General features: G+C 67.6%; 96 protein-coding genes (2 of these 96 running past the window's edge). 37 read left to right on the top strand and 59 right to left on the bottom strand.

The genetic code is table 11. The features are described 5' to 3' along the window. Positions 1-224: the final stretch of an alpha/beta fold hydrolase gene (locus tag ACAV_RS04665; RefSeq protein ID WP_013593421.1), read on the top strand. The gene continues 697 nt to the left of window position 1, outside the view; the window shows 224 of its 921 coding nt (coding positions 698-921); the start codon falls outside the window, past its left edge; it ends in the stop codon at positions 222-224. 43 nt (positions 225-267) lie between these two features. Here ACAV_RS04665 and ACAV_RS04660 read toward each other — a convergent pair whose 3' ends face one another. Together ACAV_RS04660 and ACAV_RS04655 are read right to left on the bottom strand one after the other, a co-directional pair. Further along, the gene (locus ACAV_RS04660) at positions 268-1,140 is read right to left on the bottom strand and encodes a lysophospholipid acyltransferase family protein (protein WP_013593420.1); all 873 of its coding nucleotides are present in this window, start codon (positions 1,138-1,140) and stop codon (positions 268-270) included. After that, a complete protein-coding gene (locus ACAV_RS04655; RefSeq protein ID WP_013593419.1) occupies positions 1,137-2,000 on the bottom strand; it encodes a lysophospholipid acyltransferase family protein in 864 nt (287 codons plus the stop codon). Before ACAV_RS04655 ends, ACAV_RS04660 begins: the two co-directional genes overlap by 4 nt. Before the next feature lie 155 nt (positions 2,001-2,155). Between ACAV_RS04655 and metK the strand changes: the two genes are divergently transcribed. From metK to ACAV_RS04625, 6 genes are all read left to right on the top strand, one after another. Beyond that, positions 2,156-3,337 (top strand): methionine adenosyltransferase, encoded by a 1,182-nt coding sequence (gene metK, locus ACAV_RS04650; RefSeq protein WP_013593418.1) that lies wholly within the window; start codon positions 2,156-2,158, stop codon positions 3,335-3,337. Between the two features lie 274 nt (positions 3,338-3,611). Beyond that, complete coding sequence (locus ACAV_RS04645; RefSeq protein WP_011794134.1) at positions 3,612-3,797, top strand: DUF1328 domain-containing protein; 186 nt, start codon at positions 3,612-3,614, stop codon at positions 3,795-3,797. Positions 3,798-4,054: 257 nt separating this feature from the next. Next, on the top strand, positions 4,055-4,921 hold the full coding sequence (locus ACAV_RS04640) for a cysteine hydrolase family protein (protein ID WP_013593417.1): 867 nt from the start codon (positions 4,055-4,057) through the stop codon (positions 4,919-4,921). Positions 4,922-4,975: 54 nt separating this feature from the next. Further along, a complete protein-coding gene (gene pncB / locus ACAV_RS04635) occupies positions 4,976-6,172 on the top strand; it encodes a nicotinate phosphoribosyltransferase (protein ID WP_013593416.1) in 1,197 nt (398 codons plus the stop codon). A 48-nt stretch (positions 6,173-6,220) separates the two neighbouring features. Continuing rightward, positions 6,221-7,921: an NAD+ synthase gene (locus ACAV_RS04630; protein WP_013593415.1), complete on the top strand. Its 1,701-nt coding sequence runs from the start codon at positions 6,221-6,223 to the stop codon at positions 7,919-7,921. Positions 7,922-8,010: 89 nt separating this feature from the next. Continuing rightward, positions 8,011-9,057: a bifunctional nicotinamide-nucleotide adenylyltransferase/Nudix hydroxylase gene (locus ACAV_RS04625; RefSeq protein ID WP_013593414.1), complete on the top strand. Its 1,047-nt coding sequence runs from the start codon at positions 8,011-8,013 to the stop codon at positions 9,055-9,057. Positions 9,058-9,079: 22 nt separating this feature from the next. Here the strand turns inward: ACAV_RS04625 and ACAV_RS04620 are convergent, their stop codons facing one another. The 8 genes from ACAV_RS04620 to ACAV_RS04585 form a co-directional block, all read right to left on the bottom strand. After that, on the bottom strand, positions 9,080-9,934 hold the full coding sequence (locus ACAV_RS04620; RefSeq protein ID WP_013593413.1) for a hypothetical protein: 855 nt from the start codon (positions 9,932-9,934) through the stop codon (positions 9,080-9,082). Between the two features lie 124 nt (positions 9,935-10,058). Beyond that, on the bottom strand, positions 10,059-10,586 hold the full coding sequence (locus ACAV_RS04615) for a hypothetical protein (RefSeq protein ID WP_244875522.1): 528 nt from the start codon (positions 10,584-10,586) through the stop codon (positions 10,059-10,061). A 79-nt stretch (positions 10,587-10,665) separates the two neighbouring features. Beyond that, a complete protein-coding gene (locus ACAV_RS04610) occupies positions 10,666-11,736 on the bottom strand; it encodes a peptidoglycan-binding protein (protein ID WP_013593411.1) in 1,071 nt (356 codons plus the stop codon). A 185-nt stretch (positions 11,737-11,921) separates the two neighbouring features. After that, a complete protein-coding gene (locus ACAV_RS04605) occupies positions 11,922-13,181 on the bottom strand; it encodes a Zn-dependent hydrolase (protein ID WP_013593410.1) in 1,260 nt (419 codons plus the stop codon). A gap of 21 nt (positions 13,182-13,202) precedes the next feature. Beyond that, complete coding sequence (hydA, locus tag ACAV_RS04600; protein WP_013593409.1) at positions 13,203-14,666, bottom strand: dihydropyrimidinase; 1,464 nt, start codon at positions 14,664-14,666, stop codon at positions 13,203-13,205. 35 nt (positions 14,667-14,701) lie between these two features. After that, positions 14,702-16,204, bottom strand: a complete 1,503-nt coding sequence (locus ACAV_RS04595; protein WP_013593408.1) for an NCS1 family nucleobase:cation symporter-1 — start codon at positions 16,202-16,204, stop codon at positions 14,702-14,704. 17 nt (positions 16,205-16,221) lie between these two features. After that, positions 16,222-17,571, bottom strand: coding sequence for an NAD-dependent dihydropyrimidine dehydrogenase subunit PreA (gene preA / locus ACAV_RS04590; protein WP_013593407.1), 1,350 nt, complete (start codon positions 17,569-17,571; stop codon positions 16,222-16,224). Positions 17,572-17,621: 50 nt separating this feature from the next. Continuing rightward, the gene (locus ACAV_RS04585; RefSeq protein ID WP_013593406.1) at positions 17,622-18,977 is read right to left on the bottom strand and encodes an NAD(P)-dependent oxidoreductase; all 1,356 of its coding nucleotides are present in this window, start codon (positions 18,975-18,977) and stop codon (positions 17,622-17,624) included. Between the two features lie 347 nt (positions 18,978-19,324). Between ACAV_RS04585 and ACAV_RS04580 the strand changes: the two genes are divergently transcribed. The 3 genes from ACAV_RS04580 (at position 19,325) to ACAV_RS04570 (ending at position 23,990) form a co-directional block, all read left to right on the top strand. Further along, complete coding sequence (locus tag ACAV_RS04580) at positions 19,325-20,005, top strand: TetR/AcrR family transcriptional regulator (protein WP_049791221.1); 681 nt, start codon at positions 19,325-19,327, stop codon at positions 20,003-20,005. A gap of 130 nt (positions 20,006-20,135) precedes the next feature. Further along, entirely contained in the window at positions 20,136-22,139 is a 2,004-nt protein-coding gene (locus ACAV_RS04575) for a tetratricopeptide repeat protein (protein WP_013593404.1), read from the top strand. 81 nt (positions 22,140-22,220) lie between these two features. Beyond that, positions 22,221-23,990 carry a glycosyltransferase gene (locus tag ACAV_RS04570; RefSeq protein ID WP_157768729.1) on the top strand — a complete coding sequence of 590 codons (1,770 nt, stop codon included), beginning with the start codon at positions 22,221-22,223 and terminating at the stop codon, positions 23,988-23,990. A gap of 12 nt (positions 23,991-24,002) precedes the next feature. On the opposite strand, the gene ACAV_RS04565 is transcribed toward ACAV_RS04570, so the two are convergent. From ACAV_RS04565 to ACAV_RS04485, 17 genes are all read right to left on the bottom strand, one after another. After that, positions 24,003-25,094: a glycosyltransferase gene (locus ACAV_RS04565; protein WP_013593402.1), complete on the bottom strand. Its 1,092-nt coding sequence runs from the start codon at positions 25,092-25,094 to the stop codon at positions 24,003-24,005. Continuing rightward, positions 25,085-26,260, bottom strand: a complete 1,176-nt coding sequence (locus tag ACAV_RS04560; protein WP_013593401.1) for an oligosaccharide flippase family protein — start codon at positions 26,258-26,260, stop codon at positions 25,085-25,087. Before ACAV_RS04560 ends, ACAV_RS04565 begins: the two co-directional genes overlap by 10 nt. Then, the gene (locus ACAV_RS04555) at positions 26,261-29,623 is read right to left on the bottom strand and encodes a hypothetical protein (RefSeq protein ID WP_013593400.1); all 3,363 of its coding nucleotides are present in this window, start codon (positions 29,621-29,623) and stop codon (positions 26,261-26,263) included. Continuing rightward, positions 29,620-31,167, bottom strand: a complete 1,548-nt coding sequence (locus ACAV_RS04550) for a DUF2079 domain-containing protein (RefSeq protein ID WP_013593399.1) — start codon at positions 31,165-31,167, stop codon at positions 29,620-29,622. Before ACAV_RS04550 ends, ACAV_RS04555 begins: the two co-directional genes overlap by 4 nt. A gap of 5 nt (positions 31,168-31,172) precedes the next feature. Next, positions 31,173-32,360 (bottom strand): DegT/DnrJ/EryC1/StrS family aminotransferase, encoded by a 1,188-nt coding sequence (locus ACAV_RS04545; RefSeq protein ID WP_013593398.1) that lies wholly within the window; start codon positions 32,358-32,360, stop codon positions 31,173-31,175. 56 nt (positions 32,361-32,416) lie between these two features. Continuing rightward, positions 32,417-33,334 carry an NAD-dependent epimerase/dehydratase family protein gene (locus ACAV_RS04540; RefSeq protein WP_013593397.1) on the bottom strand — a complete coding sequence of 306 codons (918 nt, stop codon included), beginning with the start codon at positions 33,332-33,334 and terminating at the stop codon, positions 32,417-32,419. Between the two features lie 22 nt (positions 33,335-33,356). Then, on the bottom strand, positions 33,357-34,436 hold the full coding sequence (gene gmd / locus ACAV_RS04535; protein WP_013593396.1) for a GDP-mannose 4,6-dehydratase: 1,080 nt from the start codon (positions 34,434-34,436) through the stop codon (positions 33,357-33,359). 30 nt (positions 34,437-34,466) lie between these two features. Further along, the gene (locus tag ACAV_RS04530; RefSeq protein WP_157768728.1) at positions 34,467-35,096 is read right to left on the bottom strand and encodes a hypothetical protein; all 630 of its coding nucleotides are present in this window, start codon (positions 35,094-35,096) and stop codon (positions 34,467-34,469) included. A 142-nt stretch (positions 35,097-35,238) separates the two neighbouring features. After that, positions 35,239-36,543, bottom strand: a complete 1,305-nt coding sequence (locus tag ACAV_RS04525; protein WP_013593394.1) for an oligosaccharide flippase family protein — start codon at positions 36,541-36,543, stop codon at positions 35,239-35,241. After that, the gene (locus tag ACAV_RS04520) at positions 36,543-37,676 is read right to left on the bottom strand and encodes a UDP-N-acetylglucosamine 2-epimerase (protein ID WP_013593393.1); all 1,134 of its coding nucleotides are present in this window, start codon (positions 37,674-37,676) and stop codon (positions 36,543-36,545) included. The genes ACAV_RS04525 and ACAV_RS04520 overlap by 1 nt, the downstream gene beginning before the upstream one ends. Positions 37,677-37,686: 10 nt before the next feature. Continuing rightward, positions 37,687-38,817, bottom strand: coding sequence for a dTDP-4-amino-4,6-dideoxygalactose transaminase (gene rffA, locus ACAV_RS04515; protein WP_013593392.1), 1,131 nt, complete (start codon positions 38,815-38,817; stop codon positions 37,687-37,689). After that, positions 38,818-39,540, bottom strand: a complete 723-nt coding sequence (locus tag ACAV_RS04510) for a GNAT family N-acetyltransferase (protein WP_013593391.1) — start codon at positions 39,538-39,540, stop codon at positions 38,818-38,820. It lies immediately after the preceding gene. Positions 39,541-39,544: 4 nt separating this feature from the next. Continuing rightward, positions 39,545-40,609, bottom strand: a complete 1,065-nt coding sequence (locus ACAV_RS04505) for a glycosyltransferase family 2 protein (protein WP_013593390.1) — start codon at positions 40,607-40,609, stop codon at positions 39,545-39,547. A 35-nt stretch (positions 40,610-40,644) separates the two neighbouring features. Beyond that, positions 40,645-42,393: a hypothetical protein gene (locus ACAV_RS04500; RefSeq protein WP_157768727.1), complete on the bottom strand. Its 1,749-nt coding sequence runs from the start codon at positions 42,391-42,393 to the stop codon at positions 40,645-40,647. Positions 42,394-42,421: 28 nt separating this feature from the next. After that, positions 42,422-43,381: a glycosyltransferase family 2 protein gene (locus ACAV_RS04495; RefSeq protein WP_013593388.1), complete on the bottom strand. Its 960-nt coding sequence runs from the start codon at positions 43,379-43,381 to the stop codon at positions 42,422-42,424. An 88-nt stretch (positions 43,382-43,469) separates the two neighbouring features. Next, the gene (locus ACAV_RS04490) at positions 43,470-44,918 is read right to left on the bottom strand and encodes a mannose-1-phosphate guanylyltransferase/mannose-6-phosphate isomerase (protein WP_013593387.1); all 1,449 of its coding nucleotides are present in this window, start codon (positions 44,916-44,918) and stop codon (positions 43,470-43,472) included. Next, a complete protein-coding gene (locus tag ACAV_RS04485) occupies positions 44,911-45,285 on the bottom strand; it encodes a DUF2304 domain-containing protein (protein ID WP_013593386.1) in 375 nt (124 codons plus the stop codon). The genes ACAV_RS04490 and ACAV_RS04485 overlap by 8 nt, the downstream gene beginning before the upstream one ends. Before the next feature lie 395 nt (positions 45,286-45,680). Here ACAV_RS04485 and ACAV_RS04480 point away from each other — a divergent pair, with 395 nt between their 5' ends. Genes ACAV_RS04480 through ACAV_RS04470 form a run of 3 tightly spaced genes read left to right on the top strand, consistent with a single transcriptional unit; the run spans position 45,681 to position 52,620 of the window. After that, positions 45,681-47,453, top strand: a complete 1,773-nt coding sequence (locus ACAV_RS04480) for a hypothetical protein (RefSeq protein ID WP_013593385.1) — start codon at positions 45,681-45,683, stop codon at positions 47,451-47,453. Next, on the top strand, positions 47,341-49,251 hold the full coding sequence (locus ACAV_RS04475) for a carbamoyltransferase family protein (protein ID WP_081463106.1): 1,911 nt from the start codon (positions 47,341-47,343) through the stop codon (positions 49,249-49,251). Before ACAV_RS04480 ends, ACAV_RS04475 begins: the two co-directional genes overlap by 113 nt. Positions 49,252-49,272: 21 nt before the next feature. After that, positions 49,273-52,620: a hypothetical protein gene (locus tag ACAV_RS04470; RefSeq protein ID WP_157768726.1), complete on the top strand. Its 3,348-nt coding sequence runs from the start codon at positions 49,273-49,275 to the stop codon at positions 52,618-52,620. Between the two features lie 244 nt (positions 52,621-52,864). On the opposite strand, the gene fusA is transcribed toward ACAV_RS04470, so the two are convergent. Next, a complete protein-coding gene (fusA, locus tag ACAV_RS04465) occupies positions 52,865-54,910 on the bottom strand; it encodes an elongation factor G (RefSeq protein WP_013593382.1) in 2,046 nt (681 codons plus the stop codon). Positions 54,911-55,499: 589 nt separating this feature from the next. Between fusA and ACAV_RS04460 the strand changes: the two genes are divergently transcribed. After that, positions 55,500-55,790: a co-chaperone GroES gene (locus ACAV_RS04460; protein WP_013593381.1), complete on the top strand. Its 291-nt coding sequence runs from the start codon at positions 55,500-55,502 to the stop codon at positions 55,788-55,790. Between the two features lie 58 nt (positions 55,791-55,848). Continuing rightward, positions 55,849-57,486 carry a chaperonin GroEL gene (gene groL, locus ACAV_RS04455; RefSeq protein WP_013593380.1) on the top strand — a complete coding sequence of 546 codons (1,638 nt, stop codon included), beginning with the start codon at positions 55,849-55,851 and terminating at the stop codon, positions 57,484-57,486. A gap of 102 nt (positions 57,487-57,588) precedes the next feature. Here groL and xylB read toward each other — a convergent pair whose 3' ends face one another. The 13 genes from xylB to tal form a co-directional block, all read right to left on the bottom strand. Then, the gene (gene xylB, locus ACAV_RS04450; protein WP_013593379.1) at positions 57,589-59,052 is read right to left on the bottom strand and encodes a xylulokinase; all 1,464 of its coding nucleotides are present in this window, start codon (positions 59,050-59,052) and stop codon (positions 57,589-57,591) included. 27 nt (positions 59,053-59,079) lie between these two features. Then, positions 59,080-60,033 carry an AraC family transcriptional regulator gene (locus tag ACAV_RS04445; RefSeq protein ID WP_013593378.1) on the bottom strand — a complete coding sequence of 318 codons (954 nt, stop codon included), beginning with the start codon at positions 60,031-60,033 and terminating at the stop codon, positions 59,080-59,082. Then, positions 60,030-61,025: a carbohydrate kinase family protein gene (locus ACAV_RS04440; protein ID WP_013593377.1), complete on the bottom strand. Its 996-nt coding sequence runs from the start codon at positions 61,023-61,025 to the stop codon at positions 60,030-60,032. Before ACAV_RS04440 ends, ACAV_RS04445 begins: the two co-directional genes overlap by 4 nt. Before the next feature lie 19 nt (positions 61,026-61,044). After that, the gene (locus ACAV_RS04435) at positions 61,045-61,728 is read right to left on the bottom strand and encodes a transaldolase family protein (protein WP_013593376.1); all 684 of its coding nucleotides are present in this window, start codon (positions 61,726-61,728) and stop codon (positions 61,045-61,047) included. Between the two features lie 5 nt (positions 61,729-61,733). Beyond that, positions 61,734-62,528 carry an L-iditol 2-dehydrogenase gene (locus ACAV_RS04430; RefSeq protein WP_013593375.1) on the bottom strand — a complete coding sequence of 265 codons (795 nt, stop codon included), beginning with the start codon at positions 62,526-62,528 and terminating at the stop codon, positions 61,734-61,736. Between the two features lie 6 nt (positions 62,529-62,534). Further along, positions 62,535-63,929, bottom strand: coding sequence for a D-arabinitol 4-dehydrogenase (gene dalD, locus ACAV_RS04425; protein ID WP_013593374.1), 1,395 nt, complete (start codon positions 63,927-63,929; stop codon positions 62,535-62,537). Positions 63,930-64,028: 99 nt separating this feature from the next. Beyond that, positions 64,029-65,072 carry an ABC transporter ATP-binding protein gene (locus ACAV_RS04420; RefSeq protein ID WP_013593373.1) on the bottom strand — a complete coding sequence of 348 codons (1,044 nt, stop codon included), beginning with the start codon at positions 65,070-65,072 and terminating at the stop codon, positions 64,029-64,031. A 52-nt stretch (positions 65,073-65,124) separates the two neighbouring features. Further along, positions 65,125-65,961, bottom strand: coding sequence for a carbohydrate ABC transporter permease (locus ACAV_RS04415; RefSeq protein WP_013593372.1), 837 nt, complete (start codon positions 65,959-65,961; stop codon positions 65,125-65,127). A 17-nt stretch (positions 65,962-65,978) separates the two neighbouring features. Beyond that, the gene (locus ACAV_RS04410; RefSeq protein WP_013593371.1) at positions 65,979-66,836 is read right to left on the bottom strand and encodes a carbohydrate ABC transporter permease; all 858 of its coding nucleotides are present in this window, start codon (positions 66,834-66,836) and stop codon (positions 65,979-65,981) included. 184 nt (positions 66,837-67,020) lie between these two features. Then, entirely contained in the window at positions 67,021-68,337 is a 1,317-nt protein-coding gene (locus ACAV_RS04405; protein WP_013593370.1) for an ABC transporter substrate-binding protein, read from the bottom strand. A gap of 262 nt (positions 68,338-68,599) precedes the next feature. Then, complete coding sequence (locus ACAV_RS04400; RefSeq protein ID WP_013593369.1) at positions 68,600-70,510, bottom strand: methyl-accepting chemotaxis protein; 1,911 nt, start codon at positions 70,508-70,510, stop codon at positions 68,600-68,602. Between the two features lie 273 nt (positions 70,511-70,783). Further along, entirely contained in the window at positions 70,784-72,370 is a 1,587-nt protein-coding gene (gene pgi / locus ACAV_RS04395; protein ID WP_013593368.1) for a glucose-6-phosphate isomerase, read from the bottom strand. Between the two features lie 14 nt (positions 72,371-72,384). Further along, positions 72,385-73,332 (bottom strand): transaldolase, encoded by a 948-nt coding sequence (gene tal, locus ACAV_RS04390; protein WP_013593367.1) that lies wholly within the window; start codon positions 73,330-73,332, stop codon positions 72,385-72,387. Positions 73,333-73,531: 199 nt separating this feature from the next. Here tal and zwf point away from each other — a divergent pair, with 199 nt between their 5' ends. The 3 genes from zwf (at position 73,532) to ACAV_RS04375 (ending at position 76,849) form a co-directional block, all read left to right on the top strand. Continuing rightward, on the top strand, positions 73,532-74,998 hold the full coding sequence (zwf, locus tag ACAV_RS04385; protein ID WP_013593366.1) for a glucose-6-phosphate dehydrogenase: 1,467 nt from the start codon (positions 73,532-73,534) through the stop codon (positions 74,996-74,998). Positions 74,999-75,304: 306 nt separating this feature from the next. Further along, on the top strand, positions 75,305-76,150 hold the full coding sequence (locus ACAV_RS04380; protein WP_013593365.1) for a MurR/RpiR family transcriptional regulator: 846 nt from the start codon (positions 75,305-75,307) through the stop codon (positions 76,148-76,150). 30 nt (positions 76,151-76,180) lie between these two features. Next, positions 76,181-76,849 carry a DUF2268 domain-containing putative Zn-dependent protease gene (locus ACAV_RS04375; protein ID WP_013593364.1) on the top strand — a complete coding sequence of 223 codons (669 nt, stop codon included), beginning with the start codon at positions 76,181-76,183 and terminating at the stop codon, positions 76,847-76,849. A gap of 49 nt (positions 76,850-76,898) precedes the next feature. On the opposite strand, the gene fabF is transcribed toward ACAV_RS04375, so the two are convergent. Further along, complete coding sequence (gene fabF, locus ACAV_RS04370; RefSeq protein WP_041828567.1) at positions 76,899-78,194, bottom strand: beta-ketoacyl-ACP synthase II; 1,296 nt, start codon at positions 78,192-78,194, stop codon at positions 76,899-76,901. A gap of 140 nt (positions 78,195-78,334) precedes the next feature. On the opposite strand from fabF, the gene ACAV_RS04365 reads away from it, so the two are divergent. The 3 genes from ACAV_RS04365 (at position 78,335) to ACAV_RS04355 (ending at position 81,419) form a co-directional block, all read left to right on the top strand. Next, positions 78,335-78,916 carry a TetR/AcrR family transcriptional regulator gene (locus ACAV_RS04365; protein ID WP_013593362.1) on the top strand — a complete coding sequence of 194 codons (582 nt, stop codon included), beginning with the start codon at positions 78,335-78,337 and terminating at the stop codon, positions 78,914-78,916. Positions 78,917-79,090: 174 nt separating this feature from the next. Beyond that, positions 79,091-80,743, top strand: coding sequence for a methyl-accepting chemotaxis protein (locus tag ACAV_RS04360; protein WP_013593361.1), 1,653 nt, complete (start codon positions 79,091-79,093; stop codon positions 80,741-80,743). A gap of 199 nt (positions 80,744-80,942) precedes the next feature. Then, a complete protein-coding gene (locus ACAV_RS04355) occupies positions 80,943-81,419 on the top strand; it encodes a DoxX family protein (RefSeq protein ID WP_013593360.1) in 477 nt (158 codons plus the stop codon). On the opposite strand, the gene ACAV_RS04350 is transcribed toward ACAV_RS04355, so the two are convergent. The 9 genes from ACAV_RS04350 to ACAV_RS04310 form a co-directional block, all read right to left on the bottom strand. After that, positions 81,412-83,499, bottom strand: coding sequence for a hypothetical protein (locus ACAV_RS04350; RefSeq protein WP_157768725.1), 2,088 nt, complete (start codon positions 83,497-83,499; stop codon positions 81,412-81,414). The genes ACAV_RS04355 and ACAV_RS04350 overlap by 8 nt on opposite strands. Before the next feature lie 182 nt (positions 83,500-83,681). Further along, positions 83,682-84,752: an ABC transporter ATP-binding protein gene (locus tag ACAV_RS04345; protein WP_013593358.1), complete on the bottom strand. Its 1,071-nt coding sequence runs from the start codon at positions 84,750-84,752 to the stop codon at positions 83,682-83,684. Further along, positions 84,749-85,747, bottom strand: a complete 999-nt coding sequence (locus ACAV_RS04340) for an ABC transporter ATP-binding protein (RefSeq protein ID WP_013593357.1) — start codon at positions 85,745-85,747, stop codon at positions 84,749-84,751. Before ACAV_RS04340 ends, ACAV_RS04345 begins: the two co-directional genes overlap by 4 nt. 177 nt (positions 85,748-85,924) lie before the next feature. Then, positions 85,925-86,836, bottom strand: a complete 912-nt coding sequence (locus ACAV_RS04335) for an ABC transporter permease (protein ID WP_013593356.1) — start codon at positions 86,834-86,836, stop codon at positions 85,925-85,927. Positions 86,837-86,900: 64 nt separating this feature from the next. Further along, positions 86,901-88,481 (bottom strand): ABC transporter substrate-binding protein, encoded by a 1,581-nt coding sequence (locus ACAV_RS04330; protein WP_013593355.1) that lies wholly within the window; start codon positions 88,479-88,481, stop codon positions 86,901-86,903. Between the two features lie 10 nt (positions 88,482-88,491). Next, on the bottom strand, positions 88,492-89,739 hold the full coding sequence (locus tag ACAV_RS04325; protein WP_013593354.1) for a M20 aminoacylase family protein: 1,248 nt from the start codon (positions 89,737-89,739) through the stop codon (positions 88,492-88,494). A gap of 1 nt (position 89,740) precedes the next feature. Beyond that, the gene (locus ACAV_RS04320) at positions 89,741-90,721 is read right to left on the bottom strand and encodes an ABC transporter permease (protein ID WP_013593353.1); all 981 of its coding nucleotides are present in this window, start codon (positions 90,719-90,721) and stop codon (positions 89,741-89,743) included. A 311-nt stretch (positions 90,722-91,032) separates the two neighbouring features. Beyond that, complete coding sequence (locus ACAV_RS04315; protein ID WP_013593352.1) at positions 91,033-92,157, bottom strand: porin; 1,125 nt, start codon at positions 92,155-92,157, stop codon at positions 91,033-91,035. A 193-nt stretch (positions 92,158-92,350) separates the two neighbouring features. Then, positions 92,351-93,424: a porin gene (locus tag ACAV_RS04310; RefSeq protein ID WP_013593351.1), complete on the bottom strand. Its 1,074-nt coding sequence runs from the start codon at positions 93,422-93,424 to the stop codon at positions 92,351-92,353. Between the two features lie 294 nt (positions 93,425-93,718). On the opposite strand from ACAV_RS04310, the gene coq7 reads away from it, so the two are divergent. Next, a complete protein-coding gene (coq7, locus tag ACAV_RS04305; RefSeq protein WP_013593350.1) occupies positions 93,719-94,336 on the top strand; it encodes a 2-polyprenyl-3-methyl-6-methoxy-1,4-benzoquinone monooxygenase in 618 nt (205 codons plus the stop codon). A gap of 16 nt (positions 94,337-94,352) precedes the next feature. Here the strand turns inward: coq7 and ACAV_RS04300 are convergent, their stop codons facing one another. Further along, complete coding sequence (locus ACAV_RS04300) at positions 94,353-94,802, bottom strand: OsmC family protein (RefSeq protein ID WP_013593349.1); 450 nt, start codon at positions 94,800-94,802, stop codon at positions 94,353-94,355. A gap of 288 nt (positions 94,803-95,090) precedes the next feature. Between ACAV_RS04300 and ilvA the strand changes: the two genes are divergently transcribed. From ilvA to ACAV_RS04285, 3 genes are read left to right on the top strand one after another with little or no spacing between them, the layout of a single operon-like run. Next, positions 95,091-96,674: a threonine ammonia-lyase, biosynthetic gene (gene ilvA, locus ACAV_RS04295; RefSeq protein ID WP_013593348.1), complete on the top strand. Its 1,584-nt coding sequence runs from the start codon at positions 95,091-95,093 to the stop codon at positions 96,672-96,674. 34 nt (positions 96,675-96,708) lie between these two features. Further along, positions 96,709-97,521 (top strand): adenosylcobinamide-GDP ribazoletransferase, encoded by an 813-nt coding sequence (locus tag ACAV_RS04290; RefSeq protein WP_013593347.1) that lies wholly within the window; start codon positions 96,709-96,711, stop codon positions 97,519-97,521. Beyond that, positions 97,518-98,102: a histidine phosphatase family protein gene (locus ACAV_RS04285; protein WP_013593346.1), complete on the top strand. Its 585-nt coding sequence runs from the start codon at positions 97,518-97,520 to the stop codon at positions 98,100-98,102. Before ACAV_RS04290 ends, ACAV_RS04285 begins: the two co-directional genes overlap by 4 nt. A gap of 25 nt (positions 98,103-98,127) precedes the next feature. On the opposite strand, the gene ACAV_RS04280 is transcribed toward ACAV_RS04285, so the two are convergent. Beyond that, on the bottom strand, positions 98,128-98,604 hold the full coding sequence (locus ACAV_RS04280; protein ID WP_013593345.1) for a hypothetical protein: 477 nt from the start codon (positions 98,602-98,604) through the stop codon (positions 98,128-98,130). A 23-nt stretch (positions 98,605-98,627) separates the two neighbouring features. On the opposite strand from ACAV_RS04280, the gene gspG reads away from it, so the two are divergent. The 10 genes from gspG (at position 98,628) to ACAV_RS04230 (ending at position 108,578) form a co-directional block, all read left to right on the top strand. Continuing rightward, positions 98,628-99,116 carry a type II secretion system major pseudopilin GspG gene (gspG, locus tag ACAV_RS04275; protein WP_011794081.1) on the top strand — a complete coding sequence of 163 codons (489 nt, stop codon included), beginning with the start codon at positions 98,628-98,630 and terminating at the stop codon, positions 99,114-99,116. Beyond that, on the top strand, positions 99,091-99,591 hold the full coding sequence (locus ACAV_RS04270; protein WP_013593344.1) for a pilus assembly FimT family protein: 501 nt from the start codon (positions 99,091-99,093) through the stop codon (positions 99,589-99,591). Before gspG ends, ACAV_RS04270 begins: the two co-directional genes overlap by 26 nt. Further along, positions 99,588-99,983, top strand: a complete 396-nt coding sequence (gspI, locus tag ACAV_RS04265) for a type II secretion system minor pseudopilin GspI (protein ID WP_013593343.1) — start codon at positions 99,588-99,590, stop codon at positions 99,981-99,983. The genes ACAV_RS04270 and gspI overlap by 4 nt, the downstream gene beginning before the upstream one ends. A 173-nt stretch (positions 99,984-100,156) precedes the next feature. Further along, positions 100,157-100,846, top strand: a complete 690-nt coding sequence (locus ACAV_RS04260; RefSeq protein ID WP_013593342.1) for a PulJ/GspJ family protein — start codon at positions 100,157-100,159, stop codon at positions 100,844-100,846. A gap of 29 nt (positions 100,847-100,875) precedes the next feature. After that, complete coding sequence (gspK, locus tag ACAV_RS04255) at positions 100,876-101,907, top strand: type II secretion system minor pseudopilin GspK (RefSeq protein ID WP_041828953.1); 1,032 nt, start codon at positions 100,876-100,878, stop codon at positions 101,905-101,907. A 62-nt stretch (positions 101,908-101,969) separates the two neighbouring features. Further along, positions 101,970-103,220: a type II secretion system protein GspL gene (gene gspL, locus ACAV_RS04250; RefSeq protein ID WP_013593340.1), complete on the top strand. Its 1,251-nt coding sequence runs from the start codon at positions 101,970-101,972 to the stop codon at positions 103,218-103,220. After that, entirely contained in the window at positions 103,217-103,873 is a 657-nt protein-coding gene (locus ACAV_RS04245; protein WP_013593339.1) for a type II secretion system protein M, read from the top strand. Before gspL ends, ACAV_RS04245 begins: the two co-directional genes overlap by 4 nt. A gap of 65 nt (positions 103,874-103,938) precedes the next feature. Continuing rightward, a complete protein-coding gene (gene gspN, locus ACAV_RS04240) occupies positions 103,939-104,751 on the top strand; it encodes a type II secretion system protein N (protein ID WP_049791044.1) in 813 nt (270 codons plus the stop codon). Positions 104,752-104,756: 5 nt separating this feature from the next. Next, the gene (gene gspD, locus ACAV_RS04235) at positions 104,757-107,180 is read left to right on the top strand and encodes a type II secretion system secretin GspD (RefSeq protein ID WP_041828563.1); all 2,424 of its coding nucleotides are present in this window, start codon (positions 104,757-104,759) and stop codon (positions 107,178-107,180) included. A 36-nt stretch (positions 107,181-107,216) separates the two neighbouring features. Then, a complete protein-coding gene (locus tag ACAV_RS04230) occupies positions 107,217-108,578 on the top strand; it encodes a GspE/PulE family protein (protein WP_013593336.1) in 1,362 nt (453 codons plus the stop codon). A 24-nt stretch (positions 108,579-108,602) separates the two neighbouring features. On the opposite strand, the gene arsC is transcribed toward ACAV_RS04230, so the two are convergent. After that, entirely contained in the window at positions 108,603-108,980 is a 378-nt protein-coding gene (gene arsC / locus ACAV_RS04225; protein WP_013593335.1) for an arsenate reductase (glutaredoxin), read from the bottom strand. Positions 108,981-109,077: 97 nt separating this feature from the next. Beyond that, a complete protein-coding gene (locus tag ACAV_RS04220; RefSeq protein ID WP_013593334.1) occupies positions 109,078-110,709 on the bottom strand; it encodes an ABC transporter permease in 1,632 nt (543 codons plus the stop codon). Between the two features lie 143 nt (positions 110,710-110,852). Here ACAV_RS04220 and ACAV_RS04215 point away from each other — a divergent pair, with 143 nt between their 5' ends. Beyond that, complete coding sequence (locus tag ACAV_RS04215; protein WP_013593333.1) at positions 110,853-111,917, top strand: ABC transporter ATP-binding protein; 1,065 nt, start codon at positions 110,853-110,855, stop codon at positions 111,915-111,917. A 31-nt stretch (positions 111,918-111,948) separates the two neighbouring features. Here the strand turns inward: ACAV_RS04215 and ACAV_RS04210 are convergent, their stop codons facing one another. Beyond that, positions 111,949-112,863: a LysO family transporter gene (locus ACAV_RS04210; protein WP_013593332.1), complete on the bottom strand. Its 915-nt coding sequence runs from the start codon at positions 112,861-112,863 to the stop codon at positions 111,949-111,951. 3 nt (positions 112,864-112,866) lie between these two features. Next, the gene (locus tag ACAV_RS04205) at positions 112,867-113,631 is read right to left on the bottom strand and encodes a 2OG-Fe dioxygenase family protein (protein WP_013593331.1); all 765 of its coding nucleotides are present in this window, start codon (positions 113,629-113,631) and stop codon (positions 112,867-112,869) included. A 256-nt stretch (positions 113,632-113,887) separates the two neighbouring features. On the opposite strand from ACAV_RS04205, the gene ACAV_RS04200 reads away from it, so the two are divergent. Further along, entirely contained in the window at positions 113,888-114,361 is a 474-nt protein-coding gene (locus ACAV_RS04200) for an Lrp/AsnC family transcriptional regulator (protein WP_013593330.1), read from the top strand. 13 nt (positions 114,362-114,374) lie between these two features. On the opposite strand, the gene ACAV_RS04195 is transcribed toward ACAV_RS04200, so the two are convergent. Both ACAV_RS04195 and ACAV_RS04190 read right to left on the bottom strand, forming a co-directional pair. Continuing rightward, entirely contained in the window at positions 114,375-115,112 is a 738-nt protein-coding gene (locus tag ACAV_RS04195) for a lysophospholipid acyltransferase family protein (RefSeq protein WP_013593329.1), read from the bottom strand. Next, positions 115,112-115,343, bottom strand: partial view of a dihydroorotase gene (locus ACAV_RS04190; RefSeq protein WP_013593328.1) — the 3' end only. It continues 1,064 nt past the right edge of the window; the window shows 232 of its 1,296 coding nt (coding positions 1,065-1,296); its start codon lies off the right edge, out of view; the stop codon is at positions 115,112-115,114. The genes ACAV_RS04195 and ACAV_RS04190 overlap by 1 nt, the downstream gene beginning before the upstream one ends.

Raw genomic sequence — 115,343 nt, 5'->3', positions numbered from 1 at the left:
CGGCCATTGAACTGCCGGACGACATGCTCGGCATCACCCGGCCCACCCTGGTGCTCTGGGGCCTGGAAGACCCGGCGCTGCGCCCCGGCCTGCTCGAGGGCCTCGACCGCTGGGTGCCGGCGCTGCGGCTGCGCACGGTGCCGGGCGCATCGCACTGGCTGGTGCATGAACAGCCGGACCGCGTGGCGAGCGAAATCGGGGATTTCCTGAAGGAGACGCGCTAGCAGCGGCCGCCGCTGCCAGGCACACGGCGGCGGCAGGCCGGCTTCAGCGATAGACCGACGGTTCGCCGGCCGGACGCGACTTGAAGCGCCGGTGCACCCAGTAATACTGCCCCGGCATGGTGTCGATCCACTGCTGCAGTTCGCGGTTCATGCGGGCGGTGTCGGCCTCGATGTCGTCGGTGGGGTAGTTCTGCCAGGCCGGCATCATTTCCGCGCTGTAGCCGCGCGGCGTGATGCGTCCGATGAGCGGCACCACCTTGGCCCGGCCCAGCCGCGCGAAGCGGGACAGCGAAGTGATGGTGGCGGCCGACATGCCGTAGAAGGGCACGAACACCGAATCGTTGGGCCCGAAATCCATGTCCGGCAGCAGGTAGAGCAGCCCGCCCTTGCGCAGCCCGCTCAGGATGGGCTTGACGCCGTCGCCCCGGTTGAGCATGCGTACATTGCCGAAGCGCTGGCGGCCCGCGAACAGCCAGGCATCGATGTCCGGATCGGGATGCGGCGTGAAGATGGAGGTGAAGGCCCTGTCGGTCTGCAGCGTGAGCGCGGTTCCCGCGGCGTCCATGCCCAGGAAATGCGGCGCAAGGATGATCGTGGGCGTGTCGCCATCCAGCTCATCGAGCGCGCCGTGGATCTCCAGGCGCTTTTCCACCACCGACTGCGGCGCCATCCAGAGCCAGCTGCGGTCCAGCCAGGCCTGGCAGAAGCGCACGAAGGTCTCGCGTGCCCACGCCTTCCGCTGCGCGGCGCTGGCCTGTGGAAAGCACAGCTCGAGGTTGCGCAGGGCCACCTTGCGCCGCGGCCTGGCCAGTATGTAGATCACCTGCCCGAGCACCCAGCCCAGGGCCCGCAGCACGGGCAGGGGCAGGCGCGCGAGCACGCGCATGCAGGCGAGATTGAAGCGTCCCGCCGTCATGCGTCCGCTCCCGGCGCGGCTGGCGTCGAGGCTTCGGCCCGCGGATGCTTGTAGCGCCCGTAGCCCCAGAGGTATTGGTCGGGAGAGTGTCGGATGGTGCGTTCCATGGATTGGTTGATCTGCAGCACGGCAGTTTCGAGGGAAGAGGACAGCGGCTCGGCCAGGGGTTCGAAGTGCAGCACGTAGCCCCGCCCACGCGGCAGGCGCTCGCAGCGTGCCAGGATCACCGCGGCGCCGGTCTGCTGCACCAGGCGGGCGGCCAGCGTCATCGTATAGGCCGGCTGGCCGAAGAACGGCGACCACAGGCCCTGTCCCTCGGGTGGCACCTGGTCGGGCAGCAGGCCCACGGCCTCGCCGCGGCGCAGCGCCTTGATCATCTGCCGCACGCCCGAGAGCGCCGTGGGCACCGCCCGGATGCCGGGCCGGTCGCGCGCCGTGCGCATGAGTTCAGCGAGCCAGGCCTGCCGGGCGGGGCGGTAGAGGACGGTGAAGGGACCATGCTCGGAAGACCAGCGCTGCGCCGCGATCTGCACGGACAGCTCGAAGCAGCCGATGTGCGGCGTGAGGAAGACGATGCCCCGGCCGGCTGCCCAGGCCTGCTCCACGTGCGACTCCCCCTCCATGCGGAACGGCGGCGCCCCGGGATGCAGCCACAGGCGCGGCAGTTCGGCCGCCATGCGGCCCGCATGGGCCACCGCGCCGCGCACGCGCGCGAACGGGTAGCCGGCCAGGGAAGCGTTGGCGAGGAAGCGGCGGCGGTAGGTGGGCGACGCGAGGAACGCGATCCAGCCCAGCACGGCGCCCAGGGCGTGGAGCGCAGCCAATGGCCATCGGGCGAAGAAGCGGAACGCAGTGGGCATCGGTGACAGATCCGTGTCGGTAGAATGGGGGAGTCGCTGAGTTAAATGAGCAACTTGCAGGGCGACGTTAAACAACTCTGCTAAAGCGTTCGCCACGGCTCCACAAGGCTGAGGGCAACGCCCCAAAATGCCAAAAAGCACAGGAGTTTATTCAAATGGCGAACGACTTTCTCTTCACGTCGGAATCGGTGTCCGAAGGCCACCCCGACAAGGTGGCGGACCAGATCTCCGACGCCATCCTCGACGCGATCTTCCGCGAAGACCCCCGCAGCCGCGTGGCTGCCGAGACGCTGACCAACACCGGCCTCGTCGTGCTGGCCGGAGAGATCACCACCAACGCCCACGTGGACTACATCCAGGTGGCGCGCGACACCATCAAGCGCATCGGCTACGACAACACCGACTACGGCATCGATTACAAGGGTTGCGCGGTGCTGGTGGCCTACGACAAGCAGAGCAACGACATCGCCCAGGGCGTGGACCACGCCAGCGACGACCACCTGAACACCGGTGCCGGCGACCAGGGCCTGATGTTCGGCTACGCCTGCGACGAGACGCCCGAGCTGATGCCCGCGCCCATCTACTATGCGCACCGCCTCGTCGAGCGCCAGGCACAGTTGCGCAAGGACGGCCGCCTGCCCTTCCTGCGCCCCGACGCCAAAAGCCAGGTGACGATGCGCTACGTGGACGGCAAGCCCCACAGCATCGATACGGTGGTGCTCTCCACCCAGCACCATCCCGACCAGTCCGAGACAGCCACCAGGATGAAGGCCAGCTTCATCGAGGCGGTGATCGAGGAGATCATCAAGCCCGTGCTCCCCAAGGAGTGGCTGCAGGACACGAAGTACCTGATCAACCCCACGGGCCGCTTCGTCATCGGCGGCCCGCAAGGCGACTGTGGCCTCACGGGCCGCAAGATCATCGTGGACACCTACGGCGGCGCCTGCCCCCACGGCGGCGGCGCCTTCAGTGGCAAGGACCCGACGAAGGTGGACCGCTCGGCCGCCTACGCGGCGCGCTACGTGGCCAAGAACATCGTCGCCGCGGGCCTGGCGCGCCAGTGCCAGATCCAGGTGAGCTACGCCATCGGCGTGGCCCGCCCGATCAACGTCACCGTCTATACCGAAGGCACGGGCGTGATCCCCGACGAGAAGATCGCCGCGCTGGTGCAGGAGCATTTCGACCTGCGGCCCAAGGGCATCATCCAGATGCTGGACCTGCTGCGCCCGATCTACGAGAAGACGGCCGCCTACGGCCACTTCGGCCGCGAGGAGCCCGAGTTCACCTGGGAAAAGACGGACAAGGCCGCCGCACTGCGCGCAGCGGCCGGGATGTAAGCCCGGCAACCCGCTCAGCGGGTTCGACGGCCTCGGGGCGAAGTTCATCTCGCGCAGCGATGTGAACGCAGACCACAAGGCCCCGCCATTCACAGCACTCCGCAAAGCCGCCGCCCCGCCAGGGCCGGCGGCTTTTTCGTTGCGCGCGCTCCTACATCCGCAATCACGGCGTGCCGACGGCGCCACGCACGGCCGCTGGCGATGATCGATGCATCCGACGCCGAAAGCGCCCTCACCGGCCCGGCGGCGGCTTCATCGTCAACGGAGCGACACCATGCTGAAGTACGCCATCATTTTCGCCATCATCTCCCTCATCGCCGGCGCGCTCGGCTTCAGCGGCGTGGCCGCGGGCGCGGCAGGCATCGCCAAGATCCTGTTCTTCCTGTTCCTCGTGGTCGCGGTCATCTTCATCGTGCTGGCCGTGCTCGGCGTGGGCGCGGCGCGCAGCGTGATGAAGTAACCGCCCTGGTGCTCCTGTGGCCGCACGGCGGCCCCAGGTCCGGCCAGCCCGGCATGCCCGGTCCGCATGGTCCCTCGCCACATTCGAGGGACAGCGCGGACCGGGCATGCGTGTTTATGACCCAACGTCGTACCGGGACATACGCTCGGAAGGCAGCCGCGCGTTGCACCTGATTACCAATCCGCACGCCAGTTAGTTGCATAAATAAACTAACAAACTAGAATGGCCTCATCGCACCTTCTTCCGAGGACACAGCCATGACCTGCCTCTCCGCCCCGCTGCACCTGCTGGCCATCGATCCGCAGAACGATTTCTGCGACCTGCCCACTGACTGGTGTCCCGCCAATCCGGCCAGCGGCACGCGCCTGGCGCCTTCGCTGCCCGTGGCCGGCGCGCACGCCGACATGCAGCGGCTGGCCGCGTTCGTGCGGCGTGTCGCCAGCCGTCTGGATGCCGTGACCGTCACGCTGGATTCGCACCAGCGCTACGACGTGGCCCATCCGCTCTTCTGGACGGCGCGCGAAGGTGGGGAGGTGCAGCCCTTCACGCCGATCACCGCCGCGCAGGTGCGCGACGGCACCTTCCTGCCGCGCGATGCCGGAGCGTTGCCCCGCGTGCTGGCGTACCTGGACGCGCTGGAGGCCCAGGGCCGATACACCCTCATGGTGTGGCCTGTGCACTGCGAGATCGGAAGCTGGGGCCACGGCGTGCATGCCGAGGTACTGGCGGCCTGCGCACAGTGGCAGGCCGTGCGCGGACAGGCCGTGCACGCCGTGTTCAAGGGCATGAACCCCTGGACAGAACACTACAGCGCGATCGAGGCCGAGGTGCCCGACCCGCAGGACCCGGCGACCGCGCTCAATGTCCCGCTGCTGAAGCGCCTGGGCGCAGCGGAGTGCCTGGTGATCGCCGGTGAGGCCAGCAGCCACTGCGTGCGGGCCACCACCGAGCACATCGTGCGGCACCTGCCGCGCCTGCAGCCGGGCTGGACGCCGGAGCGCGTCGTGCTGCTGACCGACTGCATGAGCCCGGTGCGCGGCTTCGAAAGCCAGCATGGCGCCTTCCTTGAAGCGATGCGCGCACAGGGCGTGCGGCTCGCGGCTTCGGACGACTTCGCGGCTTGACGCGGGCGGCCCGGCCTTTCCATCCCCCCAACCGCATCCCAGGAGCACGCACGCATGGCACCGATCATCCAGAGCCTGCTGGACACCGACCTCTACAAGTTCACGATGTGGCAGGCGCTGCTGCACCGCCATCCGCAAACGCAGGCCGAATACCGCTTCGTCTGCCGCAACGCACCGGCCTTCCCGCTCGCGGAACTGCTTCCGCAGGTCAACGCGGAACTCGACGCCCTGTGTGCCCTGCGCTTCTCCCCGGACGAACTGGCCTACCTCGGCGGGCTGCGCTACATCAAGAGCGACTTCGTGGATTTCCTGCGCATCTTCCAGTTCCAGCGCGCCTTCGTCGAGGCGCGGGCGGAAGGGGAGCAGTTGTCGATCGTAGCGCGCGGGCCGCAGGTCCATGTGATGGGCTTCGAGATCTTCGTGCTGGCCATCGTGAACGAGCTGTATTTCCGCCGGCTCGGCGGCGGGCCGGATGTGCTGCAGGAAGGCCGCCGCCGGCTGGCCGCGAAGATCGCGCGGGTGCAGGCACTGGCAGAGGAGGCGCCGCGCGCCCATCCGTTCGAGATGTTCGACTTCGGCCTGCGCCGGCGCTACAGCGCCGCCTGGCAGCGCGAGGTGGTGCAGACCTTCGCCACGCAGGCATCGCAATGGTTCAAGGGCACGTCGAACGTGCTGCTGGCCCGCGACCTGCAGCTGGTGCCCATCGGCACCATGGCCCATGAATACCTGCAGAGCTACCAGGCCCTGGGCGTGCGGCTGCGCGATTTCCAGAAGGCGGCGCTGGAGGACTGGGTGCAGGAATACCGCGGCGACCTCGGCATAGCGCTCACCGACACCGTCGGCATGGACGCCTTCCTCGCGGATTTCGACCTGTACTTCGCCAAGCTCTTCGACGGCCTGCGGCACGACTCGGGCGATCCGGTCGCATGGGGCGAGAAGGCCCTGACGCACTATGCGCGGCTGCGCATCGACCCGCACGGCAAGCGGCTGGTGTTCTCCGACGGACTCGACGTGGAGCGCGCCCTGGCGCTCCACCGCCACTTCGGCGACCGCGTGCAGCTGGGCTTCGGCATCGGCACGCAGCTCAGCAACGACCTAGGACCGCGCCCGCTCAACATCGTCATGAAGATCGTTCGTGCCAATGGCCAGCCGGTCGCGAAACTGTCCGACAGCCCGGGCAAGACGCTGTGCGACGATGAAACCTACCTCGCCTACCTGCGGCAGGTGTTCAGCCTGCCGCGCGAGCCCTGACCACGCTCGCCCTTTCGCTTTTCCCCCAACAACGTCCAAGGAAACGACATGCTCCGTATCACCCTTGCCCAGCTCAACCTCACCGTGGGCGACATCGAAGGCAACGTGCAGCGGATGACCGACGCGGCCCGGCAGGCGGCGCAGGCAGGCGCCGACCTGGTGGTGTTCACCGAGCTGGCACTGTGCGGCTACTACCCCGGAGACATGCTGGAAGAGTCCGGTTTCATGGAGCGCGTGGATGCCGGCATGGCCGCGCTGCAGGACGCTTCTCGCGCCACGCCAGGGCTCCACTGGGTGGTGGGTACGCCCACGCGTGCGCAGGGCCCCGGCAAGCGCCTGCACAACAGCCTGCTGGTGCTGCAGGACGGGGCGATCCGCCTCACCTACGCCAAGCAGTTGCTGCCCACCTACAACATCTTCGATGAACGCCGCCACTTCGAGCCCGGCCCCGACGTCGCGCGGATACTGCGCATCGGCCAGGCGCAGATCGGCTTCCTGGTCTGCGAGGACGGCTGGAACGACGCCGTGGCCGACTACGCCACCAACCCCTTCCAGCGCCTGGCCGATGCCGCGCCGGACCTGGTGGTGAGCATCAATGCCAGCCCCAGCCACATCGGCAAGCGCGAGGTGCGGCACCAGGTCTTCGGCGACGCCGCGCGGCGCCACGGCCTGCCGGTGGTCTATGTGAACCAGGTGGGCGGCCAGGACCAGATCGTCTATGACGGGGCTTCGTTCGCGGCAGAGCCGGAGGCGGGCGTGGTCTTCGAGGCCCCGCGGTTCGCCGAGGACGTGCGCACCCTGTGCCTGGAGGATGGGCGCTTCCGCTCCGGGGATGGCGGCGCCCTGCCGCCCGTGCCGCGGGAGGGCCTGCCCACGATGGACTTCTACCGCCAGCAGATCGTGCTCGGGCTGCGCGACTACGCGCGGCGCTGCGGCTTCGGGCAGGTGGTGGTCGGCAGTTCGGGCGGCATCGACAGCGCGCTGACCCTGGCGCTCGCCGCCGAGGCGATGGGCGCGGAGAACGTGGTGGCGGTGACCATGCCCTCGCGCTTTTCCTCCAGCGGGTCGGTGGACGACTCGGTGGCGCTCTGCCGCAACCTCGGCGTCCGGCTGCACACCCATCCCATCGCGGACCTCGTGGCGGGCTATGCCGCGCAGTTCGAGGCCAGCTTCGGCCAGCCGCTCGAAGGGCTGCCGCTGGAGAACCTGCAGGCACGCATCCGCGGCACCATCCTGATGGAGTACTCGAACGCCTTCGGGCACCTGCTGCTCACCACGGGCAACAAGTCAGAGATTTCGGTGGGCTACTGCACGCTCTATGGCGACACGAACGGCGGCCTGGGGCTGCTGGGCGACCTCTACAAGACCGAGGTGTTCGAGCTGTCCCGCCACGTCAACGCGCACGCCGGCCGCGAACTGATTCCCCAGGCCATCATCGACAAGGAGCCGTCGGCCGAACTGGCCCCCGGCCAGCGGGACGTGGACAGCCTGCCGCCCTATCCGGTGCTGGACCAGGTGCTCAAGCTCCTGATCGAAGGCGAAGGCCTCTCGCATGCCGAGTATGCCGACGCGCGCGACTTCGCCGCCCGCCTGCAGCACGACGAGGCCGGCCGCGCGCTGGTGAACCGGGTGCGCCGGATGATCGCGCGCAACGAGTACAAGCGCCGCCAGGCGCCGCCCATCCTGCGCGTGCGTGCCAAGGCCTTCGGCAACGGCCGGCAGATGCCGATCGCGGCGAAGTACGTCTGACCGCACCGGCGCGGCTACATTTGCCGCAGTGGTCCCGCAGCCCCGCCGGGCACCTCCCGCCCGCGGGCTCCCTCATCGCATCCGCATCCATGTACGACAACGCCATCCTCATCGGGCGCTTCGAGCCCGTCCACAACGGCCACCTGGCCCTGCTGCGCTGCGCGCTCGACAGTGCCCACCATGCCATCGTCATCATGGGCTCGGCCTGGCAGGCGCGCTCGCCCAAGAATCCGTTCACCTGGCAGGAGCGCGAAGCCATGCTGCGCAATGCCCTGCCCGTGGCCGACCGCGCCCGCCTCACCGTGCTGCCCGTGCGTGACCACTACAACGAACTCGCCTGGGTGGCTGCGGTGCTGCAGGCGGTGGCACGGCATGTGCGGCCCGATGCGCGCATCGGGCTGGTGGGCCACTTCAAGGACGCCACGAGCAGCTACCTGCGGCGCTTCCCGGGCTGGCAGCTCATCGCCGTGGAACGGCAGGGCAGCATCGACGCCACCGCCATCCGCGATGCGTACTTCGGCGCCACGCCGGACACGCTGCTCGCCGCGCTGGGTCCACTCGCCGAGCAGGTGCCGGACAGCACCATCGACTTCCTGCGCGCCTTCGCCCAGGCCCCGCACTACGCGGCCCTTCAGGAGGAATGGCGCATGCTGCGCGGCTACCGCGAAGCCTGGGCGAAAGCGCCCTATCCGCCAGTCTTCGTGACCGTGGATGCCGTACTGCGCTGCCAGGACCACGTGCTGCTCATCCGCCGCGCACATGCGCCGGGCAAGGGGCAACTGGCCGCACCGGGCGGCTTCATCGAGCAGCGCGAAACCGTCTGGCAGTCCTGCCTGCGCGAACTGGCCGAGGAGACCCACTGCACGCTGCCCGAGGCGCGCATGCGCGCCGCATTGCGGGAAGTAGCCGTGTTCGACCACCCGGACCGCAGCCAGCGCGGACGCACCATCACGCACGCGCACTACTTCGACCTGGAGGGGGAGCCCTTTCCCGACGTGCGCGCGGACGACGACGCGGCGCAGGTGGAGTGGTTTCCCATCACGGCGCTGGCCGCACTGGAAGAGGCCTTCTTCGAAGACCACTTCCACATGCTGGACCATTTCCTGGGGCTGACGCGCGAACTGGCGGCCGGCTGACGCGGCACACCCGCCATCCGCCTCAGCGGCCGTTGGCGCGGTACCGTTGGTGCGTGAAGAAGGTGTTGCGCCCCAGCGACCGGAAGGCCCGGTATTCGGAGGAAGGAGCGCCCCGCCCTTCGGTGCGCCAGCCGAAGAGCCCCGTGGGGCTGGGATCCGCCGGCAGCGGCTCGGTCGCGGCCGTGAGCGCCGCATCGTAGAAGGCCGCATACCGGGCATGCCACTGGGCGTTGGTGGCATCGTTGACGATGGCCATGCGGGATTCGATCATCTTCTGCTTGGCGCCGGCGATGTTCGGATAGCTGTCGAAGCCCGCGAACTGCACGCTGCCGCCATCGCTCGCGGTGACGATGCCGCGGATGTCGCGCGCACCCGCGGCCATGAACTCCCGCGTATTCCCGGACTGCAGCCGGTTGACGATCACCCGGCGCATCATGCGCATGATTTCCAGCGCCTCTTCCGGCCCGCCGATGCCTGCGGCCCGCCACTCCTGCGGGGCGGGCACCTCGACGAGAAAAAGGCGTACCAGCAGGCCTTCATCCGAGTCCGGGTCGGGCAGCACCGTTTTGCGCTTCACGGAAATGCTCACCAGCGCGGGAGTGATCGTCAGGACCGGGGCGCCAGCGCCGCGCTGGACCTGCACCGCCAGCTTGGCATTGCCGGCACTGCGTGCGGTCACGGTGAAGGCCCAGGAATCGGCACGCGTATTGTGCTGGGAGGCCGTGACCTCCAGCACGTTCGGAAAATCGCTCACCGCCACCAGCGTGTAGCGCTTTTCGATGGATTCGAGCTTCACGCGCAGTGCATTGCCTTCCACCAGGGTGATGGCTGCGGGCAAGGGGGCGTCGTAGGCGTATTTCAGCAGTGCGTTGGGCATGGTGGCGGGAAAGTGGCGAACGGAGGCGGCATGCCCCGTGCCGGAAGGCACCAGGAACAGGCCATGGCGGATGCAGAAGGAAAGGGAGCACTGCCGGGTGGCAGGCAGGCCTGAGTGCGCAGGCTTACGGCGTGCGCCGCGGCGTGAACGCAGGCACGCGGATCGTCGTGCCCACGCGGCGACACTGGGCTTTCAGGCGCTCGACCCAGGCACGGCTCACCAGGGTCGTGCTGGAGCCGATGTCGGCGTCGGTCGGGACAACGTCGGTCTTGAGATCCACGCTGCCGCTGGAGGACGCCAGCGCACGGCCTTCCCCCACGGAGTCTTCCACCGGCTGATAGCGCTGGCCCGGCCGGACGAGATTGACGAGATAGACGCGCGCGCCTTCATGCCAGAGCATGGACAGCACGCTCGTGCCGTCTTCGGCCGTTTCCGGAGGGGACAGGCGTTGCTGCACGAAGCAGAAGGTGTTCGCGCGGCGCGTCTGCCCCAGCTCCTCCAGAAAAGCCCGCAGCATGGGCCGGTCGGGCAGGCGGACGGGATCGGGCCGCGTGAACGCAGGATCTCCTGACTGCGGCGCTGCAAGGCCGGGGATGGCGGCGAGCGCACCGGCCAGTGCCAGTGCCCCGCGCAACGTGCGGGAGACGCGCATGATGGTGTGTCGCATTGTTCGAAAGCTCCTCCGGGCGCGGAGTGTAGCGCCACGCCCGGGGTAGCCGTTACGCGCCGACTCAGCGCGAGAGCGCGTCGGTCGTGGCGGAGTCCAGGCGGCCCGTCACCGGCAGGCCCTTGTCCTTCTGGAAGGCCCGCAGTCCGTTCGTCGTCTTCGGGCCCATGCCGCCGTCCGGCGCGCCCACGTCGTAGCCCAGCGCATTGAGCCGTGCCTGCGCCTCGCGCACCGACATCGACGCGCCTGCCTTCGTCTGCGACGGCGCCGCGCCGCCATCCACGCCCAGCCGGCCGCCACCGCCCAGGCCCTGACCCTGGACCTTCTGCGCCTTGTAGTTGCGCAGCGCCATGACCATCTGGTTGTACGCGTCCATGAACGCGGCCGTCAGCACCTTGCCCTGCGAGGTGTTCTGGTAGCCGCCCAGCCGGCCGCCCGCGGAACTGCCGAACAGGCTGCCGAAGCCTGCGAAATCGCTCTTGGAAGCGCTGCCTTCCGATACCGACACCTGCACGCCCGAGCGGTTGTCCACCAGCGTCAGCATGGCGCTAGCCTCGCGCGTCTTCAGCGATCCGCCGAGCTGCCCCAGCACCTGCCCGCCCCCGCCGCCGATGAGCGCGCCCAGCGCCCCGCCGATGCCGCCCGCGTCGCTGTTGGAGAAGACGATCTCCGGCGACAGGCCATAGTCCGAAGCCACCATCTGCCCCTGGCCGAAACTGCTGCCGCCGCGCATCTCGCCCGATTGCATCAGCGCGCGCTCACGGTTCATCGCGCCCATGCCGGTCACGCTGCGCTCGACCACCACGAAGCAGTTGGACTGCTGGATCAGCAGGCGCAGCAGGTTGGACGTGGGCGGCAGGCGGTATTCGTTGCGCAGGATGGTGTACCAGCCCGCGTCCTGGTTTTCCACCAGCGACACCGTGCCCAGGGGTGAAGAGCAATGCTCCAGCTGCGTGTTCGCGTTCGCCGACGACTCCCCGGCCGCGGCGCCCGTGGCCACCGTCTTGGATTCCGCGCTGCCCATGCGCATGTTCGTGGTTTCGCAGCCCGCCAGCAGGGTGGCGGCCAGTGCCGCGCAAACCAGGGTGACGGCGCGCAGGGAGAGGAAAGACGGCGAGGTCGAGGACGGATTCATGATGGAGCGAAGAAAAAGGAAATGGCAAAGGGTCGGACGTTATGCGAGCACCCTGCCTTCGCCAACCCGACCACGGCGGGATATATGCAACAAAGTGCATATTTCGCAACCGGCATCCATGCCAGCCGGCCCGGCTCCGAAGCCGGCGCGGGCGGGGCAGCCTCCCCCGTAACCGGATCACCCATCTAGGTGCCGGCCCGCTCCAGCATCGCGTGCAGCAGCACGTTGCAACCCGCGGTGATGTGCTCGGGCTGTGCATCCTCGATCTCGTTGTGGCTGATGCCGTCCTTGCACGGAATGAAGACCATGCCGGCTGGTGCCAGGCGCGCCATGTACACGGCGTCGTGGCCCGCGCCGGACACGGCGGGCATGTGGGAATAGCCCAGTTGCTCCGCCGCGCGGCCCACGGCTTCCACGCACTCGGCATGGAATGGCTGGGCAGGGTAGTTGGAGACCAGATCGATCTGGATGGGCAGCCCCGTCTCCTGCGAGAGCCGGGCGGCCACGGCGCGGATGTCCTGGTCCATGCTGTCGCACTCGGCGTCGGTCGCGTTGCGCAGGTCGATGCTGAACTTCACCTGCCCCGGGATCACGTTGCGGCTGTTGGGGTGCACATGCACCATGCCCACCGTGCCGCGGCCATGCGGCGGATGGCGGTGCGCGCAGGCCACCACCTCCTGCATCAATCGCGTGGCCACCTGCAGGGCATCGCGGCGCAATGCCATGGGCGTCGGGCCGGCATGCGCCTCCATGCCCGTCACGGTGCAGTCGTACCAGCGGATGCCCAGCACCCCCGTCACCACGCCGATCGTCTTATTGTTGTCTTCCAGCACCGGGCCCTGCTCGATGTGGGTCTCGAAGTATGCGCCGATGGGATGGTCGCCGGGCTCCTGGTCGCCGATGTAGCCGATGCGTTCCAGCTCTCCCCTGACGGTCTTGCCCTCGGTATCGGTGGCGGCATAGGCATGCTCCAGCGTGAAGGCCCGGGCGAAGACGCCCGAGCCCATCATCACGGGCACGAAGCGGCTGCCTTCCTCGTTGGTCCAGAACGCCACCTCGATGGGCGCCTCGGTTTCGATGCCGTGGTCGTTGAGCGTGCGCACCACCTCGATGCCGGCCAGCACGCCGTAGTTGCCATCGAACTTCCCACCCGTGGGCTGGGTGTCGATGTGGCTGCCGGTCATGATGGGCGGCAGGCTGTCGTCGCGGCCTGGGCGGCGCATGAAGACGTTGCCGATCTTGTCCACGGTGACGGACATGCCGGCCTCGCGCGCCCAGCGCGTGACGAGGTCGCGGCCCTGCTTGTCCAGGTCGGTGAGCGTGAGGCGGCAGACGCCGCCCTTGGGCGTGGCGCCGATCCGGGCCAGCTCCATGAGCGAGTCCCAGAGGCGCTCGCCGTTGACGCGCAGCTGGCGGATATCGGTCTTGGCGGTCGGTGTATCCATGGAAAGGCTCCTCGTTCGTTCTCAGGTGCGCGCGACGGCGCTGGGGGCCAGGTCCTGCGCACGCTTGTGCACGGCCTGGAAATTGGCACCGAAGGCCGGGCGGTGCACGTAGCGGCCCGCGCCCTGCTCGGCGCGAAGGTCGCCCTGCGCGAACACCACGCGGCCCTGGCTGACGGTGTGGCTGGGAATGCCGCGCACGGTGCGGCCTTCGAAGATGTTGAAGTCGCCCTTGCTGTGCTGGGTCTTCGCCGAGAAGGTCTTGGTGCCCTGCGGGTCCCACAGCACCAGGTCGGCGTCCGCACCCGGGCCCACGAAACCCTTGCGCGGATAGATGTTGAACAGCTTCGCGGCATTGGCGGAGGTGATCGCCACGAACTCGCTGGGCGTGAGGCGGCCGGTGTTCACGCCGCCGTCCCAGATCGCGGCCATGCGCTCTTCCACGCCGCCCGTCCCGTTGGGGATCTTGGCGAAATTGTCGCGCCCCATCGCCTTCTGCGCGGCGCAGAAGGTGCAGTGGTCGGTGGCGGTGGTATGCAGCTGGCCCGACTGCAGGCCGCGCCACAGCGCCTCCTGGTGGCCGCCCGCTCGCGGCCGGAAGGGTGGGCTCATCACGTGGGCGGCGGCGGTGGCGAAGTCCGGATCGCGATAGACGCTGTCGTCCACCAGCAGATGGCCGGCCAGCACCTCGCCGAACACGCGCTGGCCGCGCGCGCGGGCGCGGGCGATGGCCTCGGCCGCCTCGGCGCAGCTCACGTGCACCACGTAGATCGGCACGCCCAGCACGTCGGCGATGGCGATGGCGCGGTTGGCGGCCTCGGCCTCCACCATGGGCGGGCGGGCCAGCGGGTGGCCCTCGGGGCCGGTGATGCCCATCTTGGCCACCTCCTGCTGCAGCAGATAGACCAGTTCGCCGTTCTCTGCATGTACGGTGGGCATGGCGCCCAGCTCCAGCGCGCGCTTGAAGCTGTTCACCAACGTCTCGTCGTCGCACATGATGGCGTTCTTGTAGGCCATGAAATGCTTGAAGCTGTTCACGCCCTCCTCGCGCACCAGCGTACCCATGTCCGCGTGCACCTGGTCACTCCACCAGGTCACGGCCACGTGGAAGGAATAGTCCGCTGCGGATTTCTCGGCCCAGCCGCGCCACTTGCGGTAGGCATCCATCAGCGGCTCCTTCGGATCGGGGATCACGAAGTCGATGATGGTGGTCGTGCCGCCGGCCAGCCCCGCGGCCGTGCCGGTGTAGAAGTCGTCCATCGTCACCGTGCCCATGAAGGGCAGCTGCATGTGCGTATGCGGATCGATGCCGCCCGGCAGCACATACTGGCCGCTGGCGTCCAGGGTCTGCGTACCCGCCGGGGCCTGGCTGGCCGCATCGCCGCCCACTGCCGCGATGCGGCCGTCCACGCAGAGCACGTCGGCGCGCTCCTCGCGGTCGGCATTCACCACGGTGCCGCCGCGGATCAGAAGGGGTGCACTGCTCATCGTCTGTCTCCTTGCAAGAGGGGTTGTGGCCGCGCTCAGGCGCGGCGCAGCGGCGCCGCTGCCGAAGCGGCGGCAGCATGGCCGGACATGCCGATGCGGTAGACCACCGCGGCGATGGCCAGGCCGATGAACCACGCATAGTCGTAGATGTGCCGGAACACCGCGCCCACGTTCGGGAAGCCTGCGGGGAAGGCGGCGTGCAGGAAGCCGGGGATGTTGGGCGCCACGCCGAGCGCGAAGGCCGCCACGGCCACCCAGTTCCAGCCCCGGGTATAGGCGTAGGGGCCGGTGTCGGCATAGAGCGCCGGCACGTCCAGCCGCGTGCGCCGCACGAGGTAGTAGTCCACCATCAGGATGCCCGCCACCGGCCCGAGCAGCGCGGAGTAGCCGATGAGCCAGGTGAAGATGTAGCCCTGGGTGGATTCGAGGATCTTCCACGGCATCATCGCGATGGCGATGCCCACGGTGATGTAGCCGCCCACGCGGTAGCTGATGCGCGCGGGGTTCAGCGCCGAGAAGTCGTAGGCCGGCCCGACCAGGTTGGCGGCCAGGTTCACGCTCACGGTGTCGATCAGCAGGATGATGAGCGCGATCAGCACGGCTGCGCCGGTCATGCGGCTCGCCAGGTCCACCGGGTCCCACAATGCCTTGCCATAGATCACCACCGTGGCGGACGTGACGAACACCGCCAGCGCCGCCAGCAGGCCCATGGGCACCGGCAGGCCGATGGCCTGGCCCACCACCTGGTCGCGCTGCGACTTCGCGAAGCGCGTGAAGTCGGGGATGTTCAGCGCCAGGGTGGCCCAGAAACCCACCATGGCCGTGAGCGACGGCCAGAACACGGCATGGAACTGCCCGGCCTTCGGCCCGCCCGGCGCGAACTGCGACGGCTGGTGCAGGATCGGGCCGAAGCCGCCGGCCTTCTCATAGGCCCACCAGAGCAGCACGAAGCAGATCACGATCTTGATGGGCGCGGTCCAGGTTTCCAGCTTGCGGATCGATTCGATGCCGTGCACCACGAAATAGAACTGGATCGCCCAGAAAACCAGGAAGCACACCAGCTGGCCGAGGTTGATCCCCAGGCCCGCGATCTTCTCGCCCTCCAGCGGATGGCCGATGAGCACGCCGGCCAGCGTGTAGATCATCATGCCGCCGAACCAGGTCTGGATGCCGTACCAGCCGCAGGCCACCAGGGCCCGCAGCAGCGCGGGCAGCTTGGCGCCGCGCGTGCCGAACGAGGCCCGCGCCAGCACGGCGTAGGGAATGCCGTATTTCGCGCCCGCATGCCCGATGAGCAGCATGGGCACCAGCACGATCAGGTTGCCGAGGAACACCGTGCCCACCGCCTGGCTCCACGACATGCCGCCTTCGATCAGGCTCGCTGCCAGGGTGTAGGCGGGAATGCACATCACCATCCCGATCCACAGGGCGGCGAAGTGGTGCCAGCGCCAGGTGCGCTGGTGCGCCTGCGTGGGCGCGAGGTCGTCGTTCCAGAGGTCCTGCGCGGCCCCGGTGGCGGGAGAGGATGATGGCGTCATGGCGGCCTCCCCTGCGGTCATGCGGTGACAGCCGCGCCGGCGGGCGCCTGCGCCGTGGCCGGGGGAGCCACCCGGTTCGGATTGTTCGGGTGCGTGGTCCAGTTGGCATATTCGCCGGTCACCGTGCGGCCCGTGCGCGCGTCCACTTCGCCGGGTGCGAGGCTGCGCAGGGTGATGCACTCGGGCACCGGGCAGATCGAGACGCACAGGTTGCAGCCCACGCACTCGGATTCGTCCACCTCGAAACTGCGCGCCCCGCCCTCCTGGGTGAAGGTGATCGCCTGGTGCGAGGTGTCCTCGCACACCACGTGGCAGCGGCCGCACTGGATGCACGCATCCTGGTTGATCACGGCCTTGTCCACGTGGTTGAGGTCCAGTTCCTTCCAGTCCTTCACCGTGGGCACGGCGCCGCCGCGGAAGTCCTCGATCGTCCGGTAGCCGTGCGCATCCATGAAGTTGGACAGCCCGTCGCACATGTCCTGCACGATCTTGAAACCATAGACCATCGCGGCCGTGCACACCTGCACGGTGCCGCAGCCCAGGGCGATGAACTCCGCCGCGTCGCGCCAGGTGCTCACGCCGCCGATGCCGCTGATGGGCAGGCCCGCCGTCTGCGCGTCGCGTGCGATCTCGGCCACCATGTTGAGCGCGATGGGCTTGACGGCCGGCCCGCAGTAGCCACCGTGCGAGCCCCAGCCCCCGGTGTGGGGGCTCATCGCCATGCGCTCCAGGTCCACGCCCATGATGGAATTGATGGTGTTGATGAGCGACACCGCGTCCGCGCCGCCGGCCCGGGCCGCGCGGGCCGGCTGCCGCACGTCGGTGATGTTGGGCGTGAGCTTCACGATCACCGGCAGGTGCGTGTAGTGCTTGCACCATTGCGTGACCATCTGGATGTACTCGGGCACCTGCCCCACGGCCGCGCCCATGCCGCGCTCGCTCATGCCGTGCGGGCAGCCGAAGTTCAGCTCGATGCCGTCCGCGCCCGTGTCTTCCACCATCGGCAGGATGCGCTTCCAGCTCTCCTCCACGCACGGAACCATGATCGAGACGATCATCGCGCGGTCCGGCCAGGCGCGCTTCACGCGCCGGATTTCCTCCAGGTTCACGGCCAGAGGCCGGTCGGTGATCAGCTCGATGTTGTTGAGGCCGATCACACGCCGGTCCTGCGACATGAGGGTGGAATAGCGCGGTCCGTTCACGTTGACGACGTGCGGGTCCTCGCCCAGGGTCTTCCAGACCACGCCGCCCCAGCCCGCCTCGAAGGCGCGGGTGACGTTCACCTCCTTGTCGGTAGGGGGCGCGGAGGCCAGCCAGAAGGGGTTGGGACTGCGGATGCCGAGGAAATCGCTGCGGATGTCTGCCATGTGCTTCTCCGGTGTCTTGCTCTGGGTTGCGTGGGGGCGGCGGCGCGGCGTCAGGCCGCCAGCAGCGCCTCGTGGATGGACACCGCGGCCACCTTGCCGTGCTCCACGGCTTCCACGGTGAGATCGCGCCCGCCGGCACGGCAGTCGCCGCCCGCCCAGACGCGCGGCACGCTGGTGCGGCCATCGGCATCGGTGGCGATGCGTCCCTGGCTCAGCGCCACCTCGGCGCCCGCGTATTCGGAAAGATAGCTCTGGCCGATGGCCTTGAGCACCATGTCCGCCTCGAGGGTGAAGGCCTCGCCGGTCTCCACCAGGCGCCCGCCCTGCACCGCCGTGGCCGCGAACCGCATGCCGCGCACCGCGCCGCCTTCGCACAGCAGCTCCTTCGGCGCGGCCCAGTACCGCACGGTGACGCCATTCGTCTGCGCCCACTGCTGCTCGACGAGCGAGGCGGACATGCTCTCCTGTCCGCGGCGATAGACCATGGTCACCTCCTCCGCGCCGAGCTTGGCGGCCTGCACGGCGGCGTCCACCGCCGTCATGCCGCCGCCCACCACCACCACGCGGCGGCCGACGGGCAGCATGGAGAGGTCCTGCGCCTGCCGCAGGTCGGCGATGAAGTCCACCGCGTTGCGAAGGCCTTCCGCCTGCGGCTCGGCGATGCCCAGCGCATTCACGCCCGCCAGCCCGAGCCCGAGGAACACCGCGTCATAGGCCTGCAGCAGCCCCGCGAGCGTGATGTCGCGGCCCAGCACCTGTCCGCAGCGCGGCTCGATACCCCCGATGGAGAGCAGCCATTCGATTTCCCTCTGTGCGAATCCGCCCGTGGTCTTGTAGCTCGCCAGCCCGTATTCGTTCAACCCGCCGAGCTTGGGGCGTGCGTCGAACAGCACCACGTCGTGGCCCCGCCGCGCCAGTCCGTGCGCGCAGGCCAGGCCCGCAGGGCCGGCGCCCACCACGGCCACACGCCGCCCCGTGGGCGCGGAGCGCGTGAAGAGCGGCGCGCCCGGCTGCGCGAAATGCGCGTCCGTCGCGTAGCGCTGCAGCGCGCCGATCTCCACCGGCTTGTCCTCGTTCACGTTGCGCACGCAGGCCTGCTCGCACAGCACCTCCGTCGGGCAGACCCGGGCGCACATGCCGCCCAGCGGGTTGGCCTCCAGGATCGCCCGAGCCGCGCCACGCTCGTTGCCCTGCGCGATGCGGTGGATGAAGGACGGCACGTCGATGCCCGTCGGGCAGGCCGTGGCGCACGGCGCTTCGTAGCAGTAATAGCAGCGCTCGGCCTCGATCAGCGCCTGGGCGCGCGTGAGCGGCGGGTGGGCATCGCCGAAATTCCTGGCGTACTGGGCCAGCTCGAGGCGTGCACCATGCACGCCGCAGCCGGTACCGGCGGTCGTCGTTTCCATCGGAGGCTCCTGTGGTGTATGAATCCCCGGGGATCGGGATCAGGAAGGCAGGGAGAAGGCAGCCGCGCGCGCAGGCAGCGCGCGGGGTTCCAGGGCACCCGGACGTAATCCGGGCCGTGATGCCGGTGCGGCGGCGCGCCCGGCGCTCCGGGTCGGCAGGAAAGGCGAAGGGGTCATCGTGGTCCTCGCTCGTGGTGGCGGATGCATGGCCCGCCGTTGTGGCTTGCAATTTACCAACCAGTAAAAACTTACCTATTGGTAAAATCCCGGACAGCAAACGCCATGCCAGAAGGGCCCCACGGGGAAAGACCGTTTCCGGCCCCCTGCTTCGGCCCACAATGGTGCATATGAGCTCCCGCCTGCCGCCGTCCCGCCCAGCCCCCGTGCGTCCACGCACCACCAGTGCTCCGTCCGCAGCGCGCCTGCGCAAGGAGCAGTCCATCCTGGCGGAGGCGGAAAGCCAGTTCGCACAGTTCGGCTTCGAAGGAGCATCGCTGGAGGGCATCGCGGCCTCGGCCGGCATCAGCCGTCACAACCTGCTCTACTATTTCCCGAACAAGGAAGCGCTCTACCGGCGGGTGCTGGACGACGTGCTCACCCAGTGGCTGGACGGCATGGAGGAGATGTCGCACGGCGAAGACCCCTCCGAAGCCCTGCGCCGCTATATCCGAGCCAAGCTCCGGTCGTCGCTGGAGCGCCCGAATGCCGCCAAGGTGTTCGCCAAGGAGGTCATCGCCGGCGCGCCGCGGTACGGCAGCGTGATCGCCGAACGCGTGGGCCCGGTGCTGCGCAACGACGTGCGCACCTTCGAGCGCTGGGCGCGGGAAGGCCGCATCGCCCGCGTGAACTTCACGCACCTGATGTTCATCATCTGGTCGGTCACCCAGGCCTATGCCGACCAGCAGGCCCAGTTCGCCCTGCTGCTGGGCAAGCCGGCCCTGACCGAGCGGGACTACGCGCACGCCGAGGCGCTGATCTGCCACATGGTGCTCGCGGGCCTGGCGCCGGACAGCGCCCCCCCGGCCTGAGGCGCCCGCCGGGCGGAGCGCCCCACGGCAGCGCTCCCGCCCCCATCGCTTAGACTTCCGCGTCCCGCGGTCGCACGGTGCGCCCGCACGCCCTGCGCCGCCCGCCCACTGCCGTCACGCACTCACCGCCATGGCCACCAAACCATCCGTCTCCCTCATCGTCTTCGGTATTGCCGTCGTGGCGGCCGTCCTGGCCATCTACCTGCCCGGCTGGGATCATGCGCTGCTGTTCGACGACCTGGCCCTGACCGACGGCACCATCTTCGGCAGCTACGGGAACCTGCTCGCCTTCAAGCAGCGCCTGCTGTCCTACGGCAGCTTCGTCTGGGTGGACGGCCTGGCCGGCGCCGGATGGTGGAAGCAGCGCCTCGTTAACATCGCCCTGCACCTGGGCACCGTGGCGGCGCTCTATGCCCTCGTGCGCGACCTGCTCACGCACACGCGCTTCCCCGAGGAATTCGAGGCCCAGACGCATTTCAATGCATCCCGGCTCGCCGCCGTGCGCGTGGGCGTGGCGCTCTTCGCCGTCAACCCCATGGCGGTCTATGCGGTGGCCTACCTCGTGCAGCGCTCCATCGTCATGGCCACGTTCTTCGCGGTGCTGGCGTGCTGGTGCTTCGTGCGCGGCCTGTCGGGCCGCGGGGCCGCATGGTATGCAGGCGCCGTCGTGGCCTATGCGGCTGCGGTGCTGTCGAAGGAGCATGCGGTGATGGTGGCGGCCACAGCGGTGCCGCTGTACATCCACGTCAGGCGCCCGGCGTGGCGCACCGTGGCTGCCGTCGCAGGGGTTTCCGCCTTGCTGGTCGCGGTGGCGGCGGCTGTCCTGTTCGGCTTTTATGGCGATCTCCTCGGCAAGGTGTTCGACCAGCGCTCCATCGACCTCACCCGGCAACTGGAACTGCTCAGCCCCGGCATCACCCAGCGCATGTACCCGCTCAGCATCCTGAACGAGGCCGCCCTGTTCTTCGCCTACGGTTTCCTGTGGTTCGTGCCGAACGTGATGTGGATGTCCGTGGATTTGCGCCCCGCCTTCCCCCTTTCGTTCACCGCGTTCCCGCAAGCGCTGGGCCTGCTGGGCTACGCGGCGCTGTGGGTGGCCGCGGCATGGGCCGTGCTGCGCCGCCGCGGCGTGCTCAGCCTCGCGGGCGTGGCGCTGTTCTTCCCCTTGCTGCTCTACGTGACCGAATTCGCCACCGTCTGGGTGCAGGACCCCTTCGTTCTCTATCGCAGCTACCTCTGGGCCATCGGCATGCCCATCCTGGTCGCCATCGCACTCACGGGCTTCAAGCCGCGCGCCATCTACATGGTGGGCGCCATGGTCGGACTGGTGTTCGCCCTGCTGGCCTTCGAGCGCTCGGCCTCGCTGCGCGACGACTACACCGCCTGGAGCGACGCGGCAGAGAAAATCGACCTGAAGGCGCCCGCCAATGCGGTCGGCCGGTGGCGCCCGTTCCTCAACCTTGGCGCCTACCATCTGGACCGAGGATCCGTGGCGGAAGCCCAGAAGGCCTTCGCCACGGCCGAAGCGCTGGGTGCGCTGCGCGGCGCTGCCCGATTCAACATGGGCGTAGCCCTGCAGCAGCAGAAGAAGCACGCTGAAGCCATCGCAGCTTTCGACGATGCGGAGAAGCAGGGCTTCAAGGATCTGCAGCTGTACTACCACCGCGGCGAATCGGAATTCGCCCTCGGACGGTATGCGGAAGCTTATGCTCAATTCGACCAGGGGTTGCGCACAGAGCTGCCGGGCCTCAGCTCCGCCGAAATGGACCGCATCCGCCAGCTCATGCATCTTCGCCGCGCGGAGAGCGCGATCGGCGCAAACCGATTCGATGACGCGATCAAGGATTTCAATGCCCTGCTTCCGGCCAGCCCTTCCAACCCGCGCCTGCTGCTGGGCCTGGGCATGGCGCATGTCGGCAAGGGCGACACGCGGGAGGCCATCGCAATGTTCGACCAGCTGATCGCGCGCGCACCCAATGCCGCAGCCTATTACGGACGCGCAATGGCCTACCGCGGCGCCCGCCAATATGCGGCCAGTCTGAAGGACCTCGACCAAGCCATCCGGCTCGACCCGCGCAACCCGCAATACGCGCAGATCAGGGCCGAAGTGGCTGCTGCCGCCGCCAGGCCATAGGCCCAAAAACACGCACGACAATTCCCCGTGGCCCTGCGCGTTTTGCATGTAGGAAAGTTCTATCCGCCCTACCGCGGTGGCATGGAAGTGTTCCTTTCCGATCTGATCGCCGCCCAGCACGCCCAGGGCATCGAGGCGCACGCGCTCGTGCATGGCGCACCCCAGTCCGACGATCCGCACTGGCTGGAACGGGTACCGGTACAGTTCCAGCTCGTGTATGCACCGTTCGCCCTGGGCTTCCGCGCGGCGCTGGCACGTGCGATACGCCGGTTGCGACCCGATGTGCTGCACCTGCACATGCCCAACAACTCCGCGCTCTGGGCCCTCACGCTTCCCGGCGCACGCCGCATTCCCTGGGTGATCCACTGGCACTCCGATGTCGTGGTGTCGGAAATCAAGCTCTCGGTCGCACTGGCGTACGCCCTGTACCGACCCTTCGAGCATGCGCTGCTGGACGGTGCAGAACGCATCATCGCGACGTCTCCGCCCTATCTGGAGGCCAGCAAGGCCCTGCAATACTGGAGAAGCAAGTGCGTTACGGTCCCGCTGGGCATCGACCTCGGCAGCCTGCCAGCAGCCACATCCAGCGACGCGTGGTCTCCCGGAACGGCATTGAAGTTGCTGTCCATCGGGCGCCTGACTTACTACAAGGGCTTCGAAACCCTCATCCAGGCCGTTGCCGCGCTGCCGGGCGTGGAACTGCTCATCGTCGGCGACGGCGAGCTGCGGGACAGCCTGCAGGCACGCATCCAGGCGGCGCAGTCGCGTCCGGGCCGGGGAAACATCCGGTTGCTGGGCGACGTGGACGACGCACGCAAGCACGCACTGCTCGCCACCTGCGACATTTTCTGCCTCGCTTCCAGGGAGCGCACGGAAGCATTCGGCATCGTGCTCCTGGAAGCGATGTTCCATGCGAAGCCTTGCCTCGTCACCGACCTGCCCGGTTCCGGCATGCCCTGGCTTGTCGCCCATGCGAGGGCAGGCCTGCGCGTTCCCATCGAGGACGTGGACGGCTGGAGGAACGCCATCACGCGCCTTCGCCACGATATACCGCTGCGCCAACGCCTCGGCGCCGCGGGCAGGCAGGCCCTGCTCCGGTCCTTCACCATCCACAGCGGTGCCCTCGCGATCGAACGGGAATACCGGCATGTCACGTCCAAGCGCCGACCAGCAACTGGCACCCGGGGCCCGCTCGTGGTCATTCCGGCATGCAACGATGCGGGCTCCATCGCGTCCCTGGTGCACGCCGTGCGCGAAGCCGGGCTGGGCATTCCCCTGGTGATCGACAACCGGAGCGCAGACGGCACCTGCCTTTTCGCACAAGAGGCCGGCGCCAGGGTGCTGCGTCCTCTCATCCCGATGAGTCGCTGGGGCGCCGTCCAGACCGGAATGCGCCTGGCCCTGGCCGAGGGCCATCGTGGCATCCTCACGGTCATCGCCAGCCAAAGGCCGGCGCCCCGGCTGTGGCAGGAGCTTCTGGAGCAGTCCCCGCACGCGGATGCCGCGGTACTGGGTGCTCCAGGAAACGGATCGCCATGGTGGCGACGTGTCCTGCAGACCTCGCCTGTCCCGGCACACCCCGCGTACTACAGCCGAGCCGCAATGGAGTCCTTCACCTCCACGGAGGCAGCGTTGCTGGATGATGCGGAACTCGGACTGCTGTGGCTCACGCGGCATGCAGGAATGCGCATCGTACGCATCGACCCTGCGGTGCATGCGCCGGAGCCGATTGCCTCCCCCGGAGCACCAGCCCGTCCATGGTGGAGCGGCATCCGCCGGCTCGCCGCAACCGCCCTCTTCCGGTTTGCCACGGCACGCCCTGGGCCCCTGCAGCGTCGCACGGAACCCTGAGGCCGGCTGCTCTCACCCCGCCACGATTTCCCGCATGCGCCTCAGGAAGCGGTCCTTGCTGAACTCCCTGGCGCGGCTCTCGCACGCGGGTCGCATGGCTTCGGCCGCGTCACCAGACAGTGCCGACACCGCCTCGACGATCTGCTCCACAGAAGGCTCCGCCGGAAGAAGCCAGCCGGTTTCCCCATGCACGATGGTCTCGAGCAAGCCACCCTCGGCCACACCGATCACGGGCTTGCCCGCAGCCATGCTCTCCACGGGCGACATGCCGAAATCCTCGTCACGCGGGATGTAGATCGAGGCACGGGCCCCACCCATCATTTCCGCGAGCGCATCATCGCCAAGCCACGAAGTGAACCGGATGTTGGGAGCCTGGGCTGCTTTCGCGCGCAGGGCCTCGAACTGCGAACCGCCGGACACCACTACCAGTTGCTGGGACGGCATGCGCAAAAAGGCATCCACGATCCGGTCCACCCGCTTGAAGTCCTCCAGACGGGCCAGCGAAAGAAAGTAATTTCCCCGATGTCGCCAGCGGAACCGCTCGACGTCGATGGGCGGGTGCACCACCGTGGCGTCCACTCCGAGGTACTGGCGCAGACGGCCGCGCACGTTCTCCGAATTCGCGATCACCATGTCCATCTCGGCCAACGACGACTCGTAGCGCCGCTTCAGGTAGGCCGCGAGCATGGCGAGCGCCGGCCGCAGCGGCGGAGCGAATTTCTGCTGGTAATAGGCGCGCAGGTCATACACAAAGCGCGGCGGCGTATGGCAATAGTAGAGATTGCGCCGCCCCCTGCGATGCCTTACCGCCACCGGGGCGAGCACTCCGCTGAAGATAGCCCAGTCGTATTGGTCCAGGAACTGCGCCTGCGGGCCAGAGAATGCACGCAATACCTTGAGCGTTCGCCAGCCGGGCACCGGTGTAGTGGCCTCCAGGTCATGGCAGGTGATTTCCGCCAGCTCGCTGGCGGGAAAGACCTCCGGCTGCCGGTAGCCGAAGCACAGCTCCGCCCCCTCCAGGCCCCGCACCAGATCCAGCGTGAGGCGCTCGGCACCGCCCTTCGCATGCAGAAAGTCATAGAGCACCACGCCCTTCACAGCCATGAACGCACCCCCCTGTACAAAAGCACCATCAAGACGGCTTCGGTCACGATGCTGGCCCACGCAGCACCCAATGCACCGAAACGCGGAAGCAGCCAGAAATTCAAACCCACGTTGACGGCAGCGGCGATGCAGACGGTCGCCGCATACCAGCGCTCCCGCCCCAGGGCCACCGCTGCCTGCGTCAGCACATAGTTGGGAGCCAGGAACAGGAAAGCGACCAGCAGCCAGGACAGCAATGGCGCTGCGGCGGCATAGGAATCCCCGTATGCCAGTACCAGCAAGGGCTCGGCGAACCAGTGCACCACGGCCGACCCGGCAGCGGCCAGCAGCAGCACGCCGCCGAGGGCTCGGCGCAGCAGGGCCCGGGCTGCATCCCGGTCCTGCCACCGCAGGCGCAACTCCCGGAAGAAAACCGTGGCGGCGGGTGCCAGCAGCAGCACACCTCCCTCGAAGATCCGATAAGCAGCGGCATAACGCCCGATGTCCGCAGGCGCGACGCCCAACTGCTCCATCAGGACGATATCGATGCGGAAATAGACGGTGGTCGCCAGATCGATCAGCATGAAGGCTGCCGCCGTCCGATAGACAACCCCTGGGGGATTCCAGCGCGGAAGGGCCGTGAAGCGCACCACGGCCAGCGCCAGCGCCAGACCGCAGGCCCAGCCCAAGAAAACCGCCGTGCTGTCCGGCCTCCACAGCATCACGCAACCGAGGATGACCATCGCCGTGATGCTGCGCACACCTGCCTGCCACCAGGCATCCCTGGCATATTCCCCCACTCCACGCCACCGCGCGGACAGGATGTTGGCCGTCGCAAGCAAAGCCATCGCCACGATGGCCCAAGCCAGCGCGCCCCGTCGATCCGCCCCTAGCACAGCGGCCAGGCACATCGCCGCCACGCTCACCAACAGGATGTGCCCGAGGGCATAGCGCGTCAGCCCCCCCGCGTCCAGATCCATGCTGCGGTGGGCGGACTCACGCTGCAGAAGGGTCTTGAAACCGCCGTCCTGGAGAATGGCGATCAGGGAGGCCAGGGTCAGTACATAGTTGTACTCCCCGAACCGTTCCGGTCCGAGCAGGCGGCCCAGCGCGAACACCAGAACCATGGAGACCACTGCCACCCACAGGCTGGCGGCGGTCTGATTGACCCATCCACGCAGCCACATCTACGGCGATCTCCGCCGCCAATGGACGGACGCCTGCAGCGCCACGCCAATGCACAGCTGGTAGAAACACAGCGTCACCACATGGGCCGCCATCTGGCTCATGCCAAGCATCAGCAGCGCCACCGAGGCCGCGAGCGCCAGCAGGGAACCGACCAGGAAGGGGCCCCCGCGCTCACCGTACATCCAGCGTGCAAGGCGGGGCTGGCGCCGGACCAGGGCATCCCGTGCGCTGACTGCGGCGAACCACCACGCAGCGATCATCCAGAGTCCGCCCAGCGTGATGAATACATTCTCTCCCCAGCCTACCGTGCTCATGAAGCCGACCCCATAGCAAGCCACTCCGAGCATCAGCATCAGACCCAGCCAGAGGCCGGATCCCCGCCGCATCCACCCCAATGACCGGTGCAGCATGGATGCGGCAGGCCACAGGCATCCCACAACAACCGCCAGCGAAGAAAGCGGCGAAGAAGGCGCCGGATACGCGCCCAGGGCCCAGGCCAGCCATGCGAACCACATGCAGGGCCAGAGATAGACGGCGAAGAACCGGCCCCAGGCCGGCAGCCCGCGCCACAGGTGCAGGGCAGACGTCACCCACAGCGCAACACCCGCCCCCAGCAACCAGGGCGCACCTTCGTCGCCCCTACCGGCCCACAAGAACCACGGCAGCGCGGCAGCCATGCTGGCCAGATGGAACACCCGGCGATGGCGGCCGATACTGACCGCCACGCGCTCGCCCAGCCCCCAAGCAGTCTCAACCGCGAGGCGCCCCTGACCCGCCCAGGCCCGCAGCCGGGCCCGGCCATTGCGCCAATGCGGAGAAAGCAACTGCCACGCGAGCCAAGCTCCTGCGGCGACGGCGAATGCCAGCACCAGCTTCTTGAGCTTTCCCATTCCGGGAGAGGGGGCCGGCGGCCTCAGCATGTCGCGCCACTCCACCACCGCTTCGGATTTTTCGTCCTGATTGCTCACCAGCGTGACATGCCTCAATTCGAAGAGGCCGTCATCCTGCAGCAGCACCGGGGTCATCTCCTGTTTCTGCCCCACCTCCAGAATCCCATAGTCGAGCCACACCGGACGGCGCCCCTGCACCAGGGCATCCCGAAGCGACCCGGGCAGCGCCTCGGGCATGTGGAGTGATCCTTCCACCAGGAGTCCGGCGCCTCGGGACAGCGCGTCCATCACGGAGGGGCGAGCACCCACGCCTGCCTCGGCCAGGAAGCTCAACTGCACGGGTCTGTCCATGTAGAGTGCGGCTTTCCAGCGAATCTCCGTCACGCGTTCGTTCTCGCTGAACCGCTCCCGCAGTTCCGCAGCCATCCCCTCGCGGACATGCCCATCGCGCGGACAGAGCCGCCGCTCCAGCCGGTGTCCATCGCTGCCGAGGATTTCCGCCTGCAGCCAGCAACTGTCCATCTCGGCGCCCCGGACGTCATATTCCAGGCGCAATTCGAGCAGGTCCCTGGCAGGCAGTCCGACGGGCGTGGACCAGCGCAGCGCCGTGGCGCCGGCCGCTTCCGGGCGCGCCCGCAGGATGCCCGCCAGGCGCACGCCGTCACTGCGCCACGCATCACCCGGATCGGTCGCGTCGGCCCGTGGGACCAGAGGCACCACGCCCCAGCCGAACCGGGGTGCCGTGGCGGCCTGGGCAGCGTCCAGCCGATAAGGGCGGAACACCGAGATGTCCTTGACCATCCAGGGCGCAGCCACTTCCAGGGCATCGAAACGCAGGGACAGACTTCGCACCCGCACCCCCTCGGGGATCCTGCGATCGAGCAGCACGGGCTGGCTCGGCATCGCCCTGAAGCGGTAGTCGCGTCCGTCGTCCGTTACGGCGCGCACCTCCACATCCGGCTGGCGGCGGCCCGTGGTCTGGATACCCACATGAAGGCGCTGCCCGGGGCGGACCCGGAAATCCACCTGCCAGTCCATGTCCACCATGGCGCCCGAGGGCAACAGCATGCCTTCGGCCACGCCGCGCTCCTGGACCGCGCCACCACTGGACGCCACGCGCAGCCCCCAGCCCGGGAACTCCACCTCCCCCCCCTGCCCGCGCGGCAATCTGGCATGCACCCGCGCCTCGGCCAACGGCAACTGGGCCGCGAAATCCAGCCACTCCACGCCGTTGCGGTCCTCGGGCCGGACCAGGAAGGGCCCTCCCAGGGACCGGACGCGGGAAGCGGCTTCGTCCAGGAATGCAGGCGTACTGGAGCGCCGCAGCTTGACCAGATGGGCCGATACCAGGTCGGTCTTGCAGCCGGGGTCCCCCGAGACATGCCATTCGGCGGACCGTAGCGGCATGCGGGCCACCCAGCGGCCGGTGACGTCCCTGAGATCCAGCTTGGTGCGCCAGACAGTGGCCGTCAACGGGGCGGTTGTCATGGGAACCTGCAATACACGCTCTCCGTCCGAGGCCCTGCCCGTGCCTGCCAGGCTGTAGATCGTCAGCCGGCGCAAAGGCTGTTCGGCCACCGTCCGCGCCTTCTCCCCGCGGTAGAACACCAGCAGTTCTGCAAGCGACACGGTCTGCCCGCGCTGCCGGTACTCCGCCAGGACGCGGTCCAGGCGGATGCGCAAGCGGGTCCGCTGGCCGTCGTCCTGCACCTCGCTGGTGAAATCCCCGGATGTCAGCAGACGACTGGGGCGATGGTGGTTGCCCACGCTGATGAACAGATTCACGCCATTGAGCCTGGCTCCGGGGGGAAACTCCATCTCGATGGTTTGCGCCCGGTCCAGGGACACCTGCAGGCGCCGCTGAAGCACCGTGGCATCCCCGTCCTGGACATATCGCCATTTGCCATCGTCGCGACTGCCCCACTGGCGGGCGAGCAGATAGAACATGTCCTTGGCGACCCAGGGCATGCGCGCGGGCTGCTCTGAAAAGAGCACGCTGCGCCCTTCCTCCATGCCGATGATGGTGGTGCTGCTCGGACGCCCCTCACGCAATCCCTCATCGGTCTGCAGCGTCAGTTGCGCCGAACACTGCCCGAGCGCGGCATGGTCGATCCAGAGCTCGTCGTAGGCGGAAAGATCCGTGCCGGCAGAAGCATTCAGCCGGATGCCGTGTTCCGGCGCCGCGGCACGGCCGGGTGCGGCCTCAGGCTCCAGCGGCGCGCTGGAGTCCAGTTCCATCGCCGGAACCTGCTTCAATCCCAGCTGGGCCTTCACCTGGAATGTCCCCGGCAACAGAGGATCGCCTGCGGACAGCGGTTGCAGTACCTTGCCCAGATAGCCGGGGACGGGCGGAGGACCGAACGCGACATCGGTCGCCACATCGGCGGCCTGGACGGCCATCGGAATGCACAGCGCAGCAGCGAGCCAGACGCGCCAGCAGCATCGCTCAAGGCGGAAGCCGAACCGCTTCATGGGTTTTCCCTCCGTCGGAGAATGGAGAAGCCGTCGTCTTCGTAAACGACGCTGTAGAGCCTCCTGGCTTCCGCCACCGCGTTACGGTAGCGTGCGGCGGCAGCCGCATCGGAACACTGCCCGTGCAGCCAGAGGCAGCCCTGATCAAGCAGGAACCAGGGGCGGCGTTCGTCCAGCACCACATAGTCGGCATGGCGCGCACGCGGCGGCGCTCCGGCCATGCCCCCCGAAGACCATGCGGGCATGGCCTTGGCGGAGAACACGCCATCGGGAAACGCGAAATACGCCTCGCGCAAGGGCAGGCGGCCCCAGTTCACCGTGTTCTGGGTCGCAACGCTCACCCCCGCGTCGCTGGGAACCCATCGCTCCAGAGCCGCCTGGATACGCCGGGTACGCTCATCCGGCCAATAGGCCCGCCAGCTGTAGCTCCAGACCTTGTCACTCCAGAAAAGGCGCCCCAGCGGAGACGGTGCGAGCAGGACATGGCCGGCCAGGAGCGCGGCGCCCAGCGCGAGGGCTGCCGCTTGCAGCGGCAGCCCAACGCGCCCGCAGAGCCGCCAGAACGCGGGCATTCCATGGGCAAACGCAACGATCGCGGGAGCAATGAGCCCGGCGGTGTAGTGATTGCCATAGCTGTAGTAATTTTCGGACCGGGCCAGCATCGCGATCAGCAAAGGGGGAAGGGCGGGGATGAGCCACGCGGGACTCAGCAGGGGAACGAAGGCCAGCATGCCGAAACAGACGAACAGATAAAGCAGCTTCCCGGGCGTCGCCAGCGCCTCGGTGATCGGCAGCCACGGGTGCGACAGCAGATTCCGCAGCATGCCTCCGATGCCGTGGCCCAGCCATGTGAATGCATCCGCATCCAGCCCCCCGCTCGTTCCGGTGAACCGCGGAATAAGCCACTGGGTCGCCACATAGAACCATGCCACCCCGGCGCAGGCCAGCACCAGGCCGGCTGCAGCCCAGCGGCGCGGCAGGGCATCCGCTCCGCGCAATCTCCAGGCCTGCCACAGCAGGAACAGACCGCAGGCCGTGGTCTGCAATGCAAAAGGCTCCTTCACGCCGGCCAGCAGCAGTGCGCAGGCCATGGCCCAGGCCATGCGCCGACGCTCGAACGCCACGTAGAAGCCCACCAGCAACGGTACGGCAAGATGGTCGAAATGGAAGTCGAACAGGCCGATGGCCCAGAGCGGGTAGTACAGCAGCAGCGCCACCGCAGGCCAGGCGCCGTACTGGCGCCAGACCAGCCAGGCCGGAGCGGTCAACGCCAGCCCCTGCAGCGCCAGCAGGCCGAGCGGACCGGTCCACCGGTACAGATAGGCATATGCCCCCATGAAAGGCTGGGCATGGCCGAAGAACGCATGCCCCGCGCCGCCCTCCTGCCCGACGTAGGCATGGAAGACATTCTCGAACAGCCCCAGGTCGAACCAGTTGCTGGACAGCGCCTGGTACTTGAGCAGCGACATGCCGACCAGCGTCGCCGCCAAGGCCCAGAGGAGCGCCCCGACCCGCCGGTCCTTCACCTCGGCCGCTCCCGACACGGCACTCAGCGCACCAGCGTGCGCAGTGCGTCGCGCAGCAGCTGGAACTCTGCATCCAGCGGGTAGTGGTGGTTGCCGATGAACAGCCCGTGCTGGTCGATCCAGTCGGCATTGACCAGCCGGCCGTGGATCTCATGATCGAACCACGACATCACCTCGTTCTTTGCGAAGTTGCCCGCGACGATGGGGCGGCAGTCGATGCTGTGGGCTTGCAACGCCGCCACCAGTTGCTCGCGCCCGAACGGTGCATCTTCCGCGAGCACCATGCTGAAGCCGAACCAGCTGCTGTCCCCGATCTCCTTCTGTGTTCCCAGCATCGGGAACTCCTCCATCAGGACCTGGAATTTGCGCGCGTTCTCGCGGCGGACCTGCACCATGCCTGGCAGCTTGCGCAGTTGCGCGGAGCCCAGCGCACCACTCATCTCCAGCGGCCGGACGTTGTAGCCGGGCAGCACGAAACGAAAGGACTCCTGGAAGGGATCGTCCGACTTCTCGCCGCAGACATGGTTGAACTTCGGAAGGTTGCGCGTCCAGCCATGCGCTCTCAGGCAGATGAGCAGGTGGTGCAACTCTTCGTCGTCCGTCACCACCAGTCCTCCCTCCATCGTGGAAATGTGGTGGCTGAAGAACGAACTGAACGTGCCCATCAGTCCGTGGGTGCCTGCCTGGCGCCCCTGGAACACGGCGCCCATTGATTCGCAGTTGTCCTCGATCAGGTCGATGTCACGCCCCTCCAGCATCTCGGCGATCCGGTCAAAGGCATTGGGGTTGCCGAGCAGGTTCACAGCCATCACCAGCCGCGTGGCAGGCGTGATGGCGGCTTCCAGCTGCTCCAGGTCGTAGTTCAGCGTCTCCCTGTCGATATCCACGAACTTGAGCCTGAGCCCGTATTGGTAGAGGGGATAGTAGGTCGTGCTCCATGACACGGCCGGCACGATCACCTCGTCGCCCCGGGACAGCCGCCGCCCCTGCTTGCGGTAGAACAGCGCCGCCACCATGATCAGATTGGCCGCGGATCCGGAGCTCACCATCACGGCATGCCGGCTGCCGACGTACTCCGCGAACTCCCGTTCGAAGGCCGCCACACGGGGGCCCATGGTGAACATGCCGGACGCGATCACATCCTGCAGGGAGGCATATTCCTCGTCGTCCCAGGTCGTACTCGCCAGGGGATAGCTGTTTGCTGCTGTCATTTGCTTTCTGTTCGTCTGTGCCGCACCCGGCCACCGGCCTGGTACGCGCTGTTCTTTCAGGAAAGGCCGAGATAGTAGTCGTAGGCCTTGCGCATTCCCTCTTGCAGGGACGTGGACGCATGCCAACCCCACTGCCCGGCCACGGAGGTATCGACGAGCTTGCGCTTCATGCCCACGGGCTTGGTCAGATCGTGCCGGAAGCCGCCCGCATAGCCCACCACCTCCGCGCCCACGCGGTAATAGTCGTTGATGGTGAGATCGGTCCCCAGCCCCACGTTCATCACGGGAGGCAGGCTGTCGAAACGGCGGAGCGCTTCCACCATGCAGTCCGCCAGGTCGCCCGCGTACATGAATTCCCGGCGCGCATTGCCGTCGCCCCATATCTCCACTTCCCGAGCCCCCTCGGACTTGGCCTGGTGGATCTTCTGGAGGATGGCGGGCACCAGATGGGACACATCGGGCGAGAACTTGTCGTGGCGGCCATAGAGGTTGCAGGGAATCAGCGTCTTGTAGGAAAGGCCGCCGGGCTCCCGGCTGACGTAGTCGCACAGCCGGGCCACCAGGATCTTCGCCAGCGCGTAACCCTCGTTGGTGGGTTCGAGCTCGCCGGTCAGCACCATGTCCTCGCGCAACGGCGTATCCCATCCGCGGGGAAACATGCAGGAACTCCCGAGATTGAGCAGCCGGGGCACCCCGGCTGCCCGGGCTGCCATCACGATATTGCGCCCCATGTCCAGGTTGCCCAGCAGGAAGCGCACCGGATCGGCCATGTTGGCCTGGATGCCTCCGACAATGCCCGCTGCGTGCACGACGGCATCTGGCCGGTGCTCGGCGACGAAGCGCTCGACACCGGCGTAGTCCAGCAGGTCCAGCGCATCACGCCCGGGCGCGATGACCTCGAACTCGTGGATGGCGGGATGCTCCAGGAAATTGCGCCCCACCATGCCGGTGGATCCGGTCAGAAGAATACGCATGGAGATGTCCTGACGGGCTGCTTCAAGCCCTGCCGCCGCGCAGGAAACCCTGGTCCCGGCACAGCTGGTCGCGCTCGGCCATCTTGAGGTCCGCCTGGGCCATCTCGCGCACCAGGTCTCCGAACGAAGTGCGAGGCACCCAGCCCAGCGCCTCGCGGGCCTTCGACGGGTCGCCCAGCAGCGTCTCCACCTCCGTGGGCCGGAAATACCTCGGATCCACGCTCACGCGCAGCCGGCCGGCCTCGTCGTAGCCCTTTTCATCGATACCTTCGCCCTGCCAGGACAGCGACATGCCCATTTCCTTCGCAGCGGCATCCACGAAATCGCGCACGCTGTACTGGATGCCGCTGGCAATCACGAAATCTTCCGGACGGTCCTGCTGCAGCATCAGCCACTGGGCTTCCACGTAGTCGCGGGCATGGCCCCAATCGCGCTTGGCATCGAGGTTGCCCAGGAAGAGCTGCTCCTGCATCCCGAGCTTGATCCTTGCCAGCGCACGCGTGATCTTGCGCGTGACGAACGTCTCTCCCCGGATGGGCGACTCATGGTTGAACAGGATGCCGTTGCAGGCATAGATGCCATAGGCCTCACGGTAATTCACCGTGATCCAGTAGGCATAGAGCTTCGCCGCCGCGTAGGGCGAGCGCGGATAGAACGGCGTGCTCTCGCGCTGCGGGATTTCCTGCACCAGGCCATACAGTTCGGAAGTGGATGCCTGGTAGAAGCGGCAGGTCTTCTCCAGCCCCAGGATGCGGATGGCCTCGAGGATCCGCAGCGGGCCGAGCGCATCGGAGTTCGCCGTGTATTCGGGTTCTTCGAACGACACCGCCACGTGGCTCTGCGCTGCCAGGTTGTAGATCTCATCGGGCTGGATCTTCTGGATGATGCGCACCAGCGACAGCGAATCCGTCATGTCGCCATAGTGCAGGATGAACTTCGGGTCGGGTGTGTGCGGGTCCTGGAAAAGGTGGTCGATCCGCTCTGTGTTGATGAGGGAGGTCCTGCGCTTGATCCCGTGGACCGTGTATCCCTTCTCGAGCAGCAGCTCCGCGAGGTAGGCCCCGTCCTGGCCGGTGATTCCGGTGATGAGTGCAGTTTTCATTGGCAATCCATTGGTTTTCTAGAAATACGTTCAGTAGCAGATCAGGGCGCGGCGCAGTTTCTGCATCCATCCCAGGCGCTTCTGCCAGGGGACACGGATCATCCAGCCGAAATACGCCATCTGGAGGGAAGCCAGTACGCCACGCTTGCCGGCAAGGGCCGGACGCCGAGCAACCTCCAGCGCCACGCCCTCCCTCTGCGCCCAGCGCAGCGAGTCGGCGATCCAGTGCCCCTTTTCCACGAGGTTCACGAACTCGAAAAGGGGCTGCTTCATTCCATAGAAGCCGTCGCTATAGGAGGTCCGGTAGGAACCCATGATCTCGAAATTCCAGGGATTCTCGCCGTCCAGCAGCAATCGGAGCAGATATTCGCGGTCCCAGAATGCCGCGACGGTGGCGCGGTAGGGCGCACCGCGCCGCAGCACGCCGAACAGCGGATCGTCCGCATCGGAATCCGTCTTGATGTGGTTCCAGTACTTCAGGTGCATCGCGTCGTGGCGCGCCACGAAATCCACGCAGCGGCGGAACACGTCCGGGTCCACGGGCGTCGCCATCATCAGGTCCTCGAGCAGCACCATGACCTTGCGGGCAGGCACCTGCTGCAGGATGGATCGGAAGCTGGACGACCAGTCCCGGTCCTTGCCCGATAGCACGGAAATCACACCCTCCTCCCGGCAGGCCACTTCATTGCTCCCGAAATAGACGGGATACCCGACCGCGGAGGGAAACTGCCGCCGCAATTGCGACATGAAGGGCGCCCACAGATCGCTGTATTTGTCGCAAGACAGGACGACTATGGCGAAATCATGCATCCGATGAACCCCTGAACATTGAAACCACGGTCCGCCCGATCTTCGAGCGGCCCGCCGCCATCCAGAACACCGCCGCCAGCACCAGGATCGCCACGCCGGTCACCAGCATCACCCACACAAGGTGGATGGGATCGCTCCTGAAATGCCACGCCGCGTAGGCGAGAAAGGGCGCGGCGGAAAACACCAGATAGGCGAAAAGCAGCCGCCCCTGGGCGAGCAGGTAATGCTCCAGCACCATGATCAGCGCCACAGGCACCATCGCCCATCCGTACCAGCGCAGAATGCCCGACGCGCTCCGGTAAGCCTCGCCAAAAAGCAGCACCGTGACCTGCTCCGCGAACAGCCAGTAGAAGACGGCTCCGGCCACCGTCATGACCATGGTCATCCCGATCGCCTTCACCAGCAGGTGGCCCGTCTCGTTCTTCAGGGCCGTTCCGGCCGCAGCCATGGGCAGCAGCGGCACCACCACTGCGGAAGGCAGGTACATCACGGCCTTGCCCAGGGTGGCCGCGGCCGCATAGTACCCGGCCCTTTCCGCATCGAAGAAGGCCTTCGCCAGCAGCACGTCCACCTGGAACAGGAAATTGAAGGACAGGGTTGCCAGCAGCACGGGGAACAACTCCCCGAGCCCCACCCGGTCCACGGGATTGGACAGGCTCAGGGGCACGTCGAGCCTGCGCCAGCAGTAGGCGATGCTGTAGGCGGCGAGGAATCCGCTGGCCAGCGCCAGGCCCAGCGCCGCACCCTGCACGCCCCAGCCGATCGCTACCAGCGCCGCGCTGCCGACCAGCTTGGCGAGCGGCCCCAGCACATTCAGCAGCGCGATGAACCCGAAATGGTGGCGCGCCTGGGCCAGCGCATTGGCCACAGGCAGCAGCAGCATCAGGAACAGGTTCAGCCCGATGAAGACCACGGGCAGCAGGCTCGGAGAGCGAAGCGTTTTCTGCAGGGGCAGCGCCATCAATGCGAAGGCGCCGATTCCGCACAGTCCCAGTCCGAGCAGCCACAACTGGTTCCTCCAGAAGATCGCGCGCACATCGCCGCTCCCGTGGAGCGCCAGATGCCGCGAGAAAAGCCGGGCCATGGCGATGTTCATCGTGGAGACCGGGACGCTGAGAATGGGGACCAGCGCCATCAGCGCGCCGAGCAGGCCATATTCCTGCGGCCCCAGCATCCGTCCCATGGCGACGGAATAGGCATACCCGAGAACCCCGCCCAGAATGGACGTGATGAAAAGATAACCGGATGAACTCAGCAGCTTCCGCCCGAGAGGCGCCTGCTCCGGCGAATCGGCCATCAGCTTTTCTTTCCGAACTCTGCGCCGGCACCCGTTTCCTGGAGTGACAGTCGATTGACGATCACTTCGCTCGCGCTGACCTGCACCGGCGTGGGGACGCGCATGTAGGCCGCAGGATTTTCGAGGAACCGGTCGATGGTGGCTTCATCAAGCTTGCTGAGGACAGCGTTCTCCCCCAGACCTTCCGTCCTCTCGGTCACATTCCTCAGGATGAGGCATGGCTTCCCGAGGTAGTAGCACTCCTCCTGGTTCGAGCCGCCATCGGTCACCACGTATTCCGCGCCGCCCAGAACCTTCATGAAGTCCATGTAGGGCATGCGCCTGGCGAGCCGGATGCGGGGCTCCGCCTTCAACCGGTCGAGAAGCCCCAGGCGCGCCAGAGCCACCTCGGTGAGGTGGTGCAGGATGAAGACACAGGGGGTTTTCCGTGATTGCCGGATGGCCTTCTCGACAAGGCTTCTGACCAGGCGCTCGTTGAACAGGTTTTCCTGCCGGTGCAGCACGAAGACGAAGTACGGCCCTTCCTGCCCCTGGACGGGATTTTCCCGGGAGCCACCGGACGACTGCGCGATCGCCAGCGCATCACGCAGCGTGTTGTCGCCCGTGTCGATCTTCTCCCCGCCCAGCCGGCCGAGGTTGCGCATCGACCAGTCGTTGGGGCAGAAATGGATGTCCGCCAGCCGCGACGTGATCACCCGGTCGATCTCCTCCGGAAACGGATGGAGATAGTTGAACGAACGCAGGCCGGCCTCCACGTGGGCGACGTCCGTCCTGAGCACCTTCGCGAGCAATGCGCCCATGACCGTCGATACCGTGTCTCCATGCACGACGACGACATTCGAACCCGGTAGTTGCCGCATGTGGCGCCGAAGCCGCCCCACCGAGCGCAGGAGCGTCCGGAAGAACCACAGCAGCAGCGAGACCGCGCTCTTGCGGATCTCCCCTTCGAACAGAACGAGATCCGGCGCCTTCTTGCCGACCAGCGCCAGCAGCTCGCTGTGCCGGATATCGTTCTGGCCCGAGGCCACCAGCTGGAACGGAATGCCGCGCCGCCAGCACACCTGCATGACGGGCATCATCTTGATCAGCTCAGCCGTGGTTCCGATGAAGAAATAGATGTTCTTGTAATGCACGTGCGGGGCTTCAGAGATAGAAATCGCGGATCGCGGAAGTGATCCGGGCCACCTGCGCATCTTCCAGTTCGTAGAACAGAGGGAGCCTCAGCAGGGCATCGGTGTAGCGATCGCAATTCGGCAACGGCCGCCCATCGTGGAGGCCTGCGTAATAGGGACTGCTGTGCAGGCTCTGGTAGTGGAATACGGCGTGGATGCCGGCCGACTTCAGGTGCTCGATCAGCCGCGAGCGCTCTTCCAGGCTGCCACACACGATATAGAACATGTGCGCATTGTTGGTGGCATACCCGGGCACGAAAGGCAACGACAGGATGCCCCGCTCCGCCAGGACCTGCAACTGGTCGTGGTACTGCGCCCAGATCGCCAGGCGCCGGTCCTGGATCGTGCGCAATTGCTCGAGCTGCGCGAAAAGGAATGCAGCGGTGACATCCGACGGCAGGAACGACGAGCCGATATCCACCCAGCCGTACTTGTCCACCTCGCCCCGCCAGAAGGCTGAGCGGTTGGTGCCCTTTTCCCACACGATCTCCGCGCGCAGTTCCAGCGCGGCGCTGTTCACGCAAAGCATGCCGCCTTCGCCGGAAATGATGTTCTTCGTTTCGTGGAACGAAAAGGCCCCCAGGTCTCCGATCCCTCCCAGCGGCCGTCCCTTGTAATAGGAATCGATGGCCTGCGCGGCATCCTCCACGATCATCAGATCGTGCCTGCGGGCAAGCTCCAGCAACGGGTCCATGTCGCAGGCGACTCCCGCATAGTGGACGGGAACGATGGCCTTGGTCCGGGGCGTGATCAGCGCCTCGACCGTCGCGCAATCCATGTTGGGCTCCCGCGAGCCGCTGTCGGCGAAGACGACGCGAGCACCACGGAGGACGAACGCATTGGCCGTGGACACGAAGGTGAACGACGGCATGATGACCTCGTCACCCGGCTCGATGTCGCTGAGCAGCGCAGACATTTCCAGGGCGTCGGTGCACGAAGAAGTCAGCAGGGTGCTCCGGAAGCCGAACCGCTCCTTCATGAATGCATGGCACCGGCGCGTGAAACCGCCGTTTCCGGATATCTTGCCGGATGCGACCGCCTGCTGGATGTAATCCAGCTCGCGCCCGGTCATGAACGGTTTGTTGAAGGGGATCGATTCCATTTACTGCGCCTTGATCCAGCAGTGGAACGTATGCACTGCCTTGTAGATGTAAAACCCGTGTCCTGCCACGCCCCGCAAAGCACCGGCATTGCGCAGATGGGTGGAATATTCCATCTGCGCATAGCCGTTTGCGGCCGCCCACGCAAGGGACGCCCGCAGCAAGGCCCCGAAGATTCCGCGCTTCTGGAAACCAGGGTCCACGGCGAAAAGCATCCCGTCGCAACGCGCGTCATCCAGGCGGCGCATGGCCGCGAAACCACAGATGCGGGAAGCCTCGTCCTCGTACACGAGCACGCTGTCGGCGACGCCAGGTTCCTCGACGGCCCTGCGGGCCCAGTCCGGGTAGATCTGGTCGGCAGCATGCCCGTCCAGCCGGGCGTCGGAATGATAATGGCCCACGTACCCGCGAAACGCCCCGCGCGCCACGCCCTCTACGGCTGCAGCATCCGCGACGGAGGCCTGCCGCACGGACCTGGGCGGATCGTCCAGGTTGCCGGCATCGACGGACCGGCGGAGATAGACCAGGGTGTCCATCAACCGGAAGCCCCGCTCTTCCATGGCATGCAATGCGCGGACCGCATCGGCGGGGCACCTCGCGATGAGGAGCTCGAGCTTTTCCGCCTCGGCCGCCGCCAGCGCCGTGTCCGCCTCCTGGGCATCGGAGATATTGGTTTTCCCGATCCTTCTGGAAAACCGTTGGCTGTCGAGCGGTGAGAACAGCATGGCTTCACTTCCTCCCGATGACGGATTTTTCATCGTAGCTCCTCATGGCAGGAATATGGCCGGCGACTTTCAGGGCCATGTAATAGCATATCTTCCAGGCCGTATAGAGCGTCAGCAGCGGATGGGAGAGATAGAGCACCTGGCGGCGGGTGATGGCCAGCCATATTCCGTCGGCCAGCGGCAGCACGACAGAAAACGCATAGGGCAGGAACAGGTACTTGCGCAGCGCAAGGCCGCGCGGCTGGAACGACTGCCGCCCCGTGAAGCCGGCGGCTCCCACGCCGTCCGTGTGGAAGATGTTGTTCTTGATCCTCCAGCGTATCTTGGCCAGGAACTTGGACCATGTATCGCCGGAATAATGGCGCAGCGGATTGTTCCTGGCCACGGCGAAGGACTCTCCTCTGCCATTCAGCAGGAAGAACAGGTGGCAAAGATCCTGCGGCCGCTCGATCAGGCGATGGGCTTTGACGTATTCGATGTCCGTCACCACGCCCGCAGCCAGGTTCTCGATGAACAGGTCCCTGTTGGCCTCCCCTGCCGCAAATACGCAGGCATGCCCGGTCTCCGCGACCATGCGGGCTTTCCTGCGGACCGCCGGCAGGTGGAACCCCATTCCCCTCGACTGCCGGTACATGAAGAACGAGAAAGGCTCCCCGAACTCGTTGATGTACTCGTTGACGAGGGGATATCCGGGCGGATTGATGTATCCCGAACTGTCGATGGTCCGCACCTGCGGAAATTCCCGGAACGTCGCCACGATCTGTTCGAATGCCTCCGGATTGACGATTTCCTCGTCATGGTCCAGATACACCAGATACTTGCCCCGGGCCGCCTGGAATCCAAGGAACTTCGCATGCACGGGTTCCGTCAGCGGATTGTCGATGACCCTGCACCCGAGACTCTGCGCCAGCTCCCTGGTCGCGTCCGTCGATCCGCCATCCACGGCCAGGATCTCGATGCGATCGCCGGGATAGGTCTGCTTGCGCAGTGCCCCGATCACCATCGGCAGGAGCCTGGTGGAGTTGAACGTGGCGATGACCACCGTAATGAGCGGCAGGTTGTCAGTCATGGTGCAGATCCGGTTCGGCAGTGTTCACGGCGGCTTCAATCCTTCCCGGCAGCAGCTCGGGCATGAACACCCTTGATGGCATATATGCTGATGTCCAGGGACCGGCAGAGCAGCGAGTTGCCGCACTCCCGTTCAGGCACGCGGTGCGTGCCCAGGAACTGCAGCCGGGGATCCGCGGCCAGCCCTTCGTTGATGGCGGCGGCATCTTCCAGGATACGGTTGTATATGACGATCCGGTTGATGCCGTTCGCAGCCAGATTTCCCACGGTTTCGGGATCACCGATGTTTCCCAAAATGGGGCGGGCCTCGGAATCCCTGGAGAACAGGCGAAGATCCTTCCCTCCCGCGATGGGCTTGCGGTGCACCACCTGTCCCAGCGCCTCGAAGAGCGGAGCCGTTCCCCAGTTCAGGTTCGAATACACCATGGGGTAGCTCGCCACCGCGCTCGCATCCCCGTCCGCCTCCAGCGACTTGTAAACGCTGGCCACCTGGCTGAAGTCGGTCTTCTGCGTGACGGTGGGCGACCCCGGAAAGACCTCCCACACGTAGAACGCGCAGAAAAGCGCCACCACTGCCGGCAGGTGCCAGGCGGCCCTCCAGCGCACCCCCGCGCAGAGCATCGCGAGCAGCAAACCTGCAAAGAAGGACGCCAGCTGGACGATGCGGGACACGCCGCGGAACATGTCGAAGAAGAAGAAATACGCGTGATTGACGAAGCGCAGCGCAGGAAAATCCGACGAGAGCACCACGGCCAGCAGGAAGCACAGCAGGAACGGCGCCCAGTACCGGTGCCTCCAGCTGTGCCTGGACAGGCAGGCGATGATCAACACGGAGACCAGGGAATATCCGAGGAAGGCCCCCACATCCACGGGCGCCGAGAACGGATAGAGCTTGGAAGCCACACCCGGCACGAGGGGCACGCCCTGCTGGAAGATGGCGCTTTCGAGCCCGCCTGCGGGGCGCACGAGATTGGACTGCACAGGGTTCGTCACGAGGAACCACTGCTGCTGTATGAACTGGATATTCAGCCCGAACAGGAAGACGCCGCTGAGCACGCAATACAGCGCCAGGCGGGATGCGATCTGCCGCAGCGGCCAGGGCTGCATCAGCAGGATGAGGGGCGTGAACAGCCAGCCGTAGAACGCCCAGTAAGGGTTGATGCGGAACTGGACGGCGTTCAGCGCGCACGACACCAGCAAGTACTTCAGGGCACCGCCTTCCAGGTATTTCAGGAAGAACAGGTACACCAGGGGGAGCAGCCAGAAGTGGTTGTTCGACATCGATCCCCGCGACAGCATCAGGAAGTACCCCGAGAACGCGAAGACGGCGGCACCAGCGAAGGCCGCGGCATGCCTGCGCGTCACATGCCAGCACAGCAGGTACATGGCATAGGCCGACAGCGGATAGGCAACGAGCGCCGAAACGTTGATGACGCGGATCAGGTCGCGCCAGGAACCGCCCGAGGCCTGGACGATCCATGCGCGGATGTCGTCCAGCAGGTTGTCGAACGGGAAGGGCGACAGGTCGTAGCCGAACGGATAGCTCAGGTCGTGCGCGACGCCGATACTCGAGAAGATATGCCCGGTATGCACCTTCAGCCAGATGAACCACAGCGTCCCGTCCGTGTCCACATCGGGCATCGAATAGACGGCAGAAGGATCCACCAGAAGCCAGCGATGGGCGAACAACGCAGCGGTGAAGGCGGTGAACAGCACCAGAACCGCCACATGCCATCGCCAGCCCATGGCGTCCGGTACCGGTACCGGTACCGGTGCCGGGGCCATGCGGGCCGCAGGCAGGAGGCCTTCAGCCCTAGCGCTCATCGGCAGACCCGCTCTCGAAATTCAGCCGCTCCCGGATGATGTAGACGGGCCGGTGGATCGCCTCGGTATGGATGGCGCCGATGTAGAGGGACATCAACCCCATCGCCATGAGGACGAGGCCGATGAAGAAAGTGTTCGCCACCACCACGATGGCCAGCGGTGTATAGGCATGCTGCTCGGACAGGAAATAGGACGTCAGCATCCAGGCCAGCAATCCCCCGCTGAGCAGCGTGATGAAAGCACCGATGTATCCGATCAGCCGCAGGGGAAACAGCGAAAACGAGGTGATGCTGGATACCGCCATCTTCATCAGGCGCATGTACGAATAGCCGGGCACGCCGGCCTCGCGCGCGCCGGCATGGAATTCGACGTACACCTTGCGGAAACCCATCCAGTCCATGATTCCCCGGAACATCGGCTGGCGGTCCGTCACGGTCCGGAATGCATCCACCACCTTGCGGTCGAACAGCCGGAAGTCGGTGGTTTGCGACACCATGTCCAGCCCGGAGATCTTGGACATCAGCCAGTAGTAGCCATGCGAGCCGATCCGGCGCAGCAGCGGCTGCTTGTCGATGCCGGTCCGGATCGTGGCGACGATGTCCGCCCCGCTGCTCCGCCAGGTCTCCACCAGTGTGGGAATCAGTTCGGGAGGGTGCTGCAGATCGGCGTCCATGCAGATCACCGCATCCGCATCCGTGGAATGCACCCCGGCCGTGAGCGCCACTTCCTTGCCGAAGTTGCGGGAGAAATCGATCACCTTGATGTTGTCGTGGGCCGCGGCCATTTCCCGAAGGACATCCATGGAACGATCGGAGCTGCCGTCGTTCACGAAGATGAATTCCACCGAGATGTCGGGAATCTTCTCCACCGCACTGGCCGTTCTTCTGTGGAGATTGGCGATGTTCTTTTCCTCGCAGAACACCGGCACCACGATCGCTATTTTTTTCATCATTGCTCCAAACCCCTTCAACCGTTTCCTGCAGGCACCTCTTCGACGCACCCCGATGGCCGGGATCCGCCGTCCCGGAAAGAAAGCCTCAACGGCCGTATGTGTCGTGGAGGCGGACGATGTCGTCCTCCCCCAGGTAGCTGCCCGATTGCACCTCGATGATCTCGAGGGGCACCTTGCCAGGGTTGGCGAGGCGATGCACGTGACCCAGCGGAATGTAGGTGGATTCGTTCTCGCCGAGCAGGAAGGTTTCTTCGCCCTTGGTGACTTCAGCCGTTCCCTTCACCACCACCCAGTGCTCCGCGCGGTGGTGGTGCTTCTGCAGGCTCAGGCTGGCCCCCGGGTTGACGACGATGCGCTTGACCTGGAAACGATCGCCACTGTCGATGGCGTCGTACCACCCCCATGGCCGGTGCATCTTTCGATGGTTGTGCGCAAGGGCATGCCCGTTCTTGCGCAGCAGCGCGACGATCTGCTTGACGTCCTGGGTGCGCCGCTTGTCGGCCACCAGAACTGCATCAGGCGTTTCGATGACCATGATGTTTTCCAGACCCACGCCGGCCACCAGCCGGCTGCTGGACAACAGCAGCGCGCCGCTGCAGTCGTGCGCGACCACGTCCCCCACCCGGGCGTTGCCCTCGCCATCGCGCGAAAGTGTTTCCCATACGGCATCCCATGCGCCGAGATCCGACCATCCCACGCTCATCGGCACCACGCAGGCCGGAATGCCCAGTTGGGGCATGGCGGGAAGGCGCTCCATAACGGCATAGTCGATGGAATCCGAAGGACAGGCATCGAACGCCGTACCGTCCGGCCGCACGAAATCCAGGTCGCGCTGGGCCTTCTCCATCGAGGATTCGCAAGCCACGGCGATGTCGGGCCTGCAATGCCGCATCGCCTTGAGCCAGACGCTGGCGCGCACCATGAACAGGCCGCTGTTCCAAAGATGGCGTCCCCCTTCCATGTATTGCAGCGCCCGCGGAGTGTCGGGTTTCTCGGCGAAGCTCTGCACACGGTCGATGCCGGGCGCATGCGCCGCACCACGCTCGATGTAGCCATAACCCGTCTCGGGACGGCTCGGCACGATGCCGAATGTGACCATGGCCCCGGCACAGGCATGGGGGAAAGCGCAGGCCACGGCGGCCTGGAATGCGGGAAGGTCAGCGATCGCATGGTCTGCGGGCATGGCGAGCATGACCGGATCGCCGCCGTCCGCCAGCGCCTGGAGCGCGGCCAGAGTAAGGGCCGGGGCCGTATTTCGTCCCGAAGATTCGAGAAGGATCCGGGCCTGCCCGATACCTGCGGCCATCAACTGGCTGGCGGCCAGGAAGCGATGCTCCCGATTGCACACCACGATGGGCGCTGGATCCACGGGACAGCCGGCAGGAAGCCCATCAAGCCGCGACGCCGTCTCCTGGAGCATCGTGCGCGCCCCCGCGAGGGAGAGGAATTGCTTGGGATACGTTTCCCGGGACAGCGGCCACAAGCGCGTACCAGAGCCGCCACACAGGATGACGGCAAGCAGTTTGTCATTCATAAAACGAAGAATCGGATGCGGACCCGCGGCGCAGGCTTTCGTTGTCGGCTTCCAGCAGGGCGAGGCGCTGGTTCAGCCTGCGCACATCCCTTTCGATCCTGGTGTTCACCATGTCGGCATGCAATGCCTTCACCAGCAGAACCATGCAGGCGAGCAGAAGGAGCAATGCCGGGGGATAGCTGATGCCCACCACCAGCGCCAGGCGGTCGATGAGCCCCGGCCACGCGCCCAGCAGCGCTGCAGCGCAGGCGACGACGACCCAGAAGAGGCCGTGCATCAGATAGAGATGGTCCCTACGAATCAGGTAGAGAATCAGCGCTGCCAATCCGATGCCCAGCAGAGCGGTAGTTACTTGCAGTGAAGCCATCGGTTTCCGTTGTTTCTTCGAGCGCGAATCCCTGGCTGGCGACCGCGGGCCTGTCAGGCGAGCGCACAGCCGGTCGTTCGCACCGCTGCAACCGCTCCCCGCCGCTCCTTTGGAGGCAGCGATTGTAGTCGCGCAGCACGACAGCCACCCCACGGAGGCGGCCTCTCCCGGTTCGGCCGCGCCGGCAGGCCTGCACACACGCGCTTGTGCCGGACGAAATGGAGACAAAAGCCCCTGCCTACCGGTTGGTGCCAGATCCCGTCGCAAACACAGGATGTTACATTGCATGACTTTGCGCCGGGCACACCCCGGGAGGGGGTGGGAGTTCTGATTTCCACCATGCATTTCCAATGCAGGCAACGCCCCGGGGTCGCCTGCCAGCTGGAGCACCATCGATGGTGCATATCGATAGAGACATGGCGCGACTGGAAAACTATGGCGGGGAGCCTTCCGCGTGGCGGAGGCACGGGACTGCGCTGGTCCTTTTTTCCTGCCTGACCCTGCTGCTTTTCTCACACCGCTGGTGGAGCGTCGATCCCTTTTCCGTGTATTCGATGCCCGACGTGGATACGGACGGAACGCTGTGGTTCATCTGGCTGAAAGCCCACTCGGGCCACCTCTTCACCAGTGTCGAACTGACGTCGCTGCTCACCTACCCCTTCGGCTTCGACCTGAGCCCGTTCCCTTTCGACAACCTGATCGACGATCTGCGCTCCGCCGCGGTCAAGTGGTCCGGGGGCGGCTGGCGCTCTGCGGTATTCGTCATCAACGCGTCTGCGCTGATGGCGTATCCGCTGGCCGCGATGACCATGTACCTGCTCTGCTGGCACATCACCCGGCGGCACCTGTCGGCCCTGGCCGGGGCGGTGGTTTTCGGGTTTTCCGGCTACTTCATCATGCTGTCGCGTGGTTCCATGGCCAACAACCATTTCTGGCTGTTGCCCCTGGTATATCTTTTCTTCATCCGATACTGCGAGAACCGCCGCTGGCGCGAACTGCTTATCTCCTGCATCCTTACCGGACTGCAGTTCCGCATCAATCCGTACTGGTCGTTCTACGGATGGCTTTTCACCCCGGTATTCCTTGCATTCACGCCATATCCATGGAAGACAAAAGTCCTGGATCTTCTCAGGTATTCAGTGCTCAGCGGCCTGTGTCTCTTTCTGCTGAATATCCAGTTCATACAGCAGCAGTGGTACCTGATCACCAATCCGGCCATGGCTGGACTGGTGCGACCGCCGGGTGAGGTACTGTCCGCGATATTCGAGCAAGGCGCGGAGTTCATGCCGGGCATTGCTCCGGCGATCTACCCCTTTTCCGCCCCGATGGACGTCGGGGCATTTCTCGGGTACTCACTGCTGTTGCTGCTCACCCTGGCCTGCTGCAGAAAGGCAGCCTGGAACCATCCGCTCTTCAAGCCGGGCCTTCTGTGCTTCGCCGGGGCCGTCGTCCTATCGAGCTACGTCCCCGCGCTCACTGCCGTGAACTTCCTGTATTTCTCTGTCTTCGACATGTTCCGGGGGGTTTCCAGGGTCGTGCAGCTCGCCGCTTTCTTCGGCGGAATCATCGCGGCCATCTATCTGTCCACGTTCCGAAAGCACTCCGCGCGACTCTGGCTGGGTGTCGCCGCCGTGCTGGCCTGGTACCTGAGCGAGGTATACCCCGGGTCACCCACGCTGCGCCAGAAAACCGATTTCGCGCAGGTAGCCGCCGTCTATGGCAGCCTGGCCCGGGATGACGAGGCAACTGCCGTTGCCAGCTACCCCATGACCTACTACAACCAGAGTTGGGGCACGGCCCCCCTTTTCGAGGTCATCGGACAGGTGGTCCATGAAAAACCCCTGGCCGGCGCCAAGGACCTGCGCCTTTTCGAGAGCGACCCCGAGGCGCGCCCCCTGTTCGGGGACATATCCGATCCCCGGACCATCGAAACACTGGCCCGCCACGGCATCAACCGCATCGTCCTGTACAACCGGCTGATCAACGGAGCGGAGACAGTCCACCAATTGCTGTCCTCGAACCCCAGGGTCGCCTTCATGGGCCGCCACTCCATCGATGAACGCGATTGCGGCATCTCCCTCGTCTGCAAATCGCTCGACATCAGCATCTACCGAATCAATGGCGTTGTTGCACCCGCAAGCGTTCCCTTGCCGGTCGGGCGCCCCTGAAGCACCTGCTTATCGAAAAATGAACAGCAACGCACTCATCCTCGGCATTTCACCCCAGCACACGTCGTCCGTCAGCGTGACAGACATGGAAGGGAAAATCCTTTTCGCGGCATCGGAAGAACGCTTCAACCGGATCAAATGCTACAACTCGATCCCGCTGGACGCACTCTCTCATGTGGCACGGCATTTCGATGTCTCGCGCATCGAAGGCGTGGCGATCGCCGGCGGCCACCGCTTCCGCAAGATCGATTTCCTGCCTTCCGACCAGCAGGAAAAAAGCCTTCGCAACCCGCTGCTGCTTCCCCGCTTTCTTTCCAAGAAGGACGGACGCAGCGAATGGCACGGCGTCCTCAGGGGATTGGGAATAGCGGCTGCCCCGAACTGGTATGACCACCACGAATGCCACGCGGCAAGTGCGTACTACGCATGCGGCATGGATGACGCGCTGGTGGTCACCATCGATGGCGGCGGCGACGGCCTGTCGCTCACCATATCCCATGGGCGCCAGGGCGCCCTGCGCCGCCTGAAGGAATTCAAGGAGGACGCTTCCCTCGGCTTTTTCTACGGTGCCGTCACCAGCGGCCTGGGTTTTCGCATCTTCCGCCACGAAGGCAAGCTCACGGGCCTCGCCGCTTATGGCGACCAGTCCCGGCTGTATTCCGAATTGAGCGATCTCTTCCAGATCAGCACGGAGGGCGGGGACGTGAAAATCCGCTCGGCCCTGGTGGAAGCGATGTTCAAGCCGGATTTCCCCGCGGAGCACCTGTTCCTTGCCAAGACCTATGCCAGTTTCCTGGGCGGCAAGGTCACGCTGCAGCAGTTCAGGGATGCCCTCAACAACTACCGGCCGGGCACCGCGTTCCGGAAGCATTTCGGGGACCGGCAGTACACGCAGGAGGACATGGCCGCTGCAGCGCAGGCCGTGCTCGAGGACAGCGTGCTGAAGCTCGTGCGCCACTATCTCCAGCAAACCGGCTGCACGAATCTGGTGCTGGCGGGCGGGGTGGTAGCCAACGTCAAGCTGAACCAGCGCCTGTTCAACATCGAAGGCGTGCAGAACATCTTCGTGGCCCCCTACATGGGGGATGAAGGTCTGTGCGTCGGTGCGGCCTACCTTCACCTGAAGCAGCACTCTCCGGCCTTCACGGGCAGGACTCTCGACACCATGTACCTCGGTCCCTCCTACGGAATCGATCGAGTGGAGCAGGCACTGCAGCAGGCAGGGGTCCACGGGGTGGAGCGTATCGACGATCCATCGGCCCGGGCCCGCCGCATTGCGGAACTGGTCGCGCAGGACCGGGTGGTGGGATTCTTCAGCGGCGCCATGGAATTCGGGCCGCGCTCCCTGGGCGCCCGGAGCGTTCTGGCTTCCGCCAAGCAGTACGAAATCAATGACACGCTCAACAAGCGCATGAAGCGTTCCGAATTCATGCCCTTCGCTCCGGTATTGCCCCATGAGCGTGCCCGGGATGTCCTGGCAGGCAAGGTGGCCGGCTCGGAATTCGCCGCAGAGTTCATGACCATCACGTATAACGTCCATGAAAAGTACAGGCAGCTCGCCCCGGCCGTGGTGCATGTCGACGGAACAGCGCGCCCCCAGTTGATCAAGAAGGAAAAGCACCCGGTCTATCACGACGTGCTGATCCACTACGAGAAGCTGACCGGCGTTCCGATCCTGGTGAACACCAGCTTCAACATGCACGAGGAACCGATCGTGAACACGCCCGAGGATGCCATCCGGGCCTTCCGGCAAGGCTGCGTGGACACCCTTGCCATCGAGAACTTCGTCGTCTCCTGAATGACGGTCCCGCACACCCGCATGAAGAACTCCCTCAGGGCCCGCGGGCAGCGGGCGGCCAAGGCCCTCCGGGCGGCCGGAGCCCTCCTCGGCCTCGCGGCGGGCATGGCGTGGGCAGCCTCCGGCGACACGACGCTCCCGCAGCGGGAAATCACGTTCGGAGAGCCCCTGGTATCCAGTTACTGGGGGCAGAAAGTCCTGCGGCTCGCTCCTGCAGAGTCGCTGCCGCAGGGCAGCTACCGTGTCAGGGCGGAGATCGTTCCCAGGATGTCCGATGCGGGGAGGCCGGACGACGGAATTCCACTCGTGCCTGCCGGCAGTGCCCGGCCGGACCAGAGTGGCGTGACCATGGAATTCCTGGCACCCAGCGGCACCCAACTGCAGGACTTCACCGAGCTGCTGGCGGAAACCGAGGATCGGCGTGGTTGCCGAGCGGACTGGTCCGTGGAGTTCCAGTCCGCGCAGCCGGGAGAGCCCCGGCGCACCATCCGGCTCGGCGACGACGGGCTGCAGGCCGCAGGCGCAACGGTCATCATGGCAGAGCAGCCGGATCGCCTGGAGTGGGTCAGAAAGGATTTCGGCTATCTCGCCAGGCGGGAGCTCGGACTGGCGCCGGATCAGCGCTGGCGGTATGCCCAGGATGGAGGGTTCACCGTCATCCAGCGGCGCCTGGACATACCGCTGCGGGAAGCCCATACCATCGAACTGGAGTTCCCGGGCGGAACCGTGCTGAGCGGCGTGAACCTGTCGATCTCCAAAGGCCCCGGGCGAAAGGCCCATCAGTTGCTGTCGGGTGGCGAGTTCACCAGCCGCACCGAAGACGACGGAACGCGCACGCGCGTATCGCTGCACCTCGGCAGCGCGCTCGCCGACGAGGCACGATGGGGCGATGCTCCCCATCTCTCGGAAATCCTCATTTCCTATCAGGGCGACGAAGCGGACGTAGCCCGGAACAAGCCCCTGCGCAGCATGCGCGTACTGGGAGAGTCCACGCGAGACAGCGCCACTTCGCCAGCCGCGCGGATCGACCACCTGACAGACGCGGCTTCGGGCAAGCGCCTGCGACGGCGGTACTTCCCCACGGACCGTATCGACAGGACGCCGGGGAATGCAGAGCAGTTCGCGGGCGTGCTCCTGCATGTGCCCCAGGGATGCGACAACGGCATCTTCCACGCCAGCCTGATCAGGCCGGAGAGCGCTCGACCCGAGCTCCTTTTCCTGGCGGGCGTTCGCAGGCAGCTGGAGAAAATGGGCGGCCCCTTCCTAGGGACGAAGTCCGCATCGCGGGAGTGGCTGCAGTACGTGCAATGGCTGCCATTTGCAGAGGCGCAGACCGAAATCCGGCGCCTACCTGGACCGGACTCCGCAGCCGAGCTTCCGGGATGGGGATTGCGCCTGCAATGGAACGGAACCCATCCCAGCCTGACCATTGCCAGGGAAGGACTCGTTGCGTCCGGGCTCCGCACGGTCCGCATGGATTGGGCCTTCCACGCCATTGCAAGGCCGGATCTGCGCATCTATGCCGACATGCCATCGGGAGCCTTGCAGTTCGGTTCTCTCGAGGCGGAACTGCAACTGGAGTCCGGAGCCGTATCCAGGTTCCAGTTCACACCGAACCGGGCTCAGCCGCTGCCGGCAGACATCCCGGCAGGCACCCGTATCCGCGGCCTGTCCGTCACCTTCCAGCCGTCCGGCCCGCAACAAGACTGGACGCTGGCGAGCCTGGGCATCTTCCGCCCCTACCTGGTTCCGCTGGGCGATCTGGCGGGTCAGCCGCGGCCCGGCTGGGCCGTACGGCCCCTGGCGCTCGCTCCGGATGAGGGGGCGCTCCCCGACGGAACCTATCGGTGGACGGCCCATCCGTCCGGCCTCCGGGCAGGCGACCTGCTGCAAGCCCGCATCACGCATACCTTCGGCACCCTGCCGCGGGAGGCGTGCTGGCTGACCCTGGAAGCCACAGGCGAACGGGGCGGCCAGGCGCGCACCACGTTCTGCCCTTCAGCGGCGCAATGGCAAACCGGCCTTTCGGCACTGCGGCAAAGCGGCAGCCTCGCGCCGGACGAGCCGCTGAGCACGCTAACCTGGTCGGCACATCTTTCCGCGCCCCCACAGGCCGGCGGCCTGCAGGTCCAGTTGGGCACAGCTGCGCGGCCCTCGGTGCTGGACACGCTCTCGCGCGGACTGGAACTGCAGCTCGAACGCGGCGCTCCGCCTCTGCGGCCGATCGGCGGTGCGCTGGTCGCCGCTCCCGCCCTGCCAGCCCCGATATGGCTGGACTATGGAATCTGGAGGCCCATGGCAGGGCGCACTCCGGCGGCCCCCCACTGGCAGGATGAAGACCTGTTCGAGTTGCGCCGCGTTACCTGGGTGGCAGACCCCTCGCTCTGGCCGGAGCTGGAGGAGTTGCGCAAGACCCGGCTTCGACAATCGGTGGCAGCCTTTCCCCAGCCCGAGGCGGGGCTTCGCCTGCAAAGTGTCTGGCTGGCACTCTTCATCATGGCAGTCGTGCTGGCCACGGCTCGCAGCCAGTGGCTGCGGCGCCTGGCAGTGCAGTGGTGCCGGCCGTTCCGGGCCTGGGCGGTTGGCATGCAGGGCCGGATCTGCACGTCCGCCATGCCGCAGTCCTTTCCGCCCGGGAAAGCCATGCTCACGGCAACCGCCACAGGGCTTGCACTGCTCTGGATGTGGATGGGCGGGCGCAAAGACACAGAATCCCCGTGGTTCCTCGCTGCGGGCCTGCTCGCGACCTTGACGGTGTGTGTGCGGCTGTGGTCCCCGGCACCTGACTCCCGCCTGCCCAGGCCTTCATTGCGCCCGGTCGCCGCATTGCTCTGGTTCGCGCTTCTGGCGTGGCTGTTGGGACATCTGGGACCTCCGAAACAGCCTCTCGCCTATGTGAGCCTGGTGCTGGCCTGCATGCTCTGGTCCGGGTTTCCCATGTCCGCCGTATCTACGGAGAGCCTGCGGGCCATCGCATTCCATCCAGGCTTCCTGCTGATGCTCTCCAGCCTGGGGCTGTATGCCGCTGGCCTGTCGGCACCCGCCATTGTCCGGAGGGAAAACATCTGGATCACCATGGGCGCCATTGTTCTGGTGGCTGCCTGGTGGCAGGGGGCACGCGGCGTTCTCCCCGTCCTGGAGGCCCTCGCTCCGCGCTCGGCATGCGCGCTGCGGAGCGTGCCTGGAGGGAGTCTGTTTGCGGGTGCCGTGGCTGCGCTGGCACTTTCCTGCGCAGCGCTGTGGCTGGGCCAGAGCGTACTGGCCGCCCACCTGAGCACGCTGTTTTTCTATTTCTGGTGCGCGGGGGCAGCCGTTACAGCGATCGGCGCCTGGGCCGTCCGCGGCAGGCCCGGCAGCGATACGGCTTAGGCGACGGACTCCTTGGGCTCGAAAGCCTGGGGCCATGACGCATGGCACGGTAAATTACCCGCCCGGCCCTGGGCACGTGGACACCGCGCGGATGGCTGCCGATCACGGCGTCCGCGCCGACCCTGGGGCGGCGGTGGCCCATCCTTTGCAGTCCCGCAGACATGCTCCAAAGGCGATCCACCAGGAAAAAGGGGCGCGGACACCGTCCGCGCCCCTGCCAGGGTATCGCCTGGCCTGCGCCAGGTCACCGCGCCAACGCGGCCATCTCCTTCTCCGGCACCACTCCATAGTGGTCCAGCTGCATCGAGTACTGCCCGCGCCCTGACGACAGTGCGCGCAGGCTGCCGATGTAGCCGAACATTTCCTTCAGCGGCACCTGCGCCTCGATCGTGGCGGCGTTGCCGCGCTGGCCCTGGCCCCGGACGACGCCGCGGCGGCGGTTCAGGTCGCCGATGCTGTCACCCAGGTACTCGGCCGGAATGATGACTTCGACGGCCATCACCGGCTCCAGCACCAGAGGTCCCGCCTTGGCAAACGCCTCGCGGAACGCCGCCACGGCCGCCAGTTCGAACGCCAGCGCGGATGAATCGCGCTCGTGGTAGCTGCCATCCACCAGCGTGGCGGCGAAGTCCACGGCGGGAAAGCCTGCCACCACGCTGGAGCGGGCGGCACGGCGGATGCCGGCCTCCACCGCGGGAATGAACTCGCGCGGCACGGTGCCGCCAACGACGCGGCTCTCGAAGCGGATGCCCTCGCCCCGGGGGAGGGGCTCGAACTGCAGCCTTACCTCGGCGAACTGGCCAGGACCACCCGATTGCTTCTTGTGCACATGGTTCACCTCCACACGGCGGGAAATGGTTTCACGATAGGCCACCTGGGGACGTCCGACCGACACATCGACCCCATGGCGCGCGCTCAGCTTCTCGATCGAGACTTCGAGCTGCAGTTCGCCCATGCCGGACAGAATGGTCTGGCCGGAATCGGCATCCTGCTGCAGGCGCAGGCTCGGGTCTTCGCGCAGCAGGGACTGCAGCGCCTTCGACAGGCCCTGCTGGTCAGCGCTTGCCCGGGGCTCGATGGCCACATGGATCACCGGTTCGGGCACGCTGATCTGCTCCAGCACCACAGGATGGTCCGGATCGCTCAGGGTATGGCCGGTGAGCGTGTCCTTGAGGCCGACGACGGCAGCAATATCGCCCGCCACCAGTTCATCGCGCTCGATGTGCTTGTCGGCATGCACCTCGTACAGCCTCGATACACGCTCGGTCCTTCCGGTGACGGTGTTGAGCACCACATCGCCCCGGACCAGCCGGCCGCTGTAAACGCGCACGAACACCTTGGCGCCATGGTCGTCGGCGACGACCTTGAACGCCAGGGCCGAGAACGGATCTGCCGCGGATGCCGGCCTGCCGTCGACGTGGCCCGCGTGCGCGACGTCTTCCGGCGAGGGCAGATAGTCCACCACGGCATCGAGCAGAGGCTCCACGCCGCGGTTCTTGAAGGCCGAGCCCGCCAGCGCGGGAACGAAGGCCCCCGCCAGTACACCCCGGCGCAAGAGCGAGCGCAGCACGTCCACGACAATGGGCTCACCGTTCACGTAGGCCTCCAGGGCAGCTTCATCCTGCTCCACCGCCGCTTCGACCAGGCGGGCGCGCGCATGCGCAGCCTGCTCGGCCAGGTCGGCGGGCACGTCGGCTTCACGATAGGAAGCGCTGGCATCGTCCCTGTCCCAGATAAGGGCACGCAGGCTGAGCAGGTCCACCACGCCGCGGAAGTCGCCTTCCGAACCGATGGGAATCTGCAGCGGCACGACGCGCACGCCCAGGCGCTCGCCCATCATGGCCACTACGCGGCCGAAATCGGCCCCCACGCGGTCGAGCTTGTTGATGAAGGCGATGCGAGGCACACGGTACCTGTCGGCCAGGCGCCAGTTGGTCTCGGTCTGCGGCTCCACGCCGGCCACGCCGTCGAACACGACGACCGCGCCGTCGAGCACGCGCAGCGAGCGGTTCACCTCGATGTTGAAATCGATGTGGCCGGGGGTGTCGATCAGGTTGAGCTGCGTGCCCTTCCAATGCACGGTGACGGCCGCGCTGTGGATGGTGATGCCGCGCTTCTGCTCCTGCGGGTCGAAGTCCATGTGCGCCGTGCCGTCGTGCACTTCGCCGATGCGATGGCTTTCGCCGGTATAGAACAGGATGCGTTCGGTGGTGGTCGTCTTGCCCGCATCGACGTGGGCGATGACACCAATGTTTCGCAGACGGGCGGTATGGTTGCGGGAATTTCTCATGGCGAATCTTTCTTGCGGCTGCACTCGGCTCTGCGAGCAGCTGCCGCCTGGTTGGCTATTCGCCAGCCCGGCGGGAAGATCCGCCTTCGGGCTAGCGTGGAATCGGGGATGTGCTGTCGCCGAAGCCCGGGCGCACGGAACTCAAGCTCCGGCGATCGGGAATCGTGGCGATCAACTTGTCGTAGGTACGCATGGGTGTCGGTGGAAAAGCCTGGAAAACAAAAAACCCCGGAGGTGCGAGCCTGCCGGGGTCCGTGGTGACCGGAAGGCGCGCAGCCCTCCGATACGCGATCAGTGGGCGCAACTAGGTGGCGAAAGAAGCCTTGATCACGTTGGTCAGAATGTCCATGGGGCGAATTATCCTCTTCGGCCATCCAGGGGGCAAGGCCCTTCGCGGCTTGTGCATCGATCGCCGGCGATGCCCTCCTGCTCCGCCCCCTTGAAACGCCGACAAATGCCCGTATCATTAGCACTCGAGGCGGACGAGTGCTAACAACCGTGTGGGACACGGCCGCTGAAGATCCCGACGCCCGCCCTTGGCGGGCGTCCTGTCGATGTCGCAATCCTTATTGAACCAGGAGAGATGCAAATGAACCTTCGCCCCCTGCACGATCGCGTGATCGTCAAGCGCATTGAAAGCGAAACCACGACCGCCTCCGGCATCGTGATCCCCGACAACGCTGCCGAGAAGCCCGATCAAGGCGAAGTCCTGGCCGTGGGCCCTGGCAAGAAGAACGACAAGGGCGAACTCAGCGTGCTGAGCGTCAAGGTCGGCGACCGCGTCCTGTTCGGCAAGTACTCTGGCCAGACCGTCAAGGTCAACGGCGACGAACTGCTGGTGATGAAGGAAGACGACCTGTTCGCAGTCGTCGAGAAGTGATCGCTTCGCGGATCACATCCTCTTCCAACTTCCTGTTGACTGAATCCGGAGAAACAAAATGGCAGCAAAAGACGTAGTTTTCGGCGGCGAAGCCCGCGCTCGCATGGTCGAAGGCGTGAACATCCTCGCCAACGCCGTCAAGGTGACCCTGGGCCCCAAGGGCCGCAACGTGGTGCTCGAGCGCTCCTTCGGCGCCCCCACCGTGACCAAGGACGGCGTGTCCGTGGCCAAGGAAATCGAACTGAAGGACAAGCTGCAGAACATGGGCGCCCAGCTCGTGAAGGAAGTGGCTTCCAAGACCAGCGACAACGCTGGTGACGGCACGACCACCGCCACGGTGCTGGCCCAGGCCATCGTCCGCGAAGGTTCCAAGTACGTGGCCGCCGGCCTGAACCCGATGGACCTCAAGCGCGGCATCGACAAGGCCGTGACGGCCCTGGTCGCCGAACTGAAGAAGGCCTCCAAGGCCACGACGACCTCCAAGGAAATCGCCCAGGTGGGTTCGATCTCCGCCAACTCCGACGAATCCATCGGCAAGATCATCGCCGACGCCATGGACAAGGTCGGCAAGGAAGGCGTGATCACCGTGGAAGACGGCAAGAGCCTGGACAACGAGCTGGATGTCGTGGAAGGCATGCAGTTCGACCGCGGTTACCTGTCGCCCTACTTCATCAACAACCCCGAAAAGCAGGCCGCCCTGCTGGACAACCCCTTCGTGCTGCTGTTCGACAAGAAGATCAGCAACATCCGTGACCTGCTGCCCACGCTGGAACAGGTCGCCAAGGCTGGCCGTCCGCTGCTGATCATCGCCGAGGAAGTCGAGGGCGAAGCCCTGGCGACCCTGGTGGTGAACACCATCCGCGGCATCCTGAAGGTCGTGGCCGTGAAGGCACCTGGCTTCGGCGACCGCCGCAAGGCCATGCTGGAAGACATCGCCATCCTGACGGGCGGCAAGGTGATCGCCGAGGAAGTGGGCCTGACGCTCGAGAAGGTGACCCTGGCCGACCTGGGCCAGGCCAAGCGCATCGAAGTGGGCAAGGAAAACACCACCATCATCGACGGCGCAGGCGCTGCCGCTGACATCGAAGCCCGCGTGAAGCAGATCCGCATCCAGATCGAGGAAGCGACCAGCGACTACGACCGCGAGAAGCTGCAGGAGCGCGTGGCCAAGCTGGCTGGCGGCGTGGCCGTGATCAAGGTCGGCGCTGCCACCGAGGTCGAGATGAAGGAAAAGAAGGCACGCGTGGAAGACGCGCTGCACGCCACCCGCGCTGCCGTGGAAGAAGGCATCGTGGCCGGCGGCGGCGTGGCCCTGCTGCGCGCCAAGCAGGCTGCTGGCGAGATCAAGGGTGACAACCCCGATCAGGACGCCGGCATCAAGCTGATCCTGAAGGCGATCGAAGCGCCCCTGCGCGAGATCGTGGCCAACGCCGGTGGCGAGCCGTCCGTGGTGGTCAATGCCGTGTTGCACGGCAAGGGCAACTATGGCTTCAACGCCGCCAACGACACCTACGGCGACATGCTCGAAATGGGTATCCTGGACCCGACGAAGGTGACCCGCACGGCCCTGCAGAACGCCGCTTCCGTGGCTTCGCTGCTGCTGACGACCGAAGCCATGGTGGCCGAGGCTCCGAAGGACGAAGCGGCTGCTCCCGCGATGCCCGACATGGGCGGCATGGGCGGCATGGGCATGTAATGCCCGGCTGAGCCTCGCTCACCCGACGAAAGGGCCGCGCAAGCGGCCCTTTTTTTCATGGCCCTGCGTCGTGGCTCCGGCACGGCGCCGGAGAGTCCTTGGTCAGAACTGATTGCGCAGCGCCCGGTAGAGTGCCTGGAAGCGCGCATGGCGCGCCGCATGTCCGGCCGCATCCGCCGCCGCGGGATCGAAGCGCTGGCGGGGCTGCGGCAGTGTGCAGACTTCGGCCACGCGGCCCCCCTCGGCCAGCCAGGCCAGCCGTGCGGCGCCCAGGGCACCACCGGTTTCGCTGCCTTCGTAGAGGGTGAGCGGCACCTGCAGGATGTCGGCCAGCAACTGTCCCCACCAGGCGCTGCGCGCGCCGCCGCCGACCAGCGCCATTTCGCGCAGGGGCATGCCTTCAGGCAGGCGCAGGGTGTCCAGGCCGTCGCGCAGGCCGAAGCTCACGCCTTCGACGACGGCATAGGCGATCTCGGCCGGGCCGTGCGCATGGGTCAGGCCGAACAGCACGCCCTGCGCGCCGGCATGGTTGTGCGGCGAGCGTTCGCCGGACAAATAGGGCAGGAACAGCGGGCAGCGGTCGCGCTGCACGTCGGCGACGGTGGCCGCCGCTTCGAGCAGCGCCGCCTCGCTGGCGAACCCGAAGGTCTTGCTGGCCCACTGCACGGCGCTGGCCGCCGACAGCATCACCGACATCTGGTGCCAGCGACCGGGCAGCGCATGGCAGAACGCGTGCATGGCCTGTGCGGGATTGGGCAGGAAGCGGTCGGTGGAAACGAACACCACGCCCGAAGTGCCCAGCGAAACGAAGCCCTGCCCCGGTTCGACCAGTCCCATGCCGACGGCGCTGGCCGCATTGTCGCCCGCACCTCCGGCGATCACGACGCGCTCGCCCAGGCCCCAGCGCGCGGCCAGCTCGGGCAGCAGTTGCGCGGATACCTCGCTGCCCTCGACCAGGCGCGGCATGTGGGCACGGGTGAGCCCCGTCGCTGCCAGCAGTTCATCGGACCAGTCACGCGTGCCCACGTCGAGCCACAGCGTGCCGGCCGCATCCGACATCTCGCCCACCGCCTCGCCGCTCAGCATGAAGCGCAGCCAGTCCTTGGGCAACAGCACGCGGGCCGTGCGGGCGAAGACATCAGGCTCGTGCTCGCGCACCCAGAGCAGCTTGGGTGCGGTGAAGCCGGGCATGGCCAGGTTGCCGCTGATATCGCCCAGATGGGGCACGGCACGCGTGAGCGCCTCGCACTGCGCGGTGCTGCGGCCGTCGTTCCACAGGATGGCCGGGCGCAGCACCTTGCCGGCCGCGTCCAGCAGCGTGGCGCCATGCATCTGGCCCGACAGGCCCAGCGCGCGCACCGCCGCCAGCTCGGCCGGGTGGGCGCTGCGCAGCGCCTGCATCACGGACTCCAGCGCGTCCCACCACTGCTGCGGCGACTGTTCGGACCACAGCGGCTGCGGCCTTTGCACGGTGAGCGGTGCGCGCGCCACGCCCACGATGCGGTGGTCCGGGGCCAGCAGCAGCGCCTTGAGTTCGGAGGTTCCAAGATCGATGCCCAGGTACACGAAAGGCTTCCTTGTGCAGGTTGTGTGTCAGTGCTGCAGCGCGCCGCCGAAGCGGGTGTCGGCCTGCCGGCGGAATTCCGTGGGCGTCATGCCCTTGATCTCCAGGAAGCGCCGGTTGAAATTGGCCACGTTGTTGAAGCCCACCTGGTGGCAGATGTCGGTCACGTAGTGGTCGGTCTGCATCAGCAGGTGGCAGGCGCTGTTGATGCGCACGCGGTTCACGAAGTCGGTGAAGCTGTTGCCGGTGGCACGCCGGAAGAATCGGCTGAAGCGGCTTTCGCTCATGCCCAGCTCGGTGGCCACCTCCTGCATGGAGATGGGCTCAGCGATGTTGCGGGTGATCCGGTCCACGATGCCATTGATCTGGTCCACCTGGGCATCGCCGTCCGCTCCGTGCTGGCCCTGCATCTGCACGCTCGATAGCAGGCGGTAGTCGGTGCAATCCGCCAGGTCGGCGAGGAATTCGCAGAACCGGCCCAGCCGCCGCAGGCCGCGCGCGGCCTTGACGGTATCCCAGTGCGCCAGCGCCTTCTGCGACATGCCGAAAAACTCGATGCCGTGGCGCGCGCGCTCCAGCAGAGGCATGACCTCGCGCAGCTCCGGGATGCCGGCGGCAGCGCGCTCGATGGGCTCGTGGCAGAACTGGATCACCCGGTCCCGGCCAGGAGCCCCGCCCTCGGCGACGTCCAGCGAGATCCAGTTGTGCGGCAGGCGCGGACCGCACAGCACGAGATGGCCGGGCTGGAACGGCCCGATCCAGTCGCCGATGAAAGCTTTGCCCGAGGTCTCGGTGATCAGGTGCAGCTCGTAGTCTTCGTGGAAGTGCCAGCGCACCAGCGGGCTCGGAAACCCATGTGCCAGGCAGCGCACCAGGCCGGCTTCCTCGGGCGTCTCGTAGCCCAGCGAGGGCGAGCGCGCGATGTCGCGCTCCAGCACCGGCTGGCGCTGTCTCGGAGCGGGGCGCTTGCGGGGTGTCGTCATGGTATGCGTGGGCTCGAGGCACTGACCAGGAGGGTTTCACGGACATTGTCCGCGCAGGCGAGCAGGTCCTGGACAGCGGCGAGCGGGGGAGGATCGGCACCTTCGCGCATGCAGTTGAGCGCCGCGGCGGTGGCGGCGAAACGCATGGCCGCGCGCCAGCCGTCGTCGCCCAGTGCAGCCAGTTGCGCGGGCCGTTCGACGCCCTGCGCCAGCAGCGCCACCGAGAGCCCCGCGGTGAAGGTGTCTCCCGCACCGATGGTGTCCGCCACCTGCACGCGGGGCGCACCCACGGCCAGGGGGGCATGGCCCGTGCGCCAGAGCGTGGCGCCGGCCGCCCCCTGGGTGACGACCACGGCGTGGGCGCCGGCGGCCAGGTAACCCGCTGCCAGTTCGCCCGGCGGCAGGCCAGGCGCGAGCAGTTCTGCATCCTCGTCGCTGAGCTTGACCACGTCGGAGAGGCCCGCCCACTGCGCCACCTGCGTGCGGTAGAGCGCCATGTCGCCGATCAGGCTGGGCCGCACGTTCGGGTCCAGCACCACCACGCGGCGGCCGGCCGAGGCGCGCACCATGTCCAGGATGCGGCCCGCCGCCGGCTGCTGCAGCATGGCGATGGAGCCGTAATGCAGGAAGGCGCACTCGGGTGGCAGCTCGGGCAGCGGATCGGGAGCCCAGGTGGCATCGGCGCTGCCCGCGGCATAGAAGGCGTAGCGGTTGGTCTGCGGCGTGCGTTCGACGAAGGCCAGCGTGGATGGCGCTGCGCTGCGCGGCACGAAGCGCGTATCGACCCCGTTGCGCTGCAGGTAGTCCAGGATGCGCTCGCCGAAAAGGTCGGTGGACAGCTGGGTGAGCAGGCCGGTGGGCTGGCCCAGCCGCGCGCAGGCGATGGCCGCGTTGAGCGGCGAGCCGCCCACATGGCCCTCGAAGCCCAGGGCTCCGGCGCCGCCGGAGGAAGTGAAGTCGATCAGGGCCTCGCCCATGAAGGCTATGCGCATCGGCGGTGCTCCCGGTGATTCAGCAGGCGGCCGCGTCGGCCAGGAAGCCGCGCTCGGCCTCCAGCGTGGCGGGGTGGTCCATCAGCTCGGCGAAGAGCTGCGGCGGGATGGTGATGGCGCCCACGCCCAGTTCCAGCAGCGCCAGGTAGGCATCGCGGGAGCGCACGCTGGCCACCAGCAGGCGCGTGCGTGCACGCGCGGCCAGGGCCGGGGCCTGCGCCACCAGTGCCTGCATCTGCGCGATGCGTGCCAGGCCGTCCACGCCGGAATCATTGAGCCGGCCCAGGTAGGGCGCCGCATAGGCCGCGCCCAGTTGCGCCGAGAAGTGCGCCTGTTCCAGCGCATAGACGGCCGTCCAGGTGACGGGCACGCCCTGCGCGATGAGGTGGGCGCCGGCCTGCAGGCCCTGGCGCGTGGCGGGGATCTTCACCACCAGCTGGCCTTCGTCGAAGTGCCGCAGCAGGCCGAGCGCGTCTTCGAGCATGCCGTCCGCCTCCGCGGAATAGACCTGGGCCTGCACCTGGCGGGCGCCGCGTTCGATGCAGCGGGCCAGCAGCCCGGGCACTTCGGCGCGCGCCACGCCGGCACGGCGCAGCAGCGTGGGGTTGGTGGTCACGCCGTGGATGACCGGGTGCGGCAGGCAGGCTTCGATCTGTGCGATGTCGGCGCTGTCGATGTAGAGATGGAAGTCGGTGGCATTCATGCTTTTCAGCTCATGACGTTGCCGCCATCGACGTTGAGCGTCTGGGCGGTGATGTAGCGGGCCTCGTCGCTGGCGAGGAACACGGCGGCGCCGGCCACGTCGCGCGGATCGCCCATGCGGCCCAGCGGCACGGCCAGGCCGACCTGCCGTTTCTTCTCGCCAATGGGCAGCCCCTCGGCCCGGGCGAAGAGGCTGTCCACGTGCGCCCACATGGGCGTGTCGATCACGCCGGGCGAGATGCCGTTGACACGGATACCGTGCGGCGCCATGGCGAGTGCCGCGCTCTGCGTGTAGCTGATGACGGCCGCCTTGGTGGCGCAGTAGTGCGACACCAGCGCCTCGCCGCGCCGGCCGGCCTGCGAGGCCATGTTGATGACCGACGTACCCTGCGTTCCGGCCTCCACCATGTGGCGCAGCACGGCCTGCATCACGAAGAACATGCCCTTGACGTTGACCGCGAACAGCCTGTCGAACGAGGCCTCGTCGCTGTCCAGCAGTGGCGCCAGGTCGAACACCGCGGCGTTGTTGAACAGCGTGTGGACCGGGCCGAAGGCGGCGATGGCCTCGGCCAGCAGGCGGGCGATGGCGCCGGGCTCGGTGATGTCGGCGCCGATATAGGCCAGGCGACCGGGGTGGCGCTGCTGCAGCGCGGCCACTTCGGCGGGCACGGAGGCGCCGCGATCGACGACGCTGCATCGCGCACCTTCGGCCAGGCAGGCCTCTGCCACGGCCAGGCCGATGCCGCCGCCGGCTCCGGTCAGCAGCACGTGGCGGTCTTGCAAACGGGGAGTGGTGGTCATAGTGGTTCAGCTCCTGGATTGAATGAATCGTGCGACGCGCTCGCTGGCGCGGCGCATCGCTTCGATGAGGCGGGCGTCGCCCGCGATGTCGCCCCACAGCCCTGCGTCGGCGCACATCGCCGAGACCGGGTCGGCTGCCTCGCAGATGGCATGCGCCACGGCCTCGTCCATGCCCTGGTCCTGGTAGGTGTAGGGCAGGCGGCCCTGGTGCCAGCGCTGCAGGAAGGCCAGGAACAGCGCGGGCAGCATGGCCACGCTGTCGATGCGCTGGCCGACGGCCAGGCGCTCGCGCACGGTGGGCGCGATGAACCCGGGAATCTTGGAAAAGCCATCCATCGCCACGCGCTGGTTGGTGTCGCGGATGGCCGGGTTGCCGAAGCGGTCCAGCACCACGTCGCGGTAGGCGGGCAGATCGACGGGGCTGGGCTGCCCGGGGCGGCCGAGACACGGGATGGTGTCGTCGGTCACGTAGTCGTAGGCCATCTGGCGGATGGCGGCGTCGTGCGTGCCTTCGTGGATGAAGCTCAAGCCCGCCAGCGTGCCGGCCCAGGCGATGCAGCTGTGGGTGGCGTTCAGCAGGCGGATCTTGGCCTCTTCATAGGGTTGCACGTCTTCGACCATCTCCACACCCACGCGCTCCCACTCGGGCCGGCCGGCCACGAAGCGGTCTTCGATCACCCACTGGATGAAGCGCTCGGCGGTGATGGCGGCGCCGTCATCGCGGCCGGTGGCGGCCTGCACGCGGGCGCGCAGCTCGGCCGGCGCGCGCGGCGTGATGCGGTCCACCATGGCGTTGGGGCAGGCGGTGTGGGCCTGCACCCAGGCCCGCAGGTCGGGATCGCCCGCACGCTCGATGAACTCGAGCAGGCCGGCGCGGAAACGGTCGCCGTTGTGGCGCAGGTTGTCGCAGTTGAGCAGCGTGAGCGGGCCCGCGCCGGCCGCGCGGCGGGCACGCAGGATGGCAGTGACGGCGCCGTAGAGCGTGCCGTTCTCGCCGCTCACCTCGCCACGGCGGGCGCGCTCGATGTCGGCAGCGAGGTCGGCGAAGCCCAGGTCCAGCCGGCCCTGGGCGTCGAGGTAATAGCCCGCCTCGGTCACGGTGAAGGAGACGATGCGCGTGGAGGGCGCGGCGCCGCGCGCCACCACGGCGGCCAACGTGGGACTCCAGGGCAGCACCTCGCGGATGGATTCGATCAGCTCGTAGAAGGTTTCGCCGGACGGCGACACGGTCTCCAGCGTGTAGCGCCCGCCCTGGGCCTGCAGCGCGGCGATGACGTCGGGCATGTCGGGGCGGATGTTGGCACCCGAGAGCGACCAGCGCGCATCGCCCGCCTCGATGAGGCGCTGCAGATAGACGGCCTGGTGCGCCCGGTGGAACGAGCCCAGGCCCAGGTGAAGCATGGTGAACTCCGTGGGAGCCGGAGGAAGGTGCGCGAGGGTCACGGCAATGGTCCGCTTAAGGAATGAATGATGGAACGAACGGGAGGGAAGATGCGGTGCTCAGGCGCGCAGCGCGCGGCCTTCGCGGTCGAAGCAGTGCAGCACGGCAGGATCCAGCTCCACGGCCACGCCGTCGCCGGGCTGCAGCGACGTGCGCTCGTTCTGGCGTGCGACCAGCGGCACGCCGCCCACATCGACGTGGATCAGCGTGTCGGCGCCGAGGGCCTCGATCAGCTCGACGCGGCCCGGCACGCCCGGCCCCTCGGCCGGGCCATCGGTGCGATGGACGCGCAGCCCTTCGGGTCGCACGCCCAGGAAGCCGTCGGCGGGCAGCACGCCGCCCGTGGCCGCCGCGAACGGCGCGATGGCCTGGGCCGCCACCATGTTCATCGACGGCATGCCGATGAACTGCGCGACGAAACGGTTGGCCGGGCGGTCATACAGTTCCAGCGGCGTGCCGACCTGCTCGATGAGCCCGTCCTTGAAGACGACGACGCGGTCGGCCAGGGTCATGGCCTCGACCTGGTCGTGCGTCACGTAGATGGTGGTGGCGCCCAGGGCGCGGTGCAGCTTGTGGATCTCCACGCGGGTGTTGCCGCGCAGGGCTGCGTCCAGGTTGGAGAGCGGCTCGTCGAACAGGAACACCTTGGGCTGGCGCACGATGGCGCGGCCGATGGCCACGCGCTGGCGCTGGCCGCCCGAGAGTTCCTTGGGCGTGCGTTCCAGGTACTGCGTGAGGTTGAGCGTGCGGGCCGCGTGCTCCACCTTGGTCCTGATCTCGTCCTTGGCCACGCCCGCGAGCTTGAGCGCGAAGGACATGTTGTCATACACGCTCATGTGCGGATAGAGGGCGTAGCTCTGGAACACCATCGCCAGGTCGCGCTTGCCCGAGGGCGTGTGGGTAATGTCGCGCCCGTCCAGCATCAGGCTGCCGCTGGTGATGGGCTCCAGCCCGGCGATGAGCCGCAGCAGCGTGGACTTGCCGCAGCCCGAGGGGCCGACGAAGACGATGAATTCGCCCTGCTGGATCTGCAGGTCCACGCCCTTGATGATTTCGGCATCGCCGAAGCGCTTGCGGATGCCCTGGAGTTCGAGGTAGGCCATGGGAGTTGTCTGCCTTTCTTGTGTCTCTTTTTTCTGTTCCGGTGCGCGTGCGTTACTTCACCGCGCCGAAAGTCAGGCCCTGCACCAGTTGCTTCTGGCTGAACCAGCCGAACACCACGATGGGCGCGATGGCCATCAGCGAGGCGGCGGAGAGCTTGGCCCAGAAGAGGCCTTCGGGGCTGGAGTAGGACGCGATCAGCGTGGCCAGCGTGCCGGCCTTGGCGGAGGTGAGGTTGAGCGCCCAGAAGGCCTCGTTCCAGCTCAGCACCAGGCACAAGAGGCCGGTGGAAGCCATGCCGCCCACCGACAGCGGCAGCACGACGTGGCGGAACTCGGTCCACAGGCTGGCGCCGTCCATGCGCGCGGCCTCCAGGATCTCGTGCGGAATGTCCTTGTAGGCGCTGTAGAGCATCCAGACCATGATGGGCAGGTTGGACAGCGTGAACACGATGGTGAGCGCGGTGAGCGAATCCAGCATGCCGGCGGTCTGCGCGAGCACGTAGATGGGCACCAGCGCGCCCACGGCCGGCATCATCTTGGTGGAGAGCATCCACATCAGGATGTCGCGCGTCCTGCGGGTGCGGAAGAAGGCCATCGAATACGCGGCGGGCGCGGCGATCAAGAGGCCCAGCACGGTGGACCCCACGCTGGTGATGAGCGAGTTGCGCGCATACAGCAGGTAGTCGCTGCGCCGCTGCACCTCGCTGAAGTTCTCCAGCGTGGGCTCGAAGACGAAGAGCGGCGGCACGTGGATGGCCTGCAGCTCGGTCTTGAAGGCGGTGAGGAACAGCCAGGCCAGGGGAAAGAACAGCACCAGCGCGGCGCCCCAGGCAGCCACGGTGCGGAGGGAAAGCGCCAGCGAGCCGCCGGCGGAAACTTGGGATTGCATGGTGGTTCCGTACCTTGTCAGTCCAGGTTCTTGCCGACGATGCGGATCAGGAACACCGCCACGATGTTGGCCAGCACGACGGCGAACAGCGCGCCCGCCGAGGCCACGCCCACGTCGAAGTTCATGAGCGCCTGCTTGAAGATCAGGTAGGTCATGTTGGTGCTGGCATTGCCTGGGCCGCCGCTGGTGGTGATGGCGATCTCGGCGAACACGCTCAGCAGGAAGATCATCTCGATCATGATGACCACCGCCATGGGCCGGCCCAGGTGGGGCAGCACCAGGTAGAAGAAGCGCTGGGGCGCGGTGGCGCCGTCCATGCGCGCGGCCTCCATCTGCTCGCGGTCCAGCGACTGCAGCGAGGTGATGAAGATCAGGCAGGCGAAGGGCAGCCATTGCCAGGCCACCATGACGATCACCGACAGCAGCGGGTAGTCGGTCATCCAGTCGATGGGCGTGGCGCCGAAGAAGCGCCACAGGTCGGCCAGGATGCCGTAGATGGGGTTCATCATCATGTGCTTCCACAGCAGCGCATTGACCGCGGGCATGACGAAGAAGGGCGAGATCAGCAGCACGCGCACGATGCCGCGCCCCGGGAAGGGCTCGTTCACCAGCAGGGCCAGCAGAACGCCCAGCACCAGCGTGATGCCGATCACGCTGCCGATGAGCAGCAGCGTATTCCACACCGACGGCCAGAAGTCCGGGTCGGTGATGAAGTATTCGAAGTTGTCCAGGCCCGCGAACGGATGCTCGCCAGGCTGCATGAGGTTGTAGCTGACGAACGAGAAGTACAGCGTCATCAGCAGCGGCACGATCATCCACGCGAACAGCGTGAGCACCGCAGGCGCCATCAGGGCGCGGGGCAGGAGTCTTTTCATGGCAGCCATCCGGCGAACGGGAACAGGGGACGGGCGGTGGGCGAACGCCCCGGGTCGATGGCCCCGGGCCTGGAGCGGATCACGGAACCCGGCGAAGCGGTTCTGGCGAGGCGCCGCATCGCAGGCAGCAGCAGCGCTACGACAAGATGCGGCAACGACGCCAGAAGGGTTCCGTGGGCCGCTCCTACTTGTAGTAGCCGGCCTTCTTCATGTCGCGCTCGGCCAGGGTCTGCGAGGTCTTCAGGGCCTGCTCGACCGTGACCTTGCCGGCCAGCGCGGCGCTCATCTGCTGGCCCACACCCACGCCGATGGCCTGGAACTCGGGGATGGCGGCGTACTGCACGCCGGCATAGGGCGACTTGGGCTGCGTGTTCTCGCCCGGGTTCGGGTTGGCGGATTCGATCGCCTTCAGCTCGGCCGCGGCGAAGGTGGCGACCTTCTGGAACTCGGGGTTGGCATAGGTGGACTTGCGGGTGCCGGTGGGCACGTTGCGCCAGCCCTCTTCCCTGGCCACCAGCTGGATGTACTCCTTGGACGTGGCCCAGCGGATGAACTTCTGCGCCGCCTCATCCTTGGTCGAGCTGGCCGGGATGGCCAGGTTCCACGACCACAGCCAGTTCGCGCCCTTGGCCGTGACGGCGACGGGGGCCTGGGCGAACGCCACCTTGTCGGCCACCTTGGACTGCTTGGGGTCGCTGATGAACGAGGCGGCGATGGTCGCATCCACCCAGGCCGCGCACTTGCCTTCGCTGAAGAGGGCCAGGTTCTCGTTGAAGCTGTTGGCCGACGCGCCGGGCGGGCCGTCCTTCTTCATCAGATCGACGTAGAAGCCGATGGCCTCCTTCCAGGGCTGGGTGTCGATCTGCGGCTTCCAGGCCATGTCGAACCACTGGCCGCCGTAGGTGTTGACCAGCGTGGACAGGAAGGCCATGTTGTCGCCCCAGCCCGGCTTGCCGCGCAGGCACATGCCATAGACGCCCGCCTTGGGATCGCCCGCCTTGTCAGCGAAGGCCTTCACCTCGGCCCAGGTCGGACGCTCGCCGAACTTCACGCCGGCCTTGTCGGCCAGATCCTTGCGGTACATGAGCATGGAGCTTTCGCCGTAGAAGGGGGCGGCGTAGAGCTTGCCCTCATGCGACAGTCCGCTGCGGATGGCGGGCAGCAGGTCGTCCACGTCGTAGGCCGCGTCGGTGGCGATGGGCTTGAGCCAGCCCTTCTTCGACCAGATCGGCGCCTCGTAAAGGCCGATGGTCATCACGTCGAACTGGCCGCCCTTGGTGGCGATGTCGGTGGTCACGCGCTGGCGCAGCGTGCCCTCTTCCAGGGTGACCCACTTGACCTTGATGTCGGGGTTGGCCTTCTCGAAGAAGGGGGTGAGCTTCTGCATCTCGATCATGTGGCCGTTGTTGACGGTCGCGATCACGAGTTCGGTGGCGGCATGGGACACGCCGGCTGCACCGGCCACGGCCAGGGCGAGGCCCGCTTTCAGAAAACGCTTCATGTTGTCTCCTTGGGTGAGCGACGCCCGCCTTCATGTCGAACAGGTCGCCGTGGAGTGGAATTCTGTCCAAGCCGCGTCGTCCCTGCTGGTACTCGCTTCACCCGGGCCGGTACTTTTTTGCACAGACTGCCTGGGATATTCCCTAATCCATGCAATACAGCATGGAAAACACCGCGCGGCGGCCGAAAGCAGACAGCCCGCATGGAGCGGGCTGTCGTGCTGGATGCAGGAGAAAAGGGAACGGCGCCGGGCCGCCGGCGCGTCAGACCTTGAACGCTCCCACCACCTGGATCAGCAGGCTGGTCTGCTCCTGCATCGAGCGCGCGGCCGCCGATACCTCTTCGACCAGCGCGGCGTTCTGCTGCGTGGTGGTGTCCAGCTGCGCGATCGCCTGGTTCACACGGTCGATGCCTTTGCTCTGCTCCACGCTGGCCGCCATGATCTCGCCCATGATCGCGGCCATGTTGGTGTTGGTGGCGATGATCTCCTGCATGGTCGTGCCGGCCTGCACCACGAGCGCGCTGCCGGATTCGACCTTGGCGACCGAATCCGCGATCAGGTGCTTGATGTCCTTGGCCGCCTCCGCACTGCGCTGTGCCAGGCTGCGCACTTCGCTGGCCACCACGGCGAAGCCCCGGCCCTGCTCACCCGCGCGGGCGGCTTCCACCGCGGCGTTCAGCGCCAGGATGTTGGTCTGGAACGCGATGCCGTCGATCACGCCGATGATGTCCACCACCTTTTTCGACGAGGCGCTGATCGAGTCCATGGTCTCGACCACGTTGCCGATCACCTGGCCGCCGCGCGTCGCCACCTGGAAGGCGTCCGTTGCCAGCCGGTTGGCCTGGTTGGCACTGTCGGCGTTCTGCTTGACGGTGCTGGTGATCTGGTCCATCGAACCGGCCGTCTCCTGCAGGAACGCGGCCTGTTCTTCGGTGCGTACGGACAGATCCTGGTTGCCGCTGGAGATCTCGCTGGACGCCGCCGCGATCGACGAGGCGCCATTCACCACCTGGCCCACCACGCCCTGCAGCCGCGCGATGAAGGCGTTGAAGCTCTGCGCGACCTCGCTGAATTCGGTGCCGCCCGTTTCGGGCAGCCGGCGCGTCAGGTCGGCTTCGCCGGCGGACAGTGCGTCGATGTTGGCCTTCAGCACGCTCAGGCGCCGCATGAAGAGGCGGATGCCCAGCACCATCAGCGCCAGCAGCACGATCGCCATGGGCACCTGCACGGCCGCCAGCTTGGTCAGGATGCGCTGGCTGTTCACCGCCAGCAGCGAGGCCGGAATGCTGGTGGCGATCAGCCACGGGCTGCCGGGAATCGGCTTCAGGAACAGCATCTGCGCGCCACCGTCCCCCTGGTAGGCCTGCTCCACCATGGCGCCGCCCTGCACCTGGGGCATCAGGCGCAGGATCTCTGCCGCCATGGGCGAGGTGGATGCGATCTCGGACAGGTTCTTCAGCACGATGTTGCCCTGGATGCGGCTGCTGTTGCTGACGATCTTGCCGTCGGCCTCCACGATCAGGATCTGGCCCTGGATCCTGGCCTCCATGTCGGCCACCAGCCGGTTGAAGAAGCCCAGCGTCACATCGATGGTGGACACGCCCCACAGCGTGTCGCCCTTGTAGATGGGCATGGCGCAATTGGTGCGCGGCTGCGGGCTGGCGGCGTCCTGGTAGGCCTTGGCCCACTTGCACTGGCCCTTGGGCGCCGTCTTGCCGTTCTCGTACCAGGGCTGCTCCCAGTACTTCAGCGACTCGGGCGAGTTCCAGTGGGTGTTCACGACCAGCTTGTTGCTGCCGTCGCGCGCGAAGAAAGTGCTGAACTTGTCGCGTCCCTGTTCGCGCTGGTTGGGCAGCGGCCAGATGCCGCCGCCGAACACGTTCGGGTCGCCGTACTGGTCCACCAGCCCGGGCTGCAGCACGTCGATCTGGTCGCTGGACAGCAACGCCACCGTCTGGGTGATGCTGCGCGACTGGGCCTCCACCTGCCGTAACTGCTCGCTGATGCGCACAGAAATCTGGTCCACGTTGGCGGCGGCAACCTTGCCCTCCAGCGCGGACAGGTCGGGTTTCACCGATAGCTGGATCACGGCAAACGTGCCGAGCAGCAGCAGAAAGAAGAACACGCAAATGAGGACGGAGAACCGTCGCTGGGTGGAGGCTGTGCGGAACATGGGCGGCTTGGGTGAGTGAAGCGAAAGTGGCGAGCCGAAGCTCAACAGTCGTTATCAACCAAGACTAAATGTTTCCAAAGGTGAAAAACCCGGACGCCGCCGATTTTTACTGTCCAGCCCGTGTAAAGACGGCGTTCTGTCTATTACCCGCCACGCCATCGGGCCCGGCAGCCCGTGCCCGGCACTTCGCCAGGCATTGCACCTGGACGCAATCACAGCGGGGAGCGAACGGCTGTGTGCCGTTTACCCTCCCTTGGCCTTGGCGCCGTGCGGCTATCGCAGGCGAGCCAGCAATCCAGCCGTCGAGCCGTCCAGCCCCTCGCCATCGCCCGAGGCCAGCCGTGGCTCCAGGTCCTTCGCCAGCACCTTGCCCAGTTCCACGCCCCACTGGTCGAAGCTGTTGATGCCCCACAGCGCGCCGCTCACGAAGACGCGGTGCTCGTAGAGCGCGATCAGCGCGCCCAGCGACGGGGGATCCAGCCGGTCCAGCACCAGGAAGGTGCTGGGCCGGTTGCCCGTGAAGCGGCGATGGCCGTCGTCGCTGGCCTTGCCCTGCATCAGCGCCTTGGCCTGCGCCAGGGCGTTGGCCACGAGGCGGGGATGCTGCTCCGGCAGGTCGCGGCCCGGTTCGCGCAGCACGATGAACTCCACCGGCAGGATGTCCGGTCCCTGGTGGATCATCTGGAAGAAAGCGTGCTGGCCGTTGGTGCCGGGTTCTCCCCAGACCACGGGCGAGGTGGCGAAGGGCAGCGTCTCCCCTTGCGCATCCACGCCCTTGCCGTTGCTCTCCATCTCCAGTTGCTGCAGGTAGGCCGGCAGCCGGCGCAGTGCGTGGCTGTAGGGCGCCACGCTGCGCGTCGCGAAGCCGTGGAAGTTGCGGTACCAGACATCCAGAAGGCCGAGTCGCACCGGCAGGTTGCGCTCCAGCGGCGCGGTGCGGAAGTGCGCGTCCATCGCGTGCGCGCCTGCCAGCAGGCCACGGAAGCCGTCGGCGCCCACGGCGATCGCGATGGGCAAACCGATGGCGGACCAGAGCGAATACCGCCCGCCCACCCAGTCCCAGAACCCGAACGTGGTCTGGATGCCGAAGGCGGCCGCGGCCTCCACGTTCGTGGTCAGCGCGGCGAAGTGGCGCTGCAATCCCTCTTCGCTGCCGCCCTGGGCCAGGAACCAGGCCCGCGCGGCATGCGCGTTGGTCATCGTCTCGGCGGTGGTGAAAGTCTTGGAGGCGACCAGGAACAGCGTGCTTTCCGGGCGCAGCGTGCGCAGCACGCCGCCCAGTTCCGCGCCGTCCACGTTGGAGACGAAATGCAGGCGCTTTCCCGGATGGCACAGGTCGTCCAGCGCCTTGGTCACCATCGACGGGCCCAGGTCGGAGCCGCCGATGCCGATGTTCACGATGTCGGTGGTGGCACCGTCGGCCCGAACGCGCTCGGCGAAGTCCAGCATGGCCTGCAGGGTGGCATGCACGTCGCGCAGGCCGGCGGCCACCACGCCGGATGCTTCATTCCCGGCGGGCTGCGCGGCCGGCGCCGGCTCACGCAGCAGCCAGTGCATCACCGCGCGCTGCTCCGTGTGGTTGATCGCCTCGCCCGCGAACATCGCGTCGCGCCAGCCCTCCAGGCCGCATTCGCGGGCCAGTTGCAGCAGCAGGGCTTCGGTGTCGGCGCCAATGCGGTTCTTGGACAGGTCGGCGAAGACGTACGGCGCTTCCTGGCTGAAGCGCCCGAAACGCTGCGGATCCGCCGCGAAGGCATCGCGGATGTCGAACCCACGGCCCGCGGCATCGTAATGGGCCTGCAGCGCGGCCCAGGCGGCGGTGCGGTCGCAGCGCACGCGTCCGGCAGCTTGGAGAGTCATCGCGGCGTCCCTCCTCAAGCGGCGAGAACCATCTGCTCGAGCCTGGCGGCGTCGGCAGCGAAGGCACGGATGCCCTCGGCCAGCTTCTCGGTCGCCATGGCATCGGCATTGAGCGCGTAGCGGAAGCCGGGCTCGTCGTACTGCACCGGCTGCAGCTCCAGGCTGCGTGCGGCGTCCGGGTCGAGCGCACGGGTGAGCGGCGCATCCGACGCGGCCAGTTGCGCCAGCAGTTCCGGCGCGATGGTCAGCAGGTCGCAGCCCGCCAGCGCGGTGATCTGCCCCACGTTGCGGAAGCTCGCGCCCATGACCTCGGTGCGGATGCCGAAATGCTTGTAGTACTGGTAGATCTGGCGCACCGACTGCACGCCGGGGTCGTTGGCACCGGACATCGCCGCCTCGTCCCACTGCGCGCCGGCCTGCTTCTTGTACCAGTCGTAGATGCGGCCCACGAAGGGCGAGATCAGCTGCACCTTTGCCGCGCCGCAGGCCACGGCCTGCACGGGCGAGAACAGCAGCGTGAGGTTGGTGTGGATGCCGCGCTGCTCCAGGATGCGTGCGGCCTCGATGCCTTCCCAGGTGGAGGCGATCTTGATCAGCACGCGGGAGGTGTCCACGCCCTCGGCCCGGTACAGGTCGATGATGCGCTCGCCGCGCGTCACCGTGGCCATGGTGTCGAACGAGAGGCGGGCGTCCACTTCGGTGGAGACGCGCCCGGGAATCAGCGACAGGATCTCGCAGCCGAAGCGCACGATCAGCCGGTCCATGATCTCGTCGAGCGGCCGTCCGCGCCAGCGCTCGACGGATTCCTGCAGCAGGGGGGCGTACTCGGCCTTCTGCACCGCCTTGAGGATCAGCGAGGGATTGGTGGTCGCATCCTGCGGCTGGTAGGCGCCGAGCTGTCGGAAATCGCCCGTGTCGGCCACCACCGTGGTGACCTGCTTGAGGGCGTCGAGTTGGTTCATGCAATCCTCCGGGGTTGGGTGGGGCGGGGGTGCGATGTCCCCGCTGCGCCACCCGCGAGTGTAGGCCCGTTGTAACCGGAGTTCCTGTCAGCCGGCACCTCAAGGTGAAACTCGGTAACATCGCACCATGGACCGCGGCTTGTCCCGCCGTCCCGGTTTCCTCACTCCAACCACCTCAGACATCGGGAGCGCAGCAGCAATGAGTTTCGATCTGGTCCTGTTCGGCGGCACGGGCGACCTGGCATGGCGCAAGCTGCTGCCGGCCCTTTTCCAGGCGTTCCGGCACGGATCGCTGCCGGAGGAAGGCCGCATCATCGGCGTGGCGCGGGACGACCTGAGCGATGCGGCCTACCGCGAACTCATCGCCAGCCGGTTCGCCGCGGTGGAAGGCGACAAGCGCCCCAACGCCGAGGAGTTCGAGCGCTTCGCCGCCCTGCTCCACTACCAGCGCATGGACCTGTCCAAGCCCGCCGACTACGCCGCGCTCGGGGCGCGCCTCGCCGAGCGGCAGGCCGACACCGTGGTGATGTACCTCGCGACCGCCCCGGGCCTGTTCACCACCGCCTGCGAGCAGCTCGGCGCCGCGGGGCTCGCCACGCCGCACACGCGCGTGGTGCTGGAAAAGCCCCTGGGCCACGACCTGGCCTCCAACCGCGCCATCAATGCCGCCGTGCGCCGCGTGTTCGACGAAGAGCAGATCTTCCGCATCGACCACTACCTGGGCAAGCCGTCGGTGCAGAACCTGCTGGCGCTGCGCTTCGGCAACGCCCTGTTCGAGCCGCTCTGGCGCCGCGAGACCGTGGCCAGCATCGAGATCACCATGGCCGAGAAGCTCGGCGTGGAAAAGCGCGGAGCCTTCTACGACGGCACGGGCGCGCTGCGCGACATGGTGCAGAACCACGCGCTGCAGCTGCTCTGCGCCATCGGCATGGAGCCGCCCATCAACGCCCATGCCGACGCCATCCGCGACGAAAAGCTCAAGGTGCTGCGCTCTCTGGTTCCCTGGACCCCCGCCACGCTGTCGCGGGACGTGGTGCGCGGCCAGTACACCGCCGGCTCGCTGGGCGGCGAGCGCGTGCGCGGCTATGCCGAGGAAGACGGCGTTCCCTCGGACAGCCGCACGGAAACCTTCGTGGCGCTGCGCACCGAGATCGCCAACTGGCGCTGGGCGGGCGTGCCGTTCTACGTCCGCACCGGCAAGCGGCTGGCCTCGCACGAGGCACATATCGCCATCAACTTCCGGCCCACGCCGCACGCGATCTACCGCACGCCGCTGGGCAGCGCCAACCGCCTGGTGATCCACCTGCAGCCGCGCGACGGCGTGGCGCTGCACCTCTTCGCCGCAGGCCAGGAAAAGCGCGGCATGCGCATCTCCGAAGTGCAGGCCCTGGCCCCCGTCCACCTGGACCTGGACTTCGAGCAGCGCTTCGGCACCGAGCGGGTGGGCGCCTACGAGCGCCTGCTGCTCGACGTGATCGCCGGGCGGCTGAACCTCTTCGTGCGCGCCGACGAGCAGGAAGCGGCATGGCGCTGGGTTGAGCCCATCATGCAATCCTGGCGCGATTCGGAAGACGGCCCACGGCCCTACGCCGCCGGCAGCTGGGGGCCCAGTGCCGCGAGCGCCATGGTGGCGCGCGAGGGGCATAGCTGGATGGAGGAGTCTTGAAACACCCCCCTGAGCGGCTGCGCCGCTTCCCCCCGCTCTCGCCGTGCGTCGCACGGCGGGCAGGGGGACGACGCCAGTGGCCCGGCGAAGCCGGTTCCACGGCGTCTGCTGGGGTGGCCTGCTCCGCGGCCATCGGAGCGGTGACACCGCGCCAGTTTCACGGGCTGTGGGCAGTGGCGCTCATTGTTCGAAACCAATGCGATGGACGGCATTCATGTCGACTCCAACGATCCACTGCCCCTCAATGGGCTCGGCCGACACGGTGGCAGGCGCATTGCCCTCCAGCCTTCGCGGGGGGCTGCTGACATGCTCGAGCGCATCACCGCCTCACTGCCTTCGCTGGCCCCCGCCGAACAGCGGGTGGGCCAGCTGGTGCTGCAGGACGCGCGTGCGTTCGCGCGTCTGCCGGTGCGGGAGCTGGCGGCGCGGGCGGGGGTGAGCAAGCCCACGGTGGTGCGGTTTTGCCGCAGCATGGGGTATGACGGGCTGGCAGATTTCAAGTTGAAGCTCGCCGGCAGCGTGAGCGAGGGCGTGCCGTTCATCCACCGCAGCGTGGACGCGGACGACAAGACCGGCGACGTGCTCGTGAAGGTCGTGGACAACGCCGTCGCCGCCTTCCTGCAGTACCGCAACGCGGCGAGCACCAAGGCCATCGAGCAGGCCGCGCAGGCGATCGCAGCCACCTGGCAGACGGGCCGGCGGATCGAGTTCTACGGCGCGGGCAATTCGGGCATCGTGGCGCAGGACGCGCAGCACAAGTTCTTCCGGCTGGGCGTGACCAGTCTTTCGACCAGCGACGGCCACATGCAGGTCATGAGCGCCACCCTGCTGGGGCCGGGCGACTGCGTGGTGATCGTCTCCAACTCCGGCCGCACGCGCGACCTGATGGACGCAGCCGATATCGCCCGCAAGAACGGCGCCACCACCATCGCCATCACCGCCAGCGGCTCGCCCCTCGCCAGCGCCTGCCACATCCACCTGGCGGCCGACCATCCGGAGGGCTACGACCGCTACAGCCCGATGGTTTCGCGCCTGCTGCACCTGCTCATCATCGACGTGCTCGCCACCTGCGTGGCACTGCGCATCGGCGAGCCGCTACAGCCGCGCCTGCAGCAGATGAAGGACAACCTCCGGGCCAAGCGCTATACGTGAAGCCCTCCCGCCCTCTCCCGGAACCACGCGATGCCACCGACCCCTGTCGTTGCGATCCACGTGCTGAACGCAGGCAATGAACTGGGCAACCACGTGGACGCCCTGCGCGCGGCACTGGAGCCCGTGACGGCATCCGTGGTGCCGCGGCTGCCGCTGCAGGGCGTCGATGTGGTGGTCTATCACGATCCCGCTTCCACCATTGCGGAACTGGGCGCAGGCGGGTACACGCCATCCGCTCACCGCGTGTTCCTGCCCATCGACGTGCGTCGCCACGAGGCCGACCCCACGGCGTTCGGCCACGCCCTGCGCAGCCTGCTGGCCCACGAGCTGCACCACTGCGCACGCTGGGGCGGCCCGGGCTACGGGAACACGCTGGGGGAAGCCCTGGTCAGCGAAGGGCTGGCGTGCCTGTTCGAATCGGAATTCGGGAGCAGCGGTCCGCCGTTTTATGCGCATTCGCTGTCACCGGCCCGGCTCGAGACGATCGTTCCACTCGCCCGCGCGCACCGGGACCGGACGGACTATGGACATGCGCAGTGGTTCTACGGGACCCAGCCGGACACGCTTCCGCGCCATGCAGGCTATGCGCTCGGATATGCCATGGCGGTGCGGCACGCCCGCCGGACCGGCCTTTCGGCTTCGGAACTGGTCCATGTTCCGGCTGCGGCGTTCTTCACAGAGCTGGATGGCGAGGAGTGAGCCCCTGCCTCGCCCATGTCCACCAGCGCCGCGGCGAAAGCCCCCGGCATCAGGAATCCCCGGGCGCCCAGCGTCCGAGCACCAGAGAGGCGTTCACACCGCCGAAGCCGAACCCGTTGACCAGGGCGTGTTGCAGCGGCATCGGACGTGCGCTTCCGGCCACCAGGTCGAGGCCCTCGGCGAGCGCATCGGGTTGCACGAGGTTGCGTGTCGCGGGCACCACCTGGTCGCGCAGCGCCAGCGCCGTGAAGATGGCGGCCACCGCCCCGGCAGCACCCAGCAGGTGACCCGTGGCAGCCTTGGTCGAGCTGATCGCGACCGTTCCTCCGAGCCCGAACAGGCTGCGGACCGCGGCCAGTTCCCCTCGGTCGCCCACGTAGGTGGAGGTGGCGTGGGCGTTCAGGTACTGCACCTGCTCCGGCGCCAGCCCCGCCTGTGCCAGGGCCAGCGCCATGGCGCGCCGCGCGCCGTCGCCGTCCTCCGGCCCGGAGGTGATGTGGTGTGCGTCGGCGGACGTGCCGTAACCCACCACCTCGGCCAGCGGCACCGCGCCGCGCGCGAGCGCGTGGTCCAGCGATTCGAGCACCAAAACGCCGGCCCCCTCCCCCATCACGAACCCGTCGCGCGCGGCATCGAAGGGCCGGGAGGCCTGGTCCGGCCGGTCCGCGAACGCGGTGGACAGGGCTTTCGCTGCGGCGAATCCACCCAGGCTGACGCGGTCGATGGCAGCTTCCGTGCCACCGCAGACGGCCACGTCGGCCTCCCCGGCCCGGATCATCCGGGCTCCGTCGCCCAGCGCCTGCACGCCCGCGGCGCAGGCCGTCACGGGTGCGCCCAGCGGGCCCTGGAAACCGTGGCGGATCGACACATGGCCAGCAGCCAGGTTGACGAGAAAAGACGGCACCGTGAAAGGCGAAAGGCGCTGAGGACCGCGCCCATCGGTGGTGCGCACGGCCTCGGCGATGGCCCCGAAGCCGCCGATACCTGAGGCGATCACGGTGGCAGTTCGCTCCCTGGAACGCGGGTCCGCCGGAGCCCAGGCGGCCTGCGCAAGCGCCTGCCGTGCCGCCTCCAGGGCCATGGGAATGAAACGATCCATCTTGCGCAGGTCTTTGGCGGACGCCGTCACGCCGGGCTCCCAGCCCCCTTCGGCATCTTCCGCCGGGGTCGGCACCGTGCCGCCGACTGCCGCATCCAGACCTTCCACCACGGCATCAGGCAGGCGCCGCAGGCCCGAACGGCCCTCCAGAAGCCGCCGCCACGCCAGTTCTGCCCCGCAACCCAGCGGGCATACCAGGCCCATGCCGGTGATGACCACGCGAGGCCTGCCCGGATGACCCGCCATGGGAGGGGAATGGTGGCCGCTGTCGCCGATGGCGGGAGTGGATGCAGAAAACATGGAAGATCGTGCCAATTAAGATGATATCCATCATCATAATCCGGCGCGGCCACATTGCGTACAAACGTCATCAATAAGGAGTTTCCATGAAAGTGTCCAAGGCGCAGTCCTCCGCAAACCGCAGGAACATCCTGGAGACGGCTGCACGCCTGTACCGGGAGCATGGATTGGAAGGCGTGGGGGTGGCAGAGATCACCCGCGGCGCAGGCCTCACCCACGGTGGCCTGTACCGGCATTTCGAGAGCAAGGATGCACTGGTGCGCGAAGCCTGCGCTCTCGCTTTCGAATGGTCGATTTCAAACGACCAGCCTGCAGGCCTGGCAGCCCGGGTGGCGAGCTACCTGTCGCCAGAGCACCGCGACCATCCTGGCGAAGGCTGCCCGGTCGCGGCGCTGGCAGTGGACGCCGCGCGTGCGGGCGGCGAACTTTCCGAGGTGTTCGCCCAGGGCATAGAGCGCAACATCGAACGATTTGCCCGGGTGGCCGAAGGACTGGGACCATCCGCGGAACCCAGCGCCGAGGGCCGTGCGCGTGCCATGCAGATGCTGGCCACCATGGTCGGCGGCATGGTGCTGGCGCGGGCCACGGCGTCCGGGCGCCCGGCGCTCTCGGACGAGATCCTGGCTGTGCTGAGGGAACATCTGATCTCGGAAATCCCGCAAAAATGATTTTAAGAAATACAACCAACATCATCAAGCATGATGATGAACTAGCGAAGACCAGCCGTTCACTGACGAGTTGGATTTCGACACGTTCGGAAAAATGACAAAAACAATGGCCTTCCGTAAGATTGCATTAAGTTTGATAAATATGATTAAAATTGCAAACCAAGGGAGTCCTCCATGCAAATCCTTCGACAAGTCAAGATCGGTACGCGACTGGCACTGGGCTTCGGCACCCTGCTGGCCCTTCTGCTCGGCCTGGGACTGTTCGGCATCGTCCAGATCCGGACGATCAACTACCACGCCAACGAACTCGGTACCAACTGGCTGCCCAGCGTCCGGGCCATCGGTGAAGTTCGTGCCGTGCTGAACAGCGCCCGGCGGGCCAGCCTGCGACGCCTGCTCGAAGCCACCGCCGAAGGTCGCCAGCGCCAGTTGGCAACCCAGAAGACACTGATGGACGAGCAATTGCCACGTGGCCTGGCCGCCTATGAAAAGCTGATTTCTTCGCCCGAAGAACAGAAACTCTACGACGTCTTCCGCGCGCAGCTGGACAATTACCGCATCCTCGAGCGCCGCCTCGTGACGCTGCTGGACGAGGGCGGTGCTTCCATAGCCGCGGCCAGCACCCTCGCGACCGGGGACTCCGCAAAGTTGTTCTCCGACTTGGCCGAAACGCTGGCGCAACTGGTGAAGCTGAACGAAGACGGCGGTGCCACCGCTGCTGCCGCCGCGAGCGCCGGATACGACCGCGCCATCCTGGTCTTCAGCGTCCTCATTGCCTTCTCGCTCGTCTGCGGCCTGGCATTGGCCGTCGTGGTGACGCGTTCCATCACCCAGCCACTGGCCACCGGAGTGGCCGTCGCGTCGGCCGTGGCCCAGGGTGACCTCACGTCCTCGTTCCACATCCAGGGCAGGGACGAACCCGCGGCACTGCTGCAGGCCCTGCAGCACATGAACGGCCAGCTGGTGTCCATGGTCGGCCAGGTGCGCGACAGCAGCGAGAGCATCGCCACCGGTGCGGCCGAGATCGCGATGGGCAATGCGGACCTGAGCCAGCGCACCGAACAGCAGGCCAGCAGCCTGGAGGAAACCGCGGCCTCCATGGAGGAGCTGAGCAGCACCGTGAAGACCAATTCCGACACCGCGCGGGAAGCCAACCAGCTCGCCGCCCGCGCGACCCAGGCGGCGGAACAGGGCGGCACCATCGTCGGCGGCGTGGTCGAGACCATGCAAGCCATCGCGGCTTCGTCGAACAGGATCGCGGACATCACCAGCGTCATCGATTCCATCGCCTTCCAGACCAACATCCTGGCGCTGAATGCGGCCGTGGAGGCTGCGCGGGCCGGCGAGCAGGGCCGGGGCTTCGCCGTGGTGGCGAGCGAGGTGCGCACGCTGGCGCAGCGCTCCTCCCAGGCCGCCAAGGAGATCAAGGAGCTCATCACGGACAGCGTGGCGAAGGTGGGCAACGGCAGCCAGCTGGTCGGCGAAGCCGGCCGCAGCATGGACGACATCGTCGCGCAGGTCCGCCAGGTCGGCATTCTGATCAGCGAGATCGCCAACGCCTCGGCCGAGCAGAGCAGCGGCATCGGCCAGGTGGGCGAAGCAGTGAACCACCTGGACCAGGTGACGCAGCAGAACGCCGCGCTGGTGGAGCAAAGCGCCGCCGCGGCCGCCAGCCTGCGGTCGCAATCCGAACAGCTCAACACGCTGGTGGCGGTCTTCAAGCTCCAGGCCCAGGCAGCCCCTGCGGCAACGGAACGGCGTTCCCACGGTCCGGCCAGGGCGGCGGCCTTGCCGCACGCGTACCGCCCGGCACTGGCATCCGCCTGAGGGGCCGGCACTGCGGCAAGGGTCGGTCAGCGGAGGGGGCCAATGCTGTCGTCCACGGCCGGGCCAGTGGCGCGGCGCCTTCCGACACGCTCCGGGAGACATCGCGGGGACAGTGTGCGAAAACGCACCGACACCCCCCGGCGGCGGCGCGCACACTGCGGGCATCGATGACTCACCCCCTATTGCCAGGAGCACTGCCATGACCCTCTCGACCGCATCCCACCGGCCCGTCCACCCCCTGCGCCCCGGTTCCGCAGCCACCCAGGCCGCGGCCCCAGCCCTGGACGACGCAGGCAAGCTCGTGCTGCGCCTCGCGCTGGGCGTGCTGATCCTGCTGCACGGCCTCTTCAAGCTGCAGAACGGCGCCGGCTTCATCACCGGCATGCTGGAAAAGGCAGGCCTGCCGGGCGCCCTCGGCTACCTCGTGTACGTCGGTGAAATCCTGGCGCCCCTGATGGTCATCGCCGGCATCGCCACCCGCGCGGGCGCAGCCATCATCTTCGTCAACATGGTGGTGGCCATCGGCCTCGTCCACATGGGCCAGCTGTTCACGATGACGCAGCAGGGCGGCTGGGCTCTGGAGCTGCAGGGCATGTACCTGTTCGGCGCCCTCGCCGTGATGCTGCTCGGGGCCGGCCGCTACGGCCTGGGCGGGGCGCACGGCCGCTTCAACTGACGCCCGCGCCCGGTCCATCCTCCGCATCGCCCGGCAACCGCGACAGGGCCCGCAGCCTGCGGCGCGTGGCGTCGGTGCCGTCGCGCACCGCGGGGTGCGGCGTGACATCCTCGAACACGTCGAGGCCGGCCTGGAGCAGGGCATGGTCTTCTTTCCTGTCCCAGACATTGGTCATCATGAGTTCGAACTCGAAGGCGGCGCCGATCTCCCGCTGCGTGGCCTCCGGCAAGGATCCGACGGTCGCCTGGAGCGCGCCGGCATCCATGTGGGACAGGCCGTGCACCAGGGCTTTCAGGAATTCCCGTGGGTGGTTCACCCCGCCCTCCATCGGAAAACCCGGCACCCAGGGACTGGGGTCCTGGATGCCCGCGGCGTGCAAGAGGTCCTGGCGATGCTGCGGCGAGAGCCTGGCGAATCCGGGCGACCTGAGCACCACCGGGACCTGGCCTGGCCCATCCAGCCCCGCGAGCAAGGCCTGCACGAGTCGCGCTTCGCCGGCCTGCGGAATCCGCGCCCCGGCCTGCGCGAGGACGTGGGCGATGCCGGCAGCCTTGTCCTGCGAAGATTCGCCCGCCACCAACAGGCCGATCGTGTTCCCGCGGGAGCCGGCACCGAGATGATGGAACCGCGAAGCCAGGGCGCGCAGCAGGTGGCCGCGGGCCTCGCCCCCTCCGGCGGCCTGGATGTCCGCAAAGCCCATTCGGGCCAGCCGTTCGCGCTGCGGCGGCGGAAGATGCCCGAATCCCGCACCTTCCGCACCTTCCGCGATGGCCGCCGCGGTTCCGGCGGCACGGGCGACTCCCGGCGGATGCGCCTCCAGGCCCGACAGCAGCGCTTCGCGCAGGATGGCCGGCACGCGCGCATCGACACCGCCCAGCAGCAAGCCCTGCATCTTCGTCTGCCGGGCGGTGTCGCCATCCGCCATGACCCGCTGCACGAACTCCGCCTGTTTCGCGTCGGAAAATTCGCCCAGCTGCAGCGCCAAGCGCTCCAGGGCCTCCCGCTGAGGCCGCGTCCCTGAAGGCGACAGCGCAGGCACCACGGCGTCGAACAGCCGCTCCTTGCGGACCGTATCGAGGGCATGGAGATGCCCGGCCAGGGCACGCAGGCCCGCGTGCTTCGCGACATCGTCCGGGCCTTCCATGAAGCGGTCGAAAACCGTATTCCGGCTCCGGAAGAACAGGAGGGGAAATTGGCGCTCGACGAGTTCCATCGCGGTCAGTCTTTCCCGCGTGTACGTGGCCTCGCCGGACAGCAGAGGCTCGAGGCGCGCGGCCTCCTCGTGCAGGATCTCGGTGCGCTTTTCCTCGATCCGGCGGCTCCATTGCTGCATCTCCGCCGGCCCGGCCATCTCGAGCACTGCCGCCAGGAGCCGCTGCGCACTGCGACGGTCCTGCGCATCCGGAATGTGGAGCATGCGCTCCACCACATCCATGCGCTGGCGGCCATCCAGCGCGCCGAACATCTGGATCCGCTCTTCGATGTCCTGCAGTGTGCCGCGGAATGGTGCCCCGCCGGACCGGGGCACGCCGAGCATCCAGCGCCAATCCCTGGCAGGCAGCGGCTTCATGTCCGAGAAAGCCTGTTCACGATGCCATGCGGTCACCGGCTCCCTCGCCTTGTCGTGCATCTGCCGGATGCTTTCGATCATGCGATCGACACTGCCGAAATGGAACTGGATGGTGCGTTCCGCCATGAACGATTTGGCGCGGGGCTCGATGATGGCCGGGGCGAGCCGTACTTCGTCATAGACCTCCTTGCGGATCGCGGCCACCGTCAGCATCGTCCGGGCCCGGATGTGTCCATGGGACTGTGACGCCAGCCGGCCGACGATGTCGCGGACGACATCAGGGGGCAGGTCCCGGCCCTGCGGAAGCGGCGCCCGCCGGGTATCGGCCGATGCCGGGGCGCCCGGCGCATCCGCTTCGGTGCGCCTGCGGACATTCCGCGGCAGGTCCGTGTATGCGCGCGTGCCGGGCATCGGGCTGCTGGTGCGAACGGGCGCTGGTGCATGGCCGGAGTCGCCGGGGCCGGCCGCCCGGTCCGGCAAGGCCGCGGATATGCGCGAGGGAGGAATCATGGAGGGAGCAACGAAGCCGCACGTGCCAGGCCCGCCAGTGTGGGCAGCCTCGTACGGTTCCGTGCCGCATCGGGCGAAACCGCCTCCACCAAAGCGAAGCCCCCCCCGGCGCATGGATCGCGCCTGCTTATCCGCAGCAACGCAGGCCAGGCGCCTGCCCGGCCGCCGCCGGCAGCGATCCGTCAGGCCAGGGCGGCAGCCGCCATGCCGCCGGCCGCCACCCGCGGAATCCGTCCTTCTTCGATACCGTGGCAGGCCACGCGCACGCCGCCGTCGTCGATGAGCTGCGGCCGCTCGGTGCGGCAGCGGTCGTTGGCATGGGGGCAGCGCGGATTGAAGGCGCAGCCGGACGGCGGATTGAGCGGATTCGGCACCTCGCCCTGCACGGGCGTGCGGGCGCGGCCCGTGTCGTGCATCTTCGGGATCGCATCCAGCAGCATGCGGGTGTAGGGATGGCGCGGCGCGGCGAAGAGTTCGCGCTTGTCCGCCAGCTCCACGAGGCGCCCCAGGTACATCACTCCCACCTGGTCGCTCACGTGGCGCACCACGGCGAGGTTGTGGCTGATGAACAGGTACGTCAGGTGCCGCTCGCGCTGCAGGTCCTTCATGATGTTGAGCACCTGCGCCTGCACGGACACGTCCAGCGCCGACGTGGGCTCGTCGCACACCAGGAACTCCGGCTCGGTCGCCAGCGCCCGCGCGATCGATATGCGCTGCCGCTGCCCGCCCGAGAACTGGTGCGGGTACTTGGCCATGTCCAGCGGCGAGAGGCCGACGGACTGCAGCAGTTCGCCCACGCGCTGCCGCAGCTGGGCCTTGTCGGTGATCAGACCATGCTCGCGCAGCGGCTCGCCGATGATGTCCTCCACGATCCAGCGCGGGTTCAGGCTCGCGTACGGGTCCTGGAAGATCATCTGGATGCGCTGGCGCATGGCGCGCGCGTCCCTGCCCTTGAAGGCCGCATGGGCGTCCTGCCCGTCGAAGGTGAGGCCGCCGCGCGTGGGTTCGTACAAACCCACGAGCAGGCGCGCCACCGTGCTCTTGCCGCAGCCGGACTCGCCGACGAGCGCAAGCGTCTTGCCCTTCTCGATGGTGAAGCTCACGCCGTCCACCGCATGCAGCAGCGTGCGAGGCTTGCGCTCCAGCACGCGGTTGAGCCACGGCGCGGAGACATCGAAGGTCTTGGCCAGGTCATGCGCCTGCACCAGCGGAGCGCCGGCGTTGTTCTTCGGGGTGGGCATCGCGTTGCTCATGACACGGCTTCCTGGATGGCTGCGGAGGCGTTCGGCGTGACGGCATGCAGCCAGCACGCGGCGCGCGTGGGTCCGGCAGGCAGCAGTTCCGGCCGCTCCACGCGGCAGCGGTCGAAGGCATGGGGACAGCGCGGATTGAAGGCGCAGCCCGGTGGAATGGCGTTGAGCCGCGGCATCGCGCCGTCGATCTGGTTCAGGCGCTCGCGGTCCTGCGCCATGTCGGGAATCGACGCCATCAGCCCCGCCGTGTAGGGATGGGCCGGGTGGTTGATCACCTCGTGCACCGGCCCGATCTCCGCCACGCGGCCGGCATAGAGCACGGCCACGCGGTCGCAGGTCTCGGCGATCACCCCCATGTCGTGGGTGATGAGCATCACGGCCGCGCCGCGCGACTTGCAGATGTTCTTCAACAACTGGATGATCTGTGCCTGGATCGACACGTCCAGCGCGGTGGTGGGCTCGTCGGCCACGATGAGCTGGGGCTCGGCCGCCAGCGCCAGCGCGATCACCACCCGCTGCCGCATGCCGCCCGAGAACTGGTGGGGATAGTGGTCCACGCGCTGCTCCGCCGCGGGAATGCCCGTGTCCTTGAGCAACTGGATCGCCCTGCGGCGCGCTTCCGCGGCATTCACCGGCAGATGCGCCTGGATCGTCTCCACCAGTTGCCGGCCGACCGTGTAGAGCGGGTTCAGCGAGGTCAGCGGATCCTGGAAGATGGCACCGATGCGCCGCCCGCGCACATGGCGCATCTTCTGCGGCGGCAGGTTGTCGATGCGCTCGCCCTGCAGCAGGATCCGCCCGCCCGCCACGCGGCCCGGCGGCTCCAGCAGCCCGATGATGGCCGCGCCGGTCAGCGACTTGCCCGCCCCCGACTCGCCCACCACGCCCAGGATCTCGCCCGGCGCGATCGAAAAGGAAATATCGTCCAGCGCCCGCAGCGTGCCGCGGCGGCCCGGAAATTCGACGACGAGATTCTCGACTTCAAGAAGGGACATGGCAGGCCATCCATCCGTTATCCGTTGCATTCGGCACGGCGCGTGCCATCGGCGCGGCCCAGGCCAGGGCCGCCGCGCAAGGGCCGCCCCGCCGCGCTGGCGGCGTCCCCATTCCCGTCGCGCAGCGACGAGAGAAGGGGGAAGCGGCGCAGCCGCTCAGGGGGTTGTGCTCCATGTCTAGCGCAGCCGAGGATTCAGCGCATCGCGCAGCCAGTCACCCAGCAGGTTCACGGAGAGCGCGATCAGCACCAGCATCACGCCCGGGAACACCGTGATCCACCATTCGCCCGAGAAAAGGTAATCGTTGCCGATGCGGATCAGCGTGCCGAGCGAGGGCGACGTGGGCGGCGCACCCACGCCCAGGAAGGACAGGGTCGCCTCGGTGATGATCGCCGTGGCCACCTGGATGGTGGCCAGCACCATCACCGGCCCGAGCACGTTGGGCAGCACGTGGCGCCTCATGATGCGCGAGGACGACACGCCCGTCACCCGGGCAGCCTGCACGTATTCCTTGTTGCGCTCCACCAGCGTGGAACCGCGCACCGTACGCGCGTACTGCACCCAGCCCGTGAGCGAGATGGACAGGATCAGCACGCCGAAGGCCAGCGACTCGTGCGCGTTGGGAAACACCGCACGGCCTACCCCGGCGATCAGCAGGGCCACCAGGATCGCTGGAAAGGACAGCATCACATCGCACAGGCGCATGAGCACCGCATCGATCCAGCCGCCCTTGAAGCCCGCCAGCAGCCCCAGGGCCACACCCACCACCACCGACAGCGCCACCGATGCCAGGCCGACGACGAGCGAAATGCGCGCGCCGTAGATCAACGCCGAAAGGATGTCGCGCCCCTGGTCGTCCGTGCCGAACGGATACTTCCAGGATCCCCCGTCGCTCCAGGCCGGCGGCAACCGGGCGTCGCTCAGTTCGAGCGTGGTGAGGTCGAACGGGTTGTGCGGCGCCACCCAGCCCGCGAACAGCGAGCAGAACACGCACACCACCGCGATCGCCGCGGCGCCGATGGCGACGGGCGAGGTGCGAAAGCTGTAGCCGACATCGCTGTCGAGCCATCGGGAGAGCGTTTTTTTCATCGTGGGATTCGGAAAAGGCGTGGAGCACAGCGGCATATCCACGCGAACGGAACGGATCAGCGCGTCATTTCGCGAGGCTCATCCACTTGAACGGCATGAAGTTGTCGGCCATCTGCACCAGCGCCACCTTGCGCGACACGCCCCAGGCCAGCGCCTGCTGGTGCAGCGGGATGTGGCCCACGTCGGCCGCATGGATCTCGAAGGCCTGGCGGATCATCGCGTCGCGCCGGGACTTGTCGGTCTCCGATTGCACCTGCCGCGTGAGTTCATCCACCTTGGGATTGCAGTACCCGCCCAGGTTGAACTGCCCGGCGCCCTTGTCGTCCACGCAGGCCATCAGCGCATTCATCGCGTTGTGCGCGTCGTAGGTGGCGGGCATCCAGCCCAGCATGTAGAAACTGGTGTCCCGCCGCAGCACCTTGGGGAAATACGTGCCCTTGGTCTCCGCCTGCAGGTTCACCTTCACGCCGATGCGCGCCAGGTTGGCGGCCACGGCCTGGCAGATGCGCGCATCGTTCACGTAACGGTCGTTCGGACAATTCATGCCCACCTCGAACCCGTTCGGATAGCCGGCGTCGGCGAGCAGCTTGCGCGCCGCATCGGCATCGTAGGGCAGCCGCTTGATGTCGGGCTGGAAGCCGTTGACGCCCGGGCCGACCAGCAGCGCCGAAGGATTGGATGCTCCGCGCATCACCGTCTTGCGGATGCCCTCGATGTCGATGGCCTGGTAGAAGGCCTGGCGCACGCGCTTGTCCTTGAACGGGTTCTTGCCCTTCACGCTCGAATACAGCAGCTCGTCGCGCTTCTGGTCCATGCCCAGGAAAATGGTGCGCAACTCGGGCCCGGTCACGGCGCGCGTGAGAGGGCTCGTGTTCACGCGCTCGATGTCCTGCACGGGCACGGGCTCCATGACATCCACCTGGCCCGACAGCAGCGCCGCGACACGCGTGGCGTCGTTGCCGATGGGGGTGAAGACCACCTCGGCCACGTTGCCCTCGATCGCGCCCCAGTACTGCGCGTTGCGCGTGAACACTGTGCGCACGCCGGGCTGGCGCTCGCGCAGCCGGAACGGCCCCGTGCCGTTGGCCCGGAACGATGCCGCGTTCTCCACGCCCTTGCGCCGGTCCACCGGCTCGACGGCCTGGTTCGCCTCGCACCACTTGCGGGACATCATGTACACCAGCGTGAGGACGTCGGGCAGGATGGGATACGGGGACTTGGTCTCGATCTCGACCGTGTAGTCGTCCACCTTGCGCACTTCCTTGAAGTCGTTGGTGTACGTCTTCATGTCAGAACTGCCGGCCTGCGTGCGCGCCAGCGAGAACAGCACGTCGTCGGCAGTGAACGGGCTGCCGTCGTGGAAGCGCACGCCCCGGCGCAACTCGAACCGCCACACCGTGGGCGAGGTCTGCGTCCAGCGCGTCGCCAGTGCCGGCGCCAGGCTCAGGTCCTTGTTGCGGCCCACGAGCGGTTCATAGACATTGCCGGTCACGCTGAGCTGCAGGCTCTCGTTCAGGGAATACGGGTCCATCGACAGCGCGTCGCCCTGGTTGGCGACGCGGATGGTCTGCGCCCCGGCCGCACAGGCCGCCGCGACCAGGGAAGCGCCGATGGTGGCGCGCAATGCCGTGCGTGAGAAATTCATCGTCATACCCTCAGACCGCTGCCAGCGGCATCGCCTGCTCGACCAGGCCCGCATGCAGCGCGGCGCCCAGGGGCAGGATTTCGTCATTGAAGTCGTACCGGCTGTTGTGCAGCGCGCTGTGGCCGGGCCCGGTGCCCTGCCCGATGCGCAGGTAGGCGCCCGGCTTGCTCTGCAGCATGAAGGAGAAATCCTCCGCGCCCATGCTGGGCTCGAGGTCGCGCACCACGTTCTCGGCACCGACGATCGACACCGCCACGTCCCCCGCGAACTGCGCGTCGCTCTCGGTATTGATGGTCGCGGGATAGATGCGCTCGTAGCGTACGGTGGCCGTGGCACCGAAGCCCAGCGCCACCGCACTGCACAGGTCCTTGAGGCGCTGCTCGATCATCTCCTGCACAGCGGGCGAAAATGTGCGCACCGTGCCCACCAGCGTGGCCGTGCCGGGCAGCACGCTGAAGGCACCCAGGTCGCCCGCCTGCATCGCGCACAGGCTGATCACCGCGCTGTCGAGCGGGCGCACGTTGCGCGAGACGATGCCTTGCACCGCAGTGATGATGTGGGCGGCCACCAGCACCACGTCCACGGTCTGGTAGGGGTGGGCGCCATGGCCTCCGCGGCCCGTGATCTCGATGGTGATGCGGTCGGCAGAAGCCATCATCGCCCCGGAATTGAGGCCGATGGTGCCCGGCCGCATGGCCGGCCAGTTGTGCATGGCATAGACCGACTGCACGGGAAAGCGGTCGAACAGGCCGTCCTCGATCATCACGCGCGCACCGCCGAAGCCCTCCTCGCCGGGCTGAAAGATGAGCACGGCCGTGCCGTCGAAATGGCGCGTGGCGGCAAGGTAGCGCGCGGCCCCCACGAGCATGGCCGTATGGCCGTCGTGGCCGCAGCCATGCATGAGCCCGGGCTTGCAGGACTTCCAGGTGAACTCGTTCTGCTCCGACATGGGCAGTGCATCCATGTCGGCCCGCAGGCCGATCATGCTGCCGCTGGAACGGCTGCGGCCATGGATCACCGCCACGATGCCGGTGCGGCCGATGCCGTCGTGGATCTCGTCCACCCCGCACACCTTGAGCGCCTCTTTCACGCGCGAGCCCGTGTACACCTCCTCGAAACCCAGTTCGGGATGGGCATGCAGGTCGCGCCGGAACGTGGTCAGTTCCGGGTGGAACTGTGCGATGTGGGCGAAGGCGCGGCCGCCGGCCCGCAGGCGGGGTGTTGCGGACGGTGCCGGCTTGGATGCTGCGACCGCCATGTCAGTGCCCTCCGGCCTTGCCCACCCGCAGCCGCGGATCGACCGCGAAATACAGCAGGTCCACGACCAGGTTGATCACCACGAAGATCAGCGCGATCAGGCAGAGGTAGGCCGCCATCACGGGAATATCCGCGAACGTCACCGCCTGGATGAAGAGCAGGCCCATGCCGGGCCACTGGAACACCGTCTCGGTGATGATGGCGAAGGCGATGAGGCCGCCCAGCTGCAGGCCGGTGATCGTCATCACCGGCACCAGCGTGTTCTTCAGTGCGTGCCCGAAATGGATGGCCCGGTCGGACAGGCCGCGGGCGCGGGCGAACTTGATGTAGTCGGTACGCAGCACCTCCAGCATTTCGGCGCGCACGAGGCGCATGATGAGCGTGAGCTGGAAGATGGCCAGCGTCACCGCCGGCAGCGTGATGTGGTGCCAGCCCTTGGCATTGAGCAGGCCCGTGCTCCACCAGCCGACCTGCGTGACCGGCCCGCGCCCGAAACTGGGGAACCACCCCAGGTGGACGGCGAACACGAGGATCAGCAGGATGCCGATGAGGAAGGTGGGCAGCGACACCCCCAGCAGCGACAGCGTCATGAACAGCTGGCTCGTGAAGGTGCCACGGCGCAGCGCCGCATACACGCCCATGGGCACCCCGACCACCAGGGCCAGGACGGCAGCGACCAGCGCCAGTTCCAGCGTGGCCGGGAACCGCTCGGCGATCAGGCTGGACACCTTGGCGCCCTGCCGGAGGCTCAGGCCGAACTCGCCCTGCGCCGCGTTCACGAGGAAATGCCAGAACTGCACGATGAAGGGCTGGTCCAGCCCGAGTGCCGCCCGCATGTCCCGGATCTGGTCCGGCGTGGCGTCCTGCCCGAGCAGGAAGGTGACGGGATCACCCACATACTGGAACAGCATGAAGGAGATGAAGGCCACCGCGACCATGACGATCACGGCCTGGATGAGGCGTCTCAGAATGAAGGCAAGCATCGTAGGAGCGGCAGAGAAGCAGGCATGCTAGCAGGGCATACGGCCACTGCATGCAATACCCGCGCCATCGCGGATGGTTGTCGGCCCCGGCCCGGGACCGGCAAGGCCGGCTTCATGGACACCGGGCATGCGCCTTGCCGGCGAGCGACGGATACGGGGGCTGCCAACGGGCAACAGGCGGGCCAGACGGACGCATGCCCTCCGGCCCATGGCGGGCAGGAGGGCATGCAGGCCTGCTCAAGCAGGATTTCGCACCAAAGGTGCCGGCGAGCCGGCAGCATCACACCGCCAGCCCGCCACCCGCGGACGGATCAGAAACGATGACGCAGGCCGATGGTGTAGCCGGTGCGCGACTTGGCGCCGTTGGCCTGGCCGGCGTAGTTGTTCAGGCTGACCTGGTCACCCTTGAGCTTGGTGTGGTCCACCTCGATGTAGGCGTCCGTCCGCTTCGAGAATGCGTAATCGAGGGCCATGGTGAAGAAATCGGCCTTGGCCTTGGCGAGATCGGTATTGCCCTTCTGCTCCGCACGGAAGTAGTGCGCGCCCAGGTTGATCTGCGGAGTGATCTGGTAGCCCGCGCCGATCTTGTAGATCGTGCGCTTGTTGGCCGCCAGGAAGGCCGGGCCGCCGAAGCCGCCGTTGATGCCGCCCTGCCACATCGCGGAGAGCACGGCACGGTCCACGGCGGTGAGCCCGTCGTCCACCTTGTTCTGGCCGTAGCCGCCGTTGAAGTACCAGTTGCCCATGCGGTAGGAGCCGCCCAGCGTCCAGGCGTCGATCTTCTTGCCGGAAGCGAACTCGTAGTTCTGGTAGCCCAGGCCGGCGGCCAGGCCGCCCGACGCATAGCGGATGTAGCCGCCGGCCGTCTTGCCGCCCGTGGCGCTCTTTTCGTCAAAGGAATACTGCAGTCCGCCACGCCACGGGCCGACCTCGGCCATGTACTTGATCATGTTGTCGGCACGCGCACCCAGCGCGAAACCGATCTCGGGCTTGTAGACGTCCATGTACGGCGAGTACGGGTAGGACGCATACGTGCTGGTCACCAGGTCGAAGAGGATGTTGTATTGGCGGCCCAGCGTCACGCGGCCGAAGCCGCCCTGCAGGCCCACCCAGGATTGCTGGAAGTACGGCGTGGCCGGCGTGCCGGTGTCGGCGCCGAAACGGTTTTCCAGGTTGACCAGGGCCTTCAGCCCGCCTCCCATGTCTTCGGTCACGTTGATGCCCCAACGGCTCTGGGACATGCCTCCGCCGACCATCTGGCTCAGCGAACCGCCCGGGCTACCGGCGGGCCCCTCGTTGTTGGTATGGCGATACGCCATGTCCACGATGCCGTACAGCTGGACGCTGCTCGTGCCGGCCTGCTGCGCGAACGTGAAGGGAGCCGCTACTGCCAGGGTGGTCAGTGCCACCGTTTTTTTCACAGACGAAATACGCATGTGTTGTCTCTTTCTGCGGGAGGGTGAAGGAACTTTTATTCTAGAAATCAATGACTTGCATCGGAACATGCGTTAGCGGCATACCCACAGTCGTTTTCCCTTAGTTCCTGTTACCGAAGTGACAAAAAAAAACCGCTGCCCGAGGGCAGCGGCTTTTGACTTGCTGAGTCAAGCTGGCAGAGCCAGCCATGCATCAGAAAGCGTGACGGATACCGACTTGCACGCCGGTCTGGTTGTTGCCGATGCCAGGGCCGGCAACGGTCAGGCCCTTGGTGGCCAGGCCGAGGTTGGAGTTGTCCTTGTTCTTCAGGTAAGCCACGGTGCCGTACAGAGCGGTGCGCTTGGACAGGTTGTGGACATAGCCCAGGGACAGCTGGTGTGCCTTGGAGTCGATGGCCTTCTGGTCGTACAGGGCGTATTGCAGCTTGAATTCGCCAGCGCCGACGGGCATGGAAGCACCCAGGGCGTAGTTGTTGAACTTGGCGTCGCCGGAGAAGCCGTCAGCTTCGTACTTCGATTGTTGGGCGATGGCGATCAGCTTGGCAACGTTCAGGTCGTAGGAAGCGCCCACGGTCAGGATGTTGTGCTTGCCGGTAGCGGAAACGCCAGCCAGCGTGAAGCCGGTGTTGCGTTGGTCATAGGACACGGTCACGCTCAGGGGGCCGTTGTCGTATGCAGCGTAGCCACCGAAGTAACGGCCAGCCTTGCCCACGGTTTGCTCGTCGAAGCCATAGCCCACGCCGCCGGTGAAGCCACCGAAGTTGGGGGTGTAGTAGCTGACCATGTTGCTCGAACGGATGTTGTTCGTGTCAGCGGTCACGCTGGTAGCGCCGTTCAGGCCGAGCCACTCGTTCCAGCCTTGGAACTGGCCGATACCAGCCTGGCCGAACAGGTCATAGCTGCTGGCCTTGTTGTACGAAGGGGTCAGTTCGCGGCCCAGGCGCACTTCACCGAAGTTGCCAGCCAGGCTCAGGGTGGAGCGGCGTTGGAAGTTGAAGCCGTTGGCGTTGCCGTTGTCGCCGAAGATCTCGCCTTCGAGCCAGAAGCCAGCCTTCAGGCCACCGCCGAGGTCTTCCGTACCACGGAAGCCCAGACGGCTCGTGGCGTTGCCGCTGGTGGTCAGGCCGTACACGTTCTGACCAGCAGAGTTGGCGTTGTTGATGTAGGCAACACCCGTATCGACGATACCGAACATCGTGACGGAAGATTGAGCCATTGCAGCGCCGGAAGCAGCCAGCACGGCCAGGGCAATCAGGGATTTTTTCATTGCGAGTTACTCCAAGGTTAAACGAGGGCGCCGGTTCGGGGGGCTGGTACGCACTACAGGCGCAGTCCGCCAACCCCGGGCCAACCTCCTGGTGGGGAAGTTGCCCTTATTGCAACAGAGGCCGTTCCGTTTCGCAAAGGAATTCCCGCACAATCGCCCCGAAAGCCCTATTTCGTTGCAGCATCGCAACACACAAAAAGGTTCCCTGGAATTGAGATAGGACGCGATGGAACCGGGGCCTTCCGCTACTCTTTTTGCAGCAATCCAACCCTTCTGCCATCGACATTCATCGCCATGGACAAGCTCTTGATAGCCGCGGACAACGCCTTGCGCACGCTCTTCGCACGACCCCGCGCCGCGCAGCCGTCGCCCGCCAAAGGCCTGCCGGAAGGCGACCTGTCGCCCGCCCAGCGGCGCGAGGCCGGCGCGCTCATGCGGGTGAACCACGTGGGCGAAGTATGCGCGCAGGCTCTCTACATGGGGCAGGCCGCCGTCACGCGCGACCCGGCGCTGCGCGCCCGGTTGCTGGAGGCTGCCCGCGAGGAAACCGATCACCTGGCCTGGACGGCCGAACGCCTCGACGCGCTGGGCAGCCGGCCCAGCCTGCTGAATCCGCTCTGGTTCGCGGGCGCATTCGCGATCGGCTGGACAGCGGCCCAGGTCAGCGATGCCGCGAGCCTGGGTTTCGTGGTGGAGACGGAAAACCAGGTGGCGCGCCATCTGCAGGGGCACCTGGACCGCATGCCGGCGCAGGACGCCCCCTCCCTGGCGGTGATCGAGCGCATGCAGGCCGACGAGCAGCGGCATGCGGACGACGCACGAGCCGCCGGCGCGACGGACCTGCCCGCACCGGCCCGGGTGCTCATGGCCGCCGCGGCCCGGGTAATGACGGCCACGGCGCACCATATATAGAGAGTACGGGACGGGCTCAGACCTCCACGATGTCGAAGCCGGTGGTGATCTCTGCCGTCTTGCCCAGCATGATGCTCGCGGAGCAGTATTTCTCGTGGCTCATGGCGATGGCACGCTCGACCGCGGCGGGCGGCAAAGCCTTGCCGGTGACGGTGAATTGCATGTGGATGCGGGTGAACACCTTCGGATCCGTGTCCGCGCGCTCCGAGCTGAGCTTCACGCTGCAACCGCGCACATCGTGGCGGCCCCGCCGCAGGATGAGCACCACGTCATACGCCGTGCAGCCGCCGGTGCCGGCAAGGACGGTCTCCATCGGCCGGGGCGCGAAGTTCTGACCGCCGTTGGCGGGGTTGGCAGCATCGGGGGCGCCGTCCATGGCCAGGATGTGGCCGCTGCCGGTTTCCGCGATGAACCCCATGCCCGAGCGCGTGCCCGAGGCGCCGGTCCAGGTGACTGTGCATTCCATGTTGTTTTTTCCCATCAAATTGGCAGCCTGACAACTTTTGTGGCTGCACCACCGCAATTTTGCTGCATCGCAGCATCGGTTGCGCTACACTTGCCCCATGCGTTGCCCGAAAGGGTTGGCGGGTCTGAAAGACCTACCCGACGCGTCTATTGTCTCCTCCATCTCCTCAAAGGATGGATTCGGCCCCGGATCTCACGATCCGGGGCCGTTTTTTTTGCTCCGCCGGGCTGCGGCAGGCCGGCGGGGGCAAAGGCCTATGATGTCGGCCCTGCCGCAGCCTACGCATCCATGACGAAGACTCCCTCCCCCGCCCTGACGCCCGCCGACTACCTCAAGAAGATCCTGACGGCGCGCGTGTACGACGTGGCCGTCGAGTCGGCACTGGAACCCGCGCGCGCGCTGGGCCGCCGCCTGCACAACACGGTTCTGCTCAAGCGCGAGGACCAGCAGCCCGTGTTCAGCTTCAAGCTGCGCGGGGCCTACAACAAGATGGCCCACCTGTCCGCGGAGCAGTTGCAGCGGGGCGTGATCTGCGCCTCTGCCGGCAACCATGCGCAGGGCGTGGCCATGAGCGCCAGGCGCCTGGGCACGCGTGCGGTGGTGGTGATGCCCACGACCACGCCGCAACTCAAGGTGGACGCCGTGAAGACGCTCGGCGGCGAAGTGGTGCTGCACGGGGACAGCTACTCCGACGCCTACGAGCACGCCGCTCGCCTGCAGCAGGAGCAGGGCCTGACCTTCGTGCATCCTTTCGACGATCCGGACGTGATCGCCGGCCAGGGCACCATCGCCATGGAAATCCTGCGCCAGCTGCAGAGCCTGGGCAGCAACCGGCTGGACGCGGTGTTCGTGGCGATCGGCGGTGGCGGCCTCGTGAGCGGGGTGGCCAACTACATCAAGGCCGTGCGGCCGGACATCCGTGTCGTCGGGGTGCAGATGAACGATTCCGACGCCATGGTGCGCTCGGTCGCTGCCGGCAGCCGGGTGGCGCTTCCCGACGTGGGCCTGTTCTCGGACGGCACGGCCGTGAAGCTGGTGGGCGAGGAGACTTTCCGCGTCGCGAGCGGGCTGGTGGACGAATTCATCACGGTGGATACTGACGCCGTCTGCGCGGCGATCAAAGACATCTTCGTGGACACGCGCAGCATCGTGGAGCCCGCCGGGGCGCTGGCGGTGGCGGCCATCAAGCAGTACGTCGCCGAGCGCAAGACCCGCGGGGAAACCTATGCCGCCATCCTGTGCGGCGCCAACATGAATTTCGACCGCCTGCGCTTCGTCGCGGAGCGTGCCGAAGTGGGCGAGGAGCGCGAGGCGCTGCTCGCGGTGACGATCCCGGAGGAGCGCGGGAGCTTCCGCCGCTTTTGCGAAGTGGTCGGCCAGTTGCCCGGCGGCCCGCGCAACGTGACGGAATTCAACTACCGCATCAGCGATGCGTCGCAGGCCCATGTCTTCGTCGGCCTGGCCACGCATGGCAAGGGCGAGTCGGAGAAGATCGCGCGCAATTTCCAGCGCCACGGGTTCGAGGCGCTGGACCTCACGCACGACGAACTGGCCAAGGAGCACCTGCGGCACCTCGTGGGCGGCCGTTCCGGGCTCGCCCAGGACGAGCGGCTGCTGCGCATCATCTTCCCGGAGCGCCCGGGCGCGCTCTTCAAATTCCTGAGCATGATGCAGCCGAGCTGGAACATCAGCCTCTTCCACTACCGCAACCAGGGCGCCGACTACGGCCGCATCCTCGTGGGCATGCAGGTGCCGGCGGGCGACGCGCAGGCCTTCGACGCCTTCCTGCAAACGCTGGGCTACCCCTACGTGGAAGAAACGCAGAACCCCGCGTACCGGCTGTTCCTGCAGGCGTCCGCGGGCCGGGGCTGACGCTCCACACACGACAGGCGCCCACCACCCCGCCATGCAGGCACTCCGCCACTTCCTGCTGGCCGTGCAGTTCTTCACGCGCATCCCCGTGACCGGGCGGTGCGCCGACTGGGTGGGCTTCAGCCCGGCCATGCTGCGGGCAAGCGCCGCGCATTTCCCGGGCGTGGGCTGGATCGTGGCGGCCGTGGCGGCCGTGGTGTACGGCACGCTCCACCTGCTGTTCGGCTCCCAGCCCTATGCCGCGCTGGCCTGCGCGGCGCTCAGCACCGCGGCCACCGTCGTGCTCACCGGGGGCTTCCACGAGGATGGACTGGCGGACGTGGCGGACGGCCTGGGCGGCAGCGCGGATCGCGGGCGGGCCCTGGACATCATGAAGGATTCGCGCATCGGCGCATTCGGGGCCATGGCCCTGTGCCTGGCCCTGGCCAGCAAGCTGGCGCTGCTGGCGATGCTGGGGCACCGCGGGCTGGCCGTGGCATTCGCGGCCCTGGCAGGCGCGCACGTGGTGTCCCGCTTCTGGCCGCTGCTGCTGGTGCGCACCCTGCCCCATGTGGGCAATGAGGCCACATCCAAGAGCAAGCCGCTGGCAGACCGGATCACGCTGGGCGCGCTGCTGGCGGCCGGCTGCTGGGCCGCACCTGCGCTGGTGCTGGCGGGCTGGCTGCTGGGCCCGGCCTCCGCCCTGGCGGCGCTGGGCGCCAGCGGGCTGGCCGCCTGGACGCTGCGTACATGGTTCGCCCGGCGCCTGCAGGGCTTCACGGGAGACTGCCTGGGGGCCGTGCAGCAGGTGGCCGAGATCGCGTTCTACCTGGGATGCGCCGCGGCGGCCGGCACCCCGGCCACATGAGCTCCCGGTCCGTGCGTCTCTGGCTGGTGCGGCATGCCGCGCCCTGCGTGGACGCAGGCATCTGCTATGGCTCGCTAAATGTGGCGGCGGACGCGCAGGCCACCGCCGATGCCGCGGGCCGCCTGGCATCCGCCCTGCCCGCCACCGCCCTGCCCGTCCGGCATTCGCCGCTCGCGCGCTGCACGGCGCTGGCACGTTCGCTGCAGGCCCTGCGTTCCGACCTCTCCCCGCAGCCGGACGCGCGGCTGGTGGAAATGGACTTCGGGGCCTGGGAGGGGCGCTCCTGGGATGCCGTCGGGCGCGCGGCCATCGATGCATGGATGGCCGACTTCGCAGGGCACGCACCAGGGGATGGTGAAAGCCTGGAACAGGTGCTGGCACGCGTGCGGGCCGCCCTGCGGGAGGCCCGCGAAACGCACGCTGCCGACGTCGTGTGGATCACGCATGCCGGCGTCGCGCGCTGCGTGCACTGGCTGCTGGAGCAGCCGCTCCGTGCGCCGCGCGCCGACGAATGGCCACTGGAAGCCCCCGGCTATGGCACCTGGAAGTGCCTTGAGATCGGCGGCGCGGATTCCGCGTGAACCTGCAAAAAAAGGCGGTGGCAGCCTAGGGTGCGACGGTTGTTACACCCGTTGCCTCGCCTCCTTTTTCAGGCACTTCGAGGGTGACCGTGGCCTCGCCGCCCCGGGACGGACCGAGGCGCACCTGCCTGCGGCCCAGGGACTGCACCACCAGGCCTTCGGCCACGGTGGCACCGAGACGGAACGGACGCGCGGGTTGGCTGTCTATGGCGATGAGGGCCGCGCCGCCGCCACTGGCCGTGCCGGCGAGCACCCCCTGCAGGGCGAAGCGGCTGGGCTCGCGTGCAGCCGGCGCGCTGGGGGCGGCCGGGCCCGCGCCCAGCAGCCGCGCGAGCGCCTGGGCATCCGGCGCCGCCGGTGCGGGTGCCGCCACGGGGGCGGCGATGGGGGCCGGCCGGACGGCCAGCCGGAGCCCCCAGAAAACCACGCTGGCGCCTGCGAGCACCCACAGGGCGAGCGTGCCGAGCCGAACGCCCCAGGGGCCGGATGTGTTTGTCACCATGTCACGATTATCATTGACCGGATATGTCTCCCACTTTTCAGAAGACCGTGATCTCCCGCAACGCAGGCGCCATCGCACGGCGCGCCAGGAACGCCCGCAGCCGGATCGCGCGCGGCTTCACCCTGATCGAGCTGATGGTCGTGCTGGTGATCATCGGGGTGCTGGCCGCCCTGATCGTGCCCAACGTGATCGACCGTGCAGACGATGCGCGGGTGACCGCGGCGCGCACCGACATCACCAACATCGTGCAGGCGCTGAAGCTCTACCGCCTGGACAACCAGCGCTATCCCACCGCCGAACAGGGGCTGCAGGCCCTGATCGCCCGGCCCACGAACGGCCCGGTTCCCGGCAACTGGCGCCCCTATCTCGAAAAGCTGCCCAACGACCCCTGGGGCCGGCCCTACCAGTACCTGAATCCCGGCATCAAGGGCGAAGTGGACGTGATGTCCTTCGGCGCCGACGGGCAGTCGGGCGGCGAGGGCAAGAATGCCGACATCGGCAGCTGGCAATAAGCGCCGGAACCGCGGCCCCTGCAATGGCACGGGCCCTGCCCCCGGCAGCACAAGCCGCGGCGCCCGGGGCTTCACGCTGCTGGAACTGCTGGTGGTGATCTCGCTGATCGCCATCGCCACGGCCGGCGTGGGCTTCGCCCTGCGGGACGATGGCCAGACGGCCCTGCAGCGCGAAGGCGAGCGCCTCGCAGCACTGCTGGAAGCGGGCCGGGCCCAGTCCCGCGCGTCCGGTGCGCCGGTGCGCTGGCGTGCCGTCGGCGGAAGCTTCCGGTTCGAGGGCCTGCCCGGCAACCCGGCCCCGGGCGCATGGCTCGATCCCTCGACCTACGTGGTCGGCCCCGCGCTGCTGCAGCTGGGCCCCGAACCGCTGATCCCCCCGCAGCAGGTGGTGCTCGCGAGCCAGTCCCATCCCGGGCGCTCGGTGCGCGTGGCCACCGACGGCCTGCGCCCCTTCACGGCGGAGACGGTGCAATGACCCGGCGGGTGCCCCCCGCGCGCCGGTGCCGTGGCCGGGCACCGGCCACGGGTTTCACGCTGGTCGAAGTCCTGGTGGCCCTGGCCATCGTGGCGATCGCGCTGACGGCCGGCACGCAGGCCACCTCGGCGCTGGCCCGCAATGCCGCGCGGCAGGCCGACGTGATGCTCGCGCACATCTGCGCGGAGAACGAACTCGTGAAGGTGCGGCTCGCGCGCCAGATGCCCTCCATCGGGGACAGCACCGTGCCCTGCGAGCAGGCCGGCTTGCGCTACGACGTGGCGGTGGGCGTGCGGCCGACGCCCAACCCGCAATTCCGCCGGGTCGATGCGCAGGTTTTCGATGCCACGGGGCCGGTGCTGCGGTTGTCCACGATCGTGGGGAGGTACTGATGCCCCCCCTGAGTCGCCTCCGGCGCCTTCCCCCCGAGGGGGACGCCGCCAGTGGCCGGGCAAAGCCCGATCCACGGCGTCTGCCGGCATGGCCTGCTCCGCGGCCTTCGGACAAGGAAGGCCGTGCAGGTAGCGTACCCCGTCGGCATGGCTTTGCCCTCTGGAACCTCAGTATGCGCGCTCCGCGCCATGCCGCCGGCTTCACGCTGGTGGAGCTGCTGGTCGCGATCGCAATCATGTCGCTGCTGGCGCTCATGAGCTGGCGCGGCCTGGATGGCATGGCGCGGGCGCAGGAGCAGACGCGGGCGCGCGGGGACGAGTTGCTGGTGGTGGAGGCCGCGCTGGCGCAGTGGACTGCGGACCTGGATGCGCTGCAGGCCATGGACCAGACCACGCCCATCGACTGGGACGGGCAGGTGCTGCGCCTGACGCGGCGGGGCAGTGGCACGCCGGACGAAGGAGCCTACGTGGTGGCCTGGGCCCGGCGCGCGGTGAACGGCACGGACCAGTGGCTGCGCTGGCAGTCGTCCCCGCTGCGCACGCTGGGCGAATGGAACACGGCCTGGCAGCGCGCGGCGCTGTGGGCGCGCTCGGGCGGAGCGGGCAACGCCGGGGCCGAGCGCGGGGAAACCGTGCTGATGCCGCTGCAGGACTGGCGACTTTTCTACTACCGCGACGGGGCCTGGTACAACGGGCTGTCCAGCAGCGCCACGGCGCCCACCCCGCAGACCATGGGGCCGACGGCCCCGACGAACATTCCCGACGGAGTGCGCCTGCAGATCGTGCTGCCGCCGGGGCGCGCGCTCGCCGGCACGATCACCCGGGACTGGGTCAATCCCACCAATGGCGGAGGCAAGTCGTGACGCGGCGCGGCGGCGGCAGGACGGGCGCCATGCGCCAGCATGGGGCGGCGCTCCTCGCGGCGATGCTCACCGTGGCGCTGGTGGCCACTTTCGCGGCAGCGGCGATGTGGCAGCAATGGCGCGCCGTCGAGGTGGAGTCCGCCGAGCGGGCGCGGGTGCAGTCGGCCTGGCTGCTGGTCGGTGCGCTCGACTGGTCGCGGTTGATCCTGCGCGAAGACCTGTTCGCGCGGGGCGGGGACGGTACGGACCACCTCGCGGAACCCTGGGCCGTTCCGCTGGAAGAGGCGCGGCTGTCCACCTTCCTCGCGGCCGGGCCCGAAGGCGCGGCGGCCGAGCCGGATGCCAGCACGGACACTGCCAACGCCTTCCTGTCGGGGCAGATCACGGACCTGCAGTCGCGGCTCAATGTGTACAACCTGGTCGAGGGCGCCACCGTATCCGCGCCCGCCCTGCGCCAGTTCGGCCGCCTGTTCGATGCGCTGGGGCTGCCGCAGCAGGAGCTGCAGCAGCTCGCGGAAGGGCTGCGCAAGGCGATGGCGCTAAGCAATGCCGCGGGAGCCGGCAACACCGGCGCGGGCACCGCCACGGGCACGGAGGCGCCCGCCGCCGCACCGGCCGACCTCGCTTCCGTTCCGCTCATGCCCCGCAGCTTCACGCAGCTCACGTGGCTGGGGCTGTCGGCGTCCACGGTCGCAGCGCTGGAGCCGTATGCGACCCTGCTGCCGCGGCGCACGCCGGTCAACCTCAATACCGCGAGCGCGCAGGTGCTGCAGGCCAGCATCGAAGGGCTGGACATGGCGGGCGCGCAGCGGCTGGTGCAGGCGCGGGAGTCGCAGCACTTCAAAACCACCGCGGACGCCACCCGGCAGTTGGGCGGCAACCTGCAGATCCCGCCGGAGACCCACTCGACCATGTCCTCGTACTACGAAGTGCGGGGACGCCTGCGCCTGGGCGACACCGTCGTGGAGGAGCGCTCGCTGGTGTACAAGGCCGGCTCCACGGCGCGCACGTTATGGCGCGAGCGCGGCGCGTTCGTGAGGAGCCCCGCCGCCGCACGATGACCTGCGCAGGTGCCGGACCTGCCGTCATGCAGCGCCCCTAAAATGGCCCGCGAATTCCACCCATGAGCACCCTCGTCCTTTTCCTGCCCCAGGGCAGCGCCCCCGGGCCGGCCACCGAATACGGCTACACGCTGACCACGGACGGCCACGCCGCCACCCGCCACGACAGCGCCCGCGCGTCCCTGCTTCCCGACCCGGGGCGGGCGGGCGAGGTGGTCGCCGTGGTGCCGATCCAGGCCCTGTCATGGCAGCGCGTCACGCTGCCCCAGGGTGCGCAGGCGCCGCGGCTGCGCGCGGTGCTCGAAGGGCTGCTGGAAGAGCGGCTCCTGGACGATCCCGCGCAACTGCATTTCGCGCTGGAGCCGGGCGCGCGGCCAGGCGTGCCGGCCTGGGTGGCCGTGTGCGACCGGAACTGGCTGCGCGCGGCCCTGCAGGCCCTGGAGGCCGCGGGCCGGCCGGTGCAGCGGGTGGTGCCCGAGTTCGCACCGGGCACCGGGGAGACGCCCGCGTATTACGTGATCGGCACGCCCGAGGAGCCGCTGCTGGTGGCCACCGGACAGGGCCCGGAGGCCGTACCGTCCGTGTTGCCGCTGTCGCCTGCCGCACTCCAGCTCACGGGCGCCTCGCGCACCGCCGATGCAGCCGGTGCGGACGGCGGCGAGACGCCGCCCCCCCTGCAGGCGGAGCCGGCCGTAGCCCGGCTCGCCGAACAGATGACCGGCCGCCCCGCGGTACTGCATACGGTGAGCCAGCGCGCGCTGGCAGCGGCGCGCGGCACGTGGGACCTGGCGCAGTTCGAGTTCGCCAGCAACCGCCGCACGCGCACGCTGCGCAAGACCGCGACGGCCTTCGGCGCCTTCGCGCGGGCGCCGCAATGGCGGGCCGCGCGCTGGGCCCTGGGCGTGTGCGTGGCGGCGCAGGTGGTCGGGCTGAACGCCTGGGCCTGGCAGGAGCGCCAGGCGCTCGCCGGCAAGCAGGCCGGCGTGCGCAACGCGCTTACCCAGACCTTTCCGCAGGTGCAGGTGGTGGTCGATGCGCCGGTCCAGATGGAACGCGAAGTGGCCCGGCTGCGGCAGCAGGCGGGCGGGGTCTCGGCCCGCGACCTGGAGCCGATGCTCGCGTCCGCGGGTGCCGCGCTGCCCGCGGGGCGCCTGCCCACCGCGATCGACTATGCACCCGGGGAATTGCGGCTGCGCGGCATCGAACTGCAGCCCGAGGAACTCTCCACGACCAATGAACGCCTGGCCGCCGCCGGCTACCAGGCCAGCCTGCAGGATGGCGCGGTGCTGCTGCGCGAAGGGGCACACCCATGAAACCGGCACGGTCTCCCTCCCCTTCCGCGGCCTCCGCATCCCGCGCCGAAGCGCTGCGTGCGCGCTGGAAGACACTGGCTCCGCGCGAACAGTCGCTGGTGCTCGCGGCCGGCACGGTCGTGGCGGTGGCACTGCTCTGGTGGGTGGCGCTGGCGCCAGCGCTGCGCACGCTGCGCGAGGCACCGGCGCAGCATGCCGCACTGGACGCCCAGTTGCAGCGCATGCAGGCCCTGCAGTCGGAAGCCCTGCAATTGCAGGCCGCTCCCGCCGCACCGGCCGGCGACGCATCGCAGGCGCTGCGCACGTCGCTGTCGCAGCGCCTGGGCACGCAGGCGCAGATCAACATCCTGGGCGACCGCGCGACCGTCACGCTGAAGGCCGCGCCCGCGGACCACGTGGCCGAATGGCTGTCGCAGGCGCGCAGCAACGCCCGCGCCGTACCCGTCGAGGCGCGGCTGGCCCGCAGCGCGGCGGCGGCACCGCAGCCCGCCGGACCGGCGGTGCTTGGCCCGACCTCGCCGCAGCGCGCAGCCGCCCTGGCCGCGCCGGGAACGGCAGCCGCCAGCGCTGGCCAGCCGGCTGCTGCGGCAGCGCCAGAGGGCGCCATGCCGCGCTGGGACGGTACGCTGGTGCTGGCCCTTCCCGCACGGTAGGCCGGCCGTACCGATATCCCGGATTTCTATTGCAACGGCCCCTTTCCCGATACTCCCCGCCCACCGTGCCCCGCACCACCCGATCCATCCGCCCTGGCGTGCAGCGCCCTCCCCGGTCCCCACGCCTCTGGGCGGTGACCGGCTGCCTGCTGGGCGCGCTCCCCACGCTGGTGCTTTTCGCGCCCGCAGCCTGGCTGGCCTCGGGCGTGGAGCGTGCCAGCGGTGGGCAGGTCCTGCTCGCCCAGGCGCGCGGCACGGTCTGGACCGGCTCGGCGCAGCTGGTGCTGACCGGCGGACAGGGCAGTGCCGACCGCGCGGCGCTGCCCGGGCAGTTGCACTGGACGCTGCGGCCCACCTGGACGGGGCTGCGCGCGGAAATGCGTGCGGACTGCTGCACGGCCGCTCCGATCGCGGCCCGCGTCGCGCTGCGCTGGGGCGGCGTGCACGTGGCCGTGGCCGACGGGCAGAGCCAGTGGCCGGCGGCCGTGCTGTCGGGACTGGGCACCCCCTTCAATACCCTGCAGCCCCAGGGCCGCCTGGCGCTGCGCACGCAGGGCCTGGCGATGGACAGCGCCGCAGGGCGCGTCGTGATCGCGGGCCAGGCGCAGCTGGATGCGCTGGGCATGTCCTCGCGCCTGTCCACGCTGCGCCCGATGGGCAGCTACCGGCTCACGCTGCAGGGCGGCGAGGTGACCACGCTGTCGCTCGCGACGCTGGACGGTGCGCTGCGCCTCACCGGCAGCGGCCGCTGGATCGGCCAGCGCCTGCGCTTCGAGGGCGAGGCCACGGCCGCGCCGGAGCGCGAGGCCTTGCTCTCGAATCTTCTCAACATCATCGGACGGCGCACGGGCGCCCGCTCCCTCATCACCGTGGGTTGACCCCTATGACTTCCATGAATTCGCAGCGCCTGCGGTTTGCCCTCCACGCCATCGCCGCCGGCGCCATGCTCGCCGCTGCCGGCGGCCCGCTGAACGCCCAGACGGCCACCGGCGCGGCGCCTTCCAGCGTGCGCCCGGGCGAACCCGTGACGCTGAACTTCGCCGGTGCCGACATCGAGGCGGTGGCCCGCACCATGGCCACGATCACCGGGCGCAATGTGGTGGTGGACCCGCGCGTGAAGGGCCAGCTCACCCTGGTCACGGAACGGGCGGTCCCGCCGGCCGCGGCCTTCCAGCAGTTCCTGGCGGCCCTGCGCCTGCAGGGCTTCACGGTGGTGGAGTCCGCGGGCCTCTACAAGGTCGTTCCCGAAGCGGATGCCAAGCTGCAGTCGGGATCGGTGACGGTCACCCAGGGCGGCTCGGGCAGCGCGCCGGGCGGCGGACAGATCGTCACCCAGATCTTCAAGCTCAATTTCGAGAACGCGGCCAACCTGGTGCCGGTGCTGCGCCCGCTCATCAGCCCCAACAACACGATCAACGTGAACCCGGGCAACAACTCGCTGGTGGTGACCGACTATGCCGACAACCTGCAGCGCATCGCGCGCATCGTGGCGGCAATGGACGTGTCCAACGCCAGCGATGTGGAAGTGATCCCGCTGCGCAACGCGGTGGCGAGCGAGCTCGCGCCGCTGGTGTCGCGCCTGGTGGAGGGCACGGGCAGCACGCCCGGCATGGCCGGCACCGCGACGGGCACGGCCGGCGCCATCCCGGGGCAGAGCGACACGGCCTACCGCACCACGCTGCTGCCCGAGCCGCGCAGCAATTCGCTGATCGTGCGGGCCGCCAATCCCGCCCGCCTCGCGCTGGTGCGCACGCTGGTGGACAAGCTCGACCAGGCGCCGGTCGTGGGGAGCGCGGCAGCGTCGGGCAACATCCACGTGGTGTACCTGAAGAATGCGGATGCCACCAAGCTCGCGACCACGCTGCGCGCGGCGCTGGCGGCCTCCATGGGCAGCAGCTCCGGGGGCGCAGTGTCCTCTTCCGGCCCGACCTCTTCCGGCGGCGGTTCGGGCACCGGCTCCACCGGGCTCTCGGGCTCGGGGCTCATGCAGACCGGCAGCAGCAGCGGTATGGGCGGCACGGGCGGCAGCTCGAGCGCCGGTGGCCTGGGCAGCAGCGCGGGCAGCCTGAACAACGCGAACAGCAACCAGCCCTCCACGGGCGGGCAGATCCAGGCCGACCCCTCCACCAACTCGCTCATCATTTCCGCGCCCGAGCCGCAGTTCCGGCAGTTGCGGGCAGTGATCGACCAGCTCGACGGCCGGCGCGCGCAGGTGCTGGTGGAGAGCCTGATCGTCGAGGTATCCGCCAACAAGGTGGCCGAATTCGGCATCCAGTGGCAGGGGGTGATGGGCAACTACGGCAACGGCACCATCGGTGTCATCGGCACCAATTCTTCGGCATCCACCACCGGCGGAAACGCCAACATCCTCAACCTTGCGCTGGCTGCTGCGACCGGAAATGCCACGAGCATTGCCAGCAGTGCGTCCGGGCTGGGCAAAGGGCTGAACGTTGCCATTGCGCCGCGCATCAATGGCAACTATTACCTTGGAGCACTCGCGAACTTCCTCGAGAACACGGGGGACGCCAATGTTCTGTCCACCCCCAATTTGATGACGCTGGACAACGAGGAAGCCCAGATCATCATCGGCAACAACGTTCCGTTCGTGACCGGCTCGTATGCCAATACCACGGGCAGCAGCACCGTGAACCCATTCACGACGGTGGAGCGCAAGGACGTGGGACTGATGCTGCGTGTGCGCCCGCAGATCAACGAGAACGGAACGGTCAAGCTGTCTCTATACCAGGAAGTGTCGCAAGTGAATGACGGCACGGCCAACGCAGTCAATGGCCCGACGACGAGCAAGCGCTCGATCGAATCCACGGTGCTGGTGAATGACGGCAACGTGATCGTACTGGGCGGATTGCTGGAAGACCGTTATTCCATGGGCCAGGACAAGGTGCCGCTGATGGGCGACCTGCCTGTCGTGGGTGGCCTTTTCCGCAACGAGAACCGCAGGCGCCAGAAAACCAACCTGATGGTTTTCCTGCGGCCGGTGGTGATCCGGGACACGGCCACCAGCGATGCCCTGATGATGGACCGCTACGAGGCCATCCGCGCGCTGCAGCAGAACACCCAGCCGGCACCCAGCACGGTCATGCGTGCGGTGTCCGGGGCCCCGGTGCTGCCGCCGCTCGCGCCTTCGCCCGCACCGGCTCCCGCGGCCACGCCGCAGGGCGAGGCGCCTGCCGTGCGCAGCGCCCCGCCCGCGCCGCTGGTGCCACTCGTGCCGCCAGCCCCGGCGCCCGCGCAGGCACCCGCACGCGCCCCGGCGGCGGCCGACGCAGGCGCCTACAACCCGCAGTAACCGGACATTCCCGTCCCCCGACTTCTCCGCCACGCCATGCGCCACCCGCTTCCCTACGCCTTCGCGCGCAGTTCGCAACTGCTGCTGGAGGACGACGGCCACACCTGCGTGCTCTGGCACGGCCCCGCACCGGATGCCGGGGCACTGTCCGAGGTCATGCGCAAGCATGCCGTGCGGGAACTGATGCCGCTGGACGCGCACGCCATCGCGCAGCGCATCAGCGCGGCCTATTCGCAGGGGGAATCCAGCGCGGCGACGGTGGTGAGCGAGGTCGAATCCGACGCCGACCTCTCGCGCATGATGCAGGAGCTGCCGGCCGTGGAGGACCTGCTGGAATCGGCGGGCGACGCGCCCATCATCCGCATGCTCAACGCCCTGCTCACGCAGGCCGCGCGCGACGGTGCGAGCGACATCCACATCGAGCCCTACGAACGGCATTCGAGCGTGCGCTTCCGCGTGGACGGCACGCTGCGCGAGGTGGTGCAGCCCAACCGCGCGCTGCATGCGGCGCTGATCTCCCGGCTGAAGATCATGGCGGACCTGGACATCTCCGAAAAACGCCTGCCACAGGACGGCCGCATCAGCCTGCGCCTGGGCACGCGCGCAATCGACGTGCGTGTCTCGACCCTGCCGAGCGCCCACGGCGAGCGCGCGGTGCTGCGCCTGCTGGACAAGAGCGAGAGCAAGCTGAGCCTGGAGGCCGTGGGCATGCAGGGCGACACGCTGCGCCGCTTCGACGCGCTGATCCACCAGCCGCACGGCATCGTGCTGGTGACGGGGCCGACAGGCTCGGGCAAGACCACCACGCTGTATGCGGCGCTGGGCCGGCTCGATGCCACCAGCAGCAACATCATGACGGTGGAGGACCCCATCGAGTACGAGCTGCCGGGCGTGGGCCAGACCCAGGTCAACAGCAAGATCGACCTCACCTTCGCCAAGGCACTGCGCGCCATCCTGCGCCAGGACCCGGACGTGATCATGATCGGCGAGATCCGCGATTTCGAGACCGCGCAGATCGCCATCCAGGCATCGCTCACGGGCCACCTGGTGCTGGCCACGCTGCACACCAACGACGCGGCCAGCGCGGTTACCCGCCTGACCGACATGGGCGTGGAGCCGTTCCTGCTCTCCAGCTCCCTGCTGGGCGTGCTGGCGCAGCGGCTGGTGCGCAAGCTCGATCCGACCGAGCCCAGTGGCTACCGCGGCCGCACGGGCGTGTTCGAGCTCCTGGTGGTGGACGACACGTTGCGCGCGCAGATCCACGGCCAGGCGGCCGAGGCGGAACTGCGCGCCACCGCGATCGCCGGCGGCATGACGCTCATGCGCGAGGACGGCGAGCGGCTGGTGCGCGCAGGGATCACGAGCCCCGAGGAAGTGCTGCGCGTCACGCGCGAATAGCGCGGCTTCCGGCGCGCCCGCCGCTCAGCCGGCCGGCAGCAGTCCCAGCACCGTCTCCGGCGGCCGGCACAGGCGCGCGCCGCGCGGGGTGACCACGATGGGCCGGTTCATCAGTTCCGGATGGCGCGCCACGTGCGCGATCAGTGCTTCGTCGCCGATGGCCTCGTCGTCCAGGCCCAGTGCCTGCCAGGCGGGCTCCTTGGAGCGCAGCAGCGCGCGCACCGGGCCGCCCACTTGCGAAAACAGTGCATGCAGCGCGGCCTCGTCCAGCGGTTCGGCGAGGTAGTCCACGATGCGCGGCTCAATGCCGCGCTCGCGCAGCAGGGCCAGCGCCCCGCGCGAGTTGCTGCAGCGGGCGTTGTGGTAGATGGTGACGTCGGGATGGGGTGTAGCGTCGGTCATACGGCGAGTCTAGACCGGGCCGCGACCGCCGCCGCGGTGCACGCCGCCTGCCGTGCCTGCCGTTCCTGTCGCGGGCCTTTCCCGTTCCGGACGCGGCTCAGCGCGAATTGGTAGCGCGCAGCGTGCGGCTCAGCAGGATGACCGGCACCAGTCCCACCGCCACCAGCGCGAGCGACGGCAGGGCCGCCTCGCCCAGGCGCTCGTCGCGCGCGAGCTGGTAAGCGACGACGGCCAGGGTGTCGCTGTTGAACGGCCGCAGCACCATGGTGGCGGGCAGCTCCTTCATCACGTCCACGAACACCAGTAGCGCGGCCGCCGCCGTAGAGCGGCGCAGCAGCGGCCAGTGCACGCGCGCCAGCAGGCCCAGGCCGCCCGTGCCGAGCATGCGCGCGGAATCGTCGAGGCTGCCCGGGATGCGCGCATAGCCGCTCTGCACCGATTGCAGCGCTACGGCGCAGAAGCGCACGAGGTAGGCCCACACGATGCCCACCGCCGTGGCGGTGATCAGCGCCGGCACGCGCCATTCCGGCACCGCGGCCTGCAGCCAGCCCACGGGCAGCAGCAGGCCGACGACGATCACCGCGCCGGGCACGGCATAGCCCACGCTGGCCAACTGCACCACGCCGCGCGTCAGGCGGCCCGCGCGGCGCCGCACGGCGAAGGCGAGCGCCAGCGCCACGCCCACGGCCAGCACCGCGGTGATGGCGCCCAGCCGCACGCTGTGGCCGGCCCACTCCACGAAGCGGTCCCAGGGCAGCACGGACCAGTCCGCGGCCAGCGGCCGAAGCATGAAGGCCACCGGCGCGAAGAAGCCCATGACCACTGGCAGCCCGCACACCAGCCAGGCGGCCGCGCAGCGCCAGCCCGCGAGCCTCTGGGGCTGGGCCTCGGCGGAGCCCGCGCGGCCCACGCCGCTGGTGGCGAAGCGCATGCGCCGCTGCGCGCGCTGCTCCAGTTGCAGCAGCACGACCACCAGCACCAGCAGCAGGGTGGCGAGCTGCGCCGCGGCGAGGCGGTTGTCCATCGACAGCCAGGCCTTGTAGATGCCCGTGGTGAAGGTCTGGATGCCGAAGTAGCTCGCGACCCCGAAGTCCGCCAGCGTCTCCATCAACGCCAGCGCCACGCCCGCCGCCACGGCGGGCCGCGCCAGCGGCAGCGCCACGGTGCGCACGCGGCGCGCGAGCGGTGCTCCCAGCAGGCGAGCGGCTTCCATGAGGTGGGCGGCGCGCTCGCCGAGCGCCGTGCGCGCCAGCAGATAGACGTACGGATAGAGCGAGAAGATGAAGACCCACACCGCCCCGCCCAGGCTGCGCACCTCGGGCAGCAGCCGGCCCTCCAGGCCGTAGGTGGCGCGCAGCCAGACCTGCAGCGGGCCGCTGAACTGCAGGAAATCGGTGTACGCATACGCGGTCACGTAGGCGGGCATGGCCAGCGGCAGCAGCAGCAGCCATTCCAGCGTGCGCCGGCCGCGGAAGTCGAACAGCGTCACCGCCGCCGCGGTGGCCGTGCCCACCAGCGCGGCACCCGCCCCCACCGCGATCGCGAGCCAGACGGTGGTGGCAAGGTAGTCCGGCAGCACCGTGGCCGCCATCTCGCGCAGGATGGCAAGGGACTCGGCGCCGCCATGCCCCCATGGGAGCCAGGACGCAAACACGGCCAGCACCGGCAGGGTGAGAAAGAAAGCGAGCAGCAGCAGCGGAACGGCGCGCAGGGCGGATGTGAGGCGCAAGGCAGTGCGGAAGGGAAAAGGAAAGCCGAAAGGAAAGCCGAAAAGACAAGGCCGCGACGGGCGAGGCCTGCCCGGGATGCTCGGCCGGCACCGCCATGGATGCAAATGCGAATTCTACGCATTGCCCCTTCTAGAATCCCCGCATGTTCCTCGAAGTCAATCAACTGGACGTGCGCTACCCCGGCCGCGCGCAGGCGGCCGTGCGCGGCGCCACCCTGGGCCTGGCCGCCGGCGAGATCGGCGTGCTGATCGGTCCCTCGGGTTGCGGCAAGACCACGCTGCTGCGGGCCGTCGCCGGCCTGGAGCCCGTGGCGGCCGGCGAGATCCGGCTGCAAGGCGAGCGTGTCGGCGGCGCCGGCCGCAGCGTGCCGCCCGAGCAGCGCCGCATCGGCATGGTGTTCCAGGACTACGCCCTCTTCCCCCACCTGACCGTGGGCCGCAACGTGGCCTTCGGCATCCACCGCCTGCCGAAAGCGGAGCAGGCGGCCCGCGTGGAGGAGGTGCTGCGCCTCGTGGGGCTCGAAGGCAGCGCGTCGCGTTACCCGCACGAGCTCTCGGGCGGACAGCAGCAGCGCGTCGCGCTGGCGCGCGCGCTCGCCCCCCGGCCGCGCCTCATGCTGCTGGACGAACCGTTCTCCAACCTGGATGTGGACCTGCGCGAGCGGCTCGCGCACGAGGTGCGCGGCATCCTCAAGGCGGCCGGCGCCACGGCGCTCTTCGTCACCCACGACCAGCTGGAGGCTTTCGCCATCGGCGACCGCATCGGCGTGATGGAAAGCGGCACGCTGCACCAGTGGGACGATGCGTATGCGCTCTACCACCGGCCGGCCACGCGCTTCGTGGCCGACTTCATCGGGCACGGCGTGTTCGCGCCCGCGACGCTGGAGCAGCGCGGCGACACCGTGGTGGCGCGCACGCCCCTGGGCGATCTGGAAGACCTGGCCGAATGCCCACTGCCCTCCAGCTATCCGGGCGGTGCCTGCGACGTGCTGCTGCGCGCGGACGACGTGGTGCACGACGACGCCGCACCGGTGCAGGCGCGCATCGTGCGCAAGTCGTTCAGGGGATCGGAATTCCTCTACACCCTGCAGCTGGAGAGCGGGCTCACCGTGATGGCCCACGTGCCGAGCCACCATGACCATGCCGTGGGGGAGTGGATCGGCATCCGGCCGCAGGTGGACCACGTGGTGGCGTTTCCGCGCGCGTGAGAAGGCGCGGGCCGCCGCGCCCGCTCCTGCCTCACGACAGGAAGAAGGCCATGAACACCGGCGCGAGGATGGTGAGGACGAAGCCGCTGACCAGGGCCATGGGAACCGCATCCGGATGGCAGGCCTGCTTCACGATGGGCAGCGTGGAATCCAGCGCGGTGGCGCCGGCACTGCCGATGCCCACTGCAGGGTAGTAGCGGCCCAGCATGTAGAGGGCGATGATCGCCAGCAGTTCCCGGAACAGGTCGATCATGAGGGCCATGGTCCCGTAGGTCTGGCCCAGGTGGTTGCCGACCATGACACCGGACAGGGTGAACCAGCCGAACCCGCTGGACAGCGCCATGGAGGTTCTCATGGTTTCGCCCGTGAGCAGGGAGGCGGCCATCGCGCCGGCGAAGGAACCCACCACCACCAGCCCGGGCACCATCAGCACCCGCCAGGAGAACCACCGGGCACTGAGCTTCACCCGGGCCAGGTCGATCCCCACGAGGGCGATCAGCGCCATCAGGACGGCGGAACTGGAGGGCAGCGGGAATGCGCCGTCCATGAAGGTCGCATTGGCGAGAAAGAACAGGCTGCCGAGCACCACCATGGACAGCGCGAGGCAGCATTCCTTCAGCGGAGCCCAGATCGCCTGCAGGTGCGTTCCGCCGCTGCGCCCCTCCCGGGCACCCGCCCCCCGCACCTTCGCCGCGAAGATCAGCGCGGCAGGCAGCAGGGTGGTCAGCACGGCGAAGACCGCTGCGGACCGGATCACCTGCCCTACCGACTGCGCGGAAAGGATGACCTCGCCGAACTCGGCGCCGATCAGGAACAGCAGCAGCCATACGAGCGGCAATATGCAGCGGACCAGCGCGGAGCCGATTTTCTCCGGAAGGAAACGGCCCACGGCGAAACCGCCGGCCAGCGCCAGCACGATGGGAAGCAGGGACTGAAGGACATCCATGGTTTACAGGCTCTGCCTCATTCTGGAAAAGTCGATCAGAATAACACAGCGCTCTCCGTCGCCAGAAAGCCGCTCGTCCCGGCGGATCGGCGTCACATAATGCGAAACCCGTGGATCGTGCACCACGAAGCTTTCCATGAAATGCGAAAGCTCGAAGCTCGCGATTATCTGTTTTTCCGCCACTTTCTCCAGGGGAAGGCCCCTCGCCTCCACGGTGCCGATGTAATTGACGCCGCCGGCCGTGCTTTGCGTCCTGCGCACCAGGTGCGCGAATGTGAACGGCTCGCCGTCCTGGTGGAAGCAATCCGGCGAACTGATGCCGAGATCCGATGCCGCACCGGACCGTATTTTCACGAAGTGGACGCCGAAATAGATGGGCGACCTGCGGTCGGTCTCCGACCAGAACGTGTGCGAGAAATCATCCCGGACGAGATCGCAGAGGAAATCGGTCGATTTCACGCCGTCTCCGAGTGCGTGGAAATACCGGATGTCGGGGTGCTCGGGGTTGTTGCCCCCCTGGTCGTAGCCCGATCGCGGCGTGCCGGCGTCGTCCTCCACGGGCGGAATCCAGTGGATGCCCACCTCATCCGTCCACGGCAGGATGACGCCGTTCCCGTAGCGCCGGAACCGTTTCACTTCGGCGGGAGCATAAGGATCATGCTCGAGCCGCTCGAATTCCTGGTGGAGGATTCTCAATTCACGGGGATCGCATTCGATCTCCGGGACGAAATGGCAATAGCCCTGTTCTTTCAGTTGACTTTTGATCATTGGAAGCACGTGATTTGCGGCGGGGCAAATGGCAGGTATCCACCGGGCACCAGCAGGCATGCCATTCGTTTTGCGCAATGCCCCATTCCGGATGGACATGAAAGCGTTCCCGCGGCTGTTATCGCTTATATTCCGCCGCCTGGAACGGGAGGGATTTTACGGAGGCGGACTGCCCATGGATATGGACAAAGAAAGCCCTGATCGTGCGAATCCCTAAATAAATTAGAAATTTTTATTCTTTGCCTAATTTTTTAAAATGGACCATATCGATCGGAATCTGCTCGTGGCACTGCACCAGAATGCCAAGACCACCGTCAAGGCACTCAGTGAACGGGTGGGGCTCTCGCAGCCCAGTTGCGCGGAACGAATCAAGCGGCTGGTCGAGCGCGGCGTGATAGAGAAGTTCTCGATCCAGCTGTCGCCCAAGGCCGTCGGCTTTCCCATCTCCGCCATCGTGCGGGTGCGCCCCTTTCCCGGGGAGGTCGCGCGGGTCGAGCAGGTGATCCGCGACATCGGCGAGATCGTGCAGTGCGACAAGGTCACGGGAGAGGACGCGTTCTTCTGCCGCCTGCACCTGCGCAGCATCGAGGAACTGGACCATTGCCTGGGCAGGATCGCGCACTACGCCACCACGAGCACTTCCATCGTGCGGTCCATGCCGGTGGCCAATCGCCTGCCGCCCCTCGGAGGGCCTGCGCCCCGCACCTCCAGCCCGTCGACGCGGCCCTGAGGCCCCGGAACGGTCAGGTCCGCCGCAGTGCGTCCACGGCCTGCCGGAGGTCTTCCGCCCACGCGCGCCGGTCGCGGCCCGCTGCATGCTGGGGCGGCCCATAGTGCACGATGGCCACCAGGCCGTCGGCGCACAGCACGCGCCAGAGCGAGTGCACCAGGGTGTCGTCGCCCACGTAGAGGGCGGCCGCGCTGGGCCGGCCCGTGGCGCGGTCGATGAAGCGCAGGCCCACGGGCTGCACCGGCGCATCGGCCATCACCGCCGCCTGCAGGAGATTCGCATGGAAGGGCAGCAGCTCGGCGCCATCGCCCGTTGTCCCTTCGGGAAACACGCCCAGCACCTCGCGGCGCTCCAGCGCCTCCTGCATGAGACGCACGATGCGCATGGCATCGCGTCGCGTGTTGCGCTCGATGTAGAGGGTCCCCGCGGCCGTGGCGAGCCGGCCGATGACGGGCCAGCGCTCCACGTCCGATTTCGAGATGAAGCGGCAGTGCCGCGCGGCGTGCATGACGGTGATGTCGAGCCAGGAGAGGTGGTTCGCCACCAGCAACACCGGCCCGGCCGCTGGCGGGGTGCCCCGTATCTCCAGGTCGATGCCGATGCGTGCGAGCAGTTCGCGCGACCAAGCCTGCACGCGCGCATGCTGCTCGTCCGGGCCCATGCGGGGGAAACGCAGCAGCACCGTGGACAGCCCGGCCAGGATGTGTGCCAGAAGCCGCAGCAGGCGCGCCACCGCGCGCAGCGAGCGCATCAGGAGCGCTCGAACGCGACGATGCCGCCCACGAGCGTCCAGCGCACGCGGCCCGGCAGCTCGTAGCCGGAGAACGGCGTGTGCCGCCCCTGGCTGCGCAGCGCCCCGGGCTCCACGGTCCAGGCGGCCTGGGGGTCGAACACGCAGAGATCGGCCACGCCGCCCTCCACGAGCCGGCCGGCGCTGGCGGCGAAGGTGCCGAGCGCGGAGCCCAGCACGCGCGAGGGCTCG

The sequence above is a fragment of the Paracidovorax avenae ATCC 19860 genome, assembly GCF_000176855.2.
GTDB classification, from domain to species: Bacteria; Pseudomonadota; Gammaproteobacteria; order Burkholderiales; family Burkholderiaceae_C; genus Paracidovorax; species Paracidovorax avenae.
The sequence above is the reverse complement of the archived record's forward strand: the minus strand, read 5'-3'. Positions and strand labels throughout refer to the sequence as shown.

Coding starts and splice junctions, on each gene's coding strand:
- ACAV_RS04660 (WP_013593420.1), bottom strand. CDS start 1,140: ATGACGGCGGGACGCTTCAATCTCGCCTGCATGCGCGTGCTCGCGCGC.
- ACAV_RS04655 (WP_013593419.1), bottom strand. CDS start 2,000: ATGCCCACTGCGTTCCGCTTCTTCGCCCGATGGCCATTGGCTGCGCTC.
- metK (WP_013593418.1), top strand. CDS start 2,156: ATGGCGAACGACTTTCTCTTCACGTCGGAATCGGTGTCCGAAGGCCAC.
- ACAV_RS04645 (WP_011794134.1), top strand. CDS start 3,612: ATGCTGAAGTACGCCATCATTTTCGCCATCATCTCCCTCATCGCCGGC.
- ACAV_RS04640 (WP_013593417.1), top strand. CDS start 4,055: ATGACCTGCCTCTCCGCCCCGCTGCACCTGCTGGCCATCGATCCGCAG.
- pncB (WP_013593416.1), top strand. CDS start 4,976: ATGGCACCGATCATCCAGAGCCTGCTGGACACCGACCTCTACAAGTTC.
- ACAV_RS04630 (WP_013593415.1), top strand. CDS start 6,221: ATGCTCCGTATCACCCTTGCCCAGCTCAACCTCACCGTGGGCGACATC.
- ACAV_RS04625 (WP_013593414.1), top strand. CDS start 8,011: ATGTACGACAACGCCATCCTCATCGGGCGCTTCGAGCCCGTCCACAAC.
- ACAV_RS04620 (WP_013593413.1), bottom strand. CDS start 9,934: ATGCCCAACGCACTGCTGAAATACGCCTACGACGCCCCCTTGCCCGCA.
- ACAV_RS04615 (WP_244875522.1), bottom strand. CDS start 10,586: ATGCGCGTCTCCCGCACGTTGCGCGGGGCACTGGCACTGGCCGGTGCG.
- ACAV_RS04610 (WP_013593411.1), bottom strand. CDS start 11,736: ATGAATCCGTCCTCGACCTCGCCGTCTTTCCTCTCCCTGCGCGCCGTC.
- ACAV_RS04605 (WP_013593410.1), bottom strand. CDS start 13,181: ATGGATACACCGACCGCCAAGACCGATATCCGCCAGCTGCGCGTCAAC.
- hydA (WP_013593409.1), bottom strand. CDS start 14,666: ATGAGCAGTGCACCCCTTCTGATCCGCGGCGGCACCGTGGTGAATGCC.
- ACAV_RS04595 (WP_013593408.1), bottom strand. CDS start 16,204: ATGACGCCATCATCCTCTCCCGCCACCGGGGCCGCGCAGGACCTCTGG.
- preA (WP_013593407.1), bottom strand. CDS start 17,571: ATGGCAGACATCCGCAGCGATTTCCTCGGCATCCGCAGTCCCAACCCC.
- ACAV_RS04585 (WP_013593406.1), bottom strand. CDS start 18,977: ATGGAAACGACGACCGCCGGTACCGGCTGCGGCGTGCATGGTGCACGC.
- ACAV_RS04580 (WP_049791221.1), top strand. CDS start 19,325: ATGAGCTCCCGCCTGCCGCCGTCCCGCCCAGCCCCCGTGCGTCCACGC.
- ACAV_RS04575 (WP_013593404.1), top strand. CDS start 20,136: ATGGCCACCAAACCATCCGTCTCCCTCATCGTCTTCGGTATTGCCGTC.
- ACAV_RS04570 (WP_157768729.1), top strand. CDS start 22,221: ATGGAAGTGTTCCTTTCCGATCTGATCGCCGCCCAGCACGCCCAGGGC.
- ACAV_RS04565 (WP_013593402.1), bottom strand. CDS start 25,094: ATGGCTGTGAAGGGCGTGGTGCTCTATGACTTTCTGCATGCGAAGGGC.
- ACAV_RS04560 (WP_013593401.1), bottom strand. CDS start 26,260: ATGTGGCTGCGTGGATGGGTCAATCAGACCGCCGCCAGCCTGTGGGTG.
- ACAV_RS04555 (WP_013593400.1), bottom strand. CDS start 29,623: ATGAAGCGGTTCGGCTTCCGCCTTGAGCGATGCTGCTGGCGCGTCTGG.
- ACAV_RS04545 (WP_013593398.1), bottom strand. CDS start 32,360: ATGACAGCAGCAAACAGCTATCCCCTGGCGAGTACGACCTGGGACGAC.
- ACAV_RS04540 (WP_013593397.1), bottom strand. CDS start 33,334: ATGCGTATTCTTCTGACCGGATCCACCGGCATGGTGGGGCGCAATTTC.
- gmd (WP_013593396.1), bottom strand. CDS start 34,436: ATGAAAACTGCACTCATCACCGGAATCACCGGCCAGGACGGGGCCTAC.
- ACAV_RS04525 (WP_013593394.1), bottom strand. CDS start 36,543: ATGGCCGATTCGCCGGAGCAGGCGCCTCTCGGGCGGAAGCTGCTGAGT.
- rffA (WP_013593392.1), bottom strand. CDS start 38,817: ATGGAATCGATCCCCTTCAACAAACCGTTCATGACCGGGCGCGAGCTG.
- ACAV_RS04510 (WP_013593391.1), bottom strand. CDS start 39,540: ATGCTGTTCTCACCGCTCGACAGCCAACGGTTTTCCAGAAGGATCGGG.
- ACAV_RS04505 (WP_013593390.1), bottom strand. CDS start 40,609: ATGACTGACAACCTGCCGCTCATTACGGTGGTCATCGCCACGTTCAAC.
- ACAV_RS04500 (WP_157768727.1), bottom strand. CDS start 42,393: ATGGCCCCGGCACCGGTACCGGTACCGGTACCGGACGCCATGGGCTGG.
- ACAV_RS04495 (WP_013593388.1), bottom strand. CDS start 43,381: ATGAAAAAAATAGCGATCGTGGTGCCGGTGTTCTGCGAGGAAAAGAAC.
- ACAV_RS04490 (WP_013593387.1), bottom strand. CDS start 44,918: ATGAATGACAAACTGCTTGCCGTCATCCTGTGTGGCGGCTCTGGTACG.
- ACAV_RS04485 (WP_013593386.1), bottom strand. CDS start 45,285: ATGGCTTCACTGCAAGTAACTACCGCTCTGCTGGGCATCGGATTGGCA.
- ACAV_RS04480 (WP_013593385.1), top strand. CDS start 45,681: ATGGTGCATATCGATAGAGACATGGCGCGACTGGAAAACTATGGCGGG.
- ACAV_RS04475 (WP_081463106.1), top strand. CDS start 47,341: ATGAACGCGATTGCGGCATCTCCCTCGTCTGCAAATCGCTCGACATCA.
- ACAV_RS04470 (WP_157768726.1), top strand. CDS start 49,273: ATGAAGAACTCCCTCAGGGCCCGCGGGCAGCGGGCGGCCAAGGCCCTC.
- fusA (WP_013593382.1), bottom strand. CDS start 54,910: ATGAGAAATTCCCGCAACCATACCGCCCGTCTGCGAAACATTGGTGTC.
- ACAV_RS04460 (WP_013593381.1), top strand. CDS start 55,500: ATGAACCTTCGCCCCCTGCACGATCGCGTGATCGTCAAGCGCATTGAA.
- groL (WP_013593380.1), top strand. CDS start 55,849: ATGGCAGCAAAAGACGTAGTTTTCGGCGGCGAAGCCCGCGCTCGCATG.
- ACAV_RS04445 (WP_013593378.1), bottom strand. CDS start 60,033: ATGACGACACCCCGCAAGCGCCCCGCTCCGAGACAGCGCCAGCCGGTG.
- ACAV_RS04440 (WP_013593377.1), bottom strand. CDS start 61,025: ATGCGCATAGCCTTCATGGGCGAGGCCCTGATCGACTTCACTTCCTCC.
- ACAV_RS04435 (WP_013593376.1), bottom strand. CDS start 61,728: ATGAATGCCACCGACTTCCATCTCTACATCGACAGCGCCGACATCGCA.
- ACAV_RS04430 (WP_013593375.1), bottom strand. CDS start 62,528: ATGACCACCACTCCCCGTTTGCAAGACCGCCACGTGCTGCTGACCGGA.
- dalD (WP_013593374.1), bottom strand. CDS start 63,929: ATGCTTCACCTGGGCCTGGGCTCGTTCCACCGGGCGCACCAGGCCGTC.
- ACAV_RS04420 (WP_013593373.1), bottom strand. CDS start 65,072: ATGGCCTACCTCGAACTCCAGGGCATCCGCAAGCGCTTCGGCGATGCC.
- ACAV_RS04415 (WP_013593372.1), bottom strand. CDS start 65,961: ATGCAATCCCAAGTTTCCGCCGGCGGCTCGCTGGCGCTTTCCCTCCGC.
- ACAV_RS04410 (WP_013593371.1), bottom strand. CDS start 66,836: ATGAAAAGACTCCTGCCCCGCGCCCTGATGGCGCCTGCGGTGCTCACG.
- ACAV_RS04405 (WP_013593370.1), bottom strand. CDS start 68,337: ATGAAGCGTTTTCTGAAAGCGGGCCTCGCCCTGGCCGTGGCCGGTGCA.
- ACAV_RS04400 (WP_013593369.1), bottom strand. CDS start 70,510: ATGTTCCGCACAGCCTCCACCCAGCGACGGTTCTCCGTCCTCATTTGC.
- pgi (WP_013593368.1), bottom strand. CDS start 72,370: ATGACTCTCCAAGCTGCCGGACGCGTGCGCTGCGACCGCACCGCCGCC.
- tal (WP_013593367.1), bottom strand. CDS start 73,332: ATGAACCAACTCGACGCCCTCAAGCAGGTCACCACGGTGGTGGCCGAC.
- zwf (WP_013593366.1), top strand. CDS start 73,532: ATGAGTTTCGATCTGGTCCTGTTCGGCGGCACGGGCGACCTGGCATGG.
- ACAV_RS04380 (WP_013593365.1), top strand. CDS start 75,305: ATGCTCGAGCGCATCACCGCCTCACTGCCTTCGCTGGCCCCCGCCGAA.
- ACAV_RS04375 (WP_013593364.1), top strand. CDS start 76,181: ATGCCACCGACCCCTGTCGTTGCGATCCACGTGCTGAACGCAGGCAAT.
- fabF (WP_041828567.1), bottom strand. CDS start 78,194: ATGGCGGGTCATCCGGGCAGGCCTCGCGTGGTCATCACCGGCATGGGC.
- ACAV_RS04365 (WP_013593362.1), top strand. CDS start 78,335: ATGAAAGTGTCCAAGGCGCAGTCCTCCGCAAACCGCAGGAACATCCTG.
- ACAV_RS04360 (WP_013593361.1), top strand. CDS start 79,091: ATGCAAATCCTTCGACAAGTCAAGATCGGTACGCGACTGGCACTGGGC.
- ACAV_RS04355 (WP_013593360.1), top strand. CDS start 80,943: ATGACCCTCTCGACCGCATCCCACCGGCCCGTCCACCCCCTGCGCCCC.
- ACAV_RS04350 (WP_157768725.1), bottom strand. CDS start 83,499: ATGATTCCTCCCTCGCGCATATCCGCGGCCTTGCCGGACCGGGCGGCC.
- ACAV_RS04345 (WP_013593358.1), bottom strand. CDS start 84,752: ATGAGCAACGCGATGCCCACCCCGAAGAACAACGCCGGCGCTCCGCTG.
- ACAV_RS04340 (WP_013593357.1), bottom strand. CDS start 85,747: ATGTCCCTTCTTGAAGTCGAGAATCTCGTCGTCGAATTTCCGGGCCGC.
- ACAV_RS04335 (WP_013593356.1), bottom strand. CDS start 86,836: ATGAAAAAAACGCTCTCCCGATGGCTCGACAGCGATGTCGGCTACAGC.
- ACAV_RS04330 (WP_013593355.1), bottom strand. CDS start 88,481: ATGAATTTCTCACGCACGGCATTGCGCGCCACCATCGGCGCTTCCCTG.
- ACAV_RS04325 (WP_013593354.1), bottom strand. CDS start 89,739: ATGGCGGTCGCAGCATCCAAGCCGGCACCGTCCGCAACACCCCGCCTG.
- ACAV_RS04320 (WP_013593353.1), bottom strand. CDS start 90,721: ATGCTTGCCTTCATTCTGAGACGCCTCATCCAGGCCGTGATCGTCATG.
- ACAV_RS04315 (WP_013593352.1), bottom strand. CDS start 92,157: ATGCGTATTTCGTCTGTGAAAAAAACGGTGGCACTGACCACCCTGGCA.
- ACAV_RS04310 (WP_013593351.1), bottom strand. CDS start 93,424: ATGAAAAAATCCCTGATTGCCCTGGCCGTGCTGGCTGCTTCCGGCGCT.
- coq7 (WP_013593350.1), top strand. CDS start 93,719: ATGGACAAGCTCTTGATAGCCGCGGACAACGCCTTGCGCACGCTCTTC.
- ACAV_RS04300 (WP_013593349.1), bottom strand. CDS start 94,802: ATGGAATGCACAGTCACCTGGACCGGCGCCTCGGGCACGCGCTCGGGC.
- ilvA (WP_013593348.1), top strand. CDS start 95,091: ATGACGAAGACTCCCTCCCCCGCCCTGACGCCCGCCGACTACCTCAAG.
- ACAV_RS04290 (WP_013593347.1), top strand. CDS start 96,709: ATGCAGGCACTCCGCCACTTCCTGCTGGCCGTGCAGTTCTTCACGCGC.
- ACAV_RS04285 (WP_013593346.1), top strand. CDS start 97,518: ATGAGCTCCCGGTCCGTGCGTCTCTGGCTGGTGCGGCATGCCGCGCCC.
- ACAV_RS04280 (WP_013593345.1), bottom strand. CDS start 98,604: ATGGTGACAAACACATCCGGCCCCTGGGGCGTTCGGCTCGGCACGCTC.
- gspG (WP_011794081.1), top strand. CDS start 98,628: ATGTCTCCCACTTTTCAGAAGACCGTGATCTCCCGCAACGCAGGCGCC.
- ACAV_RS04270 (WP_013593344.1), top strand. CDS start 99,091: ATGCCGACATCGGCAGCTGGCAATAAGCGCCGGAACCGCGGCCCCTGC.
- gspI (WP_013593343.1), top strand. CDS start 99,588: ATGACCCGGCGGGTGCCCCCCGCGCGCCGGTGCCGTGGCCGGGCACCG.
- ACAV_RS04260 (WP_013593342.1), top strand. CDS start 100,157: ATGCGCGCTCCGCGCCATGCCGCCGGCTTCACGCTGGTGGAGCTGCTG.
- gspK (WP_041828953.1), top strand. CDS start 100,876: ATGCGCCAGCATGGGGCGGCGCTCCTCGCGGCGATGCTCACCGTGGCG.
- gspL (WP_013593340.1), top strand. CDS start 101,970: ATGAGCACCCTCGTCCTTTTCCTGCCCCAGGGCAGCGCCCCCGGGCCG.
- ACAV_RS04245 (WP_013593339.1), top strand. CDS start 103,217: ATGAAACCGGCACGGTCTCCCTCCCCTTCCGCGGCCTCCGCATCCCGC.
- gspD (WP_041828563.1), top strand. CDS start 104,757: ATGACTTCCATGAATTCGCAGCGCCTGCGGTTTGCCCTCCACGCCATC.
- ACAV_RS04230 (WP_013593336.1), top strand. CDS start 107,217: ATGCGCCACCCGCTTCCCTACGCCTTCGCGCGCAGTTCGCAACTGCTG.
- arsC (WP_013593335.1), bottom strand. CDS start 108,980: ATGACCGACGCTACACCCCATCCCGACGTCACCATCTACCACAACGCC.
- ACAV_RS04215 (WP_013593333.1), top strand. CDS start 110,853: ATGTTCCTCGAAGTCAATCAACTGGACGTGCGCTACCCCGGCCGCGCG.
- ACAV_RS04210 (WP_013593332.1), bottom strand. CDS start 112,863: ATGGATGTCCTTCAGTCCCTGCTTCCCATCGTGCTGGCGCTGGCCGGC.
- ACAV_RS04205 (WP_013593331.1), bottom strand. CDS start 113,631: ATGATCAAAAGTCAACTGAAAGAACAGGGCTATTGCCATTTCGTCCCG.
- ACAV_RS04200 (WP_013593330.1), top strand. CDS start 113,888: ATGGACCATATCGATCGGAATCTGCTCGTGGCACTGCACCAGAATGCC.
- ACAV_RS04195 (WP_013593329.1), bottom strand. CDS start 115,112: ATGCGCTCGCTGCGCGCGGTGGCGCGCCTGCTGCGGCTTCTGGCACAC.